The organism is Pseudomonas palmensis (assembly GCF_017848315.1).
In the GTDB taxonomy this organism is placed as follows: domain Bacteria; phylum Pseudomonadota; class Gammaproteobacteria; order Pseudomonadales; family Pseudomonadaceae; genus Aquipseudomonas; species Aquipseudomonas palmensis.
This window is the reverse complement of sequence record NZ_JAFKEC010000019.1, coordinates 1-83,851: the sequence shown is the minus strand read 5'-3', so window position 1 is coordinate 83,851 and position 83,851 is coordinate 1. Positions and strand designations below refer to the sequence as shown.

Below are 83,851 nucleotides of genomic sequence, written 5' to 3'. Positions count from 1 at the left end.
CAACGTGCCATGGCCTGTGGGATCGGTGTTGTCAGCCTTGTTTGTTCGGCCGAAGATCGCAGTGGGGCCATCATGGGCCAGTCGACACCCTTGCAGCGCCCTCAGGATCGAGCGCCGCCCGCGCGGCGCTTCGCCGGCAAGGCCGGCTCCTACATTTGCTGCAACGTGCCATGGCCTGTGGGATCGGTGTTGTCAGCCTTGTTTGTTCGGCCGAAGATCGCAGTGGGGCCATCATGGGCCAGTCGACACCCTTGCAGCGCCCTCAGGATCGAGCGCCGCCCGCGCGGCACTTCGCCGGCAAGGCCGGCTCCTACAACGGTTGCAACGCACCATGGCCTTTGGGGGTTGGGGTGGCGCTACAGCATCACCAGCGTCAACACCACCAGCAACGGCAACAGCACCGCACACGACCACGCCATGTACCCGAAGAAGCTCGGCATCTTCACCCCGCGCTGCTCGGCTATCGCCTTGACCATGAAGTTCGGCGCGTTGCCAATGTAGGTCATCGCCCCCATGAACACCGAACCCATGGAGATCGCCAGCAAGGTCTGCGGCATGCGCTCCATCAACACCTGCGCATCCCCAGCCGCCATGTTGAAGAACAACAAATAGGTCGGCGCATTGTCCAGGAAGCTCGACAAGGTCCCGCTCAACCAGAAGTACATGCTGTCGATCGGCTCGCCCTGCGCACCACTCACGCTCGCCACCAACCACGCCAACTGGCCGTCACTGCCGGCCCGCAATATCGCAATCACCGGGGCAATGGTGAGAAAGATGCCCGCAAACAACTTGGCCACCTCGACGATCGGCCCCCAGTCGAACTCGTTGGCAACCCGCAGGCCGCGCGGGGTGAACCACAACGACAGCAAGGCCAGTACCACCAGCAGGCCGTCACGCAACAGGTTCTGCACCTCGACCCGAGTGCCCATCAGCTCGACGCCAATCCCCGGCTTCCAGAGGCCCGACATCAACACCGCCAGCACCACGCCCGCCAACAGCAGGAAGTTGCGCTTGCCCAGCAGGCGCAACGGCGCATCCGGCGTCGGGTCTTCGGCCAGCATCTCGTTTTCGCGGCGATAGTAGTAGCGGTCGATCAGGTAGAACACGCCCAGCAACGGCACCGCCAGCAGCACCACCGGCAAGGCCATGTGCTGCAGGGTCCAGGCAAAGCTCACACCCTTGAGAAAACCCAGGAACAACGGCGGGTCGCCCAACGGGGTCAGGCCGCCGCCGACGTTGGCCACCAGAAAGATGAAGAACACCACCACGTGCGCGGTGTGCTTGCGGTTGTCGTTGGCACGCAGCAGCGGGCGGATCAGCAGCATCGCCGCCCCCGTGGTGCCCATCACCGAGGCCAGCACCGCCCCCAGCGCCAGCAACCGCGTGTTGAGCCACGGCGAGCCATGCAGGTTGCCCTCCACCACGATCCCGCCCGAAATGGTGAACAGCGCAAACAGCAGGATGATGAACGGCAGGTACTCGGCCAGCAGTACGTGCACGCCCAGCCCCAGGCTGGCGTGCCAGCCGAAGGCAAAGCAGAACGGCAGCGCGAACAGCAGCGTCCAGCCCAGGGTGATCTTGCCGAAATGGTGATGCCACAGCGGTGCGGCCACGATGGGCAGCAAGGCGATGCTCAGCAGGATGCCGGCAAACGGCACGCCCCACAGCAGGCCCATGCGCGCGCCATCGACCTCGGCGGCGCTGGCGATGCCCGGCAGGCACAGCAACAAGAGGGCCGCCAGCAGCGACAGACAGGAACAACCACGAAACAAAGCAGGGAAAAGGCGCATCGATACCGACCGTGTGCAGATGAACAGCAGCGCGCCAGCCCGAAGGCTGGCGCGCATGAGCGAAGCATGGATGCTAAACCAAAATGCCCCGCTCGGCTGCCTACAACGCCTCCAGCGAAGCCATCAGGTCACTCAGCCGGTCGACCTTGTCGTCGCTCAGCACGGTGGCCTCGAGGCCCTCCACATAGATCGCCAGTTCCTCCACGCTGCTGCATTCGAACATGGCCCGCAGCGGCACGTTCAGTTGCAGCACCTTCTGCACCCGCGAAGCAATCTGGGTGGCCAGCAGCGAATGCCCGCCCAACTCGAAGAAGTTGTCGCGCACCCCCACCCGCTCGACCTTGAGCACATCGGCCCAGATGTCAGCCAGTTGCTGCTCCAGTTCGCTGCGCGGCGCCAGGTAGGCCTGGCTGTGCTGCTGGCCGAACTCGATGGCCGGCAGCGCCTTGCGGTCGAGCTTGCCGTTGGCGTTGCGCGGCAACTCGGCCAGCCACGCCCAGTGCAGCGGCACCATGTACTCCGGCAGTTCGGCGCGCAGGCGCTGGCGAACCTGTTCCAGCAATGGCGCCGTGTCGGCACGGCTGTCGGCCGCCACCAGGTAGCCGACCAGGTGCTTGCCGTTTGCACCCTCCTGCACGCCCACCGCCGCGTCACGCACCTGGACCTGTTCATGCAGGCGTGCCTCGATTTCGCCCAGTTCGATGCGGTAGCCGCGAATCTTCACCTGGTGATCGATGCGCCCCACGTACTCCAGCACCCCGTCGGCACGCCGGCGTGCCAGGTCGCCGGTGCGGTACAGGCGCTCGCCCGGGGCGCCGAACGGGTGCGGGATGAACGCCTGGGCCGTGCGCAGCGGGTCGCCCACGTAGCCGCGCCCTACCCCGGTGCCGGCCACGCACAGCTCGCCCACCGCGCCCAGCGGCACCAGCTCGTGATCTTCACCGAACAGGTACAGGCGGTTGTTGTCGGTCGGCGTGCCGATCGGCAGGTAGCTGCCCTGGGTGGAGGCCGCATCGACGCGGAAGAACGCCACGTCATCGGAGCACTCGGCCGGGCCGTAGGCATTCACCAGGCCGATCTGCGGGTAGCGCTCCAGCCACTGCCAGGCCAGCTCCGGCGGCATCGCCTCGCCGGTGGGCAGCATCCAGCGCAGGCCGCTCAGGTGCTGGCGCTCGTTGGCCAGCATGCCCTGGATCAGCGACGGCACGCTTTCGAGCACCGTGATGCCGGCGGCCTGCACATGCTCCAGCAGCCCTTGCGGATCGTGCGCGATGGCATTGGGCACGATCGCCACCTGCGCGCCGAACAGCGGCGCGGCAAGGAACTGCCACACCGAGATATCGAAGCTCTGCGAGGCGGTCTGCGCGATCACGTCCGCCTCGCCCAGTTGCAGGTACGGCACCTTGCTCAGCTGGTTGTTGAGCATGCCGCGCTGCTCGACCATCACGCCCTTGGGCAGGCCGGTGGAGCCGGAGGTGTAGATCACGTAGGCGAGGTTCTCCGGCGCGCTGTAGATGCCCGGGTTGGCTTCGCTGCCGTCGCCGGCCTGAATGTCCTCCCACACCAGCAGGCGCGGCCGCCCTGCACACCCCAGTTCGTCGAGCAGGGCCTGTGCCTGGGCCAGGCAGGCCCGGGTGCAGACGATCACCGGGGTGCGGCTGAGCTCGACGATGCGTTGCAGACGCGCGCCGGGCAGGCCCGGGTCCAGCGGCAGGTAGCCGGCGCCGGCCTTGAAGCTGCCGACGATCATGCCCAGCAGCGCCAGCCCGCGCTCGGCCAGCAGTGCCACCGGCTGGTCGACCTGCACCCCGGCCGCCACCAGGGCATGCCCGAGGCGGTTGGCCTGGCAGTTCAGCTCGGCGTAGCTGCACTGCTGTTCGAGGCAGCGTGCGACCACCCGATCGGGATGCGCCGCCACCCTCGCCTCGAACAACGCCGCGTAGCTCTGCTGCAGCGGATAGGCATGCTCGCTGCGGTTGCAGTCCTGCAGCAGGAAGCGCTGTTCCTGCTCGCCCAGCAGTGCCAGCTGCGCCACATCGCCGTGCAAGCCCTCCATCAGCGCCAGCAGCAGGCGCTTGAATTCTCCCAGCAGGCGTTCGACGGTGGCGCGGTCGAAGTAGCGCTGGTCGAACGACAGGTGCAGGCCCAGGTCGTCGCCGGGGTAGCACACCGCCGTGAGCGGGAAGTTGGTGTGGGTGCGGCCCGAGTCGGAGGTTGCATTCAGGCTCTGGGCGCGGTCCAGCACCGCCACTTCGACCGGGGCGTTCTCGAACACGAACAGGCTGTCGAACAGCGGCTGGCCCTTGGGCAGTTCGCTGCATTCCTGGATGTTGACCAGCGGCAGGTACTCGTACTCGCGCACCTCCATGTTGCGTTCCAGCAGGCCCTGCAGCCACTGGCGCACCGAACACCGCTGGCCGGGGGCCGGCAGGGTGACACGCAGTGCGATGCTGTTGATGAACAGGCCCACGGTGTGCTGCATCTGCGGCAGGCTGACCGGGCGCCCGGCCACGGTCACGCCGAACACCACGTCACGCTCGCCGCTGAAGCGGCTGAGCACCAGCGCCCAGGCCGCCTGGGCGAAGGTGTTGACGGTCAGCTGATGGGCCTGGGCCAGCTCGCGCAGGCGTACCCCGTCCTCCACCGCCAGGCGCGTGTAGCAGTCGCCCACCTGCATGCCGCCGTGATCGCCCGCGTGCTCGCGCAGCAGCGGGCGGTCGCTTGGAAGGTAGGTGGTGCGCTCGAAGCCCTGCAGGTTCTGCCGCCACCACTGGCGCGCCTCGTCCAGGCTCTGGTGCTGCAGCCAGCCGATGTAGTCGCGGTAGCGCGGCGGCGTCGCCAGCTGCGCCTCACGGCCCTCGCCCAGGGCCAGGTAGAGCTCGAAGAAGTCGTTCATCAGCAGCGAGCGGCACCAGGCATCGATGAGGATGTGGTGGTTGCTCATCATGAACCAGTACTGCGCCTGGCCCACGCGGATCAGGCGCAGGTGGAACGGCGCCTGCTGCAACAGCTCGAAACCGGCCTCGCGCTCCTGCTTGTGCAGGGCCTGCAGGCGTGCTTCGTGATCGGCCTGCGGGTCGGCGCTCCAGTCCTGATAGTCGATGGGCGTGGTGCCGGGCTTGTGAATGATCTGCAGCATGCCTTCGCCGGCATTCCAGCAGAACGAGGCGCGCAGGGCTTCGTGCCGCGCCACCACCGCCTGCCAGGCCTGGGCGAAGCGCTGCGGGTCGATCTCGCTGTTGATGCGGTAGCGGTCCTGCATGTAGTAGATGCCGGTGCCCGGTTCGAGCAGGGTGTGCAGCAGCATGCCCTCCTGCATCGGGGTCAGCGGGTACACGTCCTCGATCTGCGCGGCGGGCACCGGCAGGCTGTCGATCTGTGCCTGGGTCAGGCGCGCCAGCGGGAAGTCCGACGGCGTGAAGCTGCCGTTGGCGTCATCCAGGCAATGGACGATCAGGCTCGCCAGCTCGCCGAGGTAGGCGCGGGCCAGCTCTTCGATGGTCTGGGTGTCGAAGCGCTCGCGGCTGAAGGTCCAGCGCAGCTGCAACTGGCCGCCGTACACCTGGCCGTCGACGCTCAGCCAGTTGGGCAGCGGTGCGTCGAGGTCGTGGGCCAGGCCCGCGGGTTCGTCCACCGGCTGATACAGCGCCGCACTGCCGAACTGCTGGTCGAACTGGCCCAGGTAGTTGAAGGTGATGCGCGCCTGGGGCAGCGCGGCCATGGCTTCGCGGGTGGCGTCATCGGCCAGGTAGCGCAGTACCCCATACCCCAGGCCCTTGTGCGGCACGCTGCGCAGTTGCTCCTTGATCGCCTTGATCGAGGCCGCCTGCCCGGCGGCCTCCTCGATGTTCAGCGGGCTCAGGCGCAGCGGGTAGGCGCTGGTGAACCAGCCGACGCTGCGGCTCAGGTCGATCTCGTCGAACAGGGTCTCGCGGCCATGCCCTTCGAGCTGCACCAGCACCGAGGTATCGCCGCTCCAGCGGCACAGCACCCGGGCCAGCGCGGTCAGCAACAGGTCGTTGACCTGGGTGCGGTAGGCCGCGGGGGCCTGCTGCAGCAACTGGCGCGTCTGCCCCTGGCTCAGTTGCACGCTGACGGTGTGCGCCTGGCGGTGCAGATTGGCACCCTGGGGGTGGTCGCACGGCAGCTCGCGGGTGGCGGCACTGAGCTGCGCCTGCCACCAGTGCTGCTCGTCACGCAGCGAGTCGCTGCCGGCATAGGTGGCCAGGCGTGCGGCCCAGTGGCTCATCGCGCTGGTCTTGGCTGCCAGCGGCTGGCCACGGTACAGCGCCTGCAGGTCTTCGAGCAGCACGCGCCACGACACGCCATCCACCACCAGGTGATGGATCGCCAGCAGCAGGCGCTGGGCGCCCTGCCCGTCCTCCACCAGCAGCGCACGCAGCAGCGGGCCGTCGGCGAGGTCGAGGCTGCGCTGCACATCGCTGTACAGGGCCTGGCAATCCTGCAGATCGGCCACCGAAGCCTGCCACAGCAGTGCGCGCGTATCGGCCGGGGCGTAGCTGGCGCGGCCCTCGCAAAAGCGCAGGCGCAGTGCATCGTGATGCGCCACCAGCGCCTGCAGAGCCTGTTCCAGCGCTTCGCCGGCCAGGCGTTCGGCAGGCGCCAGCAGCACGGCCTGGTTCCAGTGCTGCGGTTGCACCACGTCGCTGTCGAAGAACCAGTGCTGGATCGGCGTGAGCGCTGCGGCGCCGCTGAGCGGGCCCTGTTCGATCAACGTGGCCTGGCTGCGGCTGACCACCGTGGCCAGGGTCTGCACGGTCTGCTGCTGGAACAGCTCGCGGGCGCTGAAGTGCAGGCCCAGCTGGCGGGCGCGGCTGACCACCTGGATCGACAGGATCGAGTCGCCGCCCAGTTCGAAGAAGTTGTCCTGCAGGCCCACGCGCTCGACGTTGAGCACATCGCGCCAGATCGCGGCCAGTTGCTGCTCCACCTCGCTGCGTGGCGCCTCGTAGTGCTCGCGGCCCTGCTCCCTGTCCGGCAGCGGCAGTGCGTGGCGGTCGAGCTTGCCGTTGCCGGTCAGCGGCATCTGATCCAGCAGCACCAGGTGGGCGGGCACCATGTAGTCGGGCAGGTTCACCCGCAGTTGCGCCTTGAGGCTGTCGCGCAGCGCCGCCTGCTGTTCGGCGCCGGCCTGTGCCTGCTCGCACACCAGGTAGGCAGCCAGTTGCTTGCCGCCGGGCATGTCCAGCGCCAGCACCACGGCCTCGCGCACGTCGGCATGTTCCAGCAGGCGGCTTTCGATCTCACCCAGTTCGATACGGAAGCCGCGGATCTTCACCTGATGGTCGATACGCCCCATGTACTCCACCAGCCCGTCGGCGCGCTGGCGCACCAGGTCGCCGGTGCGGTACAGGCGCCCGCCCCGCTGGCTGAACGGGTCGGCGACGAAGCGTTCGGCGCTCAGCCCAGGTCGATCATGGTAGCCCTGGGCCAGGCCTGCGCCACCGATGTACAGCTCGCCGATGGCGCCCTGCGGCAGCAGCGCCAGGTCGGCATCGAGGATGTACGCCACGCGGGCGCCGATCACCCGGCCGATCGGTACGCTGCCGACGCCCGCTTCAAGGGCCGGCGGTGCCAGGCAGGCCAGCGGCATCACCACGGTTTCGGTGGGACCGTAGGCATTGAAGAACTGCGCCGGCTTGAACGCCTCGCGAATGCGTTGCAGGTGCTCGCCGGTCAGTGCTTCGCCGCCGGTGATGCACAGGCGCACCGGCAGCTGTTCGTCGCGGCTGGCCAGCCATTGCGCCAGCTGGCTGCCGTAGCTCGGCGTGAAGCCCAGCACGCTGACCTGCTGCTGGCGGATCAGCGTGCAGATTTCCTCGGCGCCCCACTGCCCCTGGGCGCGCAGCACCACCCGTGCGCCGCTGAGCAATGGCACCAGCAGGCGCTCGGTGGCCGCGTCGAAGTTGATCGAATAGAAGTGCAGCTCGCAGTCGTCGCTGCGCATGCCGAACGCCTCGATCACCGCCAGGCAGTGCATGGCGATCTCGCCATGGCTGACCACCACGCCCTTGGGCTTGCCGGTGGAGCCGGAGGTGTAGATCAGGTAGGCCTGGTGACCCGGCAGGCTGAGTGACGGCAAGGCCTCGGCGCTGTAGCCGTGCAGCGCCGCCGCGTCGTCGTCCAGGCACCAGCGGGCCACGCCGGGCGGCAGCTCGCCCAGCCTGTCGAACAGCGCGCGCTGGCCCAGCAGCAGGCCGATGCCGCTGTCCTGGATCATGTACTGCAGGCGTTCGAGGGGGTATTCCGGGTCCAGCGGCACGTAGGCGCCGCCGGCCTTGAGGATCGCCAGCAGGCCGATCACCAGCTGCGCCGAACGCTCCAGCGCCAGGCCCACCCGCACCTGCGGGCCCACGCCACGTTCGCGCAGCACCCGCGCCAGGCGGTTGGCCCGGGCATCGAGCTGGGCGTAGCTCAGGTGTTCGCCGGCAAAGGTCAGTGCCAGTGCATCCGGGGTGCGCTGGGCCTGTGCACTGAACAGGTCATGCACGGTGCGGTTCAGGCCCGGCGCTGCGGGGTCGCCGGCCAGGTTGTCGAACAGGGCCTGGCGCTCGCCCTGGCCCAGCAGCGGCAGTTCGCACAGGCGTTGCTGCGGGTCGGCCAGCAAGGCGTCGAGCAACCGCTGCCAGTGCGCCGCCATGCGCGCGATGCGCGGCGCGTCGAACAGGTCGCAACTGTAGGTCAGGCAGCAGCCCAGGCGACGGTCGAGGTCGGTGACTTCCAGGTTGAGGTCGAACTTGGTCGCCCGGGCGTCGTTGACCAGGTACTCCACCTGCATGCCGGCCAGTTGGCGGCTCTGCTGGAATTCCCAGCGCTGCACGTTGCACATCACCTGGAACAGCGGGTTGTAGGCGGCGCTGCGCGGTGGCTGCAAGGCTTCGACCAGGTGGTCGAACGGCAGGTCCTGGTGCGACTGGCCGTCGATCACGGTCTGGCGCACCTGCTCGATCAGGTCGGCCACGCGCATCTGCCCGTCCAGCTGGCAACGCAGCACCTGGGTGTTGAGGAAGGCGCCGATCAACCCCTCGCTTTCCGGGCGGATGCGGTTGGCCACCGGTGCGCCGATGCGCAGGTCGGTCTGCCCGCTGTAGCGGTACAGCAGCAGCGCCAGGGTGGCGGTCATGGTCATGAACAGGGTCAGGCCATGCTCGGCATTGAAGGCGCGCACCCTGGCGGCCAGCTCATCGCTCAGGTCGAAGCGGTACAGCTCGCCGCGGTGGCTCTGCACCGCCGGGCGCGGACGATCGGCGGGCAATTCCAGCACCGGGTGTTCATCGCCCAGCTGTGCGCGCCAGTAGTCCAGCTGGCGCTGGCGCTCGCCGGCCTCCAGCCACTGGCGCTGCCACACGCTGTAGTCCAGGTACTGCACCGGCAGCGGTTCGAGCGGCGAATCGCGGTCGTCGAGAAACGCTTCGTACAGCTCGCCCAGCTCGCGGGCAAAGATGTCCATGGCCCAGCCTTCGATGACGATGTGGTGCAGGGTGAGCACGAAGTAGTGCTCCTGCTCGCCGGCCTTGACCAGGCAGGCACGCAGCAGCGGCCCGGTCTCCAGGTCGAACGGCTGGTGCGCCTGCTCGTCGGCCAGGGCCTGCAGGCGCTGCTGGCGCTGCACCTGGTCGTGGGCCGAAAAATCCAGCCAGTTCATCACCAGCCCGGTGTCGGGCGAAACGGCCTGGTACGGTACGCCATCGATGCTCGGGAAGGTGGTGCGCAAGGTCTCGTGGCGCACGATCAGCGCCTGCAGGGCCTGTTCGAAGCGGCTGACGTCCAGCACCCCGCGCAGGCGTGCCATGCCGCCGACGTTGTAGGCCGGGCTGTCCGGCTCCATCTGCCAGAGGAACCACATGCGCTGCTGCGAGTACGACAGCGGCACCGGCTGGCTGCGGTCGATGCGCGTTATTTCGCCTTGCAGGTTGTGCTGCCCGGCCAGTTGCAGGACCTCGATGCGTGCGGCGAAGGCGCCCAGCGCGCTGGCTTCGAACAGGGTGCGCAGCGGGAGTTCGACGTCGCAGGCCTGGCGCGTGCGGGCGATGATCTGGGTGGCCAGCAGCGAGTGCCCGCCGAGGGCGAAGAAGTCATCGTCCAGGCCGACCCGCGCCAGGCCCAGCACATCGCACCAGATGGCGGCGATCTGCTGTTGCAGCGGTGTGACCGGGGCAACATGCACGCGCTGCTGCCAGCTCGGCTCGGGCAGCGCCTTGCGGTCGAGCTTGCCGCTGGGGCCCAGCGGCATCTGCGCCAGGTGCACCAGTTGCGCGGGCACCATGTAGGGCGGCAATTGCGCCGCCAGTGCGCTCAGCAATGCTTCGCCGCAGTCGTGCGCGTGGGTGTAGTAGCCGACCAGTTGCGGGCCGGCCGCCGTGTCGCGTACCAGCACCACGGCCTGCTCCACGCCCGGCTGGGCCAGCAGGCAGGCCTGCACCTCTTCGGGCTCTACACGAAAACCGCGCAGTTTGACCTGCTGGTCGATGCGGCCCAGGTATTCCAGTGCCCCCAGGTCGGCCAGCCAGCGCGCACGGTCGCCGCTGCGGTACAGGCGCTGGCCGTCGGCGCCGGGCACGAAGCGTTCGGCGGTGAGGCCCGGCCGGCCCAGGTAGCCACGGGCCAGGCCCGCACCGCCCAGGCACAGCTCACCGGGCACCCCCACAGGCGAAAGCGCCAGCTCCTCATCGAGCACCTGGCACTGCACGTTGGCCAGGGGCCGGCCGATGGGCGAGCGCAGGCCGTCTTCACGGCGGCAGTGCCAGTGGGTGACGTTGATCGCGGTTTCGGTCGGGCCATAGCGGTTGTGCAGTGCCACGTGCGGCAGTACCTGCAGCACACGGTCGCGCAGCGCCGCCGGCAACGCCTCGCCGCCGGAGAACACCCGGCGCAGGCTGGTACAGGCGGCCGCCAGGGGCTCCTGCACGAACACCTGCAACAGCGGCGGCACGAAGTGCAGCGTGGTCACGCCATGCTGCTGCACCAGTTCGGCGATGCGCTGCGGGTCGCGGTGCTCGCCGGGGCCGGCCAGCACCAGCGTGCAGCCCTGGGCCAGCGGCCAGAAGCATTCCCACACCGACACGTCGAAGCTGATCGGGGCTTTTTGCAGCAGCACGTCGTGTTCGTCCAGCGCATAGGTGGCCTGCATCCAGTGCAGGCGCTCGGCCAGGGCCGCATGGGTGTTGCCCACGCCCTTGGGCTGGCCGGTGGAGCCGGAGGTGTAGATCACGTAGGCCAGGTTGTCACCGTGCAGGTGCAGGCCCGGCGCCTGGCTGGGCCAGTTGTCCAGGTGCAGGGTGTCCATGGCGATGGTACTCACGCCCTCGACCTGGGGCAGGCGTTCGAGCACCTCGCTGTGGCTGAGCAGCAGGCTTGCGCCGCAGTCGGCGAGCATGTAGGCCAGGCGCTCGGCCGGGTAGTCGACGTCCAGCGGCACGTAGGCACCACCGGCCTTGAGAATCGCCAGCAGGCCCACCAGCAGCTGCGGCGAACGCTCGGCGGCAATCGCCACGCACACGTCCGGGCCCACGCCCTTGTCGCGCAGGTAATGGGCCAGGCGGTTGGCCTGGGTGTGCAGGCTCGCGTAGTCCAGGCTGCCGCCGGCCCATACCAGCGCGGTGCGCTGCGGGGTGCTGCGCGCCTGTTCGTTGAGTTGCTCCACCAGCCACTGGCCGGGGGCCGCTGCCGGGGCCTGGCCCCAGTCGAGCAGTTGGGCGCGGCCCGGGGCGTCGAGCAGGTTCAGCTCGGCCAGCGGCAGCTGCGGCGCGCTGCTCACCTGCTGCAGCAGGCTGACCAGTTGCGCGGCCAGGCGCTCGATGCTGGCAGCGTCGAACAGCTCGTCGGCATAGTCGAAGGAAAGGCTGATGCGGCCCTGGTGGTCTTCTTCGCTGTGCAGTTGCAGGTCGAACTTGGCCTCGCGGCTGTGCCACGCCAGTTCGTCGGCCAACAGCCCCGGCAGGCGGCGCAAGGCGCCGAGGTCGCGCTGCTGGTGGTTGAACATGACCTGGAACAGGCCCTGCTCGCGGGCCTCGGGGAAGGCTTCGACCAACTGCTCGAACGGCAGGTCCTGGTTGGCCTGGGCTTCAAGGGTGCGCTGGCGCACCTGGGCCAGCAAGGCACTGAAGGGCTGGCGCGGGTCAAGCTCGGCACGCAGCACCTGGGGGTTGATGAAGAAGCCGACCAGGCCCTGGGTTTCCAGGCGCGGGCGGTTGGCATTGGGCACGCCGACGCGGATGTCGCGCTGGCCGCTGTAGCGGTGCAGCAGGGTTTGCCAGGCCGCCAGCAACAGCATGAACAGGCTGGCATCGTGGGCCTGGGCCACCTGGCGCAGTGCAGTGCCCAGCGCCGGCTCAAGACGCAGGCTCAGGCGCGTGGCGCTGTTGCGCTGCTGCACCGAGCGCGGGTGATCGGTGGGCAGGTCGAGCACTGGCTGCGCATCGCCGAGCAAGGCCTTCCAGTAGGCGAGCTGGCGGGTACTTTCCCCCTGGGCCAGCCACTGGCGCTGCCAGCTGGCATAGTCGGCGTAATGCACCGGCAACGTATTCAGTCGCGCCTGCTGGCCCTGGCAGGCGGCGGCATACAGGCGCGCGAATTCGTCCAGCAGAATGTTCATCGACCAACCGTCGGCGATGATGTGGTGCAGGGTCACCCACAGCTGATGGGTTTCGTTGTCCTGGCGTACCAGGGTGACCCGCAGCAGCGGCCCGCGCTCCAGGTCGAAGGGTTGGCGCGCCTCGTCTTCGCGCAACTGCTGAACGCGGGCCGGGGTTTCGTGCCCCAGGTCCAGGCTTTGCACCTGCAACGCCAGGTTCGCCAGCACGCGCTGCACCGGTTGCCCGTGGTGGTCGGCAAACACCGTGCGCAGCGCTTCATGGCGGGCCACCAGCGCCTGGAAGCTGCTGCGCAGCGCAGCCTCGTCCAGTTCGCCGCGCAGGCGCAGGCCCCCCGGGATGTTGTAGGCCGCACTGCCAGGCTCCAGTTGCCACAGCAGCCACAGCCGGGCCTGAGCCAGCGATTGCGGCAGCGCCTGTTCGCGGGGCAATTGCGCGATGGCGCCCTGGGCCACCCCGCCGTCGATGTGCAGGCGGGCCACCTGGGCAGTGAAGCCTGCCAGGGTCGGCGCTTCGAACAGCAGGCTCAGGCTCAGTTCCAGCCCCAGTTCGTCACGCAGGCGCGCCGTGAGCTGGGTGGCGGCGATGGAGTTGCCGCCGAGCAGGAAGAAGTGATCGTCGTCGCCCACCTCGGCCACGTTCAGTTGCTCGCACCACAGCCGCGCGATCAGCGCCTGCAACCCGTCGCCGCTCGGCGCCGCGTGGCGTGCGGCAGGCGCCTGGGCCTCCGGGAAGCGGGCGTAGCAGTCCAGGCTGCCATCGTGCAGGCGCAGGCGGCAGGCCGAACGCTGCAACTTGCCGCTGGAGGTCTTGGGCAACGCACCGGGGTTGAGCAGCAGCACCACCGCCGGTGCCTGCTGGCAGGCATCGGCGATGACCTGGCGCAGGGTGCGGATCAGGTTCGCCGGCTCGATGACCTTCTGCACGTTGCGGCTGATCTCCACCGCGATGCCGATACCCTCCTCGCCCTGGTCGTCGACGGCGAACACTGCCACGCGGCCCTTGCGCAGCACGTCGACCTCGCGCTCCAGGGTCTTTTCCAGGTCCTGCGGGTAGAGGTTGTGCCCGCGTACGATGAGCATGTCCTTCAGGCGCCCGGTGACGAACAGTTCGCCGTCACGCATGAAGCCCAGGTCGCCGGTGCGCAGCCAGGTGCGCCCGCCGTGCTCGACGAAGGTCTTTGCGCTGGCCTCGGGGTTGCGCCAGTAACCGTGGGCGATGCTCGGGCCGGCGGCCCAGATCTCGCCCACCTGGTTGTCGCCCAGCACAGCCAGGGTGTGCGGTTCGACGACCTGCACCGCGTGCAGCGGCTGGCTGAAGCCGCAGCTCATCTGCACGCTGCCCTCGCCTGCTTCGGCGCGGTTGTGCGCCAGTGCCGCGCTGTCCAGCGCCAGCGCGGGGATACCGCCGCCGCGCACGCTGCCACTGACGAACAGGGTGGCTTCGGCCAGGCCGTAGCTGGCGAAGAAACTCGAGGGCACGAAACCGCACGCGGCGAATTTGTCGGCAAAGCTGTCGAGGCTGTCCTGGCGGATCGGCTCGGAGCCCGAATAGGCCACGCGCCAGCAGCTCAGGTCGAGGCTGGCCAGCGCCGCACTGCTGACGCGCTCGTTGCACAGGCGGTAGGCGAAGTCCGGCCCGCCGCTGATGGTGCCGCGGTAATCGCTGATCGCCTGCAGCCAGCGCTGCGGCCGCGCCAGGAAGTAGGCCGGGGCCATCAGCACGCAGGGCACGCCGCTGAAGATCGGTTGCAGCAGGCCGCCGATCAGGCCCATGTCGTGGTACAGCGGCAGCCAGCTGACGATCACGTCGTCGGGGTTCACGTCGATGCCGAAGCCGTGGCGGATCAGCACTTCGTTGGCCACCAGGTTGCCGTGGCTGACCTGCACGCCCTTGGGCAGCGCGGTGGAGCCGGAGGTGTACTGCAGAAAGGCGATGTCGTCCGGCTTGAGCGACGGGGCCTGCCACTGCTCGCCCAGGCCGGCGTCGAGGTGATCGACGCTGAGCAGCTGCGGCGCATCCTCGCCCTTGAGTGCATCCAGGGCCAGCAGGCTGTTGTGCAGGTTGTCGACGGTCAGCAGCAGGCGCGGCTGGGCGTCCTCGATGATCGACAGCAGGCGGGCCTGGTGGTGGGTGCGCGAGGATTCCGGCGGATAGGCCGGCACGGCGATCACCCCGGCATACAGGCAGCCGAAGAACGCGGCGACGTAGTCCGGGCCACTGGGGAACAGCAGAATCGCGCGGTCGCCCGGCACCGCACGCGTCTGCAATGCGGCGGCGATGCTGCATGCACGCAGGTGCAGGTCACGGTAGCTGAGCACGGCCTGGTCGCGGGCGTCTTCGGCGAGAAAGCGCAAGGCCACCCGCTCAGGGGTCAGCGCAGCACGCTGGTTGAGGGCCTGGACCAGCGTAACCGGGAGTTCGAAGGCGTCCGTCATGGAAAGTTCCTGCCAGTGTCTGTACGTGAAAATCGGCATCGCGGGGCGCAGGGAGCCGGGTGTTCGGGCACCGGCACACGCCCTTCAGGGGCCGAGGATGTACACAGGGGAACGGATGAACGGGTGAAATAATTAGGCGCCACTGTGGCGCGGCGACAGGTGATTTTCGAAGCGGATCACGGGGTGGTGCTTAGAACCAAAAAACAGTTTGAAGTATTACTTTTCGCATTTGACAATAATTATCATTAAGAATAGCTTGTCGCACGTCGTAGGAAGCATCTCCTCGCGGAGTGCTTCGCTTCCCTCTTCGAGAACAAGGTGAAATTTCCATGGCGGAACAACTGTCCACAAGTAAGTGCGATTCACCGTTACTCCAAGCGTTCGTCGACAATCGCAGCATTCTGGTGAAAATTGCCGCCCGGATCACCGGGTGTCGCTCACGCGCCGAGGATGTCGTGCAGGACGCTTTCTTCCGGCTCAGTGCAGCCCCGCAGATCACCTCGTCGTTCAAGGCGCAGTTGAGCTACCTGTTCCAGATCGTGCGCAACCTGGCCATCGACCATTACCGCAAGCAGGCGATGGAGCTGAAGTATTCCGGCAGCGAAGAGGAAGGTCTGAATGTGGTCATCCATGGTGCCTCGCCCGAAGCCACGCACATCAATTTCGCGACGCTTGAGCACATTGCCGATGCGCTGAGCGAGCTGCCGCAGCGCACCCGCTATGCGTTCGAGATGTACCGCCTGCATGGCGTGCCGCAGAAGGACATCGCCAAGGAGCTGGGCGTGTCGCCGACCCTGGTGAACTTCATGATTCGCGATGCGCTGGTGCATTGCCGCAAGGTGTCGCTGGCGCGGGGTGAGGTGGCCTGAAGGGGCCACCCGGCGCCGCTGCTGCCCTGTAGGAGCCGGCGTTGCCGGCGATCCTCCCTCCAGGCCAGATGCCGGGTGTCCGGCAGCACGAGCGCCTTGTGCTGGTTCGCCGGCAACGCCGGCGCCTACAGGATCGGTTGCCGGCCTATACCAGCCTGCAGCGCTCGAAGAAGCGCTCGCGTCCCAGGATCATCAGCGCCGCACGCTTGTGCGGGAAGTCGAATTCCTTCTCGCAGTGAAAGCACTGGTCATGCATGTACCCGATCATCTTGGCATTGTCGGCCCGAGGCTCGGCCACCACGCGCTGGGTGCGCGGGTCGTCCAGGAACAGGTAGTGCACCAGCGCCGACAGCCAGCTGGCCACCTTGTGCGGCCCGCGGTGCGCCTGCTCCCCTACCAGCATGTGAATGCCACGGTCGTAGTCGTCGGCCGCATAGAACGGTGCAATCCGGTCCTCCTTGGCCCAGTAGGCTTCGAAGTAGGCAAACGGCTGGTCGTCGAAGCAGCCGATCAGGGTCAGTGTGTGCGGGTCGGCCTCAAGCTTGCTCAGGTAGTCGCGGTGCTGTTCGAGGCTGCCGCCCTCCTGCCAGAAGCTCAGCACCCGCGGGTTGTTCTGCCAACGGTTGAAGCGCTCCAGGTCGTGGTCGATTTCCAGGGTCCGCAACGAGATCCAGGCCCCCAGCCGCGCATCGAAGCGCCTATACACTTCCCCCCGCGGCTTGGGCGCACGGCGCGGATGACGCTTGCCGGCACTGATCTGCATCTGCTGCGGGTACACGCCCGACAGCGATTCGCCCAGCCACGGTTGCGGCAACTGCCAGAACAGCGTGCGTTCGCAGCGGTAGCGCCCCGCCTGTTCGTCGGCCACCAGCAGGCCGCTGGCCAGTGCCGCCTCGGGCACCTGCGCCAGATGCCAGCACAGGCGCTGACACCCCGGATCGCGGGAAAACAGCCAATAGCACGCGGCCCACAACGCCTGCTGTGGGCGCTCGGGGCAGGTGTATTGCAGGTGCACGTTGAGGTCGTCACCGCGCTCCAGACGCAGGCGCACCAATGGCGTGTCTTCGAGCACCAGGCTCAGGTGGCAGTCGGTTTCATCGGCGCTGAGGCTGCGCCAGCGCGGCAGGGACAACGCGCAGGTTGCGGTATCGGAAGGCATGGTCTTGGGCTCACGAAGTGGAAGAGACAATCTCACTGCTGTTGACGTGAAAACCGTGGGCGAATTTAGGGCGAATGGGCCGCGCTGACACCGATCTGGTAAGGCCCGAAGATGTCCTGCAACTGACCGTTCTCGTGCAGTTGCTGCAACAGACGGGCAAAGGCCTCGCCACTGATCGGTGCCTGGGGACGCAGCAGTGCGTAATGGTGATAGGTCTGGTCGGTACGCTCGGAGGCCAGGAACTGGCCTCGGTAATCCTCGTGGCGCGCCAGAAAGTCGTACAGGTACGAACGGGTCACCAAGGCCACGTCGGCGCGGTCGCGCTGCACCATCATCAGGTTGCTGTCGTGGGAATAGGTCAGGGTGGCGCCGAATGTTTGCTGCAGGTACCTGGCGTCGGCATTGAAACCGGCGAAGGCGTAGTGATAGCCGCTGTACAACGCCAGGCGCTTGCCCTGCAGGCTGTCGAAGTAACCCTGGCCGCGGCCTTCGATATTGTGCGTGACGAAGACTTCGGCATCTTCGAGGCCGAGATCGACCTTGACGAAGTCGATGCCTTTCCAGCCCCAGTCAGGGTTTTCGAAGATCGCCATGTCGATGCGACCCTCGTTGAAGTCGCGAAAGCGTCGCGGTATGGAGGTGGGCACCAGCGTGAAATGGTAGGTGTCCTGAAGCGCGTTCAAGGCCTGGATCAACTGCGCCAGCAGGCCGCTGCCGGTATCGCGTTCGGGATTGACGGTGTACGGCGGAAAGTGCGCTGCGCCGATCCTGATCTGCTCCTGGGCACACGCCGGTGTGGTCAGCCACGCCACCGCGAGCATCGACAGGGAGAGCACGACCTGTGGCAGTGACGCTGAACTCAAGGCAACACACTCTTTACGGGTTCGCGCCTAAACTAGGCGTTTTCCTACGCTTGCACAACTGGCAGAACCATCAGGCAAATGGCCACGGGATACCGCACAGGCCACAGATTGGCTACGCTCAGGCGAGTATCTGTCAAGGAGCCTGCCATGGGCCACTGGTTGGTGATCGACCTGGAAGCTACCACCGACGAGGGTGGCTGGCCGATCGAAGACATGGAAATCATCGAGATCGGCGCCAGCCTGGTCAACCGCGAAGGCCGCGAGGTGGACCACTTCCAGCGCTTCGTCAAACCCCGGCGGCGCCCGCTGCTGACGCCCTTTTGCCGTGAGCTGACGCATATCGCCCAGGCGGACATCGACGCCGCCGCCTCCTTTGCCAAGGTGTGGGACGGGTTCGAGCACTGGCTGCAGCATCAGCAGGCGCACCTGCAGGGCTGGGTCAGCTGGGGCGACTACGATCGCCGCCAGCTGCTGCAGGAATGGCAGGTGCACCAGGTACACAGCCTGCTGGCCGACACCTGCCACCTCAACCTCAAGCAGCGCTTCGCCAAGGCCCGCCACCTGAAACGCCCGCCCGGGCTCAAGGGCGCGCTGGCCCTGGCCGGGCTGCAGTTTGTCGGGCAGCAGCACCGCGCCCTGGAAGATGCGCGCAATACCGCACGCCTGCTGCCGCTGAGCCTGCCGGCCCAGGGCGCCTGAAAGCGGATGACGCCACCGGGAGGCTTGGGCATACTGGCCAGCCCTTTTTTGCCCCTTTCAGGAGTCGCCCATGTTTAAGGTCAACGAGTACTTTGATGGCACGGTCAAGTCGATCGCCTTCACCGGCGCCGAAGGCCCGGCCACTGTCGGCGTGATGGCCCCGGGCGAGTACGAGTTCGGTACGGCCAAGCGCGAGATCATGCACGTGGTGTCCGGCGCCCTGATCGTCAAGCTGCCGGGCAGCGACAACTGGGAAACCTTTACCGCCGGCAGCCAGTTCAATGTGCCGGCCGACAGCAAGTTCCAGCTGCAGGTGAAGGTCGATACCGCCTACCTGTGCGAATACCGCGACTGATTCAAAGGCTTCGCCGGCAAGGCCGGCTCCTGCAGGGGACTGCGGTCGTTGCAGGAGCCGGCCTTGCCGGCGAAGCGGCCATCAGCGTAAAAACGCCACGATGCTGTCCGCCGCCGCCCCCAGGTGGTGCGCATGGCTGAACCCCGAGGCCTTCAGCGGCTTCAAGTCATGATCCCCTGCCACCAGCCAGCACAGCTCGATGGCTGACGACAGTGCATACCCCTCCACCGTCTCGCGATTGCCCAGCGCATCACGCTCGCCCTGCACGATCAGGGTTGGCGTCTTCAGTTCGGCCAGGTGCGCCACCCGCGGCTTCTCGGGCTTGCCCGCGGCATAGAACGGGTACCCCAGGCACACCAGCGCATCCACCCCCAGTTCGTCCGCCACCAGGCTGGCCATGCGCCCGCCCATGGACTTGCCGCCGATCACCAGCGGCCCAGCGACCAATGGTCGCACCTGGGCCACCACTTCGCGCCAGCAGTCGAGCAGGCGGGCCTGGGGGTTTGGCGGCCTTCTGCCACCATCGAGCCGGCGCTGGGCCATGTAGGGAAACTCGAAGCGCAGTACCGCCAGCCCTTGCGCGGCAAGCCTCTGCGCCATGTCGGTCATGAACGCGCTGTCCATGGGTGCGCCCGCGCCGTGGGCCAGGATCAGGCACCCCAGGGGCGACGCATCTGCCTGATTTTGCGGGGCATCGTACAACCAGCCGCGTTGTTCGACCCACTGCGCCCATTGATCCCCGTCAATACCGGCCACTTGCCCATTACTCATGCTTGCCTCGCTGTTTAGCCTGCCTATAACCGTGGATGGGAACCCATACATGAACACAACCAGCAGTACCGCCTACAACTACCAGGTGGTCCGCCAATTCGCCATTATGACGGTGGTGTGGGGAATCGTCGGGATGGGGCTCGGCGTTTTTCTCGCCGCGCAGCTCGTCTGGCCTTCACTCAACTTCGACCTCCCGTGGACCAGCTTCGGGCGCCTGCGCCCCTTGCACACCAACGCGGTGATCTTCGCCTTCGGGGGCTGTGCACTGTTCGCCGCCTCCTACTACTCGGTACAGCGTACCTGCCAGACCGTGCTGTTCTCGCCACGCCTTGCCGCCTTTACCTTCTGGGGCTGGCAACTGGTGATCGTGCTCGCGGCCGTCAGCCTGCCGCTGGGTTATACCAGCTCCAAGGAATACGCCGAACTGGAATGGCCGATCGACATCCTGATCACCATCGTCTGGGTGGCCTACGCCGTGGTGTTCTTCGGCACCCTGATGAAGCGCACCACCAAGCACATCTACGTGGGCAACTGGTTCTTCGGTGCGTTCATCATCACCGTGGCGATCCTGCATATCGTCAACAACCTGGAAATCCCGGTCAGCCTGACCAAGTCGTACTCGCTGTACGGCGGCGCCACCGACGCGATGGTGCAATGGTGGTACGGCCACAACGCCGTAGGCTTCTTCCTGACCGCAGGCTTCCTGGGCATGATGTACTACTTCGTGCCCAAGCAGGCCGAGCGCCCGGTGTACTCGTATCGCCTGTCGATCGTGCACTTCTGGGCCCTGATCACCCTGTACATCTGGGCCGGCCCGCACCACCTGCACTACACCGCCCTGCCCGACTGGGCGCAGTCGCTGGGCATGGTGATGTCGCTGATCCTGCTGGCGCCCAGCTGGGGCGGCATGATCAACGGCATGATGACCCTCTCGGGCGCCTGGCATAAGCTGCGCAGCGACCCGATCCTGCGCTTTCTGGTGGTATCGCTGGCGTTCTACGGCATGTCGACCTTCGAAGGCCCGATGATGGCGATCAAGACCGTCAACGCCCTGTCGCACTACACCGACTGGACCATCGGCCACGTACACGCCGGCGCCCTTGGCTGGGTAGCGATGATCTCGATCGGCGCGCTGTACCACATGATCCCGAAAGTGTTCGGCCGCGAGCAGATGTACAGCCTGGGCCTGATCAACGCGCACTTCTGGCTGGCGACCATCGGCACCGTGCTGTACATCGCCTCGATGTGGGTCAACGGCATCGCCCAGGGCCTGATGTGGCGTGCAGTCAACGCCGACGGCACCCTGACCTACTCCTTCGTCGAAACCCTGGTGGCCAGCCACCCTGGCTTCATCGTGCGGTTCGTGGGCGGTGCGATCTTCCTCACCGGCATGTTCCTGATGGCCTGGAACACCTGGCGCACCGTGCGTGCCCCAGCGGGCGAGACCGCCAACGCCACTGCGCAGCTGGCCTGAGGAGAACCTGATGAAACACGAAGTAATCGAGAAGAACGTCTTCCTGCTGGTGCTGTTGATGGTGTTTGCCGTCAGCATCGGCGGCCTGACCCAGATCGTCCCGCTGTTCTTCCAGGACGTCACCAACAAGCCGGTCGAAGGCATGAAGCCCTACACCGCGCTGCAGCTGGAAGGCCGCGACATCTACATCCGTGAAGGCTGCGTACAGTGCCACTCGCAGATGATCCGTCCGTTCCGCGCCGAAACCGAACGCTACGGCCACTACTCGGTAGCCGGTGAAAGCGTGTGGGACCACCCGTTCCTGTGGGGCTCCAAGCGTACCGGCCCTGACCTGGCCCGCGTCGGCGGCCGCTACTCCGACGACTGGCACCGTGCGCACCTGTACAACCCGCGCAACGTGGTACCCGAGTCGAAGATGCCGGCCTACCCGTGGCTGGTGGCCAACCCGGTCGACAGCAGCCATACCGAGACCAAGCTGCGCGTGATGCGCACCCTGGGCGTGCCCTACAGCGACGACGATATCACCGGCGCCGTGGCCTCGCTCAAGGGCAAGTCCGAGATGGACGCGCTGGTCGCCTACCTGCAGGTGCTCGGCACCGCGATCAAGAACAAGAGGTAAGCGCCATGGACTTCACACTGGATATCGGCCAGTTGCGCGGCCTGGGCACCCTGCTGGTAGCCATCGCCTTCATCGGCCTGGCGCTGTGGGTGTTCAGCGGCCGGCGTGACCGCGAGTTCGCCGAAGCGAGCCTGCTGCCGTTCGCCGACGATCGCCTTGTACCTGCCGCCAAAGAATCCGAATCGAGGAGTAACGGGCAATGACCACCTTCTGGAGTACGTACATCTGCGTACTGACCATCGGTAGCCTGATCGGCCTGACCTGGCTGCTGCTCAGCACCCGCAAGGGCCAGAGCAAGGGCACCACCGACCAGACCATGGGCCACAGCTTCGACGGCATCGAGGAGTACGACAACCCGCTGCCCAAGTGGTGGTTCTGGCTGTTCGTCGGCACCCTGGTGTTCTCGGTGGGCTACCTGATCCTGTACCCGGGCCTGGGCAACTGGAAAGGCATCCTGCCCGGCTACGAGAACGGCTGGACCGGCGCCAACGAGTGGCAAAAGGAAATGGACCGCGCCGACGCCAAGTTCGGGCCGATCTTCGCCAAGTTCGCCGCCATGCCGGTGGAAGAAGTGGCCAAGGACCCGCAGGCGCTGAAAATGGGCGGTCGCCTGTTCGCCTCCAACTGCTCGGTGTGCCACGGCTCGGACGCCAAGGGTGCCTACGGCTTCCCCAACCTCACCGACAATGACTGGCGCTGGGGCGGTGACCCGGAAACCATCAAGGCTTCGATCATGGGCGGTCGTCACGGCGTGATGCCGGCCTGGGCCGAAGTGATCGGCGAGCAGGGCGTGGCCGATGTGGCCGGGTTCGTGCTGACCAACCTCGATGGCCGCAGCCTGCCCAAGGACGCCAAGGCCGACGTGGAAAACGGCAAGCAGCTGTTCGCCACCAACTGCGTGGCCTGCCACGGACCGGAAGGCAAAGGCACCCCGGCGATGGGCGCACCTGACCTGACCCACCCGCAGGCATTCATCTACGGTTCGAGCTATGCCCAGCTGCAGCAGACCATCCGTTACGGCCGTCAGGGCCAGATGCCGGCGCAGCAGGACATTCAGGGCAACGACAAGGTCCACCTGCTGGCGGCCTATGTCTACAGCCTGTCGCAACCGGCAGAGAACGTAACTGCCAAGTGAAACGATGATGTAACTGAGCCTTGACTCAAACCGCCGCATCGACAACGGTGCGGCGGTTCCCACCGCCCCTTGCGACCAAGTGTCGCACCCCGCCGCACACCCGCCTTGCACCCCCCCTGATCGAGACTAAGCTTGTTGCCACAGTGGCTTGAAGTCTTGCACCTGAATGCACCTTTTTGGCGCACTTTCTGTTCGCGAGCCACCACCAAAGGCTGATGGATCCCGGCCCAAGTGCGAATTGCCTGCCCTGACCACGCAGGACGATAGTGCCAAGGCAGCTTAATGCGTGCACAACGAAAGCGGAATAATGGTGCACATTATCGCCTTGCGATTGTGTACACTTCCCACCGCCAATCGGCTGGAAACGCCGTAAAATCGGCCTTCGCAAGGTGCGGCGCGATTTCCATCGCGTTGCAATAACCACACGGTTTATACATACTTGCGCCGATTTTTTAACCAACAAAAACACCCAAACCGTGGAACCTTAGAATGAGCACAGCAATCAGTCCGACTGCTTATAACTATAAGGTCGTCCGCCAGTTCGCCATCATGACGGTGGTCTGGGGGATCCTTGGCATGGGCCTCGGTGTCTTCATCGCCTCGCAACTGGTCTGGCCTCAGCTGAACCTGGACCTGCCGTGGACGAGCTTTGGACGCCTGCGCCCCCTGCACACCAACCTGGTGATCTTCGCCTTCGGTGGGTGCGCACTGTTTGCCACTTCCTACTATGTCGTGCAGCGAACCTGCCAGACGCGACTGATTTCCGACAGCCTCGCGGCCTTCACCTTCTGGGGCTGGCAAGCGGTGATCGTCGGCGCGCTGGTCACCCTGCCGCTGGGCTACACCACGACCAAGGAATACGCAGAACTGGAATGGCCTATCGCCATTTTGCTGGCCATCGTGTGGGTTACCTACGGTGCGGTGTTCTTCGGCACCATCGTCAAGCGCAAGACCAAGCACATCTATGTGGGCAACTGGTTCTACGGTGCCTTCATCGTGGTGACCGCGATGCTGCACATCGTCAACCACGCTTCCCTGCCGGTCAGCCTGTTCAAGTCGTACTCGGCCTACTCGGGCGCGACCGACGCGATGATCCAGTGGTGGTACGGCCACAACGCCGTGGGCTTCTTCCTGACCACCGGCTTCCTGGGCATGATGTACTACTTCGTACCCAAGCAGGCCGAACGCCCGATCTACTCGTATCGCCTGTCGATCGTGCACTTCTGGGCGCTGATCACCCTGTACATCTGGGCAGGCCCGCACCACCTGCACTACACCGCGCTGCCCGACTGGGCGCAGTCGCTGGGCATGGCGATGTCGATCATCCTGCTGGCCCCGAGCTGGGGCGGCATGATCAACGGCATGATGACCCTGTCGGGCGCCTGGCATAAGCTGCGCACCGACCCGATCCTGCGCTTTCTGGTGGTATCGCTGGCGTTCTACGGCATGTCGACCTTCGAAGGCCCGATGATGGCGATCAAGACCGTCAACTCGCTGTCGCACTACACCGACTGGACCATCGGCCACGTACACGCCGGCGCCCTGGGCTGGGTAGCGATGATCTCGATCGGCGCGCTGTACCACATGATTCCGAAAATCTATGGCCGCGTGCAGATGCACAGCGTGGGCCTGATCAACGCGCACTTCTGGCTGGCGACCATCGGCACCGTGCTGTACATCGCCTCGATGTGGGTCAACGGCATCACCCAGGGCCTGATGTGGCGCGCCATCAACGACGACGGCACCCTCACCTACTCCTTCGTCGAAGCGCTGCAGGCCAGCCACCCGGGCTTTATCGTGCGTGCACTGGGCGGTGCGTTCTTCGCCTCCGGCATGCTGCTGATGGCCTACAACGTTTGGCGCACCGTCCGCGCCTCGCAGCCGGCCGAAGCTGAAGCCGCCGCTCAGATCGCTGTCGTTGGAGCTCACTGATGAAGCACGAAGTAGTCGAGAAGAATATCGGCCTGCTGGCCTTCTTCATGGTCATCGCCGTGAGCATCGGCGGCCTGACCCAGATCGTCCCGCTGTTCTTCCAGGACGTCACCAACAAGCCGGTCGAGGGCATGAAGCCCCGCGTCGCGCTGGAGCTGGAAGGCCGCGACATCTACATCCGTGAAGGCTGCGTGCAGTGTCACTCGCAGATGATCCGTCCGTTCCGCGCCGAAACCGAGCGCTACGGCCACTACTCGGTAGCCGGTGAAAGCGTGTGGGACCACCCGTTCCTGTGGGGTTCCAAGCGTACCGGGCCTGACCTGGCCCGCGTCGGCGGCCGCTACTCCGACGACTGGCACCGCGCGCACCTGTACAACCCGCGCAACGTGGTGCCGGAGTCGAAGATGCCGGCCTACCCGTGGCTGGTGGAGAACACCCTCGACGGCAAGCTGACCGCCAGGAAAATGGAAGTGTTGCGTACCCTCGGCACGCCCTACACCGACGAGGACATCGCCGGTGCCCGCGACGCGGTCAAGGGCAAGACTGAAATGGACGCTCTGGTTGCCTACCTGCAAGGGCTGGGCACCATCATCAAAAGCAAACGGTGACCTTGATGGATATCGGGATGATTCGTGGCCTGGGCACCGTCGTGGTGATGGTGGCCTTCATCGGCCTGGCGTTGTGGGTATTCAGTTCTCGGCGCAAGTCCGAGTTCGACGAAGCGACCATGCTGCCCTTCGCGGATGATCCCGAAGCCAGCAAGCACGTCGAGCAAGCGCAAGCGAGCGCTTCTAGGAGTAACAAAGAATGACTACCTTCTGGAGTCTGTACGTCACCGTTCTGAGTCTGGGTACCATCTTTGCCCTGACCTGGCTGCTGCTGTCCACCCGCAAGGGCCAGCGCAGCGAAACCACCGAAGAAACCGTGGGCCACGCCTACGACGGCATCGAGGAATACGACAACCCGCTGCCCAAGTGGTGGTTCATGCTGTTCGTGGGCACCATCGTGTTCGCCCTGGGCTACCTGGTGCTGTACCCGGGCCTGGGCAACTGGAAAGGCCTGCTGCCGGGCTACCAGTACCTGGACAACGAAAACAAGGTGGCCTTTGCCAACGGCGAGTCGGGCTGGACCGGCGTGCATGAGTGGGAAAAGGAAATGGCGCGTTCGGATGCCAAGTTCGGGCCGATCTTCGCCAAATTTGCAGCGATGCCAATTGAAGAAGTGGCCAAGGATCCGCAAGCCCTGAAGATGGGTGGCCGCCTGTTCGCCTCCAACTGCTCGGTATGCCACGGCTCCGACGCCAAGGGCTCCTACGGCTTCCCCAACCTGACCGACGACGACTGGCGCTGGGGCGGCGAGCCCGAGACCATCAAGGCCACCATCATGGGCGGTCGTCACGGCGTGATGCCGGCGTGGGCCGAAGTGATCGGCGAGCAGGGCGTGGCCGATGTGGCCGGGTTCGTGCTGACCAACCTCGATGGCCGCACCCTGCCCAAGGACGCCAAGGCCGACGTGGAAAACGGCAAGAAGCTGTTCGCCGCCAACTGCGTGGCCTGCCACGGACCGGAAGGCAAAGGCACCCCGGCGATGGGCGCGCCCAACCTGACCCATCCGCAGGCGTTCATCTACGGCTCGAGCTACGCCCAGCTGCAGCAGACCATCCGTTACGGCCGCCAGGGCCAGATGCCGGCGCAGCAGGACATTCAGGGCAACGACAAGGTCCACCTGCTGGCGGCCTATGTCTACAGCCTTTCGCACCAGCCAGAGAAAACCGCCGAAGCGCAGTGAACATGCCCCGGCTGTGAAAAGGCCCCGCCAGTGTTGCTGGCGGGGCCTTTTTATTGGCGCAGGCCCCTTCTGCCGGCTAGCCGGCCAAGGGGCCGGATCTGCCACCCACGTGACTCAGGTCAATTGACAAGCTCCACTACACTATCGCCCGCCACTAACCAACGCGACCAAAGGTCGCACTGCACCCTGTACCGCAATGACAGGCGTATCATGCGCCCTAGAGCAGCAACAACTTCTGACTGCGGTCGGCATGTACTGGCCGCGGCACTTTTCCACTGCCGTGGGACTCAATGATGAGCAAACAGATTCCAGTACATGACGTCACCCCACCTGCCAAGAAAGATGCCGGCGGCGTCGACCTCTATGCCGCACGGGAAAAGATCTACACCCGCGCCTTCACCGGCCTGTTCCGCAACCTGCGCATGGCCGGCGGGGCCCTCCTGTTCCTGCTGTACTTCGGTACCGTCTGGCTGAACTGGGGCGGGCACCAGGCCGTGTGGTGGAACCTGCCCGAGCGCAAGTTCTACATCTTCGGCACCACCATCTGGCCCCAGGACTTCATCCTGCTCTCGGGCATCCTGATCGTCGCGGCCTTCGGCCTGTTCTTCATCACCGTGTTCGCCGGGCGCGTGTGGTGCGGCTATACCTGCCCGCAAAGCGTGTGGACATGGATCTTCATGTGGTGTGAGAAGGTCACCGAAGGCGACCGCAACCAGCGCATCAAGCTCGACAAGGCGCCCATGAGTGCCAACAAGCTGGTGCGCAAGCTGGCCAAGCACAGCCTGTGGCTGAGCATCGGCTTCGTCACCGGCATGACCTTCGTCGGCTACTTCAGCCCCATTCGCGAACTGAGCATCGAATTCTTCACCGGCCAGGCCGACGGCTGGGCCTACTTCTGGGTCGGCTTCTTCACCCTGGCCACTTACGGCAACGCCGGCTGGCTGCGTGAGCAGGTGTGCATCTACATGTGCCCGTATGCGCGCTTCCAGAGCGTGATGTTCGACAAGGACACGCTGATCGTGTCGTACGACCCGCGTCGCGGCGAAACCCGCGGCCCGCGCAAGAAGGACATGGACTACAAGGCCAAGGGCCTGGGCGACTGCATCGACTGCACCATGTGCGTGCAGGTGTGCCCGACCGGCATCGACATCCGCGACGGCCTGCAGATCGAGTGCATCGGCTGCGCCGCCTGCATCGATGCCTGCGACACCATCATGGACAAGATGGAGTACCCGCGCGGGCTGATCAGCTACACCACCGAGCACAACCTGTCGGGGCAGAAGACGCACATGCTGCGCCCGCGCCTGATCGGCTACTTCGTGGTGCTGCTGGTGATGATCGGCCTACTGGCCACCGCCTTCCTCATGCGCCCGCTGGTGGGCTTCGACGTGAGCAAGGACCGCGTGCTGTACCGCGAGAACGCCCAGGGCCGCATCGAGAACGTGTACAGCCTCAAGGTGATGAACAAGGACCAGCGCGACCACGTGTACGTGCTCGATGCCTCCGGCCTGCCGGACCTCAAGCTCGAAGGCGCGCGGGAGATCCGCGTGGCGGCCGGCGATATCGTCAGCCTGCCGGTACAACTGTCGATGGCACCGGAAGATCTGCCTTCGACTGCCAACGAAGTCACCTTCACCCTCAAGGACGCCGACGACAACGGCACCCAGGTCGAAGCCAAGAGCCGTTTCATCGGCCCCAACATTCGCTAAGAGAGTAGAGACATGCCTGCAAACGCCTCCAGCCCCTGGCACCACCACCTCTGGCCGTGGATCATCATCGGCGTGCTGGCCACGTCGGTGACCTTGAGCCTGACCATGGTGACCATCGCGGTGAACAACCCGGACAACCTGGTCAACGACAACTACTACGAGGCTGGCAAGGGCATCAACCGCTCGCTGGACCGCGAGCTGCTGGGGCAGAGCCTGAAGCTCAAGGCCAGCGTGCACCTGGACGAGCTGACCGGCGAAGTGGACCTGCGCCTGAGCGGTGACAGCCAGCCGCAGACCCTGGAGCTGAACCTGATCTCGCCGACCCAGCCGGAGAAGGACCGCAAGATCATGCTGACCCGCAGCGAAAGCGAGCCCGGGCGTTACCTGGGGCAGTTGAGCGACAAGGTCGAGGGCCGGCGTTTCGTCGAGCTGCTGGGTACCGAAAAGGGCCAGGTATGGCGCCTGTTCGAAGAAGAGCAAGTGGCGCACGACACCACGCTGATGCTGGGTGACGAGGCGCTGCAAGGGGCTGAACACCTCGAGAAATGAGTCGACTGCAATCGCGGGTCAAGCCCGCTCCCACAGGTTTTCGGTGCTCAGACACCCTGTGGGAGCGGGCTTGACCCGCGACAAGGTCACCACCCATCTGCGATAGATAACAATGACCAGCCCCACGCCTTGCTACCACTGCGCCCTGCCCGTCCCGGCCGGCAGCCACTTCACCGCCGTGGTACTCGGCGAACCCCGTGCATTCTGCTGCCCCGGCTGCCAGGCCGTGGCCGAAGCCATCGTCGCCGGCAACCTGGAAAGCTACTACCAGCACCGCAGCGAAGCCAGCGCCAACCCCGACGCGCTGCCCGTGCAACTGGTCGACGAACTGGCCCTGTACGATCGCAGCGACGTGCAGAAGCCTTTTGTGCGCCACACCGGCGAACTCGCTGAAACCACCCTGATGATCGAAGGCATCAGTTGCGCCGCCTGCGGCTGGCTGATCGAAAAGCACCTGCGCAACCTGCCGGCGGTGGCCGAGGCGCGACTGAACCTGTCCAACCATCGCCTGCAGGTGCAATGGGCCGACAGCCAGCTGCCGCTCTCGCAACTGTTGGGTGAACTGCGCCATATCGGCTACGCCGCCCACCCCTACCAGGCCGACCGCGCCGCCGAGCAGCTGGCCAGCGAGAACCGCACCGCCCTGCGCCAGCTCGGCGTGGCCGGCCTGCTGTGGTTCCAGGCCATGATGGCAACCATGGCCACCTGGCCCGAGTTCAACATCGACCTGAGCCCGGAGCTGCACACCATCCTGCGCTGGGTGGCACTGTTTCTCACCACGCCTATCGTGTTCTACAGCTGCGCGCCGTTCTTCAAGGGCGCCGCCCGCGACCTGCGCACCCGCCACCTGACCATGGACGTCTCGGTGTCGCTGGCCATCGGCCTGGCCTACTTCGCCGGGATCTGGACCGCCATCACCGGCAGCGGCGAGCTGTATTTCGATGCAGTGGGCATGTTCGCGCTGTTCTTGCTGGCCGGGCGCTACCTGGAACGCCGTGCCCGCGAGCGCACCGCCGCAGCCACCGCGCAACTGGTCAACCTGCTGCCGGCCTCGTGCCTGCGCCTGGATGCCGACGGCAACAGCCAGCGCATCCTGCTGCGCGAGCTGCAGACCGGCGACCGGGTCCTGGTACACCCGGGCGCGGTGCTGCCCGCCGACGGGCGCATCATCGACGGCCAGTCGAGCGTCGACGAATCGCTGCTGACCGGCGAGTACCTGCCGCAACCGCGCCAGTGCGGCGATGCGGTGACGGCCGGCACGCTGAACATCGAGAGCGTACTGACCGTGCAGGTGCAGGCCCTGGGCCAGGACACCCGACTGTCGGCCATCGTGCGCCTGCTCGAACGCGCCCAGTCGGAAAAACCTCGCTTGGCCGAGATCGCCGACCGTGCCTCACAGTGGTTCCTGCTGTTCTCGCTGGTGGCCGCCGCGGCCATCGGCCTGCTGTGGTGGGAACTGGACCCCTCGCGGGCGTTCTGGATCGTGCTGGCCATGCTGGTCGCCACCTGCCCCTGCGCACTCTCGCTGGCCACCCCCACCGCGCTCACCGCGGCCACCGGCACGCTGCACAAGCTCGGCCTGCTGCTCACCCGCGGCCATGTGCTGGAGGGCCTGAACCAGATCGACACGGTGATTTTCGACAAGACCGGCACCCTCACCGAGGGGCGCCTGACATTGCGCGCCATCCGCCCGCTGGGGACGCTGGACGCCGACCAGTGCCTGACCCTCGCCGCCGCCCTCGAAAGCCGCTCCGAGCACCCGATCGCCCGCGCCTTCGGGCGCACCATCACGGTCGCCGACGACGTGCAGAGCACGCCGGGGCTGGGTCTTGAGGGGCAGGTGGAGAACCGCCGCCTGCGCATCGGCCAGGCCGACTTCGTGTGCGCCCTGAGCCACAGCGCAGCGCCGGCGATGCCCGATGAACCCGGGCAGTGGCTGCTGCTGGGCGACAGCCACGGGCCGCTGGCCTGGTTCGTGCTCGACGACCGCCTGCGCCACGACGCCGCCGACCTGCTGGCAGCCTGCCGTGCCCGCGGTTGGCAGACCCTGCTGCTGTCGGGCGACAGCTCGCCGATGGTGGCCAGCGTCGCCGCCGAGCTGCGCATCGACCAGGCCGTCGGCGGCCTGCGCCCGGACGACAAGCTGCAACGGCTCAAGGCCCTGCAGGCCAAAGGACACAAGGTGCTGATGCTGGGTGACGGGGTCAACGACGTGCCGGTGCTGGCCGCGGCCGACATCAGCATTGCCATGGGCTCGGCCACCGACCTGGCCAAGACCAGCGCCGATGCGGTGCTGTTGTCCAACCGCCTGGAGGCGCTGGTGCAGGCTTTCGGCCTGGCGCGCCGCACGCGCCGGATAATCATCGAGAACCTGCTGTGGGCTGGCCTGTACAATGGCCTCATGCTGCCGTTCGCCGCACTGGGCTGGATCACTCCGATCTGGGCGGCGGTCGGCATGTCGGTCAGTTCGCTGATCGTGGTGCTCAACGCCCTGCGCCTTACGCGCATCCGCGAGCTGCCTGCCACCGCCCCTATCGTCGACGCCGCACACCCCGCGACGGCCTGACCCGGAGACCCCATGCCCGCGCTCTACGTCATGATTCCCGCCGCGCTGCTGATCGTCGCGATCGCCGTGTACATCTTCTTCTGGGCCGTGGACAGCGGCCAGTACGACGACCTCGAAGGCCCGGCCCACAGCATCCTGTTCGACGACCAGGACCCCAAGCACCAGGCCGCCCTGGACCAGGCCGAGCCGCGCAAGCCCGACGACAGCGGCGCCCCGCCCCATGCTTGACCTGTTGCCGCTGCTGAGTTCGGCGCTGATCCTCGGCCTGCTGGGGGGCGGCCACTGCCTGGGCATGTGCGGCGGCCTGATGGGCGCACTCACCCTGGCCATCCCCAAGGCGCAGCGCAGCCGGCGCTTTCAGCTGCTGCTGGCGTACAACCTGGGGCGCATCCTCAGCTATGCCGCTGCCGGCCTGCTGCTGGGCCTGGCCGGCTGGGCGGTGGCGGGCGGCCCGCTGGCCACCGGCATGCGCGTGCTCGCGGCGCTGCTGCTGATCAGCATGGGCCTGTACCTGGCCGGCTGGTGGAGCGGCCTGACCCGCATCGAAAGCCTGGGGCGCGGCCTGTGGCGGCACATACAGCCGGTGGCCAATCGCCTGCTGCCGGTGTCGAGCCTGCCGCGCGCGCTGCTGCTGGGCGCGCTGTGGGGCTGGTTGCCGTGCGGGCTGGTCTACAGCACCCTGCTGTGGGCCGCCAGCCAGGGCAACGCCACCCACAGCGCCCTGCTGATGCTGGCCTTCGGCCTGGGCACCTGGCCGGTGCTGCTGGCCACGGGGCTGGCTGCCGAGCGCACCAGTGCCCTGCTGCGCAAGCGCGGGGTACGCGTGACGGGGGGCCTGCTGGTGATCCTGTTCGGCCTGTGGACCCTGCCGGGGCCGCACCAGCACTGGCTCATGGGGCACTGAACACCCGTTGATACAAATCAACACGCCCTGACACAACGCTCCCTAGACTCCGGACACTGCCGCCATTCCAGGGACTGCCACCATGCTCGACGCCCTCCACTGGGACCCCGACCTTATTCGCCGTTACGATCTGGCGGGCCCGCGCTACACCTCCTACCCGACCGCCGTGCAACTGCACAGCCAGGTCGGCTCGTTCGACCTGTTGCACGCCCTGCGTGATAGCCGCCGCGCCGCGCGCCCGCTGTCGCTGTACGTGCACGTGCCGTTCTGCGCCAACATCTGCTACTACTGCGCCTGCAACAAGGTGATCACCAAGGACCGCGGTCGCGCCCAGCCCTACCTGCAGCGCCTGGAGCAGGAAATCCAGCTGATCGCCTGCCACCTGGACCCGCGCCAGACCGTGGAGCAACTGCACCTGGGCGGCGGTACACCGACTTTTCTCAGCCACGCCGAACTGCGCCAGCTGATGACGCACCTGCGTCAGCACTTCAACCTGCTGGATGATGATTCGGGCGACTACGGCATCGAGATCGACCCGCGCGAGGCCGACTGGTCGACCATGGGGCTGCTGCGCGAACTGGGCTTCAACCGTGTCAGCCTGGGCGTGCAAGACCTCGACCCGGTGGTGCAACGGGCCATCAACCGCCCGCAAAGCCTGGAGCAGACCCGCGCGATCATCGAGGCGGCGCGCACCCTGCAGTTTCGCTCGATCAACCTCGACCTGATCTACGGCCTGCCCAAGCAGAGTACCGAAGGCTTTGCACGCACCGTCGAGGAAGTGATCAAGCTGCAGCCCGACCGCCTCTCGGTGTTCAACTATGCGCACCTGCCCGAGCGTTTCATGCCCCAGCGGCGCATCGACAGCAGCGACCTGCCGGCGCCTGCGCTGAAACTGGAAATGCTGCACAACACCATCGAGCAGCTGACCGAGGCAGGCTATCGCTACATCGGTATGGACCATTTCGCCCTGCCCGACGACGAACTGGCCATTGCCCAGGAAGAGTCGACCCTGCAGCGCAACTTCCAGGGCTACACCACCCACGGCCACTGCGACCTGATCGGCCTTGGCGTGTCGGCCATCAGCCAGATCGGCGACCTGTACTGCCAGAACAGCAGTGATCTGAACGAATACCAGAACACCCTCGGCGCCTCGCAGTTGCCCACCAGTCGCGGCCTGATCTGCAACGAGGACGACCGCATCCGCCGCGCGGTGATCCAGCAGCTGATCTGCCATTTCGAACTGGAGTTCGAGACCATCGAGCGCGCCTTCACCCTCGATTTTCGCGGTTACTTCAACGCGCAGTGGCCTGCCCTGCTGGGCATGGCCAAGGACGGCCTGATCAGCCTGGATGCCAACGGGATCAAGGTGTTGCCGGCGGGGCGCCTGCTGGTACGCTCGGTATGCATGGTGTTCGATGCCTACCTGGACCTGCACAACCGCCAGCGGTTTTCGCGGGTGATTTGAATCAGCCCATCAACTCGAACACCTTCGCGACCTGATCAAGGCTCAGGTTCTCCTGCTTCATGGCCTTGTTCAGGTTGGCGGTGGCGGTGGTGATTGCCCCCGTCAGCGTGGCGATCTCACCCTGCAGCGATGAGACCTTTTGCCGCATCTGCTCGGGGGTCAGGGAGTTGTCTCGCATGACGGCCTGCATCTGCTGCATCTTTTCAGCCAGTTGCTGCTGCAGCTTGCGGATGGTCTTGAGGGTCTGCTGGATGGTCTGGGGCAGACCGCTTTCCTCGATGTCCTTGTTGCCGCCGCTGCTTTTGGACGCTTGCAGGCCCGCCAGGGACAGGTTGACCCTGACCCCCTCCTTGGCAGGAGCCTCGGCCGGTTGGGCGCTCTGGGCACCGTCGACATTGGTCTTGGCGACAGGGGGTTTGAGTTGGGTTGCAGCGCTATTCAGAGGATTTGAATCGATAGAGAGCATGGACAGTCTTTCCTGTTAAGGACACTATTCCAGGTCATCGGCCAAACATCGCCGATCTTGAGCCCAGCACGCACCAAAAGCGCGCACGCTGGCCTGAACCCGGCCGTCTGAGTTACCCTTACGGCTTATGTGTGCTTTCCCCAGAAGGATCGAATGAAAATGTCCGAGCCAGTTAAACTGCGCCCTCACAACCAGGCCCATTGCAAGGATTGCAGCCTGGCGCCCTTGTGCCTGCCTCTTTCGCTGAATCTGGAAGACATGGACGCACTGGACGAAATCGTCAAGCGCGGGCGTCCGTTGAAAAAAGGCGAGTTTCTGTTCCGCCAGGGCGACAACTTCGGCTCGGTTTACGCCGTGCGCTCCGGCGCCCTGAAGACCTTCAGCCTGAGCGACGCGGGCGAGGAGCAGATCACCGGCTTCCACCTGCCCAGCGAGCTGGTCGGGCTGTCGGGCATGGACACCGAGGCCTACCCGGTATCGGCGCAGGCCCAGGAAACCACTTCGGTGTGCGAGATCCCCTTCGAGCGCCTGGACGAGCTGTCGGTGCAACTGCCGCAATTGCGTCGCCAACTGATGCGGGTGATGAGCCGCGAGATTCGCGACGACCAGCAGATGATGCTGCTGCTGTCCAAGAAGACTGCGGACGAGCGCATCGCCACCTTCCTGGTCAACCTGTCGGCGCGCTTTCGCGCACGCGGCTACTCGGCCAACCAGTTCCGCCTGAGCATGTCGCGCAACGAGATCGGCAACTACCTGGGCCTGGCGGTGGAAACCGTGTCACGGGTGTTCACGCGCTTCCAGCAGAACGGCCTGATCGAAGCCGAAGGCAAGGAAGTACGCATCATCGACCCGATTCAGCTGTGCGCCCTGGCCGGCGGCTCGCTGGACAGCTGACACCTGGCGCAGCAGGTATACTGGCTGGCGTTTGCCCTTCAGGATACCTGCCCCATGCCGACCGATGCGTTCGACCTCAAATCCCTGATCCGCCCGGTAACGGACTTTCCCAAGCCGGGGGTGATCTTTCGCGACATTACCCCGCTGTTCCAGTCCCCTCGGGGCCTGCGCCACGTTGCCGACCAATTCATCGAACGCTATGTCGAGGCTGACTTCAGCCATGTCGGGGCGCTGGATGCGCGCGGCTTCCTGATCGGCTCGATCATTGCCCACCAGCTCAACAAGCCGCTGATCCTGTTTCGCAAGCAGGGCAAGCTGCCGGCCGATGTGCTGGCCGAGGGTTACCAGACCGAATATGGCGAGGCGTTTCTGGAAGTGCATGCCGACAGCCTGTGCGAGGGCGATGCGGTGCTGATCATGGATGACCTGATCGCCACCGGCGGCACCCTGCTGGCAGCGGCCAAGCTGATACGGCGCATGGGGGCGGCCGTGTTCGAGGCGGCGGCGATCATCGACCTGCCGGAGCTGGGCGGCTCGCAGAAGCTGCAGGCGGCAGGGGTGCAGACGTTCTGCCTGACCGAGTTTTCGCTTAGCGAATATTGAGCGCGCACTGACCCCTTCGCCAGCAAGGCTGGCTCCTACAAAGGCCGCATGCTCTTGTAGGAGCCAGCCTTGCTGGCGAAGGGGCCCCGCACGCTCACAGCGCGATTGGTTTACGCCCCGCGAACGAATGCGCCAGCGTTCCGCCATCCACCAGTTCCAGCTCCCCGCCCAGCGGCACACCATGGGCGATGCGTGAAGCCACCAGCCCCTTGTCCGCCAGCAGCTGAGCGATGTAATGCGCCGTGGCCTCCCCTTCCACCGTGGGGTTGGTGGCCAGGATCACCTCGGTGAAGCTGCCCTGCTCCGCAATACGCGCCAGCAACTGCGGAATCCCGATGGCCTCCGGCCCCAGGCCGTCCAGTGGCGACAGATGCCCCTTGAGCACGAAGTAGCGGCCGCGATAACCGGTCTGCTCCACCGCGTACACGTCCATCGGCCCCTCCACCACGCACAGCAGGGTGTCGTCACGCCGTGGGTCGGCGCACTGCGGGCACAGCTCCTGCTCGGTCAGGGTGCGGCACTGACGGCAATGCCCCACCCCCTCCATGGCCTGGCTCAACGCCTGGGCCAGGCGTACGCCGCCGCTGCGGTCACGCTCCAGCAGTTGCAGGGCCATGCGCTGGGCGGTTTTCTGACCCACACCCGGCAGCGTGCGCAAGGCGTCGATCAGTTGGCGAATCAAGGGGCTGAAGCTCATGGTAAAAGGCCTGGCAGATCATCGGTTGAACGGAAAAACGACGATGGGAGCGACAACCGAATGGCTGTGCTCCCACCGAGGGTCACGCAGGCAATGCCTCAGAACGGCATCTTGAAGCCCGGCGGCAGTTGCATGCCGGCGGTCATGCCGCCCATCTTTTCCTGGCTGTTGGCCTCGACCTTGCGCACCGCATCGTTCACGGCCGCTGCGATCAGGTCTTCCAGCACTTCCTTGTCTTCCTGCATCAGGCTGTCGTCCAGGCTGATGCGCTTGACGTCATGGCGACCGGTCATCACCACGCTGACCAGGCCGGCGCCCGATTGGCCGGTCACTTCGGCGTTGGCCAGCTCTTCCTGCATCTTGGCCATTTTTTCCTGCATCTGCTGTGCCTGCTTCATCAGGCCGGCCATGCCACCTTTCATCATGGGAATCACCTCGGTATCAAGTTACTTGGCACACCGCGGCAGACCGCGGTGCTGGGGTAAACGGATTAGTCGCCCTGGGCCACCAGGGCGTCGACAGGTTCAATAGTATCGTGACGCACGGTGGCGCCGAACTGCTGGATCATCTGCTGGATGAACGGATCGTTCTCGATCGACGCCTCGGCCTCGCGCTGACGGTCGGCACGCTTGCGCGACGCGGCCTGGGCCGGGGTTTCCTGCTCGGGGCGGATCAGTTCGATGCTCAGGTTCAGGGTACGCCCAAGGTGCTGGTTGAGCGCATCGTTCAGGCGCCGCTGCTGGGTGGCGTTGAACAGGGCGCTGTGCGCCGGGTCCAGGTGCAGCAGCCAGTTGTCGCCGTCCATCGCGATCAGCGTGCAGTTGGCGGCGATGCTGCCGGTCATGCCCGAAATCGGCAGCAGCGGGAACATCTCCAGCCATTGCAACGCCAGGCCGGTGGCCGGTTGCGCGGCAGGCTCTGGCTCGGGCTCCGGTGCAGGCTCCGGCGCGGTCTCGCTGGCCAGCTCGTCCAGGTAGCTGTAGCCCACCGGGTCGATCTCGGCGTCGTAGTAATCTTCGTCCAGCGGTGGCTCGTCGTCGCGCTCCATGCCCGCCGGGCTATAGCTGGCGTGGTCGGCGATCGGTGGCTCGTCGTGATGCGCGATGGCCGGCGCGGGCGCGGCTGGCACGGGCGCAGCAATCGCCTCGGGTTCAGGTTCGGGCTGCGGCTCGGGTTCCGGCTCGGGTTCAGGCGCCGCAGCGAGCTCGGGCGCAGGCGCGGCCGGCTCGTTCCAGGGCAGGTCGACCTCGGGCACGGGCGGCTCGGCAACCTGCGCTTGCAGCACTGGCGCAGCCTGCACCGGCGGCTCGGGTTCGGGCTGCGGGCGGGCAACAGGTTCGGCAACGGGCGTGGGCACGACCGGTGCAGCCACCACCGGCGCGGCGACCGCTGCCACCGCGGGTGGGGAGTCAGCTGTGGCCTGGCTGATCCCCGTCGACTTTAGCGTCGGTGTCGGCGCATCGACGGTGTCGGCCGGGCGGAACGCCAACATGCGCAACAGCACCATCTCGAAGCCGCCACGCGGGTCGGGGGCCAGCGGCAGATCGCGCCGGCCGATCAGGCCCATCTGGTAATAGAACTGCACATCTTCGGCCGGCAGAGCGCCGGCCAGCGCCAGCACGCGGTCACGATCACCCTGGCCGTTGTCCACCGCCTCGGGCAGCGCCTGGGCCACCGCCACGCGGTGCAGCACATTGAGCATTTCAGACAGCACGCCGTTCCAGTCCGGCCCCTGCTCGGCCAGGTGCCGCACGGCTTCGAGCAGGGCTCGTGCGTCCCCTTCGAGCAGGGCCTGGAGCACGCCATAGACCTGGCCGTGATCGAGGGTGCCGAGCATGGCGCGCACATCCGCCGCCAGCACCTTGCCTTCGCCAAAGGCGATGGCCTGGTCGGTGAGGCTCATGGCATCGCGCATCGAACCGTCGGCGGCGCGGCCCAGCAACCACAGGGCGTCGTCTTCGAACGGCACGTTCTCGACCCCGAGCACATGGCTCAGGTGCTCGACCACCCGCTCGGGGGTCATGTTCTTGAGCGAGAACTGCAGGCAGCGCGACAGGATGGTGGCGGGCAGCTTCTGCGGGTCGGTGGTGGCAAGAATGAACTTGACGTAGGGCGGCGGCTCTTCAAGCGTCTTGAGCAAGGCGTTGAACGAGTGGCTGGAGAGCATGTGCACTTCGTCGATCAGGTAGACCTTGAAGCGCCCGCGGCTTGGCGCGTACTGCACGTTGTCGAGCAGCTCGCGGGTATCCTCGACCTTGGTGCGGCTGGCGGCGTCGATCTCGATCAGGTCGACGAAGCGCCCCTCGTCGATCTCGCGGCACACCGAACAGGTGCCGCACGGTGTCGAGGTAATGCCGGTTTCACAGTTGACGCATTTGGCGATGATGCGCGCGATGGTGGTCTTGCCCACCCCGCGGGTGCCGGTGAACAGGTAGGCGTGGTGCAGCCGCTGGTTGTCCAGCGCGTTGATCAGGGCCTTGAGCACATGGGTCTGGCCGACCATTTCGCGGAACGAGCGCGGACGCCATTTACGTGCAAGAACCTGATAACTCATCGAAAACCGTCGGATAGATAGACCAAAGACCGCTAATCCTAGCGGAGCAGGGGCAAAAATGCATCCGCCGTGCATGGGCACGCCGGCCAGTCACCGTTGATCGGACAACGGCCCGGGCTGGCCGGTTGCCTGTCCTCTGGCTGAACACGCGCCAGGCAAAGCTTGGTAACCTATGTGCCAATCGTGAAACAAACTGATATATGTCAGCACGACTTATCAGTCATTTCCTACAAGCTAGGCTAAGCTTTATGCCGTTCGTGCCGACCTTGTTCAAGAACGGCATCCATCGTGCAGATGCGCTGCACAGGCAGCGACAAAACAGTCAAACTTATGGCGGTATTTTTTTAACTCGGCGAAAATGCGAAAAACCAGCCCAGAAATAAACAAAATATTGACACTATCAGTTTGATATCACACATTAGCATCCTAGCAGTGTGACAGACCTTATCTGCCCCAGCAGTTGATCAGATAGCCGTAGGCCGGGATTACACATATGAGTCATGCAGACGACATTGGAAATCTGTTCACCAGGTTTGGGGCAAGTGCGGACAGCTATAAAGAAATCGACACCGAGTTCGAATACCTCGAACCCGCGCTGACGGTGGCTGAACCGATCACACCTGCTGCCGCGCCCGAGCCGGTTGCCCCGGTGGCCGCGACCCTGGCGGCCCTGAAGCTGCCGCCGACCCTGGCATCGGTGCCTGCGCCGGTACAGGCACCAGCTCCTGCGCCGGCAGTCGTTGCGGTGCCCGCGCCCGTGAAGCGTATACCGCCCGCTCCCGAACCGGCTGCACAGCCCGCCGGCGCCCCCCTGTCGCTGCGTGAACAACTCGAAGCGGCGGCTCGCCTGCGCCATGCCACGGCCCAGGGGCTGAATCAGGGTGCACTGGAGCATGCCATGCACAAACCGGCACCGACACGCCCCCAGGCCAGCATCATCGCTGTGGTTTCGGCCAAGGGTGGTGTGGGCAAGACCACCTTTGCCGCCGCGCTGGCCAAGCTGCTGGAGCGCCCGCACGGTCGCGTGGTGGCACTGGACCTGGACCCGCAGAACAGCCTCGCCAGCCAACTGATGCTGCCGCGTACCGCCCCCGGTCTGAGCCAGGCCACCGACAGCGACGAACCCTGGAGCATCCACTGCCACCCAGTGCCCGACTCGACCGCCGAATGCCTGCCATTCGGGCACGCCGACGCCACCCAGTTGCGCAGCCTGGAGCAGCGCCTGGCCAACCAGCCTGGCTGGCTGCTGCAGCAATTGGCAACGCTGGCACTGACACCCGCTGACGTACTGATCATCGACCTGCCCACCGGCGCCACCCCATGGCTTGCGCCAGTGCTGGAGATGGCCGACCAGGTGGTGGCCCTGACCCTGCCGACTCCAGCCGCCTACCGCGTGCTGGATGAACTGCAGGCCTGGCTTGCGCCCCTGCACCAGCGCAGCCCCGCGCCGCGCTGCGGCTACCTGATCAACAAGGTCGACCCCACCCGCGCGCTGGACCTGGACATGTGCCAGGTACTGCGCCAGCGCATCGGTCGCGAGCTGCTGGGCATGGTCCGTCTCGACCACAGCCTGGACGAAGCCCAGGCCTTCGAATTCGATCCGTTCGTCAAGGTGCCCGACAGCCCTGCCTGCCAGGACCTGCGCGACGTGGCGCATGCCCTTGGCGCCCACCTCGCCCATCACCACCAACAGTCCGGTACCCCATGACCGCCCCCTTAGACCAGGCGTCTGCAGTGCAGGCGCCCAACACGGTTGCGCGCTTGAATGTCTGGCTCGAACGCTTCGGGCAATGGCCCGCCCCGGTGCTGCGCGCGCTGAAGATCGGTGCCGGCCTGATCGGCGCCCTGCTGCTGGTGGCCGTGGTCACCGCCCCCCTGGAGCTGGAGCGCCAGTTCGCCTTCGCCGCCCTGTGCTTCGCCGGCCTGCTGATACTGCGCAAGCTGCCCGGGCGCCTGCCGGTGCTGGCCATGGTGGTGTTGTCGCTGGTGGCCACCCTGCGTTATGTGTACTGGCGCGTCACCGACACGCTGGGCTTCGACAGCTGGCTGGACATCGTGTTCGGCTACGGCCTGGTGGCAGCAGAGTTCTATGCCCTGGTGGTGCTGGCGTTCGGCTACATGCAGACCGCCTGGCCCTTGCAGCGCAAGCCCAAGATTCTTACCCAGGACCCCAAGGACTGGCCCACGGTGGATGTGTTCATCCCCACCTACAACGAAGCGCTGAGCATCGTGAAGCTGACGATCTTCGCCGCCCAGGCCATCGACTGGCCGCGCGACAAGCTGCGCGTGCACGTGCTGGATGATGGCCGCCGCGACGATTTTCGCGAGTTCTGCCGGCAGATCGGGGTCAACTACATCGTGCGCGCCGACAACGTCCACGCCAAGGCCGGCAACCTCAACGAGGCCCTGAAGGTCACCGACGGCGAGTACATCGCCATTTTCGACGCCGACCACGTGCCCACGCGCTCCTTCCTGCAGGTGGCGATGGGCTGGTTCCTCAAGGACCCGAAACTGGCCCTGCTGCAGACCCCGCACTTCTTCTTTTCGCCCGACCCGTTCGAGAAGAACCTCGACACGTTCCGCTCGGTGCCCAACGAGGGCGAGCTGTTCTACGGCCTGGTGCAGGACGGCAACGACCTGTGGAACGCCACCTTTTTCTGCGGCTCGTGTGCAGTGATCCGCCGCAGCCACCTGCTGGAAGTGGGCGGCGTGGCCATCGAGACGGTGACCGAAGATGCGCACACCGCGCTCAAGCTCAACCGCAAGGGCTACAACACCGCGTACCTGGCGATCCCCCAGGCTGCGGGCCTGGCCACCGAGAGCCTGTCGCGGCACATCAGCCAGCGCATCCGCTGGGCACGCGGCATGGCGCAGATCTTCCGTACCGACAACCCGTTCATCGGCAAGGGCCTGAGCTTCGGCCAACGCGTGTGCTACGTGAACGCCATGCTGCACTTCTTCTACGGCCTGCCGCGCCTGGTCTTCCTGACCGCGCCGCTGGCGTACCTGATCTTCGGCGCGCAGATCTTCCACGCCTCGGCGCTGATGATCACCGCCTACGTACTGCCGCACATCTTCCACGCCAGCCTGACCAACTCGCGTATCCAGGGGCGCTTTCGCCATTCGTTCTGGAACGAGGTCTACGAGTCGGTGCTGGCCTGGTACATCATGCGCCCGGTACTGGTGGCGCTGATCAACCCCAAGCTTGGCGGCTTCAACGTGACCGACAAGGGCGGCATCATCGACAAGGAATACTTCGACTGGGAGCTGGCGCGCCCCTACATCATCCTGCTGACCCTGAACCTGATCGGCATGGTGTTCGGTGTGGTGCAACTGATCTGGGGCGACCCGGCCGCAGCCATCACCATCATCATCAACCTGGCCTGGACGATCTACAACGTGATCATCACCAGCGCTGCCGTTGCGGTTGCCAGTGAAACCCGCCAGGTGCGTTCCGAGCCGCGCGTGCGCGCCGAGCTGCCGATTCAGGTGCAGACCGCCGACGGCACCACCATCGACTGCACCACCGTGGACTTCTCGCAAAAGGGCGTGGGCTTCAAGCTTCCCGAGGGCCAGAGCCTGCACAAGGGCCAGGACATCCAGGTGATCCTGATGCGCAAGCAGCAGGCCTGCGTACTGCCGGCCACCGTGGTGTTCAGCCGTGGCGCCATGGTCGGGGTGCAGTTCAAGCCGCTGACCTTGCGCCAGCAGAGCGACTTCGTGCGCCTGACCTTCTCGCGGGCCGACACCTGGGCCGCAACCTGGGGTGGCAGCAAGCCCGACACCCCGTTGAGCGCCCTGCACGATGTGAGCCGCATCGGCGTGCGCGGCATCATGGACCTGGCCCAGGCGACCCTCAGCGCCTTGCGCCATCGTCGCTACAAGCGCAAGCAAGCCCCCACCCACCTCGAACCTTCGTTGGACTCGCAATGACCGTCATGCTTCATACCGACCAACAAGTGAACCTGTCGCGCCGTTCTCGCCGTCTGCTCGCCGGCTCGCTGCTGTGCCTGGGCAGCCTGCTGCAACCTGCCCAGGCCGATGAGGTCGCGGCCAGCGCAGCGGCGCCCGCCACGGAGCCCGCCGCCAGCGAAACGGCGCCGGCGGCACCGGATGCGGCCGGCGAAAAGTACCAGCTCAGCCTCAAGCAGCTGGGCAAGAACTACACCATGAGCCTGCGTGGCGTGGAGTCGACCGACACGGTCAACTTCGACGTGCGGGCCGACGAGGTGGTGACCGGCGCGCAACTGACCCTGCAATACACCTATTCGCCAGCGCTGCTCAGCGACCTCTCGCAGATCAACATCATGGTCAACGACGAAGTGGCCGCCAGCCTGCCGTTGCCCAAGGAAAACGCCGGCGTCCTGCAAAAGCAGGTGATCGACATTCCGCCGTACCTGATCACCGAGTTCAACCGGCTCGGCGTGCAGTTGATCGGCCACTACACCATGCAGTGCGAAGACCCGCTGCATTCGAGCCTGTGGGCCAAGATCAGCAACGAAAGCCAGTTGAGCCTGCAGGTCAAGCCGGTGGTGCTGCCCAACGACCTGGCCCTGCTGCCGCTGCCGCTGTTCGATCGTCGCGACCCACGCGCCCTGAGCCTGCCGTTCGTGTTTGCCGTGGCCCCCGACAACACCACCCTCGAAGCGGCGGGCGCGGTGTCGTCGTGGATCGGTGCACTGGCCAGCTACCGTGGCGCAAACTTCCCCACCAACCTGCACAGCCTGCCCGCCAGCGGCAACGCGGTGGTGCTGGTCAACACCGCCGAGGCCAACCAGGTCGAGGGCCTGACGCTGCCCGACCTCAAGGGCCCGACCCTGTCGCTGGTGAGCAACCCCAACGACCCGCACGGCAAGCTGCTGGTCATCGCCGGACGCGACAGCGCCGAACTCAAGCGCGCCGCCACCGCCCTGGTGATCGGCTACCGCAGCTTCTCCGGCCCCAGCGTGCAGATCGACACCGTCAATGCGCTGCAGCCACGCCAGCCGTATGACGCGCCCAACTGGCTGCCGACCGATCGCCCGGTGCGCCTTGGCGAGCTGATCGACCCGCGCCAGCTCAATGTGTCGGGCTACAACCCCGGCATGATCACCGTGCCGGTGCGCCTGCCACCCGACCTGTTCAACTGGCGCGAACAGGGCGCCCGGCTGGACCTCAAGTACCGCTACACCCCACAGCAGACCTCGTCCAACTCTTCGCTGCTGGTGAGCTTCAACGATACTTTCATCAAGTCGATGAACCTGCCCTCGATCGAGCGCCTGGGCGGCGGCGACAGCCTGCTGGCAGCCCTGAAGAAAGACGACAGCATCGCCCGCGAGGCGAGCATGCTGCTGCCGCTGGACTCGGTCGCCCTGCAGTCGCGCCTGCAGTTCCGCTTCATGTACGACTACATCAAGCAGGGTGAATGCCGCGACATCATCATCGACAACATGCGCGGCGCCATCGACCCGGACTCCACCCTGGACCTGAGCGGCTACGACCACTTCATCGCCATGCCCAACCTGGGCGTGTTCAAGGACAGCGGCTTCCCGTTCACGCGCCTGGCCGACCTGTCCGACTCGGCGGTGATCCTGCCGGACAACGCCGGCAGCGCCGACTGGAGCGCCTACCTCACCGTGCTCGGACGCTTTGGCGACTCCACCGGCTACCCGGCCACCGCCGTCACCGTGGCCCAGGCCGGCCAGGTCGATGCCCTGGCCGACAAGGACCTGCTGGTGCTGGCTTCCGGCGACAACCAGCCACTGCTCAAGACCTGGGCCGACTACCTGCCCAGCAGGACCCAGGACGCCAGGCATTACGTGGAGTTCTCCGACCTGCCGATGCGCCTGCGCGAATGGATCAGCCCCGATCCCAAGGCCAGCCTGCGCGCCGCGCGCGGTGCGCTCACCTTCACCGGCGAGAACCGCAGCTCGTACGTCACCGGGTTCGAGTCGCCGCTCAAGAGCGGGCGCAGCGTGGTGGTGCTGTCCAGCCCGCAGCCGCAGAACCTGGTGGAGGTCACCGACGCCCTGATCGGCGGCGAACAGTACACCCAGGCACTGCAAGGCAGCCTTGTGGTGATCAACGGCAGGAATGTCGAATCGCTGGTGGCCGAGCAGGCTTACTACGTGGGGCACCTGGGGCCGTTCCGTTACATCCAGTGGCTGCTGTCCCAGCATGTACCGGCGCTGCTGCTGTTGACCCTGCTGGGGGTTGCCCTGGTCAGCCTGGTGGCGTTCTTCTCGCTGCGCGCCCAGGCCAAACGTCGCCTCAACATCGAGTAATCGCATGCCTCTGCCAACCGGACACACCGCACCGTTGCCCGCCAGGCGTTCGCGCTCGCTGCTGCGCCGCCTGCTGGGCGCCAGCGCCCTTACCCTGCTGCTGCCCGGCGTGAGCCAGGCCAACAGCTGCCAGGCCGACCCCTGGCCGTTGTGGCAGGTGTTTCGCCAGCACTTCGTGCAGCCCGACGGGCGCGTGCTCGATGCCAGCACGCCGCAGCAGCACAGCTCGTCCGAAGGCCAGTCCTACGCGATGTTCTTTGCCCTGGTGGCCAACGACCAGGCCAGCTTCGACAAGCTCTGGCTGTGGGCCAGCAACAACCTTGCCGGTGGCGACATCAAGCAGAACCTGCCGGGGTGGATCTGGGGCCTGGACGACAAGGGCCAGTGGCGCCTGCTGGACCACAACTCGGCCTCGGACGCCGACCTGTGGTTCGCCTACGCGCTGAGCGAGGCCGCGCGGCTGTGGAACACCCCGGCCTACAACGCCCAGGCTGCCCAGCTGCTGGCCAATATCAAGGCCCGCGAAGTGGCCGAGCTGCCGGGCCTGGGCATGATGCTGCTGCCCGGCGTGGAGGGCTTTGCCAAGCCCGATCACTTCTGGCAGCTCAACCCCAGCTACCTGCCGGTGCCGGTGCTGCGACGCCTGGCGGTGGTCGACCCCAAGGGGCCGTGGAGCCAGATCGCCCGCAGCACCGCCAGCCTGATCAAGGGCGTGAGCCACAACGGCTATGTGGCCGACTGGGTGGGCTACCGTGCCACCGGCCCGGACAAGGGCCTGTTCGTGATCGACCCGGTCAAGGGCGAAACCGGCAGCTACGACGCCATCCGCACCTACCTGTGGGCCGGCATGACCCCGGCCAAGGACCCACTGGCCAAGCCGATCCTCGACAGCCTCGACGGCATGGCGCGCAGTGTCGCGACCCACGGCGTACCGCCAGAGAAAGTGCAGGTGCAGGCCAACACCAGCAGCGGCGATGGCCCGTTCGGCTTTTCTGCCGCCCTGCTGCCGTATTTCAAGGCGCGCCAGCAACCCTGGCTGCAGGAACAGCAGCGTGCCCGTGTCGACCAGCTGATGAGCAAAAGCCTGAGCCCCGAAGCGCTGCAGGCCAGACAACCCCCTTACTACGACTTCGTGCTGAGCCTGTTCGCCCTCGGCTTCATGGATGATCGTTACCACTTCCTCGACGACGGGAAGCTGCAACCACTCTGGGAGACTTCATGCCCTCGCGCCGCCAAACCCTAGCCATTGGGGTGCTTGCCGCCCTGATCCACAACAGCAGCTTTGCCGAGCTCAGCGAGAACGGCAAGGTCCTGCTGGAACAGGGTCAATACTGGCAGGCCCGCAAAGACACCACCCGCGCCACCGAGGCATGGCGCAAGCTGCTGCTGATCGATCCGCAGCAGGCCGACGCGTTGTACGGCCTTGGCCTGCTGGAGCTTGATGGCAATCGCCCGCAGGGCGCCAAGCGCTACCTCGACCAGCTCAGGCAGGCGCACCCCGGCGAGCGTCAGACCCTGTTGCTGCAACAGGAGATCGCCCTGCACAGCGCCGATAACACCGCGCAACTGGAGCAGGCCCGCCAACTCGCCGAATCGGGCGAGCTGGATCAGGCTGTGGCGGCATACCGCACGCTGTTCAGTGGCAGTGCACCCCAGGGCGAACTGGGCCTGGAGTTCTACAGCTACCTGGGCTACACCGCCACCGGCTGGCAGGAAGCGCGCCAGGGCCTGGAGCGCCTGCAGGGCCAGTCGCCGGACAACCCCAAGATCAAGCTCAACCTGGCCAAGCTGCTGCTGCGCAACGAAAGCACCCGGGTGGAGGGCATTCGCCGGCTGGCGTCCTATGCCAACGACCCGGTGATCGGCAGTGAATCGATCGAGGGCTGGCGCCAGGGCCTGTCCTGGCTGGGTGCGCCGCGCCCCGCCGAGGTGCCGTTGTTCGATGCCTACCTCAAGGCCTACCCGGACGACGAAGAGATCCGCAACCAGCTCAAGAGCGGTGCCCGTGCCAGCCAGGCCAGCGCCGTCCAACGCCAGAACAGCCACCTGGTGCGTGGCTTCAAGGCGCTGGACGCCAACGACCTGCCCCAGGCCGAGCAGTCGTTCCAGGCCCGTTTGCGCGAGCAGGCGCAGGATGCCGACGCCCTCGGCGGGCTGGGCATCGTGCGCCAGCGCCAGGGCCGCCTGGGCGACGCCGATGCACTGTTCAAGCAGGCCATCAGCCGTGGCAACAGCAGCCGCTGGCAGAGCGCCCTGCAAGGCAACCGCTACTGGGTGCTGCTGGACCAGGCCAATGCCGCCCGCGACGCCGGCAATCCGCAAGACGCCCGCGAGCTGCTGCAACGCGCCATCGCGATGAACCCGCGCCAGGTGCAGGGGCCTATCAGCCTGGCCGACCTGCAGGCCGCCCAGGGTCAGTTCGACAGCGCCGAAACCACCTATCGCCAGGCCCTGAGCCTGGATGCCGGCAACCCCGATGCGCTGCGCGGGCTGGTCAGCGTGCTGGCGCAGAACGGCAAGCTGGGCGAAAGCCAGCGCCTGATCGACGGGCTCAGCGATGCCCAGCGCGAACGCCTGGGCGACCTGCGCGTGCTGCGCGCGGCCATCGCCGTAGGCCAGGCCCGCGACGCCGAGCGCAGTGGCGACCTGGCCGGCGCTCGCAAGGCGCTGGAAGAGGCCGTGCGCAACGACCCGCAGAACGTGTGGGCGCGTTACGACCTGGCGCAGGTCTACCTCAAGAGCGATGCCTCCGGCAAGGCGCGCCAGACCATCGACGAGATGCTCAAGGCCAACCCGCAGCGGGCCGAGGCGCTGTATGCCAGCGCGCTGTTCTCCAGCCGCCTGGGCGAGTGGCAGTCGGCCCAGCGCAGCCTGGCGCAGGTGCCCGCGGCCCAGCGCAGCGCCGCCATGCACACCCTGGCCGAAGAGATCGAACTGCACCTGCTGACCCGCCAGGCGGCAGACCTGGCCAAACAGGGCCAGCGCCAACAGGCCATGAAGCTGCTGCAACGCGCCGAACCGGCAGCGGCCAACAACCCCGGCATGCTCTCGGCGCTGGCCGCGACCTATATCGATATCGGCCAGACCGAACATGCGCTGGGCATGCTGCGCACCGCTATTGCCCAGAGCAGCACGCCCTCCCCGTCCCTGCGCCTGGCCTATGCCGGCGCACTGCTCAAGGCCGGCGACGACGTGCAGGTGAACCAGATTCTGCGCGAGCTGCGCAGCCAGCCACTGCAGGCCGGCGACCAGCGCAGCTACGACGACCTGGTGTTCCAGTACACCGTGCGCCAGGCCGACCTGCTGCGTGAAAAGGGCGACCTGGTGGCCGCCTACGACACCCTCGCCCCGGCCCTGGCGCAACGCCCGCAAGACCCGCAGGCAGTGTCGTCGCTGGCGCGCATGTACCTGGACAACCGCAACCCGGCCAAGGCGGTGGAGCTGTTCACCCCGCTGCTGCGCCAGTACCCGGACAATGCCGACGTGCAGATGGGCGCCGCCCAGGCCTTCGTACAGGCCGGCGATGCCGACAAGGCCGAGCGCGCCGTTGAAAAGGCCCTGCAACTGGCCCCGCAGAACCCGCAGATTCTCACCAGTGCTGCCGGCTATTACCGTGGCCGCGGCAAGCTGGCCAAGGCCGAGCAGCTGTATGCCCAGGCCCTGGCCTTGCAGGCGCCGCCGGAGCAGAACGTGCTCAACCCCTTCGGCCAGGCGATTGCCGTCAACCCCTTCGTCGGCCAGCCGGGCCAGCGCAAGCAGTCGCGCCTGAGCGAAACGGTGCTGGCCGAAATTCCCGAGCCGGCACAGACCCAGGTCAGCAGCCGCGCCAGCGAAGCGTTCGACGCACCGGTGCTGCTGGCCAGTCGCGACAACGAACCTGGCCTGCGCACGGCCAGCCAGGCCACGCCGCAGCTCGCCACGCCGGCACCGGTCGACCCGCGCGCCGCGCTGCAGACCGAGCTGGATACGATTCGCGAGGCGCGCAGCCCGCAGATCAAGCAGGGCGTCACCTTTCGCAGTAACGACAGCGAATCGGGGCTGGGCAAGATCACCGATGTAGAGGCGCCGCTGGAGATCAGTTTCCCCGTCGGCGACGATCGCATGGCCTTGCGCGTTACCCCGGTATCGCTCAACGCCGGAGGCGTGAGCAGCGACCCGGCGAATCGCTTCCGCTTTGGCGGCTTTACCGCCGAGCAAATTGCCAACCTGGCCAATGCTGGCACCGAAGCACAGATCGAGCAGGCAGCCTCCGACCTGTTCTTCGGCAGCACCGGCAAACAGAAGGATTCGGGCGTCGGCTTCGCGGTAGCCTATGAGAACCCGTCGCTAGGGCTCAAGAGTGACCTTGGCGTAAGCCCGGTCGGGTTCCTCTACAACACCGTTGTCGGCGGCATCAATCTGGATCGCCCGTTCAGCGAAGGCAGTAACTGGCGTTACGGGCTCAACCTGTCAAGGCGTTCCGTGACCGACAGCCTGACATCCTTTGCCGGTGCCCGCGACGCGCGCAGTGGTCTGGAATGGGGCGGTGTGACTGCCAACGGGGGTCGCCTGCAAGTGGGCTACGACAATCAGCGCTACGGCGTCTACGGCTACGGATCCTGGCACAAGCTGATCGGTCATAACGTCGACGACAATACCCGCACCGAACTGGGCAGCGGTATCTACTGGTACCTGCTGAACAACCAGGACCAGCGCCTGACTGCGGGCTTGAGCGTTTCGGGTACCCACTACGCCGAGAACCAGAGCTTCTTCACCTATGGTCACGGCGGCTACTTCAGCCCACAGAACTTCTTCTCCATCGCCATTCCGGTGAACTGGGCCCATCGCGGGCCGGACTGGAGCTACCAGGTCAACGGCTCAGTCGGCATGCAACATATCGAGCAGGACGGCGCACCTTACTTCCCGCGAGACCCGCGTCTGCAATCGGCATTCGATCAGGCGTCGCAGCTTCTGGCTGAAAACGACGTCGACTTTCGCACCCGTTACTCATCTCAAAGCAAGACCGGCATCGGCTACTCGCTGGGCGCCAGTGGCGAATACCGGCTGGGCGATGGGTTCTTCTTCGGCGGCACCCTGGGTGTGGACAACGCCCGCGACTACCAGCAATGGACCGGTGGCCTGTACCTGCGCTACCTGTTCGACGACGGCCGCGGCGCCATGCCGTTGCCCGTCAACCCGTACCGTTCCCCTTATTCGAATTGATTTGCAGGAGTATCAACCATGGCTAGTTCACTTCTCGCAGGCCTGACCATTCTGATGATCGGCGACAGCCACCTGGCGACCCCCGATTACCTGATCAAGAGCCTGCACGACAACCTCGTGCAGCAAGGTGCCCAGGTGCACTCGCTGGGTATCTGCGGCGCCAATGCTGGCGACTGGCTCAAAGCCACCCCTGGCACCTGCGGCGGTGCCGAGCGCCGTGGCACCGAAAAGCCCGTGGTACTGGGCAGCAAGGCGGCCACCCGGCCGATCGGCGACCTGATCAAGGCCGACAAGCCGGACCTGGTGGTCGTGGTGATGGGCGACACCATGGCCAGCTACACCAAACCGGCCTTCCCCAAGGCCTGGCTGTGGCAGCAGACCACCAGCTTTGCCAAGGAAATCGCCAACACCGGGGCCAAGTGCGTATGGGTCGGCCCCAACTGGGGGACCGAAGGCGGCAAGTACGGCAAGACCTACGCCCGCGTCGAACTGACCTCCAAGTTCCTCGCCGCCAACGTGGCGCCGTGCGACTACGTCGACTCGCTCAAATTCTCCAAGCAAGGCGAGTGGGCCACGGTCGACGGTCAGCATTTGACCGCCCCGGGCTACCTGGCCTGGAGCAAGAAGATCAGCGAAGAGATCGTCAAGGCGCCGGTCGTGACGAGCATCAAGAAATGAAGCGCGCCCTGCACGCTGTACTGCTGGCCCTGCCCGCCGCCCTCGGCGCGGGCCTGGCCCAGGCCGAGATCGCGCTGTACCCCACCGGCCCCAGCGAAGACTCGGCGTTCTTGCGCTTCGTCAACGCGGCCCCCGGCACCCTGCAACTGGTGGCGGACGGCTCCAGGGCCAGCCTGCAGCTGGACGCGGCCAAACCGGTGTCGGCGTACCTGCCGGTACCGGCCAACAAGGCCATCAAGGGCACCCTGAGCCGTGACGGCCAGCGCTCGGCCCTGCAGCTGAGCGTTGCTCCTGGCGAATTCGCCACGGTAGTCGCCCTGCAGGACGCCAGCGGCATCCGGCAACGCGTGGTACGCGAGCAACCCGACGACTTCAATGCGCTGAAGGCTTCGCTGGCCTTCGTCAACCTCGACCCTTCCTGCCAGGGCGCAAGCCTGCGCCCTGCCGGGCGCACGGCGGACCTGTTCAAGGACGCGCCAGAGGCCAGCGTGCAGCGTAGATCGATCAACCCGGTGAAGCTGTCGGTGCAACTGGTGTGCGCCAATGCCAACGTCGGCGGCCCGGTGGACCTGGGCGAACTCAAGGCCGGCGAGCGCTACAGCGTATTGCTGCTGCCCACGGCGAGCGGCCCGCAGCTTGTGCCAGTCACGGACACGCTCTCCAACTGATCGGACGTCTTCACCACCATGGTATTCGCCTCACTCGAGTTCCTGACGCTGTTTTTGCCGATCTTCATGCTGGTGTACGCGCTGAGCCGTCCGGCCTGGCGCAACGGCGTACTGCTGATCGGCAGCTGGCTGTTCTATGGCTGGCTGAGCCCGCTGTTCCTGCTGCTGCACATGGCGCTGACCGTGGTCGCGTGGGTTGGCGGGCTGCTGGTGAACCGCAGCCATGAGGACTCGCGCGGGCGCATACGCCTGCTGGCCGCGCTGATCGTGTTCAATACGCTGGTGCTGTGCTGGTACAAGTACGCCAACATCCTGGCCGCCAACTACAACGAGCTGATCACCTATTACGGTGCATTGCCGATGGAGTGGCAGCGGGTGGCGTTGCCGGCGGGGCTGTCGTTCATCGTGCTGCAGGCGATTTCCTACCTGGTGGATGTGCACCGCCATACCGTGCCGGTAGAGCGCAGTTTCGTGAACTTCGCCACCTACATCTCGATGTTCGGCCACTCGATCGCCGGCCCGATCATCCGCTACGACTGGGTACGCCGCGAGCTCAACCAGCGCTACTTCAACTGGCAGAACTTCTCGCTGGGCGCGCGCCGCTTCATGATCGGCATGTGCATGAAGGTGCTGGTGGCCGATACCCTGTCGCCGCTGGTGGACGTGGCCTTCCACCTGGACAACCCGTCGTTCCTGGACGCGTGGCTGGGCTGCCTGGCGTATTCGCTGCAACTGTTCTTCGACTTTGCCGGCTACAGCTGCATGGCCATCGGCCTGGGCCTGATGCTGGGCTTCCACTTTCCCGAGAACTTCAACCGGCCGTACCTGGCCAGCAGCATCCAGGACTTCTGGCGGCGCTGGCACCTGTCGCTGTCGAGCTGGCTGCGCGACTACCTGTACATCGCCCTGGGCGGCAACCGCCACGGCACCTGGAACACCTACCGCAACCTGTTCCTGACCATGGCCATTGCCGGCCTGTGGCATGGCGGGGACAGCTGGAACTACCTGCTGTGGGGCTCGGCCCACGGTATCGCGCTGTGCGTCGACCGGGCCTGGAGCCGTTCCAGCCTGCCGGCGATCCCCAAGGTGCTGTCGCACACCCTGACGCTGCTGTTCGTGTGCCTGGCCTGGACGCTGTTCCGCGCCCCGGACTTTCATACGGCGCTGTCGATGTACGCCGGCCAGTTCGGCCTGCACGGCTTTGCCCTGGGCGAGGCACTGGCAGCCACCGTACGCCCGGTGCACGGCCTGGCGGCGTTGCTGGGCGTGGCGTGCATCATCCTGCCGATCTGGCAGACACGCGCCGAGCACCGCTTCGCCAGCCGCGCGTGGTTCGTGCATGCCGCTGCCCTGTGGCCCGTGGCCGGCTTCGTGCTGTCGTTCGCGTTGATCGCCAGCCGTGATTCGGTCCCCTTCCTGTACTTCCAGTTCTGATGACGATGAAGACACCTCCTCCCAGTACAGCGCCCACGCCCCCCAGTGCACTGGCCCTGCGCACCAGCCCGATCGCCGGCGTCACCCTGGCGCTGTTCCTGGGTGCCGGCCTGCTGTCGTGTGGCTGGCTGGTGGCCAGCGGCAAGCTCGAGCTGATGCCCGACAAGCACCTGTCCAATGGCCAGGTGCTGCACGGCGAAATCACCCACCGCATTGCCAAGGAGCTGGCCAAGGCGCCGCTGCCGAGCGAGGCCGCCGACCTGGAACGGGCCAGCAGTTGGCTGTTGCTGGGCGACACCGGGCCGCGGGTGCGGCCGGGCTGCACGCAGTGGCTGTTTCTGAGCGATGAACTCAAGCTCGACCGGCACGCGGCCGACAACGCCCAGGCCAAGGCCGATGCGGTGATCGCCCTGCAACGCAGCTTGCAGCAACGGGGTATCCGCCTGCTGGTGAGCGTGGTGCCGGACAAGAGCCGAATCGCCGCCAGCGAGCTGTGCGGGTTGACTCGCCCCACGGCCTCGCAGGCGCGCATCCAGCAGTGGGCGCAGAAACTCCAGGCGGCCGGCGTGACCACCCTGGACCTGACTGCCAGCCTGCAGCCGCTGGGCGCCAGTGCGTTCCTGCGTACCGATACCCACTGGAGCGAAGCCGGCGCCCAGGCCGCTGCCCAGGCCATTGCCGAGCAGGTCAAGGGCATGGGCTTGAGCGCCACCCCCAGCAAGACCTTCGACACCCGCCAGGAGCCTCTGGCACCGCGCCCCGGGGACCTGGTACGGCTGGCCGGCATCGATTGGCTGCCAGTGGCCTTGCAGCCGCCGCAGGAACAGGTGGCGCCAACGGTCATCACCGAGCGGGCCGAGGCCGTCAGCGATGCGGGCGACAATCTCGATGACCTGTTCGGCGACGACAACCTGCCGAACGTCGCGCTGATCGGCACCTCGTTTTCGCGCAACTCGAGCTTTGTCGGCTTTCTGCAACGTGCGCTGTCGGCGCCTGTGGGCAACTTCGCCAAGGACGGCGGCGAATTCTCCGGAGCCGCCAAGGCCTACTTCGACAGCCCGGCGTTCAGGCAGACGCCGCCACAGCTGGTGATCTGGGAGATACCCGAGCGCGACCTGCAGACGCCCTATGCGGGTGACGTGCAGCTGCCCCCCAAGCCATGACGCACCACGCCCGCTGCGCGCGTTGGCACGGCGCGGCGGGCGCTGGCGAATGCTCAGGCAAGCTTTTTCAGATCTGCCGCTGAATCGAACGTGGTGAAGTGGTAGATGCCGTGGATCTTCTCCAGCTGGCAACACCAGCCCTCCTGCTCGCCGGCTTGCACCACGAACCTCAGTTCTTCGATACCCGCCATGTTGGCGGCAGCTTCGAGCAGGGTCTTGACGCGCTTTTCGACAAGGGCGTCGTAGGCCAGTTCGTATGATTTCTCCCAGGTGGCGTCGGCATTGCGAAATCGCTTCCAGTTATCGTCCTTGAGCACCTTGCAAAAGGCCACGCGCTGAACTTCGCCGGTATTGGACAGGTCGAGGGACAACAGGCAGAGGGTCATGGTGGGCTCCCATAAGCAGTGAAATTCCCTTGCAACCTAGTCACTCACTTTTCATCCATCAATGCTAAATGGCCATCACCTGAGAGTTAAAATAATTCAAGAATTTACCAAAAAACAGAAACTAAACAACTTAGCCAAGGCCATGTAGGAAAGTTACTACGCAAAGAAACACGAGCTATAAAGTCTTTTTATGGAACAAAGGGCTTTCAGGCACTTTAAAATAAACAGAAACATTCAAAGGCGTGCCGTTTCGGCGCAATTACAGCGTCTTGAAGCGAGCGCTGCGCTTCTGCAATCATGCCCGCCGGGCGCTGCCAGCGGGCAGCGTCGTCCCTTAGCGCACCGCACAAAGGAATGACTCAATGATCAGGGTATTGCTTTCGCTGGACCTCACCAACAAGGAATCGGAACGAGACAACTTCAACAACTTCCTGGCAGAACAACAATGGAAGAAGTTGGCTGGTGTGAATACCGTCTGGGCCATCGAGTATGATGATTTCAGCCAGACCAACGAGCAACATGTGACAAACGTCAAAAGAGACCTGTCCAAAGTTCTGCTCACCGCGGCACGGGAATTCAAACCGGACCGTATTACCTACGTTGCACAGATAGCCAACATTGAATGTATCGGGCGCTATATCTACCGGGAGGGTGGCGATTACAAGGCGTTCATTTACGAGCCCTGCTGATAGCGCTGAAGAGAGTGAAGTGTCTGCGACAGTGATCCGGTCGCAGGCATTTTTCGTGCGCGCGAAGGGAAAGCAGTGCACTGCATGCGTATTCGGGGGAAAGGGAACTGGATAGAGGCGGCCCCTGGCAGACAAGGGCTTGCGTTATGGAGGCAACCCCACCAGCCACACCCCGGCACACGATGTTCCCGCTGTGGCTGCTCCCTTCCGGGCCTGACCAGGTTTACGGGTAATCGTTGCGGGGGGACCGATGGGGTCACCATAACGATGCTCGCCTGGCAGCGAGCGGGGCCATTGTACCGGTCTGACGCGAAGTTACAACCTCTGTACCGTGAAAAAACCACTCTGGCTCAAGGACTTGTGACTGCCGCCGGGGCATCGCCCTGGATCACGCAGTGAATGAAGTGCAGCTTGGCCACCACCGGCGCACTCAGCACGAACGGGTAGAAGTCGGTCTGGCCCATGCTGCGTGACAGCTCGTTGAGCATCGCCGACAGCTCCACCCAGGCATTGATGAACGCCAGGAACGCAGGCGCCCCAGGGTGCTCGGGCTGGTACAGGCTGCGGGCATCGAACGGCGGATAGTCCAGGTCCATCACCGAGGCGTCCATGCCCAGCGCAAGGGCGGTGTCCACCGCATCGGTCATGTGCAGGTAGTGCGCCCAGGTTTCGGCCCAGTCCTCCCAGGGGTGCATGGTGGCATAGGCGCTGACGTGGGCGACGGCCCAGTCCAGCGGAGCACCTTGCTGGTAGTGGCGCTCCATGGCCTGGGCGTAGCTGGCGCGCTCGTCGCCGAACAGGCGGCGGAAGTCCTGCAGCCAGGCGCTGCTGGCCACCAGACGGTCCCAGTAGTAATGCCCGATCTCGTGGCGCAGGTGGCCCAGCACGGTCCGGTAGGGCTCCTGAAGCTGCACGCGCACCTGCTCGCGCCAGTCGTCGTCGGCTTCGCGGATATCCAGGGTGATCAGGCCGCCAGCGTGGCCGGTGGTGGGGGGATTGCCGGCAATGTCGATGCCGATGAAGTCGAAGGCGATGCCCTCGCCGGCTGCGCCTTGCTTGGGCGTGACCGGCAACCCCAGGTGCAGCAGTTGCGCAATCAGGCGGCGCTTGGCGGTTTCCAGCTTGCGCCAGCGCAGGTGGTTTTCGGTGAACGACAGGTCGGGGATGGTGCGGTTGAGGCGACAGGCCAGGCAGAACGCTTCGGGGTCGTCGACAGCCAGCAGCCAGTTGCAGCAAGCCGGGGTGTCGAGGTTGGCGCAACGCTTGAGCGGGCCGAGTTCTGGCTGGCCGTCCAGGTACCACTGGCCGTCCACAGCGGCCGGCAGCAAGGTACCGACATGGTGGGTATCGGGCCAGTAGCCCAGCGACGCCTGGCAGGCCAGGCATTGGCTGTTGCGAAAGAACACGGACTGTCCGCACTCGCATTGCCACACGCGCGTGCTGCGGCGTGCCTGGCTGACGAAGGGTGCGGCGATACGGGCGACGAGCTGTTCGAAGAATGGGTACATGGGGCCACCTCCTGGCTGGAGCCTAGCCTACACCATGTGCGTGACAGCGCTTGCGGTGTGCCTGACGCACCGTGCGCTCAGGTGTTGCGAGCGCTTCGCGCTCGATCGCGGGTCAAGCCCGCTCCCACGCCCTTCGGGCAGAAGCGGGCCGCGTGACCGCTACACCGCTATGCCCTGCTCCGACAGAAACGCCACGAACGCATCCTCATCCAACACCCTGAGCCCCAGCTCAGTGGCCTTGGCCAACTTGGAGCCTGCCCCCGGGCCCGCCACCACGCAGTGGGTCTTGGCCGAAACAGACCCCGCCACCTTGGCCCCCAGGCTCTCCAGCTTGTCCTTGGCGACATCCCGGCTCATGCGCTCCAGCGAACCGGTCAGCACCCAGGTCTGCCCCGCCAGCGGCAAGCCCTGGGCAACCTTCTTCTCGCTCTCCCAGTGCATGCCGAACTCGCGCAGTTGCGCCTCGACGCTGCGCGCCAGCGCCTGGTTGGCCTCGACCAGGAAGAATTCGCGCACCGCATCAGCCTGCTTGGCTGCCAGCGCCTGGCGCAGGTCGATGCCGTCGGCGGCAATGATGCGCTCAAGGCTTTGCAGCTTGGCCACCAGCTTCTCGGCACCCGTCGGGCCGACAGAAGGGATGTCGAGCTTGGCGATCAACCCGGCCAGAGTCGTACTGGCCGCGAACTCGGCGGCCAGCTCGCCCTCCTCCTGCAACTGCAGGCCGTTCTCGAGCAGTTGCGCGATGACGCTGCGGTTATGTTCGTCCTCGAAGAAGTTGTGGATCTCGTGCGCCACTTCCAGGCCGATATCCGGCAGGTAGGTCAGCACCTGCGGCAACGCCACCATCACGCGCTGCAACGAGCCCAGCGAGCGCGCCAGCACCTTGGCGGTCTCCTCGCCCACATCCGGGATGCCAAGGGCGTAGATGAAGCGTGCCAGGCTCGGGCGCTTGCTGTCGGCAATGGCAGCCAGCAGCTTGTTGCTGGACACCTCGGCAAAGCCTTCGAGGTCGACGATGTCTTCGAATTTCAAGCGGTACAGGTCTGCCGGCGAGGCAATCAGCCCTTCATCCACCAACTGCTCGACGCTCTTCTCGCCCAGGCCCTCGATGTCCATGGCGCGGCGCGACACGTAGTGGATGATCGCCTGCTTGAGCTGCGCGCGGCAGGCCAGGCGGCCGACGCAGCGGTACACCGCGCCTTCGCTGACGGTTTCCTTGCCCTTGCTGCGCTTGACCAGCTGGGTGCGCTCGACCTGCGAGCCACACACCGGGCACTGGGTAGGGATGTGCACCGTACGCGCATCGGCCGGGCGACGCTCGGTGACCACCTGCATCACCTGCGGGATGACATCACCGGCACGGCGGATGATCACCGTATCGCCGATCATCACCCCCAGGCGCGCCACTTCGTCCATGTTGTGCAAGGTGGCATTGGCCACGGTCACGCCGGCCACCTTGACCGGCTTGAGCCGTGCGACGGGCGTTACCGCACCGGTGCGACCAACCTGGAACTCGACGTCGAGCACCTCGGTCAGCTCTTCCATGGCCGGGAACTTGTGCGCTATCGCCCAGCGCGGCTCACGGGCACGAAAGCCCAGTTCACGTTGCGAGGCCAGGCTGTTGACCTTGAACACCACCCCGTCGATCTCGTAGGGCAGCGCGTTGCGCCGCTCGCCGATGTCACGGTAGTAGTCCAGGCATTCCTTGATGCCGGCGGCATGCCGCAGTTCGCGGCTGATGGGCATGCCCCAGCCCTTTAGCTTTTCGAGGGTGCCGATGTGGGTGTCGGCGATGGCCTCGGACACCTGGCCCACGCCATAGCAGCAGAACTCCAGGGGGCGGCTGGCGGTGATCTTCGAATCGAGCTGGCGCAGGCTGCCGGCGGCCGCGTTGCGCGGGTTGGCGAAGGTCTTGCCGCCGATCTGGGCCTGGGCTGCGTTCAGCCGTTCGAAGCCCTCCTTGCTCATGAACACTTCGCCGCGCACCTCCAGCACCGCCGGCCAGCCCTTGCCCTGCAGCTTGAGCGGCACGTTGCGGATGGTGCGCACGTTGACGCTGATGTCTTCGCCGGTGGTGCCGTCGCCACGGGTGGCGCCCTGCACCAGCAGGCCGTCACGGTACAGCAGGCTGACCGCCAGGCCGTCGAGCTTGGGTTCGCAGCTGTAGTCCACCGCCGCCCCTGCGCCGAACAGGTCGCCGGTCGGCAGGTCGAGGCCTTCGACCACGCGCCGGTCGAACTCGCGCAGGTCATTTTCCTCGAAGGCGTTGCCCAGGCTCAGCATCGGCACCTCGTGACGCACCTGGGTGAAGGCCGAGAGCGCCGCGCCGCCCACCCGCTGGGTGGGGGAATCGGGGGTGACCAGCTCGGGGTGTTCGGCCTCAAGGGCCTGCAGCTCGCGGAACAGGCGATCGTATTCGGCGTCCGGGACGCTTGGCTCGTCGAGCACGTAGTAGCGGTAGTTGTGCTGGTCGAGTTCGGCGCGCAGTTCGAGGATGCGGGTTTGGGCGGTCATGTGTCGTCTCTTGCAAAGCAAAAGAGCAGCTCGGGGCTGCTCTTGGCGTTCAAATCGGTGGATCGGCGGGGCAGCTTTCGCCGGCAAGGCCAGCTCCTGCAGGGAGCGGCCATACCTGTCAGCGTTTCTGGGTCAGGGCGCGGCGCTCGAATTCGACGATGCGCTGGCGGTAGTGTTCGATGGTCTGCGCGGTCATCACGCTGCGCTGGTCATCCTTGAGCTCGCCGTTCAGTTCATGGGCCAGCTTGCGCGCCGCCGCCACCATCACGTCGAACGCCTGCTTGGGATGGCGCGGGCCCGGCAGGCCAAGGAAGAAGCTGACCGCACGGGTGCTGAAATGGTCGATGTCGTCCAGGTCGAACACCCCAGGCTTGACCGCGTTGGCCATGGAGAACAGCACTTCGCCATTGCCGGCCATGCTTTCGTGACGGTGGAAGATGTCCATCTCGCCAAAGCGCAGGCCGCTTTCCAGGATGTTCTGCAGCAGCGCAGGGCCCTTGAAGCCGCTCTCGTCGCGGGCAATCACGCTGATCACCAGCACTTCCTCGACCGGCGGCAGGTCCTTGCCTTCGCTGGCACCGAAGCCGGTGCTCTTGGGGCTTTCGTCCGGGAAGTCGTCGTCGGCATTGCCGAACAGGTCAGGCTCGCGTGGCTCGGCCGCCAGGTTCAGGTCGCCCTGCTGCGGCTCGCTGGTACGTTTGGCGCGCTTGGACCCCTTGCCCACCTTCGGCTCGCGCTGCTCGCGCGCAGCCGTCATCGACGGCAGGTCGTGCTCGTCGAGCTGGGGCTCCTTGTGGTCGTCAAGCACCCGCGGCGGGCCCAGCACTTCGGCGCTGGTCTCTTCGTCCGGCAGGTTGGAGAAGCTGCGGTCCAGACGGAATTTCAACTTGCCCTTGCCGCCGCGCATGCGACGCCAGCCGTCAAAAAGAATACCGGCAATGACTATGATGCCGATGACGATCAGCCACTCGCGCAGACCGATTTCCATGTAATCCCGTGCCTCTGTGAAAAATGCTGAAAAATAAAGGGTTTAAACCCCTTTAAAACGTGGCGCCAACTCTATGTTCTGACAGGCGTTTTACCCACGCATAGAAAAATTTACATTAAGCTAGCACGACCAAAGATAACTTTACACCGTCTGTCGCAACTGACAGGGGCATTTGCTGCAAGTTCGTGCGTTATATCCGTTTTTCAGGCGTCGACCATGGCCATCGCCTCCTCCACGTCCACCGCCACCAGCCGTGAGCAACCGGGCTCGTGCATGGTCACCCCCATCAGTTGATCGGCCATTTCCATGGCGATCTTGTTGTGGGTGATATAGATGAACTGCACGGTCTGGCTCATCTCCTTGACCAGGCGCGCATAGCGTCCGACGTTGGCATCGTCCAGCGGCGCATCGACTTCGTCGAGCATGCAGAACGGTGCCGGGTTCAACTTGAAGATGGCAAACACCAGGGCCAGGGCCGTCAGCGCCTTCTCGCCGCCCGAGAGCAGATGGATGGTGCTGTTCTTCTTGCCCGGCGGGCGCGCCATGATCGTTACCCCTGTATCGAGTAGATCTTCGCCCGTCAGTTCCAGATAAGCGCTGCCACCACCGAAAACTTTTGGGAAAAGTGCCTGTAATCCGGCATTTATCTGATCAAAGGTATCCTTGAAGCGGTTGCGTGTTTCCTTGTCGATCTTGCGAATCACGTTTTCCAGGGTATCGAGGGCCTCGACCAGGTCGGCATCCTGGGCGTCGAGGTAGCGCTTGCGCTCGGACTGCTGCTGGTACTCGTCGATGGCCGCCAGGTTGATCGCGCCCAGGCGCTGGATGCGCGCATCGATGCGCTCCAGCTCAAGTTCAGCCTCCTGCTCGCTGGCCTCGGCCAGCAAGGTCGCCAACACGCCTTCCAGATCATAGCCGTCAGCCTGCAACTGTTCCTGCAGGGCCTTGCGCCGCACACTCAGCCCCTGCCATTCCATGCGGTGCTGTTCGAGCTGACCGCGCAGCAGCTGGGATTGCTGTTCGGCCTGGGTACGACGCTTTTCGGCCTCGCGCAGTTCGCGGTCGGCCTCGTCCATGTGCAGGCGCGCCTGACGCATTTCCTCGTCGACACTCATGCGCTTTTCCAGCAGCGCCTCAAGCATCATGCGCAGCTCTTCGAGGGGCGCCTCGCCCTCCTCCAGGTTCAGGCTCAGTTGTTCACGTTTTTCGTTCAGGCGCTCCGACTGCAGCTCCAGGCGCTCGAGGGCCTGGCGCGTGGAGTCGTGCTGGGCACGCAGCGAGCCCAGGCGCACCGCCAACTGATGGGCGTGGTCCTTGTGCTGGCGGGCTTCCTGGCGCACGCGGTCGAGGCGTTCGCGCAGGTTGTCGCGCTGGGCCAGCAAGGCCTCGCGCTGTTCGGTGTCGTGGGCCATCAGGTCGAGGGCTTCCTGCAGGTGCAGGCGCGACTCACCCAGGCTTTCGTGTTCGATGGCGCGCTGTTCCAGCAGCTCGGCCAGCTCTTCTTCAAGGCGCCGGCGGCGCAACGTCAGCTGCTCGGCGCGGGCCTTGCCGGCCGACAGACGGGCCTTGAGCTCACCTTGCTGGCGGGCTTCTTCCTGGGTGCGACGACGCAGTTGTTCACGGCTGTCTTCCATCACGCGCTGCTGTTCACGCAGGGCCAGCAACTGCGCTTCGAGCTGCTCCAGGGCAGCTTCCTGCTCCAGACGCTCCAGGCCCAGCAGCTCAAGCTCCTGCCCACGGGCCAGCACGCCGCCCTGGGCATCGTTGCCTCGGCTGACCCGCAGAAAGTGGCGCCCCACCCAGTAGCCGTCGCGGCTGATCAGGCTTTGGCCGTCGGCCAGCTGGCCGCGCAGGCTCAATGCCTGCTCGAGGCTCTCGACCGGCTTGACCTGGCCCAGCCAGGGGGCCAGGTCAACGCCGCCCTGTACTTTGTCCAGCAGGCTGCCGGCAAGGCGCTTGCCGGTGCCGGCGGCCTCCAGCAGACGCAACTCGCCCTGATCGAAGCCCGTCAGGTCGAGCCCGGCCAGGTCGTCCACCAGTACCGCGTGCAGGTCGGCGCCCAGCACGGTTTCCACCGCCAGCTCCCAACCCGGCTCCACGCGCAGGCCTTCAGCCAGGCGTGGGCGTTGCTCCAGGCCCTGCGCGCGCAACCAGTCGAGGGTACCGCTGCCTGGGTCCAGCGCGGCCTGCTGCAAGGCTTCGAGCGATGCCAGCCGGCCACCCAGGCGCTGCAGTTCACCCTGGGCCTGCTGCTGCGCCTGGGCGGCCTGCTGCAATTGCTCGCGCAGCGCGTCGAGGCGCTCGATCACCTGCTGTTCTTCCAGGTGCAGGTCTTCGAGCAGCAATTCGCTGCTGGCCAGTTGTTCGTTCAGTTCCAGGATGGCCGCATCTTCAGGGTCGGCGCTCAACTGGTCGCGTTCTTCGCCCAGCTTGCGCTGGCGCTCCGAGACGCGCTCCAGGCTCTGCTCCAGCTGCTGGATGCGCGACTGCTGCACCTCGGCCTGGCGGCGCGGCTCGGCGGAGCGGGTGTTGAAGCTGTCCCACTGCTCCTGCCAGCCATGCATGGTGGTCTCGGCTTCCTCAAGGGTCGCGGCGGCCTCCTCGGCTGCCGCCAGCGACAGTTCCTGCTCGGGCTCGATCATCTCCAGCTCTTCGCCCAGGGTCGCCAGCAAGGTACGGTCGTGGCCCAGGTGCGATTCGGTTTCCAGACGCGCGCGTTCGGCTTCCTTGAAGTCATCCTGCAACTGGCGCAAGCGCTGCTGGCCGTGCTGGATGTTCTGCTCGACCCGGGCGATGTCGCCGCCTACCGAATAGAAGCGCCCCTGGACCAGGTTGAAACGCTCCGACAGGTCGTGGTGACCGTCGCGCAGGCGCTCGATGCTCGCATCGGCATTGCGCTGCTCGGCCACCAGGGCCTCGAAGGCCACTTCCTGGTCGCCGATGATCGCCTCGCGCTGGCCCACCTGATCGTTCAGCGCACGCCAACGCAGGGCCGCCAGCTGGGCCTTGAGCTGACGCTCCTCGGCCTTGTATTCCTTGTACTTCTCCGCTGCCTGGGCCTGGCGGTGCAGGCGTTCGAGCTGACGTTCCAGCTCTTCGCGCAGGTCGGTCAGGCGCTCCAGGTTCTCGTGGGTGCGGCGGATGCGGTTTTCGGTTTCGCGGCGGCGCTCCTTGTACTTGGAGATGCCGGCGGCCTCTTCGATGAAGTTGCGCAACTCTTCGGGCTTGGCCTCGATCAGCTTGGAGATCATGCCCTGCTCGATGATCGAGTAGCTGCGCGGGCCCAGGCCGGTACCCAGGAAGATATCGGTGATGTCGCGCCGACGGCACTTGGTGCCGTTGAGGTAATAGGTGTTCTGCGCGTCGCGGGTCACCTTGCGCCGGATCGAGATCTCGGCATAGGCGGCATACTCACCCACCAGGGTGTTGTCACTGTTGTCGAACACCAGTTCGATACTGGCCTGGCTGACCGGCTTGCGGCTGGTGGAGCCGTTGAAGATGACGTCGGTCATCGACTCGCCACGCAGGTTTTTCGCCGAGCTTTCGCCCATCACCCAGCGCACCGCATCGATGATGTTGGACTTGCCGCAGCCATTGGGGCCGACCACGGCCGCCATGTTGCTGGGGAAGTTGACGGTAGTCGGGTCGACGAACGACTTGAACCCCGCCAGGCGAATGCACTTGAGGCGCATGCTCAGCCAGCAACCAGCGAGGACAGCACCAGCGTGCAACTGCGCTCGCAGTACTGCGTAAGCACCTCGCGGATACGCGGCAGGTCGCCACCCACCACCGCTTCGAGCAGTTGGGCGAACAGCACCAGGAAGTCGTTCATGTTGGCCTTGCGCTGGTCCAGCGCCAGGTAATAGGTGCGGCTCATGGCCGGCTGCAGGTTCTCGACGGTTTCCTGCAGGTAGGGGTTGTTGGCGAACGGGTACGCGGCGCGCATCACCGCGAAGCTCTCTTCGACGAAGGCCTTGATGTCCTGGCGCGCACTGGCGGCGTGCAGACGCTGCTGGATGACCAGAAACGGTGCAAGTTCGGCTTCGCTGCGCGGCGCACTGGCCACGGCATTGCCCAGCAGGATGTACAGCTCGCTCATCAGGGTGCAGAGGCTGCGCACGTTGTGTTCGTTGAGCGCCGTAACCTGCGCGCCACGGCGCGGCAGGATGGTCACCAGGTGCCGGCGCTCGAGTATCAGCAGTGCCTCGCGCACCGAGCCACGGCTGACATTGAGCGCCTGGGTGACCTTCTGTTCCTGGATGCGCTCGGCAGGTTTGAGCTCACCGCGGATGATCCGCTCGGCCAGGTAATGGGCAATTTGCTCGGAGAGGCTGTCCGGCGCCTTGAACGTCATGGTTTTCCTTCAAAATCATTGAACTGTGCACAAGCGCCGATTGTAGCGCACTTGCCTGCACCTCGCGCAGCGGCACAGGCACGCAGTTGGCACGATTGAAGCAAAACAATCGTCAACCCGGCCCCGGTTCTATGCTGAATACAGAGGCTATCGAGGATGACAGGATCAGCACGCACAAAAAGCTGACCTTGAAGTCAGAAAACAGTTGACCGGCAAGTCAAGTCTGCCTACAGTCGACCCCGTCCACTCAACAACAATAATTCGCTTGTGAGGCCTTCCGTGATCCAGTTTCTACTCAACCAGGAGCTGCGCAGTGAGCATGCCCTGGACCCCAACCTGACGGTGCTCGAGTACCTGCGCGAGCACCTGGGCAAACCCGGTACCAAGGAAGGCTGCGCGAGCGGCGATTGCGGCGCCTGCACCGTCGTGGTCGGTGAACTGGCTGCAGATGAACACGGCCGGCAGCACCTGCGTTATCGCAGCCTCAATTCGTGCCTGACGTTCGTCTCGTCGCTGCATGGCAAGCAGCTGATCAGCGTCGAAGGGCTCAAGCACCAGGGCAAGCTGCACAGCGTGCAGCAGGCCATGGTCGACTGCCATGGCTCGCAATGCGGCTTCTGTACCCCGGGCTTCGTGATGTCGCTGTTCGCCCTGCAGAAGAACAGCGACGCCCCCGACCTGCACCGCGCCCAGGAGGCCCTGGCCGGCAACCTGTGCCGCTGCACCGGCTACCGGCCGATCCTGGCAGCCGCCGAGCAGGCCTGCTGCCAGGCCGCCCCCGACCAGTTCGACAGCGCCCAGGCACAGACCATCGCCCGGCTCCAGGCGATTGCGCCCAAGGAAACCGGCGAACTCAACAGCGGCGACAAGCGCTGCCTGGTGCCGCTGACCGTGGCCGACCTGGCCGAGCTGTACGGCTCGCACCCCGAAGCCCGCCTGCTGGCCGGCGGCACCGACCTGGCGCTGGAGGTCACGCAGTTCCACAAGACCCTGCCGGTGATGATCTACGTGGGCAACGTCGCCGAGATGAAGCGGGTCGAGGCCTTTGACGATCGCCTGGAAATCGGCGCCGCCACACCGCTCACCGACTGCTATGACGCGCTGAGCCGTGAATACCCCGACTTCGGCGAACTGCTGCACCGCTTCGCCTCGCTGCAGATCCGCAATCAGGGCACCCTGGGCGGCAACATCGGCAACGCCTCGCCGATCGGCGATTCGCCGCCCCTGCTGATCGCCCTGGGTGCGCAGATCGTGCTGCGCCGGGGTCAGGACACACGCACCCTGGCGCTGGAAGACTATTTCATCGACTACCGCATCACCGCACGCCAGGAAAGCGAGTTCATCGAGAAGATCATCGTGCCGCGGGCCAACCTGGCCTGGGCGTTCCGGGCCTACAAGGTGTCCAAGCGACTGGACGACGACATTTCGGCGGTGTGCGCCGCCTTCAACCTGCGCATCGACAACGGCGTGGTGGCCGAGGCCCGTATCGCCTTCGGCGGCATGGCCGCCATCCCCAAGCGCGCCCGCGCCTGTGAAGCCGCCCTGCTCGGCAAGCCGTTCAACCAGGCCGGTATCGAGCGCGCCTGCCAGGCGCTGGGCGAAGACTTCACCCCGCTGTCGGACTTCAGGGCCAGCAAGGAATACCGCCTGCTCGGCGCGCAGAACCTGCTGCGCAAGTACTTCATCGAACTGCACACGCCGCACATCGAAACCCGGGTGACCGCCTATGTCTAACCATCCTCACGTGGCCAGGAGCCAGGCCGAACTGGCCGAGCTGTTCGCCCAGGGCCTGACCAGTGGCGTCGGGCGCAGCATCAAGCACGACAGCGCCGACAAGCATGTGTCCGGCGAGGCGGTGTATATCGATGACCGCCTCGAATTCCCCAACCAGTTGCATGTGTACGCTCGCTTGTCGGACCGCGCTCATGCACGGGTGCTGAGCATCGACACCCGCCCGTGCTACGCCATCGAAGGCGTGCGCATCGCCATCACCCACGAAGACATCCCGGGCCTGAAGGACATCGGCCCGCTGCTGCCGGGCGACCCGCTGCTGGCCATCGACACCGTCGAGTTCGTCGGTCAGCCGGTGCTGGCCGTGGCCGCCTGCGACCTGGACACCGCCCGCCGCGCAGCGATGGCCGCGATCATCGAATACGAAGACCTGGAGCCGGTGCTGGATGTGGTTCAGGCCCTGCGCAAGAAGCATTTCGTGCTCGACAGCCACACCCACCAGCGCGGCGATTCGGTCACCGCGCTGGCCAGCGCCCCGCATCGGGTGCAGGGCACCCTGCATATCGGCGGCCAGGAGCACTTCTACCTCGAAACCCAGATCTCCTCGGTGATGCCCACCGAGGATGGCGGCATGATCGTGTACTGCTCCACGCAGAACCCCACCGAGGTGCAGAAGCTGGTGGCCGAAGTGCTGGACGTGCCGATGAACAAGGTCGTGGTGGACATGCGCCGCATGGGCGGCGGCTTCGGCGGCAAGGAAACCCAGGCCGCCAGCCCCGCCTGCCTGTGCGCGGTGATCGCACGCCTGACCGGGCAGCCGACCAAGATGCGCCTGCCACGGGTCGAGGACATGCTGATGACCGGCAAGCGCCACCCCTTCTATATCGAATACGACGTGGGGTTCGATGACAGCGGCCGCCTGCATGGCATCAACCTGGAACTGGCCGGCAACTGCGGCTGCTCGCCGGACCTGTCGGCCTCGATCGTCGACCGTGCGATGTTCCACTCCGACAATGCCTACTACCTGGGCGACGCCACCATCAACGGCCACCGCTGCAAGACCAACACCGCCTCCAATACCGCCTACCGCGGCTTTGGCGGCCCGCAGGGCATGGTTGCCATCGAAGAGGTGATGGACCGCATCGCCCGCCACCTGGCACTGGACCCGCTGGAGGTACGCAAGGCCAACTACTACGGCAAGACCGAGCGCAACGTCACCCACTACTACCAGACGGTCGAGCACAACATGCTCGAGGAAATCACCGCCGAGCTCGAAGCCAGCAGCGACTACCAGCAGCGCCGCGAGTCGATCCGCCGCTTCAACGCCAACAGCCCGGTGCTGAAAAAGGGCCTGGCACTGACCCCGGTGAAGTTCGGCATCTCGTTCACCGCCAGCTTTCTCAACCAGGCCGGTGCGCTGGTGCACATCTACACCGATGGCAGCATCCACCTCAACCACGGCGGCACCGAGATGGGCCAGGGCCTGAACACCAAGGTGGCCCAGGTGGTGGCCGAAGTGTTCCAGGTGGACTTCAGCCGCATACAGATCACCGCCACCAACACCGACAAGGTGCCCAACACCTCGCCCACGGCGGCGTCCAGCGGCGCCGACCTGAACGGCAAGGCGGCGCAGAACGCGGCCGAAATCCTCAAGCAGCGCCTGGTGGAGTTTGCCGCGCGCCAGTACAAGGTCAGTGAAGAAGACGTCGAGTTTCGCAACGGGCACGTGCGCGTGCGCGATGAAATCCTCACCTTCGAGAGCCTGGTGCAGCAGGCCTACTTTGCCCAGGTGTCGCTGTCGAGCACCGGCTTCTACAAGACCCCGAAGATCTACTACGACCGCAGCCAGGCGCGCGGGCGCCCGTTCTACTACTTCGCCTTCGGCGCGGCGTGCGCCGAGGTGATCGTCGACACCCTGACCGGCGAGTACAAGATGCTGCGCACCGACATCCTGCATGACGTGGGCGCCTCGCTGAACCCGGCCATCGACATTGGCCAGGTGGAGGGCGGGTTCATCCAGGGCATGGGGTGGCTGACCACCGAGGAACTGGTGTGGAACGCCAAGGGCAAGCTGATGACCAGCGGCCCGGCCAGCTACAAGATCCCGGCGGTGGCGGACATGCCGGTGGACCTGCGGGTGAAGCTGGTGGAGAACCGCAAGAACCCCGAGGACACGGTGTTCCATTCCAAGGCGGTGGGCGAGCCGCCGTTCATGCTGGGGATCGCGCCGTGGTGCGCGATCAAGGATGCAGTGGCCAGCCTGGCGGATTATCGCGAGCAACCGCAGATCGATGCCCCGGCCACCCCCGAGCGGGTGCTGTGGGGCTGCGAGCAGATGCGCAAGGTGGTGGCGGGCCGGCAGGCAGCTGCCGAGGTGGAAACCGTTACACCGTAGTGCGCCCTTCGCCGGCAAGGCCGGCTCCTACAGGGCGTGATTGCTGTAGGAGCCGGCCTTGCCGGCGAAGAGGCCCGATCAGGCACTGAAGAGGCAACCGACTATGCACACCTGGATCAACGCCCTGTCCGACCTGCACACCCGGGGCGAACCCTGCGTGCTGGTGACCATCATCGAAGAGCTGGGCTCCACCCCACGCAATGCCGGCTCGAAGATGGTCGTCAGCGCGACCCAGCTGTTCGACACCATCGGCGGCGGGCACCTGGAATACAAGGCCATGCACATCGCCCGGCAGATGCTTGCCGAAGGCCGCGAAACCACCCACCTGGAGCGCTTCAGCCTCGGCGCCAGCCTTGGCCAGTGCTGCGGCGGCGCCACCGTGCTGCTGTTCGAGCCCATGGGCGGCGTGCAGGCGCAGATCGCGGTATTCGGCGCAGGCCATGTCGGCCGCGCTCTGGTACCCTTGCTCGCCGCGCTGCCCTGCCGGGTACGCTGGATCGATTCGCGCGAGCAGGAATTCCCCGACATCATCCCCACGGGGGTGAGCAAGGTCGTCAGCGAGGAACCGGTCGACGAGGTCGATGAACTGCCCGCCGGCAGCTATTGCATCGTCATGACCCACAACCATCAACTGGACCTGGAACTGACCGCCGCGATCCTCAAGCGCAACGATTTCACCTGGTTCGGCCTGATCGGCTCCAGGACCAAGCGCGTGAAGTTCGAGCACCGCCTGCGCGAGCGCGGCTTTGCCGCCGACAGCCTGGCACGCATGCGCTGCCCGATGGGCCTGGCCGAGGTCAAGGGCAAGCTGCCGATCGAAATCGCCGTGTCCATCGCCGCTGAAATCATCGCTACCTACAACGCGAACTTCGGCCAGCATACCGGCTCGGCCACCACCCAACCCATTGCCAAACTGCTGCCGCCGTCACGGCGCAGCCAAGCCATTTGACGAGAGCCACATGAGCGCAACCCGCAAAGCCTACCGTGCCGCCCTGCTGCACAGCCTCGCCGACCCTGCCGAGGTGGGCGTCGAAGCATCGTATGAATATTTCGAAGACGGCCTGCTGGTCATCGACCAGGGCAAGATCAGCGCCATCGGCCACGCCAGCGAACTGCTGCCAGGCCTGGACGCCGACATCGAAGTGGTGCACTACCAGGACGCCTTGATCACCCCGGGGTTCATCGATACCCATATCCACTTCCCGCAGACCGGCATGATCGGCTCCTACGGCGAGCAGTTGCTGGACTGGCTGAACACCTACACCTTCCCGTGCGAGCGCCAGTTCGAAGACAAGGCTCACGCCGACAAGGTGGCCAAGCTGTTTCTCAAGGAGCTGCTGCGCAACGGCACCACCTCGGCGCTGGTGTTCGGCAGCGTGCACCCTGCCTCGGTCAACGCCCTGTTCGAGGAAGCCGAGCGCCTGGACCTGCGCCTGATCGCCGGCAAGGTGATGATGGACCGCAACGCCCCCGACTACCTGACCGACACCGCCGAGTCGGGCTACGCCGACAGCAAGGCGCTGATCCAGCGCTGGCACGGCAAGGGCCGCCTGCACTACGCGGTGACCCCGCGCTTTGCGCCCACCAGCACCCCGCAACAGCTGGCCCTGGCCGGCCAGTTGCTCAAGGAGTTCCCGGACCTGTACCTGCACACCCACCTGAGCGAAAACCTCAAGGAGATCGAGTGGGTCAAGGCGCTGTTCCCCGAGCGCAGCGGCTACCTGGATGTGTACGACCATTTCGAACTGCTGGGCGAGCGCTCGGTGTTCGCCCACGCCGTTCACCTGTGCGATGCCGAATGCCAGCGCCTGGCCGACACCGGTTCGGCCGTGGCGTTCTGCCCGACCTCCAACCTGTTCCTGGGCAGCGGCCTGTTCAACCTGCCCCAGGCCGAGCAGCACAAGGTCAAGGTCGGCCTGGGCACCGACGTGGGCGCCGGCACCAGCTTCTCGCTGCTGTACACCCTGAACGAAGCCTACAAGGTCATGCAGTTGCAGGGCGCGCGCCTGAGCCCGTTCAAGTCGCTGTACCTGGCCACCCTGGGCGGTGCGCGGGCATTGAACCTGGAGGAGCGCATCGGCACCCTGCAACCGGGCAGCGATGCCGACTTCATCGTGCTCGATTACAAGGCCACCCCGCTGCTGGACTACCGTCTCCAGCAGTCCGGCAGCATCGAGGAGACCCTGTTCGTGCTGACCACCCTGGGCGACGACCGTACCATTCGCGAAACCTTTGCCGCCGGGCGCAGCGTGCACCAGCGCTAAGGCGTTCGAAACAGGCCGCGGTACAACGCGCCGCCGATCACCGCCCCGATCAGCGGCGCCACCCAGAACAGCCACAGCTGATGCAGCGCCCAGCCACCGACGAACAGCGCCGGCCCGGTGCTGCGTGCCGGGTTAACCGAGGTGTTGGTAACCGGTATCGACACCAGGTGGATCAGCGTCAGCGCCAGCCCGATGGCGATCGGCGCAAAGCCGGCCGGCGCCCGCGAATCGGTGGCGCCCATGATGATCAGAATGAACATCGCGGTCATCACCACCTCGCTGACAAAACCTGCCCCCAGCGAGTACTGCCCCGGCGAATGCTCGCCATAGCCGTTCGAGGCAAGCCCGTTCGACAGCTCGAAGCCGGCCTTGCCGCTGGCGATGAGGTAGATCACACCGGCAGCCAGGATGGCGCCCACCACCTGGGCGACCACGTACGGCACCAGGTCCTTGAGCGGAAACCGCCCGCCCACGACCAAGCCCAGCGATACCGCAGGGTTGAGGTGACAACCGGAGATATGACCGATGGCGAATGCCATGGTCAGCACAGTCAGCCCGAAGGCCATGGAGACACCGACCAGGCCAATGCCGATCGGAAAAGACGCAGCCAGTACCGCGCTGCCACACCCCCCCAACACCAACCAGAACGTCCCTATCAATTCAGCTCCCATGCGTTTGCTCATGGGCATCGACATCAGTCAGTCCTCAAGAAGTGGTACGCCTGAAGCGCAAGCCCAACTGCTTGATGAAGGTTTGCGGGAGTGCAACAGATAGAAATCTAGCAGAGGTTGGCTCAAGTGCCAGGGGCAGAAACAGCTTCGCCGGCAAGGCCGGCTCCTACAGGTTGATTGCCCCGGTAGGAGCCGGCCTTGCCGGCGAATGGTGCAACCCGGTATCAGCCCTTGGCCGGTACCGAACTGCCGCGCTTCTTGGTTTGCAGCAGGTGCGAGAACACCGCGTGCAGGTCATCCGACGCACTCTCCTCGTCGAGGTTGAGCTTGCTGTCGATGTGGTCCATGTGGTGCATCATCAGGCTCACCGCCTGGGCCGCATCACGCGCCTCGATGGCGTCGATCAGTTGCATGTGCTCGTCATACGAGCAGTGCGAGCGGTTGCCGCTTTCATACTGGGCAATGATCAGCGAAGTCTGCGATACCAGGCTGCGCTGGAAGCTGATCAGCGGTGCATTGCCCGCCGCTTCCGCCAGCTTGAGGTGAAACTCGCCAGACAGGCGAATGCCGGCACCCCGGTCGCCGCGCGAGAAGCTGTCGCGCTCGTCGCGCACCATCTGGCGCAGTTCATTCAACTGCTCGGCGGTGGCGTGCTCCACTGCAAGTTCGGTGATGGCACGCTCGACCATGCGCCGCGAAAAGAACACCTGGCGCGCCTCTTCGACGGTCGGGCTGGCCACTACCGCACCGCGATTGGGGCGCAGCAGCACCACGCTTTCGTGGGCCAGGCGCGACAGCGCACGCCGGATGATGGTGCGGCTGACGCCGAAGATCTCGCCCAGGGCTTCCTCACTCAACTTGGTACCCGGCGCCAGGCGTTGTTCGAGGATTGCCTCGAATATGTGCGCGTAAACGATATCGTCCTGGGTGCCGCTACGACCGGCCTTGCCGGTGCGCGTGGGTTTCTTGAGGGGTTGCAGCTGTTCGTTCATGGGCGCTCGAGCACGGAGATCCACCTATCGGACCCTGACTGTAATACCAGCCAGTAGGGCGATGGCAAGTCCTGGATAGAAAATTAGACGTTCATGGTATTGACGCATTGTACACAGGCTTGGCGATTTCTGCAGAGTGCCATCACGTTATAGCCGTGGCGACAATTTACCTGCACACACCGACAAAAACATTATTTGCATTATTTGTATACAAACGCATAATCCAGCCGTGCAACTTCCTGACCCGCAGGTCAACAACAGGTCCGGTCGCCATGCCCTCCCCCTCGCAGAGCCCCCAGTCAACGCGCAGGACAAGCTCTGAACAACAAGAAAAGACGTGAGGAGTACACGCTGTGGAAAGCCGCAAACCCCAAGCCCCTACGCTGGATCTTGCCCCACCGCTCGAAACGAGCTGGCTGGAGCGGATTTTCAAACTCAAGCTGCACGGCACCACTGTCAGGACCGAACTGATCGCGGGTGTAACCACCTTCATCACCATGGCCTACATCATTTTCGTCAACCCCAACATCATGGCCGACGCCGGCATCGACCACGGTGCCGCGTTCGTGGCCACCTGCATCGCGGCGGCGCTCGGCTGCCTGCTGATGGGCCTGTATGCCAACTGGCCGGTGGGCCTGGCACCCGGCATGGGGCTGAATGCCTTTTTCACCTACACCGTGGTCGGCACCATGGGCTACACCTGGGAGGCCGCGCTGGGTGCGGTGTTCGTATCGGGTGTGCTGTTCATGCTGCTGACGCTGTCGCGGGTGCGCGAATGGCTGCTCAACAGCATCCCGCTGAGCCTGCGCCACGCCATGGGCGCGGGTGTGGGGCTGTTTCTCGGGGTGATCGGGCTGAAGACGGCCGGCATCATCGTCGCCAGCCCAGCCACCCTGATCAAGCTCGGTTCGCTGCACGAGCCTGGCCCGCTGCTGGCGGCGGCGTGCTTCCTGATGATTGCCGTGCTCAGCTACCGCCGGGTGTTCGGCGCGATCCTGATCAGCATCATCGCCGTGACACTGGCCGGCTGGGCCCTGGGCCTGGTGGAATATGGCGGCGTGTTCTCGCTGCCGCCGAGCCTGGCGCCCACCTGGATGGCCATGGACGTGGCGGGCGTGTTCAACGTCAGCATGATCAGCGTGGTACTGGCGTTTCTGTTCGTGCACATGTTCGACACCGCCGGCACTTTGATGGGCGTGGCCCAGCGCGCCAACCTGGTGAACGCCGAGGGGCGCATCGAAAACCTGTCGCGGGCGCTCAAGGCCGACAGTGCATCGAGCGTGTTCGGTGCCGTGGTGGGTGTGCCGCCGGTCACCAGCTACGTGGAAAGTGCTGCAGGTGTGGCGGCCGGCGGGCGCACGGGGCTCACGGCCGTGGTGGTCGGCCTGCTGTTCGTCGCGGCGATGTTCTTTGCGCCGCTGGCGGGCATGATCCCGGCGTATGCCACCGCCGGCGCACTGATCTATGTGGCGATGCTGATGATGGGCAGCATGGCGCACATCAACTGGGATGAAGCCACCGACAGCATTCCGGCGATCGTCACGGCGATCATGATGCCGCTGACATTCTCGGTGGCGGACGGCATTGCGCTGGGCTTCATCACCTATGTGGTGCTCAAGGCCGGCACCGGGCGCTACAGGGAGATCTCGGCGAGCCTGTGGGTGCTGTGTGCGATCTTTGTGGCCAAGTTCGTGTTCCTGTAAGCACTGCGTCGGTTCAAGGAGCCTCGCCTTCGGGCGGGGCTTTTTGTTGCCTGTGCCGCTCTGCCAGCGAACAGCCCTGCAGGCACGCCCTCGAATCCGAGGCAAAAAAAAGCCCGCCAGTGAGAGCGGGCAAGGACCTACGAAGATTCATCTAGCGACCAACTAGCTTCCGCGATAGGTCGAGTAACTGTACGGCGAGATCAGCAACGGCACGTGGTAGTGATCCTGCTCGGCGCTGATGCCGAAACGCAGCACCACCACATCCAGGAACGCCGGCTCCGGCAACTGCACACCACGGGCACGATAATAGTCACCGGCACTGAACTGCAGCTGGTACACACCGCTGCGGTAATCCTCACCCTGCAGCAGTGGCGCATCGCAACGGCCATCGCTGTTGGTCAGCGCCGTGTTCACCAGCTCAAGCTGCTGGCCTTCGACCCGGTACAGCTCGACCTTGATCGAGCTGCCAGGGCAGCCATGTGCGGCATCCAGTACATGCGTGGTCAAACGTCCCATTGCGTGCGCCTCGTTTCAATCTATGGGCAAAAAATACCCGCACGGCACCGGGATGAAGCAGGGCAGCGTGCGGCTGTCGGATTATTAAGACATTTTCAGCTAAAATTGTACACAATAAATTCGACGATTTTGTTAGCCTGCCGAGCGTGCCCTGTAAATACGCCATCAGTCGCAAAGCCGCGCGCCTGGCGGACGCTATCGTCATTTACTGACCAATCAGGCAGGTTTCTTGCAAACTTTTTCAAGGCCAAATGGCGGAAGAAATGCGAAAAAACAGGCTTACAAATCGTCAATAAAGTTGTATACAATCACTCCATCGTTGTGGCCGATGACCTGACTCAGACACCACACCCCCGTTTTCACGTACAAGAAGGAAGGCTGCAGTGAGCGCTGATTATCCTCGCGACCTGATCGGTTACGGCAACAACCCACCCCATCCGCGCTGGCCGGGGAATGCCCGCATCGCTTTGTCTTTCGTGCTCAACTATGAAGAAGGTGGCGAACGCAACATTCTTCACGGGGATAAGGAATCCGAAGCCTTCCTTTCCGAGATGGTCTCGGCGCAGCCCCTGCAGGGCGCCCGCAACATGAGCATGGAATCGCTTTACGAGTATGGCAGCCGCGCCGGTGTGTGGCGCCTGCTCAAGCTGTTCGAAGACACCGGCGTGCCGCTCACCGTGTTTGCCGTGGCCATGGCCGCCCAGCGCCACCCCGACGTGATCCGCGCCATGGTCGCCGCCGGCCACGAGATCTGCAGCCACGGCTACCGCTGGATCGACTACCAGTACATGGACGAGAACCAGGAGCGCGAGCACATGCTCGAGGCCATCCGCATTCTCACCGACCTCACCGGCGAGCGCCCGCTGGGCTGGTACACCGGCCGTACCGGGCCCAACACCCGCCGCCTGGTGATGGAGGAAGGCGGCTTCCTCTACGACAGCGACACCTACGACGACGACCTGCCCTACTGGGAGCCCAACAACCCCACCGGCAAGCCGCACCTGGTGATCCCCTACACCCTGGACACCAACGACATGCGCTTCACCCAGGTGCAGGGCTTCAATTGTGGCGAGCAGTTCTTCCAGTACCTCAAGGACGCCTTCGACGTGCTCTACGCCGAAGGTGCCGAGGCGCCGAAGATGCTCTCGATCGGCCTGCACTGCCGCCTGATCGGCCGCCCGGCACGCATCGCCGCGCTCAAGCGCTTCGTGGAGTACGCCAAGAGCCATGAGCAGGTGTGGTTCGCCCGGCGCGTGGACATCGCCCGCCACTGGCATGCCACCCACCCTTTCCAAGCCGAGAGCGCCAAATGACCGACTTCAAGACCCTCAAGCCTTCGACCCTGGACCGTGCCGCGTTCGTCGCCGCCTTCGCCGACATCTACGAGCACTCGCCGTGGGTCGCCGAAAAAGCCTACGACCTGGGCCAACTGCACGAGCTGGACCAGATCGAAGCCCTGCACCAGCGCATGAGCGACATCCTGCTCAGCGCCGATCACGCCAGCCAGCTGGCCCTGATCAATGCTCACCCGGACCTGGCCGGCAAAGCCGCCGTCCAGGGCGAACTGACCGAATCGAGCACCAACGAACAGGCTGGCGCCGGCATCCACCAGTGCACCGCCGAAGAGTTCGCCCGTTTCACCGAACTCAACGACGCCTACAAGGCCAGGTTCCAGTTCCCGTTCATCATGGCGGTTAAAGGCAGCAACCGGCACCAGATCCTCGCCTCGTTCGAGAAACGCATCCACAACTCGGTCGAAGCCGAGTTCAAGGAAGCCCTGGCGCAGATCAACCTGATCGCCCTGTTCCGCCTGCAGCAGCTGTAACCGGCGCGCCTTGGCAGGCACTGGCCTGCCGGCATTCGCCAAAGCCCCGACAACACATAATTAGAGAACACCCGCATGCGCACTTTAGTGATTGAGCCCCTGACCAAAGAAGCCTTCGCCCCTTTCGGTGACGTGATCGAAACCGACGGCAGCGACCACTTCATGATCAACAACGGTTCGACCATGCGCTTCCACAAGCTGGCCACGGTAGAAACCGCCCAGCCCGAGGACTCCGCCATCATCAGCATCTTCCGCGCCGACGCGCAGGACATGCCGCTGACCGTGCGCATGCTGGAGCGCCATCCGCTGGGCAGCCAGGCCTTCATCCCGCTGCTCGGCAATCCCTTTCTGATCGTGGTCGCGCCCGTTGGCGATGTACCTGTATCGGGTCTTGTCCGCGCCTTTGTCAGTAATGGCAGGCAGGGCATCAATTACCATCGCGGCGTCTGGCACCACCCGGTGCTGACGATCGAAAAGCGGGATGACTTCCTGGTGGTTGATCGCAGCGGTTCCGGCAACAACTGCGACGAACATTTCTTCAATGAGGATGAGCAACTGATCCTCGCACCCCACCAATAAGAGAAGGTCGGTCACTGGCCTGCGGTGACCGGCAAGAGGTAAAGACTGTGGAAGCACATCTGTTGGAATGGCTGAACCTGAGCGTGCGCTGGGTTCACATGATCACTGGCGTGGCCTGGATCGGCGCGTCGTTCTATTTCGTATGGCTGGAGAACAACCTCAACCGGGCCAACCCGCGCGACGGTCTGTCGGGCGACCTCTGGGCGATTCACGGTGGCGGTATCTACCACCTGGAAAAGTACAAGCTGGCCCCGCCGAAAATGCCGGAGAACCTGCACTGGTTCAAATGGGAAGCCTACTTCACCTGGATGTCGGGTATTGCCCTGCTGTGCCTGGTGTTCTACTGGAACCCCAGCGTCTACCTGCTGGCCCCCGGCAGCACCCTGAGCGGTGGTGAAGGCATCGCCATCGGCGTCGGTTCGCTGATCGCCGGCTGGTTCATCTACGACGTGCTGTGCGACTCGCCCCTGGGCAAGCGCCCCGGCCTGCTCGGCCTGGTGCTGTTCGTGCTGATCATTGCGGCCTGCTACGGCTTCAGCCAGGTGTTCAGCGGCCGTGGTGCGTACCTGCACACCGGCGCGATCATCGGCACCATCATGGTCGGCAACGTGTTCCGCATCATCATGCCGGCCCAGCGTGCACTGGTCGCCGCCATCGAGAAGAACGAAACCCCCGACCCGACCCTGCCGGCCAAGGGCCTGCTGCGTTCGCGCCACAACAACTACTTCACCCTGCCGGTGCTGTTCATCATGATCAGCAACCACTTCCCGAGCACCTACGGCAGCCAGTACAACTGGCTGATCCTGGCCGGGATCGCGATTGCAGCGGTGCTGGTGCGTCACTACTTCAACACCCGCCACGACAGCGCCAAGTACGCCTGGACCCTGCCCGTCGGCGCCCTGGCGATGATCTGCCTGGCCTACGTCACCGGCCCCAAGCCGATGCCGACCGCCCCTGAGCAGGCCGCTGCCAAGGTCCAGTACCAGCCGCTGCCGGAAACCGCACTGGGTGGCAAGACCGCTGCCGAGAAAGCCGCCGAACAGGCCGCCAACCCGGCACCTGCCGCCACCCCGGCCGAAGCGCCCGCCACTGCCACCGCTGCGGCGGACAGCGGCAACTTCGACAAGATCCACAGCGTCATCCAGGAACGCTGCACCGTGTGCCATTCGGCCAAGCCGACCAGCCCGCTGTTCAGTGCCGCCCCGGCCGGCGTGATGCTCGATACCCCGCAACAGATCCAGCAACTGGCCCCACGCATCCAGGCACAGGCCGTCGCCAGCCAGATCATGCCCCTGGGCAACATCACCCAGATGACCCAGCAGGAACGTGAACTGATTGGTGCATGGATCGCCAAGGGTGCTCCAACCAACTGATACAAGCTTCAAGCGGCAAGCTACAAGCTGCAAGCCAGGCGCGGCCTCCTGCTTCTTCGCAAGCAGGGCGCCTGAGCCTGCAGCTACCCAGAATAAAAACAAAACCTGAGGTGCTGCATGTCCGAGTCACGCAAGGCGTACATCCCCGTTGCGCCGCCACGACAGCCACTGCCCCTGCTGCAACTGATCCTGGTGGGTTTGCAACATGTTCTGCTGATGTACGGAGGTGCCATTGCGGTGCCGCTGATCATCGGGCAGGCCGCCGGGCTCTCTCGTGAAGAAATCGCATTCCTGATCAATGCCGATCTGCTGGTCGCCGGTGTCGCCACCGTGGTCCAGTCGCTCGGCATTGGCGCACTGGGCATCCGCATGCCGGTGATGATGGGCGCCAGCTTCGCCGCCGTCGGCAGCATGGTGGCCATGGCCGGCATGCCCGGCGTGGGCCTGCAGGGGATTTTCGGCGCGACCATCGCCGCCGGCTTCTTCGGCATGCTGATCGCCCCGTTCATGTCCAAGGTGGTGAGGTTTTTCCCGCCACTGGTCACCGGCACGGTGATTACCTCCATCGGTCTGTCGCTGTTCCCGGTCGCCGTCAACTGGGCCGGCGGCGGCGCGGCGGCCGCGCCGTTCGGCTCGCCGATCTACCTGGCCGTGGCCGGCCTGGTGCTGACCACCATCCTGCTGATCAATCGCTTCATGCGTGGCTTCTGGGTGAACGTGTCGGTACTGATCGGCATGGGCCTGGGCTACATCATTGCCGGCGCCATCGGCATGGTCGACCTCAGCGGCCTGGCCCAGGCCCCCTGGGTACAGGTGGTCACCCCGCTGCACTTCGGCATGCCCACCTTCAGCCTGGCGCCGATCCTGTCGATGTGCCTGGTGGTGGTGATCATCTTCGTCGAGTCCACCGGCATGTTCCTGGCGCTGGGCAAGGTCACCGAGCGTGAAGTGACCCCGGGCATGCTGCGTCGCGGCCTGTTCTGGGACGCCGGCGCCTCGTTCGTGGCAGGCTTTTTCAACACCTTCACCCACTCCTCGTTCGCACAGAACATCGGCCTGGTCCAGATGACCGGCGTGCGCTGCCGCTACGTGACCGTGGTGGCCGGGCTGTTCCTGATCGTGCTCAGCCTGCTGCCCAAGGCGGCATTCCTGATTGCCTCGATCCCGCCGGCGGTACTGGGCGGCGCCTCCATCGCCATGTTCGGCATGGTCGCGGCCACCGGCATCAAGATCCTGCAGGAGGCCGACATCGGCGACCGGCGCAACCAGTTGCTGGTGGCCGTCAGCGTCGGCATGGGGCTGATCCCGGTGGTACGTCCGGAGTTCTTCGCGCAGATGCCGCAGTGGATGGAGCCGATCACCCACAGCGGCATCGCCATGGCCACCGTCAGTGCCCTGGTACTGAACCTGCTGTTCAACGTATTGGGCGGCGCCGAACGCGCCGCGCACAACGACGCCGTGCACCAGCACTGATACACGGGGCGGCGCCTGCCGCCCCGCTCAACCCGAGCACCACGCAGTACCGTCGGCCCCTGGGAGTGGGCCGCTCGGGGCGCGTTTGCGCCGAAAAAACCGCAATCCAACAATAACAATAGCCGGGAATAACCACATGAAACGCATCACCTCTTCCCTCTTGCTGGGCAGCAGCTTGCTGGCCACGCTTCCTGCGGTAGCGGAGGACCTGCTGCTCTGGCACACCAACAGCCTGACGTATCTGTACGGCAAGGACTTTCAGGTCAACCCGCGGATCCAGCAGACGGTGACTTTCGAGCACGCCAACAAATGGAAGTACGGCGACAACTTCCTGTTCGTCGACAAGATCTTCTACAACGGCGGCCAAGACCGTAACAAGGGCAAGAACACCTACTACAGCGAGATCAGCCCGCGCCTGTCGTTCGGCAAGATCTTCGACCAGAAGCTGGAGTTCGGCCCGATCAAGGACGTGCTGCTGGCCATGACCTACGAAACCGGTGAAGGCGACAACGAGGCCTACCTGATCGGCCCGGGCTTCGACCTGGCCATCCCCGGCTTCAACTACTTCACCCTCAACTTCTACCAGCGCAACACCGAAGGCAGCCGCCCGGGTGATCGCGTGTGGCAGATCACCCCGGCGTTCTCCTACACCATCCCCATGGGCAGGTCCGACCTGCTGATCGATGGCTACATGGACTGGGTGGTGGACAACGACGAAAGCCGTCGCGGCACCTACCACGCCAACCTGCACTTCAACCCGCAGGTCAAGTACGACCTGGGCAAGGCGCTGAACATCGGCGCCAAGCAGCTGTACGTGGGTATCGAATACAGCTACTGGAAGGACAAATACGGCATCGAGGACAGCGATCGCCTCAAGACCAACCAGAGCGTGACCAGTGCGCTGATCAAGGTTCACTTCTAAAACCTGATCGAACGCACAGTTTTTGTCGCACACGCTCCATAACGGAGCACTTGAGGGACGGCGCGCAAGCCAGTAATCTGCGCGCCCCCTCGCTCAGGGTAGGACCCCTCCTACCTGCGTTTACTGACCGCTCAGTCAATGAATTCGGGCGGTTGGTAAGCGTATTGCCAGCCTCACGCCCCTTGTTCAACTGTTCAGAAAGACGTCGAGCAGGCCCGTTGCGCCAACCCGCCAAGGTTGGCTCAGCTCTTGCGAACGCGCTGTGGCCGATCGAAAAAAGCTGACCAAAAAGACAACACGCTGAACCAGAACGGCGCCGACACAGAGTGCCGAATCAATCAAGGGAGCACGCAATGCGCATTACCAACAGCCTGATGCTTGCAGGCGGCCTGCTGGCGGCAAGTACCGCCACCGCCGGTGACCTGCTGCAGTGGCAGAACAACAGCCTGACCTACCTCTACGGCAAGGACTTTACGGTCAACCCGCAGATCCAGCAGACCTTCACTTTCGAGCACGCCGATGCCTGGAAGTACGGCGACAACTTCCTGTTCATCGACAAGATCTTCTACAACGGCAAGAAGGACGGCAACGTCGGCCCGAACACCTACTACGGCGAGTTCACCCCGCGCCTGTCGTTCGGCAAGATCTTCGACCAGAAACTGGAGTTCGGCCCGGTCAAGGATGTGCTGCTGGCCATGACCTACGAGTTTGGCGAGGGAGACAACGAGTCGTACCTGATCGGCCCAGGCTTCGACCTGGCCATCCCCGGCTTCGACTACTTCCAGCTCAACTTCTACCAGCGCCACACCGAGGGCAGCCGCGCCGGTGACAACGTATGGCAGATCACCCCGGTATGGTCGTACACCATTCCCGTGGGCAAGTCGGACATCCTGATCGACGGCTACATGGACTGGGTGGTGGACAATGACGAGACCCGGCGTCGCGGCACCTATCATTCCAACCTGCACTTCAACCCGCAGATCAAGTATGACCTGGGCAAGGCCCTGAACCTGGGCGAAAAACAGCTGTACGTCGGTTTCGAATACGACTACTGGAAAGACAAGTACGGCATCAAGGACAGCGACGCCTTCGATACCGACCAGAACACCGCGAGCCTGCTGGTGAAAGTGCACTTCTGACCGGGTTGCGTTCTTCGCCGGCATTGAGCAAGGCAGTCGTCAGCGCCCCGCCACGCCCTTCGCCGAAGGCCTCGATGGCATGATGCAGCGGCGCGATGCCATGCACCAGAATCCCGCCACCTACCAGGAACATCGCCGCGGTGCCGATCACCGACAGGCTTTTCATCATGTAGGGCGCCGCACTCAAAATGCCGTTGCCGATGGCCTTGGCTGCACGCGAGGCCTTTTGCGTCAGCCACAGGCCCAGGTCATCCAGCTTGACGATCCCCGCCACCAGCCCGTACACGCCAATCGTCATCACGATCGCGATGCCCGACAGCACGATGATCTGCTGGGGCAGGGGCGCATCGGCCACGGTGCCCAGCGTGATGGCGATGATCTCGGCCGAGAGAATGAAGTCGGTACGCACCGCGCCCTTGATCTTGTCTTTCTCGAACGTCACCAGGTCGACCGCCGGGTTGGCCACTGCTTCGGTCAATGCCGCATGCCCGGCCTTGGCCTCCTCGGCGCTGTGCAGAAACCTGTGCGCGAGCTTTTCGAACCCCTCGAAGCACAGGTAGGCGCCGCCGAGCATCAGCAGCGGGGTTACCGCCCACGGGATGAATGCGCTGATCAGCAACGCAGCCGGCACCAGGATCAGCTTGTTCAGGAACGAGCCCTTGGCCACCGCCCACACCACCGGCAGTTCCCGCTCGGCGCGCACACCCGTGACCTGCTGGGCATTGAGGGCCAGATCATCACCCAGTACGCCGGCGGTCTTCTTGGCCGCGACCTTGGTCATGACCGAGACATCGTCGAGTACCGTGGCGATATCGTCGATCAGTACCAGCAAACTGCTTGCAGCCATGATTCATGTTCCATTGAGGTGAGATGGCGCCAAGCTTAGCCTGTCGATGGGCAAAAGGGGCGACCTTGAGCGCTTCGCGAACGCGGTGCTACCATGCGCAACCGCCTGCCCAGGCCTGTTGCCGCACGCGGCCAGATACAAGGAACAGCGCCACCATGAGCACCATTCGCGAGCGCAACAAAGAACTGATCCTGCGGGCCGCCAGCGAGGAGTTCGCCGACAAGGGCTTCGCCGCCACCAAGACCAGCGACATCGCGGCCAAGGCCGGCCTGCCCAAGCCCAACGTCTACTACTACTTCAAATCCAAGGAAAACCTCTACCGCGAGGTGCTCGAAAGCATCATCGAGCCGATCATGCAGGCCTCCACCCCGTTCAATGCCGACGGTGAGCCGCAAGAGGTGCTCAGTGCCTATATCCGCTCCAAGGTGCGCATCTCCCGCGACCTGCCCTTCGCGTCCAAGGTGTTCGCCAGCGAGATCATGCACGGCGCGCCGCACCTGAGCGCAAGCCAGGTCGAGCAGCTCAACGTGCAGGCACGGCACAACATCGAATGCATCCAGGGCTGGATCGAGCGCGGCCTGATCGCCCCGGTCGACCCGCACCACCTGATGTTCAGCATCTGGGCTGCAACCCAGACCTATGCCGATTTCGACTGGCAGATC

At 65.2% G+C, this 83,851-nt stretch carries 61 protein-coding genes and 1 other RNA gene; 42 read left to right on the top strand and 20 right to left on the bottom strand.

Going from position 1 to position 83,851, the window contains the following annotated elements:
• Positions 1–356: 356 nt before the first annotated feature.
• On the bottom strand, positions 357–1,730 hold the full coding sequence (locus JZZ72_RS12915; protein ID WP_229590412.1) for a sodium:proton antiporter: 1,374 nt from the start codon (positions 1,728–1,730) through the stop codon (positions 357–359).
• Positions 1,731–1,890: 160 nt separating this feature from the next.
• Positions 1,891–14,841, bottom strand: coding sequence for a non-ribosomal peptide synthetase (locus tag JZZ72_RS12910; RefSeq protein WP_210014533.1), 12,951 nt, complete (start codon positions 14,839–14,841; stop codon positions 1,891–1,893).
• A gap of 329 nt (positions 14,842–15,170) precedes the next feature.
• On the opposite strand from JZZ72_RS12910, the gene JZZ72_RS12905 reads away from it, so the two are divergent.
• Positions 15,171–15,710, top strand: coding sequence for an RNA polymerase factor sigma-70 (locus tag JZZ72_RS12905; protein ID WP_043862395.1), 540 nt, complete (start codon positions 15,171–15,173; stop codon positions 15,708–15,710).
• Between the two features lie 145 nt (positions 15,711–15,855).
• On the opposite strand, the gene JZZ72_RS12900 is transcribed toward JZZ72_RS12905, so the two are convergent.
• Positions 15,856–16,869, bottom strand: coding sequence for a GNAT family N-acetyltransferase (locus JZZ72_RS12900; protein ID WP_210014532.1), 1,014 nt, complete (start codon positions 16,867–16,869; stop codon positions 15,856–15,858).
• Between the two features lie 65 nt (positions 16,870–16,934).
• Positions 16,935–17,690 carry a substrate-binding periplasmic protein gene (locus JZZ72_RS12895; protein WP_043862419.1) on the bottom strand — a complete coding sequence of 252 codons (756 nt, stop codon included), beginning with the start codon at positions 17,688–17,690 and terminating at the stop codon, positions 16,935–16,937.
• A 189-nt stretch (positions 17,691–17,879) separates the two neighbouring features.
• Between JZZ72_RS12895 and JZZ72_RS12890 the strand changes: the two genes are divergently transcribed.
• Positions 17,880–18,431 (top strand): exonuclease domain-containing protein, encoded by a 552-nt coding sequence (locus tag JZZ72_RS12890; RefSeq protein WP_043862393.1) that lies wholly within the window; start codon positions 17,880–17,882, stop codon positions 18,429–18,431.
• A gap of 70 nt (positions 18,432–18,501) precedes the next feature.
• Positions 18,502–18,786 (top strand): pyrimidine/purine nucleoside phosphorylase, encoded by a 285-nt coding sequence (gene ppnP / locus JZZ72_RS12885; RefSeq protein WP_088515639.1) that lies wholly within the window; start codon positions 18,502–18,504, stop codon positions 18,784–18,786.
• Positions 18,787–18,867: 81 nt separating this feature from the next.
• Here the strand turns inward: ppnP and JZZ72_RS12880 are convergent, their stop codons facing one another.
• Complete coding sequence (locus JZZ72_RS12880; protein WP_043862391.1) at positions 18,868–19,557, bottom strand: alpha/beta fold hydrolase; 690 nt, start codon at positions 19,555–19,557, stop codon at positions 18,868–18,870.
• A 49-nt stretch (positions 19,558–19,606) separates the two neighbouring features.
• Between JZZ72_RS12880 and ccoN (JZZ72_RS12875) the strand changes: the two genes are divergently transcribed.
• From ccoN (JZZ72_RS12875) to hemN, 14 genes are all read left to right on the top strand, one after another.
• The gene (gene ccoN / locus JZZ72_RS12875) at positions 19,607–21,031 is read left to right on the top strand and encodes a cytochrome-c oxidase, cbb3-type subunit I (protein WP_043862390.1); all 1,425 of its coding nucleotides are present in this window, start codon (positions 19,607–19,609) and stop codon (positions 21,029–21,031) included.
• A 10-nt stretch (positions 21,032–21,041) separates the two neighbouring features.
• Complete coding sequence (gene ccoO / locus JZZ72_RS12870; protein ID WP_043862389.1) at positions 21,042–21,650, top strand: cytochrome-c oxidase, cbb3-type subunit II; 609 nt, start codon at positions 21,042–21,044, stop codon at positions 21,648–21,650.
• 5 nt (positions 21,651–21,655) lie between these two features.
• Entirely contained in the window at positions 21,656–21,853 is a 198-nt protein-coding gene (locus tag JZZ72_RS12865; protein WP_043862388.1) for a cbb3-type cytochrome oxidase subunit 3, read from the top strand.
• Entirely contained in the window at positions 21,850–22,785 is a 936-nt protein-coding gene (gene ccoP, locus JZZ72_RS12860; protein ID WP_043862387.1) for a cytochrome-c oxidase, cbb3-type subunit III, read from the top strand. The genes JZZ72_RS12865 and ccoP (JZZ72_RS12860) overlap by 4 nt, the downstream gene beginning before the upstream one ends.
• 489 nt (positions 22,786–23,274) lie before the next feature.
• Positions 23,275–24,717 (top strand): cytochrome-c oxidase, cbb3-type subunit I, encoded by a 1,443-nt coding sequence (gene ccoN / locus JZZ72_RS12855; protein ID WP_043862386.1) that lies wholly within the window; start codon positions 23,275–23,277, stop codon positions 24,715–24,717.
• Entirely contained in the window at positions 24,717–25,325 is a 609-nt protein-coding gene (ccoO, locus tag JZZ72_RS12850; protein WP_043862385.1) for a cytochrome-c oxidase, cbb3-type subunit II, read from the top strand. The genes ccoN (JZZ72_RS12855) and ccoO (JZZ72_RS12850) overlap by 1 nt, the downstream gene beginning before the upstream one ends.
• A gap of 5 nt (positions 25,326–25,330) precedes the next feature.
• Complete coding sequence (locus JZZ72_RS12845; protein WP_043862418.1) at positions 25,331–25,528, top strand: CcoQ/FixQ family Cbb3-type cytochrome c oxidase assembly chaperone; 198 nt, start codon at positions 25,331–25,333, stop codon at positions 25,526–25,528.
• Entirely contained in the window at positions 25,525–26,505 is a 981-nt protein-coding gene (gene ccoP, locus JZZ72_RS12840) for a cytochrome-c oxidase, cbb3-type subunit III (protein ID WP_043862384.1), read from the top strand. Before JZZ72_RS12845 ends, ccoP (JZZ72_RS12840) begins: the two co-directional genes overlap by 4 nt.
• 293 nt (positions 26,506–26,798) lie before the next feature.
• Positions 26,799–28,214: a cytochrome c oxidase accessory protein CcoG gene (gene ccoG / locus JZZ72_RS12835; protein ID WP_058542067.1), complete on the top strand. Its 1,416-nt coding sequence runs from the start codon at positions 26,799–26,801 to the stop codon at positions 28,212–28,214.
• Positions 28,215–28,226: 12 nt separating this feature from the next.
• Positions 28,227–28,763: a FixH family protein gene (locus tag JZZ72_RS12830; protein ID WP_043862382.1), complete on the top strand. Its 537-nt coding sequence runs from the start codon at positions 28,227–28,229 to the stop codon at positions 28,761–28,763.
• A gap of 112 nt (positions 28,764–28,875) precedes the next feature.
• Positions 28,876–31,329 carry a heavy metal translocating P-type ATPase gene (locus JZZ72_RS12825; RefSeq protein ID WP_210014531.1) on the top strand — a complete coding sequence of 818 codons (2,454 nt, stop codon included), beginning with the start codon at positions 28,876–28,878 and terminating at the stop codon, positions 31,327–31,329.
• Between the two features lie 12 nt (positions 31,330–31,341).
• Positions 31,342–31,557: a cbb3-type cytochrome oxidase assembly protein CcoS gene (gene ccoS, locus JZZ72_RS12820; RefSeq protein WP_054915579.1), complete on the top strand. Its 216-nt coding sequence runs from the start codon at positions 31,342–31,344 to the stop codon at positions 31,555–31,557.
• Entirely contained in the window at positions 31,550–32,233 is a 684-nt protein-coding gene (locus tag JZZ72_RS12815) for a sulfite exporter TauE/SafE family protein (protein ID WP_043862379.1), read from the top strand. The genes ccoS and JZZ72_RS12815 overlap by 8 nt, the downstream gene beginning before the upstream one ends.
• Positions 32,234–32,315: 82 nt before the next feature.
• Positions 32,316–33,698 carry an oxygen-independent coproporphyrinogen III oxidase gene (hemN, locus tag JZZ72_RS12810; protein ID WP_058542025.1) on the top strand — a complete coding sequence of 461 codons (1,383 nt, stop codon included), beginning with the start codon at positions 32,316–32,318 and terminating at the stop codon, positions 33,696–33,698.
• Position 33,699: 1 nt separating this feature from the next.
• Here hemN and JZZ72_RS12805 read toward each other — a convergent pair whose 3' ends face one another.
• Positions 33,700–34,164 carry a hypothetical protein gene (locus JZZ72_RS12805; protein WP_043862377.1) on the bottom strand — a complete coding sequence of 155 codons (465 nt, stop codon included), beginning with the start codon at positions 34,162–34,164 and terminating at the stop codon, positions 33,700–33,702.
• A 159-nt stretch (positions 34,165–34,323) separates the two neighbouring features.
• Here JZZ72_RS12805 and fnrA point away from each other — a divergent pair, with 159 nt between their 5' ends.
• Both fnrA and JZZ72_RS12795 read left to right on the top strand, forming a co-directional pair.
• The gene (fnrA, locus tag JZZ72_RS12800) at positions 34,324–35,058 is read left to right on the top strand and encodes a Crp/Fnr family transcriptional regulator FnrA (RefSeq protein ID WP_043862376.1); all 735 of its coding nucleotides are present in this window, start codon (positions 34,324–34,326) and stop codon (positions 35,056–35,058) included.
• A 54-nt stretch (positions 35,059–35,112) separates the two neighbouring features.
• A complete protein-coding gene (locus JZZ72_RS12795) occupies positions 35,113–35,661 on the top strand; it encodes an adenine phosphoribosyltransferase (protein ID WP_058542026.1) in 549 nt (182 codons plus the stop codon).
• 94 nt (positions 35,662–35,755) lie between these two features.
• On the opposite strand, the gene recR is transcribed toward JZZ72_RS12795, so the two are convergent.
• From recR to dnaX, 3 genes are all read right to left on the bottom strand, one after another.
• Positions 35,756–36,358, bottom strand: a complete 603-nt coding sequence (gene recR, locus JZZ72_RS12790) for a recombination mediator RecR (RefSeq protein ID WP_078480240.1) — start codon at positions 36,356–36,358, stop codon at positions 35,756–35,758.
• A gap of 98 nt (positions 36,359–36,456) precedes the next feature.
• Complete coding sequence (locus tag JZZ72_RS12785) at positions 36,457–36,783, bottom strand: YbaB/EbfC family nucleoid-associated protein (protein ID WP_010226011.1); 327 nt, start codon at positions 36,781–36,783, stop codon at positions 36,457–36,459.
• A 65-nt stretch (positions 36,784–36,848) separates the two neighbouring features.
• Positions 36,849–38,912 carry a DNA polymerase III subunit gamma/tau gene (gene dnaX, locus JZZ72_RS12780; protein ID WP_058542027.1) on the bottom strand — a complete coding sequence of 688 codons (2,064 nt, stop codon included), beginning with the start codon at positions 38,910–38,912 and terminating at the stop codon, positions 36,849–36,851.
• A gap of 493 nt (positions 38,913–39,405) precedes the next feature.
• Here dnaX and bcsQ point away from each other — a divergent pair, with 493 nt between their 5' ends.
• Genes bcsQ through JZZ72_RS12735 form a run of 9 tightly spaced genes read left to right on the top strand, consistent with a single transcriptional unit; the run spans position 39,406 to position 54,320 of the window.
• Positions 39,406–40,620 carry a cellulose biosynthesis protein BcsQ gene (gene bcsQ / locus JZZ72_RS12775; RefSeq protein ID WP_210014530.1) on the top strand — a complete coding sequence of 405 codons (1,215 nt, stop codon included), beginning with the start codon at positions 39,406–39,408 and terminating at the stop codon, positions 40,618–40,620.
• The gene (gene bcsA / locus JZZ72_RS12770; protein WP_043862371.1) at positions 40,617–42,845 is read left to right on the top strand and encodes a UDP-forming cellulose synthase catalytic subunit; all 2,229 of its coding nucleotides are present in this window, start codon (positions 40,617–40,619) and stop codon (positions 42,843–42,845) included. Before bcsQ ends, bcsA begins: the two co-directional genes overlap by 4 nt.
• Complete coding sequence (gene bcsB, locus JZZ72_RS12765; protein ID WP_236066267.1) at positions 42,842–45,175, top strand: cellulose biosynthesis cyclic di-GMP-binding regulatory protein BcsB; 2,334 nt, start codon at positions 42,842–42,844, stop codon at positions 45,173–45,175. The genes bcsA and bcsB overlap by 4 nt, the downstream gene beginning before the upstream one ends.
• 4 nt (positions 45,176–45,179) lie before the next feature.
• On the top strand, positions 45,180–46,418 hold the full coding sequence (gene bcsZ, locus JZZ72_RS12760) for a cellulose synthase complex periplasmic endoglucanase BcsZ (RefSeq protein ID WP_210014529.1): 1,239 nt from the start codon (positions 45,180–45,182) through the stop codon (positions 46,416–46,418).
• Positions 46,394–50,377, top strand: a complete 3,984-nt coding sequence (locus tag JZZ72_RS12755) for a cellulose biosynthesis protein BcsC (protein WP_210014528.1) — start codon at positions 46,394–46,396, stop codon at positions 50,375–50,377. The genes bcsZ and JZZ72_RS12755 overlap by 25 nt, the downstream gene beginning before the upstream one ends.
• Before the next feature lie 18 nt (positions 50,378–50,395).
• Positions 50,396–51,055: an SGNH/GDSL hydrolase family protein gene (locus JZZ72_RS12750; protein WP_043862368.1), complete on the top strand. Its 660-nt coding sequence runs from the start codon at positions 50,396–50,398 to the stop codon at positions 51,053–51,055.
• Positions 51,052–51,723, top strand: coding sequence for an alginate O-acetyltransferase AlgF (locus tag JZZ72_RS12745; protein ID WP_054915585.1), 672 nt, complete (start codon positions 51,052–51,054; stop codon positions 51,721–51,723). Before JZZ72_RS12750 ends, JZZ72_RS12745 begins: the two co-directional genes overlap by 4 nt.
• A gap of 18 nt (positions 51,724–51,741) precedes the next feature.
• On the top strand, positions 51,742–53,157 hold the full coding sequence (locus JZZ72_RS12740) for an MBOAT family O-acyltransferase (RefSeq protein WP_100634380.1): 1,416 nt from the start codon (positions 51,742–51,744) through the stop codon (positions 53,155–53,157).
• Positions 53,157–54,320 (top strand): alginate O-acetyltransferase AlgX-related protein, encoded by a 1,164-nt coding sequence (locus tag JZZ72_RS12735; RefSeq protein ID WP_210014527.1) that lies wholly within the window; start codon positions 53,157–53,159, stop codon positions 54,318–54,320. The genes JZZ72_RS12740 and JZZ72_RS12735 overlap by 1 nt, the downstream gene beginning before the upstream one ends.
• Positions 54,321–54,373: 53 nt before the next feature.
• Here the strand turns inward: JZZ72_RS12735 and JZZ72_RS12730 are convergent, their stop codons facing one another.
• Positions 54,374–54,706, bottom strand: a complete 333-nt coding sequence (locus JZZ72_RS12730) for a hypothetical protein (protein WP_043862365.1) — start codon at positions 54,704–54,706, stop codon at positions 54,374–54,376.
• Between the two features lie 362 nt (positions 54,707–55,068).
• On the opposite strand from JZZ72_RS12730, the gene JZZ72_RS12725 reads away from it, so the two are divergent.
• Positions 55,069–55,395 carry a hypothetical protein gene (locus JZZ72_RS12725; RefSeq protein ID WP_043862364.1) on the top strand — a complete coding sequence of 109 codons (327 nt, stop codon included), beginning with the start codon at positions 55,069–55,071 and terminating at the stop codon, positions 55,393–55,395.
• Between the two features lie 156 nt (positions 55,396–55,551).
• Here the strand turns inward: JZZ72_RS12725 and ffs are convergent.
• The 6 genes from ffs to JZZ72_RS12695 all read right to left on the bottom strand — a co-directional run bounded on the left by ffs (position 55,552) and on the right by JZZ72_RS12695 (position 64,759).
• Positions 55,552–55,648: signal recognition particle sRNA small type (gene ffs / locus JZZ72_RS12720), an RNA gene on the bottom strand.
• A 97-nt stretch (positions 55,649–55,745) separates the two neighbouring features.
• Positions 55,746–56,903, bottom strand: a complete 1,158-nt coding sequence (locus tag JZZ72_RS12715; RefSeq protein WP_100634374.1) for a zinc-binding metallopeptidase family protein — start codon at positions 56,901–56,903, stop codon at positions 55,746–55,748.
• Positions 56,904–57,062: 159 nt separating this feature from the next.
• Positions 57,063–59,417: an NAD-dependent DNA ligase LigA gene (gene ligA, locus JZZ72_RS12710; protein ID WP_210014526.1), complete on the bottom strand. Its 2,355-nt coding sequence runs from the start codon at positions 59,415–59,417 to the stop codon at positions 57,063–57,065.
• Positions 59,418–59,535: 118 nt separating this feature from the next.
• Positions 59,536–60,405, bottom strand: coding sequence for a cell division protein ZipA (gene zipA / locus JZZ72_RS12705; RefSeq protein WP_043862361.1), 870 nt, complete (start codon positions 60,403–60,405; stop codon positions 59,536–59,538).
• Positions 60,406–60,608: 203 nt separating this feature from the next.
• Positions 60,609–64,097 carry a chromosome segregation protein SMC gene (gene smc / locus JZZ72_RS12700; protein WP_210014525.1) on the bottom strand — a complete coding sequence of 1,163 codons (3,489 nt, stop codon included), beginning with the start codon at positions 64,095–64,097 and terminating at the stop codon, positions 60,609–60,611.
• A 2-nt stretch (positions 64,098–64,099) separates the two neighbouring features.
• The gene (locus JZZ72_RS12695) at positions 64,100–64,759 is read right to left on the bottom strand and encodes a GntR family transcriptional regulator (protein WP_043862359.1); all 660 of its coding nucleotides are present in this window, start codon (positions 64,757–64,759) and stop codon (positions 64,100–64,102) included.
• Positions 64,760–65,038: 279 nt separating this feature from the next.
• Here JZZ72_RS12695 and xdhA point away from each other — a divergent pair, with 279 nt between their 5' ends.
• The 4 genes from xdhA (at position 65,039) to guaD (ending at position 71,149) form a co-directional block, all read left to right on the top strand.
• The gene (gene xdhA / locus JZZ72_RS12690) at positions 65,039–66,493 is read left to right on the top strand and encodes a xanthine dehydrogenase small subunit (protein ID WP_054915592.1); all 1,455 of its coding nucleotides are present in this window, start codon (positions 65,039–65,041) and stop codon (positions 66,491–66,493) included.
• A complete protein-coding gene (gene xdhB, locus JZZ72_RS12685; protein WP_210014524.1) occupies positions 66,486–68,885 on the top strand; it encodes a xanthine dehydrogenase molybdopterin binding subunit in 2,400 nt (799 codons plus the stop codon). Before xdhA ends, xdhB begins: the two co-directional genes overlap by 8 nt.
• A gap of 103 nt (positions 68,886–68,988) precedes the next feature.
• Positions 68,989–69,834: a xanthine dehydrogenase accessory protein XdhC gene (xdhC, locus tag JZZ72_RS12680; RefSeq protein ID WP_043862356.1), complete on the top strand. Its 846-nt coding sequence runs from the start codon at positions 68,989–68,991 to the stop codon at positions 69,832–69,834.
• 10 nt (positions 69,835–69,844) lie between these two features.
• Complete coding sequence (guaD, locus tag JZZ72_RS12675) at positions 69,845–71,149, top strand: guanine deaminase (RefSeq protein ID WP_210014523.1); 1,305 nt, start codon at positions 69,845–69,847, stop codon at positions 71,147–71,149.
• Here guaD and aqpZ read toward each other — a convergent pair.
• Together aqpZ and JZZ72_RS12665 are read right to left on the bottom strand one after the other, a co-directional pair.
• Complete coding sequence (gene aqpZ, locus JZZ72_RS12670) at positions 71,146–71,844, bottom strand: aquaporin Z (protein WP_088515619.1); 699 nt, start codon at positions 71,842–71,844, stop codon at positions 71,146–71,148. The genes guaD and aqpZ overlap by 4 nt on opposite strands.
• A gap of 200 nt (positions 71,845–72,044) precedes the next feature.
• The gene (locus JZZ72_RS12665) at positions 72,045–72,812 is read right to left on the bottom strand and encodes a GntR family transcriptional regulator (protein ID WP_043862353.1); all 768 of its coding nucleotides are present in this window, start codon (positions 72,810–72,812) and stop codon (positions 72,045–72,047) included.
• Between the two features lie 353 nt (positions 72,813–73,165).
• On the opposite strand from JZZ72_RS12665, the gene JZZ72_RS12660 reads away from it, so the two are divergent.
• Positions 73,166–74,515: an NCS2 family permease gene (locus tag JZZ72_RS12660; protein ID WP_054915598.1), complete on the top strand. Its 1,350-nt coding sequence runs from the start codon at positions 73,166–73,168 to the stop codon at positions 74,513–74,515.
• A gap of 162 nt (positions 74,516–74,677) precedes the next feature.
• On the opposite strand, the gene uraH is transcribed toward JZZ72_RS12660, so the two are convergent.
• A complete protein-coding gene (uraH, locus tag JZZ72_RS12655; RefSeq protein WP_043862351.1) occupies positions 74,678–75,031 on the bottom strand; it encodes a hydroxyisourate hydrolase in 354 nt (117 codons plus the stop codon).
• A gap of 383 nt (positions 75,032–75,414) precedes the next feature.
• On the opposite strand from uraH, the gene puuE reads away from it, so the two are divergent.
• The 7 genes from puuE (at position 75,415) to JZZ72_RS12620 (ending at position 82,342) form a co-directional block, all read left to right on the top strand.
• Positions 75,415–76,344: an allantoinase PuuE gene (gene puuE / locus JZZ72_RS12650; RefSeq protein WP_043862350.1), complete on the top strand. Its 930-nt coding sequence runs from the start codon at positions 75,415–75,417 to the stop codon at positions 76,342–76,344.
• Positions 76,341–76,856 carry a 2-oxo-4-hydroxy-4-carboxy-5-ureidoimidazoline decarboxylase gene (uraD, locus tag JZZ72_RS12645; protein ID WP_043862349.1) on the top strand — a complete coding sequence of 172 codons (516 nt, stop codon included), beginning with the start codon at positions 76,341–76,343 and terminating at the stop codon, positions 76,854–76,856. The genes puuE and uraD overlap by 4 nt, the downstream gene beginning before the upstream one ends.
• 75 nt (positions 76,857–76,931) lie before the next feature.
• The gene (locus JZZ72_RS12640; RefSeq protein WP_043862348.1) at positions 76,932–77,435 is read left to right on the top strand and encodes an ureidoglycolate lyase; all 504 of its coding nucleotides are present in this window, start codon (positions 76,932–76,934) and stop codon (positions 77,433–77,435) included.
• A 47-nt stretch (positions 77,436–77,482) separates the two neighbouring features.
• Positions 77,483–78,808: a urate hydroxylase PuuD gene (locus JZZ72_RS12635; protein ID WP_043862347.1), complete on the top strand. Its 1,326-nt coding sequence runs from the start codon at positions 77,483–77,485 to the stop codon at positions 78,806–78,808.
• A 117-nt stretch (positions 78,809–78,925) separates the two neighbouring features.
• Complete coding sequence (locus tag JZZ72_RS12630) at positions 78,926–80,281, top strand: nucleobase:cation symporter-2 family protein (RefSeq protein ID WP_043862346.1); 1,356 nt, start codon at positions 78,926–78,928, stop codon at positions 80,279–80,281.
• Positions 80,282–80,417: 136 nt separating this feature from the next.
• Complete coding sequence (locus tag JZZ72_RS12625; protein ID WP_043862345.1) at positions 80,418–81,203, top strand: outer membrane protein OmpK; 786 nt, start codon at positions 80,418–80,420, stop codon at positions 81,201–81,203.
• Positions 81,204–81,556: 353 nt separating this feature from the next.
• A complete protein-coding gene (locus tag JZZ72_RS12620) occupies positions 81,557–82,342 on the top strand; it encodes an outer membrane protein OmpK (protein ID WP_043862344.1) in 786 nt (261 codons plus the stop codon).
• Here the strand turns inward: JZZ72_RS12620 and JZZ72_RS12615 are convergent.
• A complete protein-coding gene (locus tag JZZ72_RS12615) occupies positions 82,275–83,189 on the bottom strand; it encodes a DUF808 domain-containing protein (RefSeq protein WP_328825145.1) in 915 nt (304 codons plus the stop codon). The genes JZZ72_RS12620 and JZZ72_RS12615 overlap by 68 nt on opposite strands.
• A 155-nt stretch (positions 83,190–83,344) precedes the next feature.
• On the opposite strand from JZZ72_RS12615, the gene JZZ72_RS12610 reads away from it, so the two are divergent.
• The coding region (locus JZZ72_RS12610) for a TetR/AcrR family transcriptional regulator (RefSeq protein WP_210014522.1) at positions 83,345–83,851 on the top strand (507 nt) is incomplete at its 3' end.

Coding starts and splice junctions, on each gene's coding strand:
- smc (WP_210014525.1), bottom strand. CDS start 64,097: ATGCGCCTCAAGTGCATTCGCCTGGCGGGGTTCAAGTCGTTCGTCGAC.
- JZZ72_RS12910 (WP_210014533.1), bottom strand. CDS start 14,841: ATGACGGACGCCTTCGAACTCCCGGTTACGCTGGTCCAGGCCCTCAAC.
- uraD (WP_043862349.1), top strand. CDS start 76,341: ATGACCGACTTCAAGACCCTCAAGCCTTCGACCCTGGACCGTGCCGCG.
- ligA (WP_210014526.1), bottom strand. CDS start 59,417: ATGACCGCCCAAACCCGCATCCTCGAACTGCGCGCCGAACTCGACCAG.
- hemN (WP_058542025.1), top strand. CDS start 32,316: ATGCTCGACGCCCTCCACTGGGACCCCGACCTTATTCGCCGTTACGAT.
- JZZ72_RS12815 (WP_043862379.1), top strand. CDS start 31,550: ATGCTTGACCTGTTGCCGCTGCTGAGTTCGGCGCTGATCCTCGGCCTG.
- JZZ72_RS12755 (WP_210014528.1), top strand. CDS start 46,394: ATGCCCTCGCGCCGCCAAACCCTAGCCATTGGGGTGCTTGCCGCCCTG.
- JZZ72_RS12735 (WP_210014527.1), top strand. CDS start 53,157: ATGACGATGAAGACACCTCCTCCCAGTACAGCGCCCACGCCCCCCAGT.
- ccoN (WP_043862390.1), top strand. CDS start 19,607: ATGAACACAACCAGCAGTACCGCCTACAACTACCAGGTGGTCCGCCAA.
- JZZ72_RS12745 (WP_054915585.1), top strand. CDS start 51,052: ATGAAGCGCGCCCTGCACGCTGTACTGCTGGCCCTGCCCGCCGCCCTC.
- bcsB (WP_236066267.1), top strand. CDS start 42,842: ATGACCGTCATGCTTCATACCGACCAACAAGTGAACCTGTCGCGCCGT.
- JZZ72_RS12795 (WP_058542026.1), top strand. CDS start 35,113: ATGCCGACCGATGCGTTCGACCTCAAATCCCTGATCCGCCCGGTAACG.
- bcsA (WP_043862371.1), top strand. CDS start 40,617: ATGACCGCCCCCTTAGACCAGGCGTCTGCAGTGCAGGCGCCCAACACG.
- JZZ72_RS12620 (WP_043862344.1), top strand. CDS start 81,557: ATGCGCATTACCAACAGCCTGATGCTTGCAGGCGGCCTGCTGGCGGCA.
- ccoN (WP_043862386.1), top strand. CDS start 23,275: ATGAGCACAGCAATCAGTCCGACTGCTTATAACTATAAGGTCGTCCGC.
- JZZ72_RS12725 (WP_043862364.1), top strand. CDS start 55,069: ATGATCAGGGTATTGCTTTCGCTGGACCTCACCAACAAGGAATCGGAA.
- ccoG (WP_058542067.1), top strand. CDS start 26,799: ATGAGCAAACAGATTCCAGTACATGACGTCACCCCACCTGCCAAGAAA.
- JZZ72_RS12665 (WP_043862353.1), bottom strand. CDS start 72,812: ATGAACGAACAGCTGCAACCCCTCAAGAAACCCACGCGCACCGGCAAG.
- JZZ72_RS12900 (WP_210014532.1), bottom strand. CDS start 16,869: ATGCCTTCCGATACCGCAACCTGCGCGTTGTCCCTGCCGCGCTGGCGC.
- JZZ72_RS12895 (WP_043862419.1), bottom strand. CDS start 17,690: ATGCTCGCGGTGGCGTGGCTGACCACACCGGCGTGTGCCCAGGAGCAG.
- JZZ72_RS12630 (WP_043862346.1), top strand. CDS start 78,926: ATGTCCGAGTCACGCAAGGCGTACATCCCCGTTGCGCCGCCACGACAG.
- JZZ72_RS12890 (WP_043862393.1), top strand. CDS start 17,880: ATGGGCCACTGGTTGGTGATCGACCTGGAAGCTACCACCGACGAGGGT.
- guaD (WP_210014523.1), top strand. CDS start 69,845: ATGAGCGCAACCCGCAAAGCCTACCGTGCCGCCCTGCTGCACAGCCTC.
- xdhB (WP_210014524.1), top strand. CDS start 66,486: ATGTCTAACCATCCTCACGTGGCCAGGAGCCAGGCCGAACTGGCCGAG.
- xdhC (WP_043862356.1), top strand. CDS start 68,989: ATGCACACCTGGATCAACGCCCTGTCCGACCTGCACACCCGGGGCGAA.
- JZZ72_RS12825 (WP_210014531.1), top strand. CDS start 28,876: ATGACCAGCCCCACGCCTTGCTACCACTGCGCCCTGCCCGTCCCGGCC.
- JZZ72_RS12830 (WP_043862382.1), top strand. CDS start 28,227: ATGCCTGCAAACGCCTCCAGCCCCTGGCACCACCACCTCTGGCCGTGG.
- bcsQ (WP_210014530.1), top strand. CDS start 39,406: ATGAGTCATGCAGACGACATTGGAAATCTGTTCACCAGGTTTGGGGCA.
- JZZ72_RS12880 (WP_043862391.1), bottom strand. CDS start 19,557: ATGAGTAATGGGCAAGTGGCCGGTATTGACGGGGATCAATGGGCGCAG.
- JZZ72_RS12805 (WP_043862377.1), bottom strand. CDS start 34,164: ATGCTCTCTATCGATTCAAATCCTCTGAATAGCGCTGCAACCCAACTC.
- bcsZ (WP_210014529.1), top strand. CDS start 45,180: ATGCCTCTGCCAACCGGACACACCGCACCGTTGCCCGCCAGGCGTTCG.
- JZZ72_RS12640 (WP_043862348.1), top strand. CDS start 76,932: ATGCGCACTTTAGTGATTGAGCCCCTGACCAAAGAAGCCTTCGCCCCT.
- ccoO (WP_043862389.1), top strand. CDS start 21,042: ATGAAACACGAAGTAATCGAGAAGAACGTCTTCCTGCTGGTGCTGTTG.
- ccoP (WP_043862384.1), top strand. CDS start 25,525: ATGACTACCTTCTGGAGTCTGTACGTCACCGTTCTGAGTCTGGGTACC.
- aqpZ (WP_088515619.1), bottom strand. CDS start 71,844: ATGTCGATGCCCATGAGCAAACGCATGGGAGCTGAATTGATAGGGACG.
- JZZ72_RS12785 (WP_010226011.1), bottom strand. CDS start 36,783: ATGATGAAAGGTGGCATGGCCGGCCTGATGAAGCAGGCACAGCAGATG.
- JZZ72_RS12845 (WP_043862418.1), top strand. CDS start 25,331: ATGGATATCGGGATGATTCGTGGCCTGGGCACCGTCGTGGTGATGGTG.
- JZZ72_RS12730 (WP_043862365.1), bottom strand. CDS start 54,706: ATGACCCTCTGCCTGTTGTCCCTCGACCTGTCCAATACCGGCGAAGTT.
- dnaX (WP_058542027.1), bottom strand. CDS start 38,912: ATGAGTTATCAGGTTCTTGCACGTAAATGGCGTCCGCGCTCGTTCCGC.
- recR (WP_078480240.1), bottom strand. CDS start 36,358: ATGAGCTTCAGCCCCTTGATTCGCCAACTGATCGACGCCTTGCGCACG.
- JZZ72_RS12750 (WP_043862368.1), top strand. CDS start 50,396: ATGGCTAGTTCACTTCTCGCAGGCCTGACCATTCTGATGATCGGCGAC.
- ccoS (WP_054915579.1), top strand. CDS start 31,342: ATGCCCGCGCTCTACGTCATGATTCCCGCCGCGCTGCTGATCGTCGCG.
- JZZ72_RS12905 (WP_043862395.1), top strand. CDS start 15,171: ATGGCGGAACAACTGTCCACAAGTAAGTGCGATTCACCGTTACTCCAA.
- ccoP (WP_043862387.1), top strand. CDS start 21,850: ATGACCACCTTCTGGAGTACGTACATCTGCGTACTGACCATCGGTAGC.
- JZZ72_RS12615 (WP_328825145.1), bottom strand. CDS start 83,189: ATGGCTGCAAGCAGTTTGCTGGTACTGATCGACGATATCGCCACGGTA.
- fnrA (WP_043862376.1), top strand. CDS start 34,324: ATGTCCGAGCCAGTTAAACTGCGCCCTCACAACCAGGCCCATTGCAAG.
- JZZ72_RS12695 (WP_043862359.1), bottom strand. CDS start 64,759: ATGACGTTCAAGGCGCCGGACAGCCTCTCCGAGCAAATTGCCCATTAC.
- JZZ72_RS12625 (WP_043862345.1), top strand. CDS start 80,418: ATGAAACGCATCACCTCTTCCCTCTTGCTGGGCAGCAGCTTGCTGGCC.
- JZZ72_RS12740 (WP_100634380.1), top strand. CDS start 51,742: ATGGTATTCGCCTCACTCGAGTTCCTGACGCTGTTTTTGCCGATCTTC.
- ccoO (WP_043862385.1), top strand. CDS start 24,717: ATGAAGCACGAAGTAGTCGAGAAGAATATCGGCCTGCTGGCCTTCTTC.
- uraH (WP_043862351.1), bottom strand. CDS start 75,031: ATGGGACGTTTGACCACGCATGTACTGGATGCCGCACATGGCTGCCCT.
- JZZ72_RS12715 (WP_100634374.1), bottom strand. CDS start 56,903: ATGTACCCATTCTTCGAACAGCTCGTCGCCCGTATCGCCGCACCCTTC.
- JZZ72_RS12865 (WP_043862388.1), top strand. CDS start 21,656: ATGGACTTCACACTGGATATCGGCCAGTTGCGCGGCCTGGGCACCCTG.
- ppnP (WP_088515639.1), top strand. CDS start 18,502: ATGTTTAAGGTCAACGAGTACTTTGATGGCACGGTCAAGTCGATCGCC.
- zipA (WP_043862361.1), bottom strand. CDS start 60,405: ATGGAAATCGGTCTGCGCGAGTGGCTGATCGTCATCGGCATCATAGTC.